Below are 115343 nucleotides of genomic sequence, written 5' to 3'. Positions count from 1 at the left end.
AAGTAATTTTTTTATAGCGCACTGTAGTTTTCAACTCTGCCAGCCTGTCCAGTTACTGAAGGAAGTCGAAGAGGAAATTATCCAACTGGATTTTGCGTTGCGGGGTGATTGTCAGGCGCAACTGGGAAAAAAAATGGCTCGCCAGCATTTTTCAACGGGTCAGCATAACATCAGTTACCTGCCTGCGTCAAAAAGCGTTTATGAGTATGGAGCGTCCACCCAGTCGTTGGAGTATACTGTAGTCGTGATTCCCAAAGACGTTTACGCCCGCCTGGTCCCGGTTGAAAGTGATTTACATCGACAGCTTTTTACCCAAATTGCCCAGCAGAAAGCTGCCTATCTGAGTGCTAAAAACCTCCCTATTACCCCCGCCATGGATTGGATCATTCGGGATATGCGGGCCAGCCAGCGGACAGGTATCCTGAAGCGGCTATTTCTGGAATCCAGAGTAACGGAACTGCTTATGCTACAACTGGAGCAAATGCAGGGGACTAAGCCCATTGGCTTTTCGTCAAAAAAAGAGGATACCCGTAAAATACAGGAAGCCTGTGAACTGTTAAATAGCGCTTATGTCAACCCACCCACAATTGTTGAGTTAGCGAAACTGGTAGGCCTGAATGAATTTAACCTGAAGCGGGGCTTCAAAGCCCAGTTCGGGACGACCATTCTGGGGTATGTTACCCAACGGCGGATGAACGACGCCCGACGTTTGTTGCTGGAAGGTGAGAAAACCATCAGCGAGGTTTCCTACTGGGTAGGTTACAAAAACCCGGCCCATTTTACCGTTGCCTTTAAAAACTACTTTGGCCTGCTGCCCAGCGCTATGCGAACGTAGTGGAACAGGGCATGCCTAATACTAGTCGAACTTTACAGGCACGGTGGCTAGCACAGGAGGGACGTATGAATAGCGACTACTTCGATTGCATGCGGTATTCATACGCTGCGCCAAGCTGATTTCCTTCGCATACTTCGCTCGATAATCGAGTGGTAACACGCCGGTTATTTTAAAAACTTCTCTGAACGCTTTATTGTCAGTATACCCCACTTCACTCATCACCTCGAAAATGCTTTTTCCAGGGTACTCTTGGCAACTTCCACTTTTGCCCGTTGCAAATACTCAACGGACGTATTACCCCTGGCTTTGGTAAATCGCCGATCAAAATTGCATCGGCTTATGGCCAGTTCTTCAAAGAAAATACGCTCGCTCAAATGCTGTTCAATGTACGTTTATGCTTTGCACACCAGGTCATCGCCGTGGTTTTTCTGAACCTGAAAAAATAAAAAAGGGTGACTGCGAGGTTCGATCCATGTCAATTCGAAAAACTTTTGAACAGTAGATGGCCGTCGGCCGACGTATTTCTCCGCTAAAAAAAAGACCAGATGCAGAAATGAGTAAGCCCCCCGTTGGTGTAGAATCCTTCTTCAGCCGTAATTACCTTATCGGCCTGAAGATTAAGTTTGGGGAACATCTGCTTAAAGCTGCTTTCCGCACGCCAATGCGTTGAACACGTGGGGTCATCGCTGACTTGTAACGTAGGTCAACGAATTGAGTTTACGACTCTTTTACTGCCAGCCGCCCCCCAACGATCGATACAAATCCGTGATCGCCAGAAACTGAGCCTGTTTGGTGTTGATGAGGGCTAACTCCGCTTCCAGCACGCTCCGTTGGGCGGTGATGACTTCCAGATATGACGCATAACCTCCCGCAAACAGATCGTTCGACGTAGTGACGGCTTTTTCCAGCACATCCACCTCCTGTGCCTGTAAATCAGCGACGCTCCGGTAATTCTCCACTCCTTTCAAGTTGGTCGTCACGTCGCTGAAACCCGTCAGAATGGTCTGCTGATACCGATACAGCGACTCCCGGCTCTGCGCGACCGACTGCCGGTAGTTGGCTTTCACGAAGCGCCGATTCAGGATTGGGCCCGATAAACCACCCAGCAAGCCAGCTGCAATGGAAGCCGGGTTAAATAACACTGCCGTACGGAAGGCATTCAGCCCCAGATAGGCAGTCAGATTCAGACTGGGCAGAAATTCCGCTCGTGCTACGTCGATATCCACATTAGCCGCCTGAAGATCAAGCTCAGCCTGTTGAATATCGGGTCGGCGAACCAGCATTTGAGCGGGAATGCCCGTCAGGACCTGGCCCGGCAGTTCGCGATCCTGAAGGGAACTGCCCCGAACAATCGGCTGGGGATACCGACCCAGCAGCCGGTTCAGTTGATTCTCGTTTTCAATGATACGCTGGCGGACCTGTCCCTGTCGGCTTCGGGTATTGAGGAGCTGGGCTGTGAACTGCTGAACCGCCAGTTCGGTTACCCGACCCGCTTCTTTCTGGATACGAACTAACCCCAGCGCGTTCTGTTGGTAGTTGATGTTTTTCTGGATGATTTCCAGTTCACCATCCAGTGCCAGCAGCCGGTAATAATACTGGGCAACTTCCGCAACCAGGGCGGTTATGACTGCATGACGACCCTTTTCAGAGGCCAGAAAGCGTAAGTAAGCCGCTTTTCGACGGTTACGAAGTTTACCCCAGATATCTACTTCCCACGTACTGCGAGCCCCCAGAAAATAGTCGGGCGTAGGGTTCGGGATTACCTGATTTCCCCGAACATTATCCGACAGATTGGTATCGTAATTTCCGACGCCATTCAATGTATTCTGACCGTACCGATCTACCCCCGCCGATGCGACGGCGTTTACCTGCGGAGCCAGAAACCCCTGCGTGTAGTCAAAAGCGGCCCGAGCGGCCTCGATACGTTGCGTCGCGATCCGTAAGTCCAGATTTCCCGCCAGTGCGGTATCAATAAGTTGCACGAGCTGAGCATCGGCAAAGAAATTTCGCCAGTTCTGACTGGCGATGCCCAACGTATCGGCCTGACCCGCAAAGGAAACGGGCATCGGGCGAGCCGACGGCTGGAGTAGGGGTTTGGGCATCTGACAGCTACTCAGTAAGCTTACGCTTAGCAGGACGCTATAAATTAAAAATACCCCCAACCGACCCGTCGGACCGCCCCAAAAGGGGGCTCTATACCAACAAGCGTTTTTAGCCCCCTTTTGGGGCGGTCCGACGGGTCGGTTGGGGGTACTTGTAACTCGCTTATTTATGAATGACGGAGCCATTGACGTGCGTTTGGGTGGATAACTGAACCGACGTCGTGTCGGCCTTCTGTACTGGATGATCGTTCAGGTCACCGTCGGTGGGTTTGCGGGTACTAAACCGTTCGGCGAGTTTGGCGAAGAAAACATACAGGCCGGGGACAATGATCAAGCCGAACAACGTACCGGTGAACATGCCCCCAGCCGCTGCCGTACCGATGGACCGGTTGCCCAGCGCCCCAGCGCCCGTGGCCATACACAGCGGAATCAGACCCGCGATAAAGGCGAACGAAGTCATTAGAATCGGACGTAGTCGCGAAACCGCCCCCTCTATAGCCGCGTCCAGAATCGATAGTCCTTCGCGTTGGCGCTGGCTGGCAAATTCGACAATCAAAATGGCGTTTTTACCAAGCAATCCGATGAGCATCACCAGCGCCACCTGCGCGTAAATGTTGTTTTGTAAGCCCATCAGTTGCAGGAAGAAAAAGGAGCCGAAGATGCCGGTGGGGAGCGATAAGAGAACCGATAAAGGTAAAAACACACTCTCGTACTGCGCCATCAGCAGGATATATACGAACACTAGACAGATCGCAAAAATGTAGAGCGCCTGATTGCCTGATTCGACCTCTTCCCGCGACATCCCTGACCATTCGTAGGCAAATCCTTTGGGCAATGTCTGAGCCGCAACTTCCTGAACGGCCTTGATCGCGTCGCCACTGCTGTAGCCGGAAGCCGCATCGCCGTTGATCATGGCTGAGGTGTACATGTTGTAGCGCGTGATCTGCTCGGGACCATAGACGCGCTCCAGCCGGACAAAATTGGAATACGGAACCATTTCGCCCTGATCGTTCTTGACGCGCATGTTCAGTACGTCTTCGGGTTTGGTTCGGTAGCTGGGAGCGGCCTGTACCATCACTTTGTACATTTGCCCAAACCGGATGAAATTAGACGCGTAATAGCTGCCCATCATCGTTTGCAGGGTGCTCATGGCGTTGTCGATAGATACCCCTTTCTGGGAGGCTTTTTCCTGATCGACGTGCAGCAGATACTGCGGAAAACTGGGGTCGAAACTGGTAAAGGCATCGCTGATTTCCGGGCGTTTTTTCAAAGCCGCGATAAATTTCTGCGCTACGTTGGCGGTTTGCGTCAGATCGCCACTGCGGCCCCGATCCAGCATTCGGATTTCAAATCCACTCGAATTACCGAAGCCGGGCACCGTAGGCGGTGGGAAGAATTGAATCGTCGCGTCGGTAATGTGTTTGGTCTTTTCTTCCAGGGTTGCAATCAGTTCCCGCATCGAAATTTTTCGTTCGTCCCAGTGTTTGAGGTTGATCATGCCCATGCCGTAGGAAGCTCCGGCACCGTCGGTCATCAGACTAAATCCGGCCAGCGTCGATACGTTCTCGACGGATTCCTGCTGGGAGGCAATCGCTTCGATGGCGTCCAGTACTTTCTCTGTTCGGTCAACGGTGGCGCCGACGGGGGTCGTTACGTTGACGTAAATCATGCCCTGGTCTTCGGTTGGAATAAAGCCACCCGGCAGTATCGTGCTAACACCCCAGGTCGCCAGCATAAACAGCCCCAACAGGCCCCACGTAATGGCGCTCCGGTTCGCTACCCGACGGAGTAACCCCTGATATTTGCTCGCCAGCAAGTCATAGCTTTCATTAAAGCGAGTGAAGAAGCGACCCAATAGCCCTTGCCTTTTCCCGTGTACGGGACGTAGCAGAATAGCACACAAAGCGGGCGTGAGCGTCAGCGCATTGACGCCGGAAATGACAATGGCAATGGCCAGTGTCAGGGAGAACTGCCGGTAGAAAATGCCCACCGGACCCGTCATGAACGCCACTGGTATAAACACGGCTGACATGACCAGCGTAATGCCCACGATGGCTCCGGCAATCTCGCCCATGGCGGCAAACGTAGCGGCTCGGGGTGTCAACGGACCCGATTCGCCACCGGACTCTTCCATTTTGGCATGAACCGCTTCGACCACCACAATGGCGTTATCGACGACGATACCGATGGCCAGCACCAGCGCAAACAGCGTCAGCAGATTGATGGAGAAACCAATGGAACTCATAAAGGCGAACGTGCCAATCAGGGCCACCGGAACCGCCAAGGCACAAATCAGGGTGGAGCGCCAATCCTGCAAAAACAGAAAGACGATAATAAATACCAGCACGAAGGCTTCGATCAGGGTGCGGACCACTTCGTGAATGGACGCGTCCAGGAAGCGCGATACGTCGTAGGCATAATTGTAGGTCATGCCCGAAGGGAACGAGCTTTCTTTTAGCTCGGCCATCCGCGTTTTGACGGCTGCAATCACGTCGCTGGCGTTGGAGCCGGGCCGCTGTTTGAGCATGATGGACGCCGATGGTCGTCCGTCGTTTTTGGACAAAACGCCGTAATCCAGCGAACCAAATTCCACCTCGGCTATATCTTTTAAGCGGAGCAGCGAACCATCGATGTTGGTACGCAGGATGAGGTTTTCGTATTGGTCCGGTTCGAAAAACTTACCGGTATAACGGAGTACGTATTGCAACGTCTGCGGAGCCTGGTCGGCGCTTTCGCCCGCTTTGCCAGGTGCCGCTTCTACATTCTGCTTGCGAATACCGGCAATCACTTCGTCGGGCGAGATGTCGTAGGCCGTCATGCGGTCGGGTTTGAGCCACACGCGCATGGAGTAATCACGGCTTCCCATAATCGCGGCAAATCCCACGCCGTCGATCCGCTTCAGTTCGGCCAGTACGTTGATATCGGCAAAGTTGTAGATGAATTTCTCATCAACCTTAGGGTCGTCGCTGACAATGTTGAGGTACAGCAGCATACTGTTCACCTCTTTTTCCGTCACGACCCCCGCTTTGATCACTTCTTCGGGCAGTTCGTCCATCACCGTCGTCACGCGGTTCTGTACGTTGACAGCCGCCAGATCGGGGTCCGTGCCCACTTTGAAGAACACCGTGATGAGCGTAGACCCGTCATTCCCCGAAATGGACGTCATGTAGGTCATGTTGGGCACCCCATTGATGGCGCGTTCGAGCGGGGTTGCTACCGCTTTGACGCACACATCGGCACTGGCACCCGTGTACCTGGTCGTTACGGTGACCGACGGGGGCACAATATCGGGAAACTGCGTAACGGGCAGACCCGTCAGCGCCAACACCCCCAACAGCACAATGACCAGGGAAATGGCCGTAGAGAGTAGGGGTCTTTTTACGAACGTATTGAACATGAGTCAGTTATTTCGGATTAGTCGAGGGTAGTGGGCCTTAATTAATTCATTACCGGGCCGATGCGTACAAAGCCTGTAAGCTTTTGGCGGGTAACGACCGGGGTACGATGCGCATACCGTCCTTCAGGCTTTGAATGCCCTCATAAACAATGCGGTCTCCCGACTTAAGACCCGACTGAACAATGTAAAACTGATCGACCCGGCTACTCGGGATAAAATTTCGGCTTCTGACTTTATTGTTAGCGTCGACTACGTAGACGAAGTTTTTGTCCTGTACTTCAAAGACGGCTTTCTGCGGCACTAGTAGGGCATCATCTACGTCGGTCGAGAGCCGGACTTTACCGGTCGATCCGTGCCGAAGCAGTCGTTTGGGATTGGGAAATGTAGCCCGAAACGCAATCGTCCCGGAGTTGTCCTCAAATTCGGTTTCGGTGGTTTCGATTTTGCCTTTGAAAGGGTAAGCAGAATCATCGGCCAGCAATAAATCGACTTCCCGAACGGTTGTTTTGTCGGGGTCTAGCCGCTTTTTGATGAAAGACAGGTATTCTTTCTCCGATACGTTGAAATAGGCATACATCTGCCGAAGATCGGAGATGGATGTCAGCAGAGCCCCTTCTTCAATCAGGCTACCCCGTTTGAACGGAATCCGGTTAATAACGCCATCGAAGGGTGCCCGAATGCTGGTCAGTGAGACATGAAATCGGGCTTTAGCCAGGGCGGATTTGGCGCCATTGATACCCGCCCGGGCGGTTGCCATTTTCGATCGGGCGAGCTTCAGTTCCGAGGGCGATATGACGTTTTTATCGACCAGCAATTTAACCCGACCCATCTCTACCTCCGCGGATTCGGCCTGGGCAATGGCACTCTCCAGATTGGATTGCGCCCGGTCCACTTCTACCTGGAACTCGGTGGGGTTGAGTTGGAAAAGAAGTTGCCCCTTATGAACCGGTTTCCCTTCATCAACTAGGATTTTATCTAAAAATCCAGCGACCCGAGCGCGTACCTCCACATTCTGTACGGCTTCAAGATTACTGGCGTAATCCCGGTCAAGCGTGGCGTCCTGATTGGTGAGTTGAATGACCGGAAGCGTCGGCGCGGAGGTTTCCGGCTTTTTTTCGCTTTTCGCTGAGCAGGCGGTGAGCAAGGTGCCGATGAACAGGGCTAGTATACCCGAATAAGATTGCATACAGGGATTTGGTCTGAACGATGAACTCGTAGCGCCGTAAATGGCAGTTCGCTAAGCGAATCGCTACGTTAGCTACCGGTGCAAATACGCCTGCACAAGTAAAGACCAGCTTAGAAAATTCTTAGAATTTGCTTAGAAGTGGAGAATCTGTATTGATTAGACTTGAAAAAGCACAAAAATTACTTCTTCCCGTGAAAGTTGCTGGACGTTGTGTACAAGGCAAAAAACCGCTACCAGGGATCGGAGCCCCGGTAGCGGTACGATTACATATCAACTACGAAAAAAATAATTACTGGTCAGTCGCTTCCGTGCCGGGAGCGGAAATTCTGGCTAAGTCCTTATTCTCGGGGAAAAATGATAGTCCCTTTTTCAGCCATTCATTTCGGGCGTTTTCATCTTTCGTGACCAGCTCATTGTACGAAATCAAGTACTTGAACGCCAGCACCAGATCTTTTTTGTACCGATTCCGTTCTTCCTCCTTATCGGCGGTCATGTTAATGAACTGCTCGAAATAGGGCTTCGCTTTTCCATTCAGAACGGCTTCTTCGGGCGTGTAGGCGTAGTAATTTGCTTTTGCCCGGTAGAGAACCGTCGGGGCATAATCGGGCGAGGCTTTCTGCGCCAGCGCCAGGGCAGAATCGGCCATCGCAAAACGAGTGGTATCACGTATCAGTTTTCCGAGGCTATCGCGCTGGAAACCAAGTGTGTAATTGCTCATTCCATACCGAAATAAGTCCTGCACATCGGCTTTGAAACCATGTTTTGCGGCCGAATCGAGCGCGGCCACGGCTTCGGGGTGTTTCTTGGCCCGGTAATAATATTTGGCGATGTCGCTGTATAGATTCTCCGTCGTATCGAAGGGAGCCGCTTTGGCGAGATTCAGAATGCCTAACGAATCGTTGATTGCTTTTAACGAATCGCTGCCGGGATTTTCGATACCTAAATACGCATTGCCCAGGTATCTGTAATCGTCGGGCATGATCTTTTCAGGCGCTTTTTCCAGGAACATAGTAATGTTCTGGATGGCTTTCTGTGGCTGTTTAAGCGATGAATACGACCAGCCTTCGATCCGGTACACGATTGGGTTCTGGGCCAGTATCGTACGGTTGCTATCGATCAGGTTTACGGCCCGCTGGTAGTCTTTTGCCAGAAAATGAAACTGAGCCTGACGGAGCAGCGTTTCCTGTCGTTTGTCTTTCGATACGTTCACGTACTGGTCGATGTAGCTGGCCGCTTCCTTGTAGCGGTTCACCAGAAAATACAACTCGGCTAACTGGTTGTAGGCCGGTGCGTACGTTTGATTGGCTTCAATAGCTTTTTTGTAATTCTCAACGGCCAGATTCAGGTTGCGTCCCTGCCAGTAGATGTCGCCAATCCGCTGATAAACCCGCGACGGATTCATGCCCAGTTCAATAGCACTTTCGTAACGGGAAACCGCTGTGCCCGCGTCCTTATTCAGGTAATATGCATCGCCCAGCGCCAGTTGAATCGCGGAGTTTTTCTTGTCGCGATCGGTAGCCCGGTTCAAGTAATCAATGGCTTTGGCGGCATTGACGACTTTCGGATAGATTGGCTTGATCGAGCCATTGCCGGGAGTCAGATAGCCCGTATATGCTTCGCCGATCCGAAAAAGAATCTCCGCGTTTTTGCCTTTACTCTTATCGACAACCTCCGCCAGTTTAGGATCGGCATTGGTCATGTCGTTCTTGACGAGATACGTAATGGCAGCACCGGTCTGGTTAAGCGGAACCCGCTTTTCGTCCATCGGAATGCCTTTCTCGAACCAGATGCGTGCCGAATCGGGCTGACCAGCGCGGAGATAGCCATAGCCAGCGTCGAAATTCATTTGTACGGATGGATTCTGCTGAGCGTTCCGGATAAGAAGCGTTTTGGCTTCGTCGAACCGTCCAAGATTCATCAGGGTATTTGCATCGGGGGATGGGGTTTGTGCCAACGCAGTGCCAGCCAGCCCCGAAAGAACTAATAATTTAAGTTGAGTATTCATGCTGTGCTTAGGTTTAGTGGCTTCAACACGGCGACTCATAGTCATCTGGAGAAGCCTACGCAAACTAGGGCACAGACCTAAGAAGAGGCTTAAGGATTGCTTAGAATTCGCTTAGAGATTGATTATACAGCGACAATAAGCATCAACAGTCATGTCGATAGATCTCAAGGGTAATTACTCAAGCTTAACCGAGATACGCCTGCAGCCACTATGTTGCCATTTCGGCTACGGGCCTATAACCCACAGGAAGAAGTGGGCGTACTGGCGCAGGCCTCGAACAGCCAATGCCCGTTAGGGTCTGGGGTAACGCTTATCTGCTCAAAACGGCTCTGTTAAATCTGTCAGACAATGCGGCCAAATACTCCGGTGGGCAGCCCGTTACCCTGTTTCTTGAAATGGACACTAAAGAGCGGGCACGCATCCGAATCGAAGACCGGGGCATTGATCTAACACCCGATGAAGAAGAGCGTGTGTTGCTGCCTTTGATTCATGGGTCTGACGTACAGGTAATCGATAGGTTCGGAATTGGGTTAACGCTGGCCCGTCGCATTATTTCCCTACATCTGGGGCAGCTATACTTACTGCCGCGCTCAGGAGGAGGTACGTTAACCGACATTATTTTACCCTTACAACTGGCTTAACTACATTACCATTCACCACTCAGTCCGTCCAGGGCATTATGGACAAGCCCTCGAACCCACCTGATGCTCCAGTAACCCGAAGCCGGTTTTCAGGCGCAAATGCGAACCCGTGTGAGACGAATGCCGGGTTGGTTGAACTGACGTTGCATTTCAGTGAATACCCAATCAATAGCTTCGTCTGGATCGGTAGCCGTCACCAACAAATCTCCATTTTGTCGGATGTTGCGATTCGTCTCATCAAGAACGTCAAACATGACCCGAATCGACAGTTTCTTTCTAGTAACCATATTGATTTATTAAATGAACAGAGATACTGGTCAATCAATCCAACCTGTAACATCCTGTTGCATACCTGGCCCTTGGTCGCGACTGATGTAGGATTGATATTGACTGAGAATTTCTCCTTTCGTTAATTATAGGCTAAAATTAGTAGTTATATGATTTACTTGTATTGTATATGGCAAAATAATATTATAAACTGCGAACCAGCTTTAGATCGGGCGAAGTAGCCAACCCGATGAGCCGGGTGATGAACTACCTGATGCCCGGCACCATGCCGCCCACCGTTGTGCGGTTCGATGCGTCGAGTTTGTTCGGGGGACAGTTGGCGTTCAGCAGCCAGGCGTCGCTGGGACAGCTACGAGTTGCCCCCCGACGGATCATCACTGTGTCGGCCAACATCAACAACCAGGATTTGAGCACAGCTATGCGGGATGTGCAGGCGGCCATAACGGCTGCCTGACAACCACCTAAAGAATTAGTAGTTGAATTACGGGGATTGACTCAACTGCTTCAGGAAACCTTCAGCAGACATTTACGGGACGTATCAATCGCATCGCCAACAGCGTGGCCCGAAACCCGTTCGGAACTGGTCGAAATCGATTTTCAGAATAAAGGTGATAAATTAAAACCCGGCCTGTTTGCCTCGGTTCGTTTGCCTGTGAGTAACTCAAGTGTGGGGAGCTTATACGTACCAAAATCAGCCGTAATCAGTACCCCGCCTTCTCGACCGCTTTTTGAACCAGACTGGCGATGCGATTATCGGTAGTTTGTACGGTCAATAGATGATTCGGGACTTAGGTATTTACGTTCCAGTCATCCACCTGTCGCATCGGCTATCCGATCAATATCATTCAGCGGTAACGTTACCGCTGCTACGTCGTCACTCGTTTTGATATTCGTCTTGAAATGTAGGGTTTCCGTAAAGTTGATTTGTTCGTCTTTCGTTACTTAAAAAAACCAGAAACTGTCCCGAAGGCGAAATTCAACCGAACCTAGATACGCATCTTTCGTAAAGACAGCCGCCCGGTAAATGCCCGGCTTGATGTCGGTTCCCGGACTGAGATTAAAGAAAATACGCTGGGGATTTTTGGCAAAATTCACGGCCTGTGTGGCATGCACCGGGATTACCTCGTTTACGTCGGGCAACGTAACGGTAGCGCTGTGAAGGGCAGGTGTCATCGGCTGTTGCTGCTCATCGGTCAGGCTCAGGTACACTTCCTGTATGCCTTCCAGTTTAAACACGGCTGGAATGTTGAGCGAGATAGTCAGGGTATTAGCCTTCTTCGCTTTAGCCGTCACTTTTTTATTCGGCTTGCCAACTTCCACCAGAAACGCGTCGCCAGTGATGGCTGAACGCGGCACCATTGTCAATACCTGGGCATCGATGGTACGCAACCGCTGTTGCAAGTCGTTTTGTTGCTGCCTCAGTTGCTCGCTCGACTGGCTTTGCCACTTGATTTTATCATGCATCGCCACCATCTGATTTTCCAGACTGTCGCGGGCAATCGATAAGCGGTTCAGATGCTGGTTTAAATCCTGGATGGTACGTGTCTGACCGGCGTTATGCTGACGCAGCGTATTGACAGCCTGGTTTCGTTCATTCAACTGATCATGTACGTTTTCTAAACGTTTGTCCAGATAAGCCTTATCCGCGGTAGCCGTTTCGAGCTGGCTATTCAGCTGGCGAATGTCGCCTTCGAGCTGGAGTTTGACGGATAGCAATGAATCGGCCCGTTGCTCTGCCTGATCGAAACGAGTGGTTAACGTTCGATTGTTGTTCCAGTAAAGGCCACCCGCAACACCCAGGCCAATCAGGGTCGCCAGTATCCAGGCCAAAGTTGTGGGGGTACGTTCCGTTGTTTCCATGCAAGCCTTGGTTTGGTAGCTCAGTTATAATTAAGACAAAAGTGAAATCGGCTATTTATAAAGGCATTAAAGAGTCCTTAGAATTTGCTTAGACTTTGCGTTTCGCCTAATCATCTGCTAAATCGCTACGTTATCTACTCGAATCCGTTATTAGTCGACTGCATGCCCAACCGATTTTCCCGATACGCGCAGGTACTGGCCTGGCTTGATCAATACGTTATTAAACGGCTTTATACCGAGCGTGTCCGCCGGGTAATTCTCCAGAGTTTACCCTTCTGGGTCGCTTCCCTGTTGACTGGCCTGGTCGCTGTAGGCTACGAAGAACTGTTTGTGTGGGCTGAACAACTCAGTTTCACCTGGATGCGGATGCACCCCTATCTGACGCTTATCACGACACCCATAGCTTTTTTGGTTGCCTGGTGGCTGGTTGCCAAACTGGCTCCTGCGGCTCGTGGGAGTGGCATTCCACAGGTAATGGCTGGTATAGAACTGTCAAATCCGACGACGCATGCACGTATCTCGTATCTGCTTAGCATTCGGGTAGCTATTGTCAAAGTGCTGAGTAGCGTCATTTTGTTGATCGGGGGAGGAGTAATTGGTCGGGAGGGGCCAACGATACAGATTTCGGCGGCTATTTTTCGGGCTATTAACCGCCTGCAACCGGCGGGGTGGCCACAACTATCCCGGCAGATTGCGCTGGTTACGGGTGGAGCGGCTGGTCTGGCTGCTGCCTTCAATACACCGCTGGGGGGCATTGTCTTTGTTGTTGAGGAGCTTACACAGACGCACATCACCCGGTTTCGAACGGCGGTTTTTACGGCCGTCATCATTGCCGGTATGACTGCTCAAGCCATTCAGGGACCTTATTTGTATCTGGGTTTTCCAAAAGTTACCGCGTCGACGGGCTGGTTTCTGGGTGTTGTTGTACTGGTCGCAATGGTTTGTGGTCTGGCGGGCGCTTTGCTGGCCAAGTCGTTATTGTGGCTGAATGCCTATCGGCAGCGATTTAGCACGTTGCCGGAAAAAGCGGCCTGGGTGGCTACCTGCGGACTCGTATTGGCCGGACTCGCTTTCTGGGTCGGTACGGAGGCCGTTGGCACCGGAAAACCCATCATTAACCGACTGTTGTTTCAAAATGACCATTTAACGCCCTGGTATCTTTTCCCGGTACGGTTTGCGGGTATGGCGCTCAGCTACAGCGGTGGAGCCGCTGGGGGTATTTTCGCTACGTCCCTAAGTGCCGGGGCTATTCTCGGCGATGGGCTGGCCCGACTCATACATGTCGCACCTGGCGATACGAATTTGGTCATTCTGGTGAGTATGGTCAGTTTTCTGACAGGTGTCGTCCGGTCCCCATTTACGGCGGCCATTCTGGTACTGGAAATGACCGATCGGCATTCGGCTATTTTTCAATTATTGCTGGGCGGTCTGATGGCGCAGGGAGCTGCCTCGCTGGTCGATCCCGTATCGTTTTATGAGCATTTAAAAGACGGATTTGTCCGTGAAACGATGACACAACCCGTTGTCAGTGAGCCAAATGGAAAAGAAGTAGAAACTAAATAGATGCCAGGGTTTATTCAGGCGCTCAACTCGTTTTGTCGGGTGGATATAACCGCCGAATAAGCCGTTCTATGGTTAATCCCTGTCCAATTACAGAGAACAACACGACCGCATACGTTATGGTGACGATGAAATCTTTCTGCGGTAATGAACCATCAATCGACAAAGCCATAGCAATCGAAAGGCCCCCTCGTAACCCGCCCCAGGTCAGCATTACCGGCGCATTGTTGTCAAGGTCGAGCCAGCGACGAGCCAGTGTAAAGGGAATTAGAATGGCTAAATACCTGGACAACAAGACCAGTAGTACGACGAGTAGGTATATTGACCATTGGGTAACTTGAAAATCAACCAGGAGAAGCTCAAGGCCAATCAGGACAAAAAGCAAGGCATTCAGAATCCCGTCGATAAGCTCCCAGAACTTATCGACGTACTCTTCCGTGAGCTGGCTCATGGCATCCTGACGACTGTTATGACCTCCTACCAGAAGTCCGGCTACCACCATCGCCAACGGCCCGGAAATATGAAGTTTCTGCGCCAGTAAGTAGCCACCCATAACACCCGCTACCGTTATGATTACTTCGGTCTGGTAATGATTGATCGAACGCAGCAGCCAGAACATGCCATACCCCAGAACGATCCCAAAAACGACACCTCCGCCGGCTTCTTCAAGAAATAGTAAAGCTATTTCACCGGCACTGATGCTATCGGCACCGTTTATGACAATCCGGTAAATCGAGGCAAATACAACAACGCCCACGCCGTCGTTAAAGAGCGATTCGCCAACAATGTTAAGTTTGACATTATCGGGTAGTTTGAATTTGCTTAGAATTCCCAATACGGCGATCGGGTCGGTGGGTGAAATCAAGGCGCCGAACAGCAGGCAAAGCGGGAATGATAAAGCAAGGTCGAGATGCCGGGTCAGCAAGTAAAGTCCTGTTCCAACCAGGGCGGTGCTTAGTAACACACCAATAAAAGCAAATAGCATAACGGATCGTCGTTCGACCCGTAGTTTAGCTGAATCGGTATGGAAAGCGCCTGCAAAAAGCAGGAAACTTAACATGACATCGAAAAGAGCTTTTTCAAAATTAATTTCTGCAACCGTCTGACGGACAGCGGCCAACTGATTCGGGTAGATTGAGTTCAGGCCAATCAACAGAACAGAAAAGCTGAGGGAGCAAACCATAATGCCAATGGCATCGGGCAGTTTAAGCAGCCTGGTATTCAGATAAGCAAACACCGCTGAAGCAACGATGAGTAGCGTAATGAGGGAGAATAGATCCATGATTAATTGGCGGAAGCAGGCAAGTTTACATTAACTTTCGATTAAAACCGCAGTTTATTTTAGGTGAATAACTAGTAATTGAACCAGTATCTGATGATCATTAATGACCCCAAAATTCCACAGTCGAACCGGCCTAATCTAATTACGCGCTTTCGTCAAATGATCCGCGAGCGGTTCAGTCTGGAAGAGGACAAAGACGATGAAGCAGAAGTCATACAAGCCATTAGCCGGGGAATTGAGTTTCGGGGTATCAACCTGTGGACCCTGATTTTTGCCATATTCATTGCCTCGATTGGCCTGAATATCAACTCGCCGGCGGTTATTACCGGTGCTTTTCTTATCTCGCCTTTGATGGGGCCAATTATGGGTATTGGAATGGGCGTGGGTATCAACGATCTGGCCATGATCCAACGGGCTATAAAGAACATAAGCCTGGCAGCATTTATTAGCTTATTGACCTCCACGCTCTACTTTTTCATAAGCCCACTGCATCTGGCTCAATCTGAATTGCTGGCCCGGACATCACCCACTGTCTGGGACGCGCTAGTGGCATTTCTGGGCGGCCTCGCTGGTATTGTTGCCGGTTCGCGACGGGAGAAAGTGAGCAATGTGATTCCGGGAGTAGCGATCGCTACCGCCCTGATGCCGCCCTTGTGTACAGCCGGTTATGGCTTAGCAACGGGCAACCTGTACTACTTTGCGGGTGCCTTTTATCTGTTTCTCATCAATGCCATATGCATCAGCATCGCTACGTTCCTGATTGTCCGATTTCTGAATTACCATCAGAAAGAATATCCCACACCGGAGATTGAACGCCGGGTGCGAAACACGATCTGGTTTGCCGTTTTAATTGTGGTGATTCCCAGCAGCTACCTTGGCTATCAGATTGTTCGGAAAACTATCTTCGAGGAATCGGCGAAGCGGTTTGTAACCAATGAGTGCAATTTTCAGTACCGGCAGGTCATTAACTACGCAGCGCGCTTTAATCGCCAGCAGAGTACGCTGGAACTTTCGTTGGTGGGTGAGCCATTACCCAAGGATTCGATTAACGTGCTGCGGGCCAAAATGCCAGCCTATAACCTGAGTGATGTGAGCCTGGTCGTTAAACAGGGGAATTTTAAAGACACAGAAATTGATGTAAACGCCCTTAAAACAACACTGGCCGACCAGGTCATTCAGTATAGCCAGGCAACCATTTCCCGAAAAGATCATACCATCGACTCGTTACGTCAGTATATCGAGCTGACCCAAACGTCGCGACTACCGGTAGCTGATCTGCGGAATGAACTCAAAATACTCATGCCCGATATACAAACGTTCACGGCCGCCCGGTCGCTGGTCATGAATGCAATCAGTAACAAACCCGATACGGTCATGCTGGTGTATGCCCGTTTTTCGCGTCGGCATACAGCGGGTGAAAAACAACGCATCGAGCGATGGCTACAGAGCCGGACGAAGAGCAAAAAAATAAAACTGCTGGTCGAATAACGAATTTGACGTAGCGCGGTCAATGGAATAGATTGGGAATATCGACGGCCCAGGCAATAAGCAACGTTAACAGGACTAAAGCGCAGATTACTAAAATCAACCAGTCAGGTTTGCGGGGTTTTTCGTCGTGTAGATACTTCGAATTAGTTCGAGTTGACCTTGGACTGGCTGGCCCTGGCGGAAAGATCGGAGTGTAGGAATGAATTCGATTTTTAGTAGTCATCGTATCGTTAAGCTACGTACTATGGCGGTTTTTCAGATAGCCAAAGTTGCTATGTACGACTTAAGATCCGCTGATAAACTCCTTAAAATCTGCTTAGAATGAGGATAGTTTAACGGGGTAGTTCGATACTGAATACCGTCGGTTTACCCGGCATGGACATAACACTGATTTGTCCTCGATGAAGACGAATAATACGCTCCACAAGCGATAGGCCCACGCCATACCCACGCACATCGGCGGTTTGACGGCTGCGGTAGAAGGGTTCGAAAATATAGGGGAGATCGGCTGTCGGGATGGCCTGGCCGGTGTTCTGAATCCGGATAGTCACTACGTCCTTACTGAAATCTATCTGAACTATCGCCTGCCCGTCATCGGAAAATTTGCAGGCATTTTCGGTCAGGTTTTTTAAGGCCGTCGCCAGTAAGGTTTTATTGCCCTGAACGGCTAGCTGGTCGGGATCATCGGGCAATGCGCCAAGTTCTATGTTGACCTGATAACGCGGATTTACAGCGGTGACTTCGTCGCGGATATCCCATACAATTTCGTCCATCCGTACGGTATCGGTCAGTAAGCCAATGGCATCCTCCTGATTGACCTGCGAGAGCTGCAGTAATTCGTGCGTCAGGGTTGCCAGATCACGGACATCATCCAGCACAGAACGTATCGTTTGTCGGTAAGCCTCCGGTTCCCGCTGATTTAACAGGCTGACTTCCAGTTGCGAACTGATCTGAGTCAGTGGGTTTTTTAATTCGTGCGATACATTGGCCACAAACATTCGCTGTAATCGAAACGACTCGGCCACCCGATCCAATAAGCGGTTAATTGTAATCGATAACCGGCTGATTTCGTCATTCTCTTTATTGACATCCAGGCGCTCATCCCTATTTCGGGGAAAAATGGCGCTGACGGTCTGATCGATCTGCTGCATGGGCTGTAAGGCATCGCCCGCAAAGAACCAGCCCGAGAAGGCCGTAATGCCCGCAATCAGGCAGAACAGACCGGTTAGTGCCCATAGGAGCCGTCGTAAAAACTCGTCGCCATAGGTATTTTCGGCGCTGGCCACCACCACATATTGACCCGACGCGGTCATGAACCGAGTACCCGACAGGTAGTACCGACCCTGTTGAAAATCCTTTTGTTTTTTCTGCCGAATGTCAGCCAATGCAGATTTTGGTATCGTTACCGGCAGGGCTTCGTTGGTAAGGAAAATGATCGAATCCCGGCTATCGAACACCATAATTTTCTGATTGGGTAACTGGTCTTTCCGAATGCGCCCCAATTGCCGAATCAGTTGGGCATCCAGCCGATGGCGAATGAGCATATCGCCCGCCGTACTGGCTTTCCGGTCGAGTCGCCGGTAAAAGTCTGATGAGATGAAGTACCAGCAAAAGGCATAGATACTCACAAATGCCAGCAGTAAAATGCTGGATACCAAGCTTGTAAAGCGTAAGGTCAGCCGTTTGCGAATAGTCATAAAAGTCGATACTCAATAGTCATCAGTCGACAGCCACTATTGACTACTGACTATCGACTGATGACTTACTCTTCTTTAAACATATACCCCATGCCGAAATGGGTGTGAATCAGTTTTTTAGGGAAATCCCGGTCAATCTTTTTGCGGAGGTAATTAATATAAACTTCTACTACGTTGGTGCCGGTATCGAAATTCAGATCCCAGACGTGCTCGGCAATCGACGGTTTGGAGAGCACGCGTCCCTGGTTGCGCATCAGGAATTCCAGCAGCGCAAACTCGCGGGCTGTCAGCTCAATTGGCTGTCCGTCGCGCGTAACCGACTTGGTGTCCAGGTTCATTTCGACACCGCCATATCGTAAGGTTTGGGAGGTCATGGATACCTGCATGCCGCGTTTGGTCAGCGATCGTACCCGAGCCAGTAGTTCGGTAAACTGAAACGGTTTGGTCAGGTATTGGTCGGCCCCGGCATCGAAGCCCGAGACTTTATCTTCCGTTTCGCCCAGCGCCGTCAACATGAGAATAGGGGTCGTTAGGCCTTCCGCCCGCAACTGCCGACAGAGTTCATACCCATTCAGGCCCGGCAAAATCAGGTCGGTAATAATGGCCGCATAATTATTCTTCAATGCCAGACGCTTGGCGATCATCCCATCGTAGGCAATATCGACTTCAAACTGACTTTCTTCCAGCCCCTGCTGAATCGCCTGTAGTGTTTTCTGCTCATCTTCGACAACCAAGAGTTTCATAACGTTCTGAAAAGTAAGGGTTTTAGTTTCTGTAAGGAGCCGTTTTCTGGAAAGAGCCGTTTTAGCGACCAGGCTGATTTGTAGTGTAAACGAGTTTACTACATTCGTGTTCTAAGTAAATTCTAAGGTCTCGTTAAGCGCCCCCTTATCAGCCCTGCCTACTTTGCCGATGGTGAGCGGTGAACATGCATTTCGTTCGTGACGTCGGTCCATAGGCTTACAAACGATACGTATCAGTCCAAGCAAAAGCCAGTGGTCTCAATCACTGGCTTTTGCTTGGTACGGTGGTTCTGAATCAGACGGCAACCAGGGCTTCACTCATGCGCTTGAGCAGTGTTTCGACGTCCTGTTGCCGGGCCAGTCGATACCGTGCAAACGACATACCCGGTCCCACTTTCATGGTGTACGCCCAGTTTGGTAACTGCCGGAACATATCCTCATCGGTGGTGTCGTCGCCAATGCTGACAATAAAATCGTAGGGCTTTTGGTCAACAAGCGTAAGCGCTACCGTCCCTTTGCTGTGTTGAGCGGGTTTCACTTCCACCACTTTGTTGCCCTGAATAACCGCTAATGGAATGGACGATGACACCCGACGTAGCTGCGTTGACAGATCAATGGCCTGTCCCTCAATATCATCACTCTCAACCATCCGGTAATGCCAGGCGATAGCCGTTTCTTTTTCTTCGATAAATGATCCGGGAAAGCGATCCACAAAGTAATTCATGGTTGAACGCACCGGATCGACCCAGTCGTCCGTCGATAAATCGAGCCGTTCCCAGGGGTGATCCGGTTTTTTCAGAAAAGCCCCATGTTCGGCCACCAGGTGAACGGGAATGCCCGTAAAGGTCTTCTCCAGAAACGATCGATTCCGGCCGCTAATGACCACTACGTCACTGCTTTCGGCCAGATTTATCAATATATTTTGAAGGTCTCCGGAAGGACGGGCTTCGGCTGGGTCGTTGACAATAGGCGCCAGGGTTCCATCAAAATCAACAAGGAGTAATCGCTTGCGGGCGTCGGTGAACGTAGCAATAAATGGCAGAACGGGCAGGTCGGTTTCTAAATCGGTTGGGTTATTGATCATATCGTTGAGGGCAGTAAGAAAATCGTGACTCCACCGGAAAACGTTGTGATTTTGCAAATGCGTCCGCATCTGCATTAATCGCTGCTCCTGTTCAGCCAAAGGCATTAATAACGCCTGTAGGATGGCATCGGCCACTTCCTGGGTGTCAGTTGGGTTAATAATAATGGCGTCGGGTAATTCCTGAGCAGCTCCCGCTAATTCGCTCAGGATTAACACCCCTTTGTGGTCATGACGACTGGCTACGAACTCTTTGCAAACCAGGTTCATGCCATCCCGAACGGGGGTGATCAGGGCAACGTCGCAGGCGGTGTATAAAGCCATCAACTCCGTAAACGTCAGCGACCGGTAGGAATACACGATAGGTCGCCAGCCGATGGTGCCAAACAGCCCATTGATACGTCCAACCGTCTCTTCAATCTCCCGTTTAAGCTCCTGATACTGCCCGATCTTATCGCGTGATGGCACCACAGTCATAACAAAAGTCACCTTGTCGTGCCAGTCTGGATGCTGAAGTAGAAAGCGTTCGTACCCCAGCAACCGGGACGTAATTCCTTTCGTGTAATCGAGCCGATCAACTGAAAAAATGATTTTGTTGTGCCGGAGTAAATTCTTGAAATGTTGCTGGGTTGCGAATACCTCGGTATCCTGTCCGCTTGTATTGAATTTATTAAAATCAATGCTGATCGGGAAGTCCTTGACAAAGGTCGAGCGGTTGGGTAAAACGATACGTTGGTTAATAATGGGCAGGCTCAGCACCTCAGACACACTCTGTAGGAAATGCTGGACATAATCCGTCGTATGAAAACCAACGACATCCGCGCCCAATAGGCCTTCGATGAGCGCCTGCCGCCAGGTTCGGGGCAACAGTTTTATGATTTCGTAAGTCGGGAACGGGATGTGAAAGAAGTAGCCAATGCTGATGTCCGGCATGGCCTGCCGCAGCAGATCGGGCAGCAACATCAATTGAAAATCATGAATCCAGACTAAATCGCCGGGTTCAATCAAGGCGGTTAGTTCCTCCAGAAAGCGTGTGTTGGCCTGCTTGTAGCTCTCGAAATCGTGTTCTTTAAAAGACGCGTAGGAGGGGAAATAGTGAAACAAGGGCCAGATCAGGTCGTTGCTAAATCCTTCGTAAAATCCCTTGTGAACGGCTTCATCCATAAAGACCGGATGCGCGACAAACGTATCGTTTTCCAGGGCAGCTGCGTCGACCTGCTGTAACGACGTATCACCATGCCCGATCCAGTGAATTTTTGTGGCTGAATTTTCCTGCGTCGGCCCCATCTGTTCGGCCATTGACAATACAGCCGAAACAAGGCCACCCGAATTCTGGTGGAGTTCGGGCCCTTCGTTCGTCTGCTGAATGGAAAATGGCAATCGATAGGAAACAATAAGTAATCGTTTAAACGAGGATTTAAACGTCTGCATGGCGTTGATGCGCTACTGAGCGCCCAGTGTATTCTCACAATATACGCATCAACGCCTTAAAAGGGGCTTAAGTAAATCTTAGAAACTCCTTAGAAGCTCCCCCGAATTGCCAGGTTGGGTCTGTCGACCAAATAACTCACGTAGTACGGATGAGAAATATTGGTCGTACATACAATCCTCCCGGTACGTTTTAATGGGTAGCTTATTGGGTTGATTGTCAGTGAAAAAGCTGCTGGAATTTTCGATAGCTGAGACGGATAAAAGCTCGTTATCCTGGTGGGTATTTTGCGTAGCCTTATTTCCCGTAAACGATTTGTTCGCCAGTTCGTGCTCGACCAGCAGGCAATAATGAGTACCTGTTTGGTCTGTTAATTGATCCGTGTAAGCCCGAATCTCCGTCAAAATTTGTTCCGAATCGGGTAAGGTATAGACGGCATTCAACCGGAGAGCATCAATGTGGAAATCACGAAACCACATCAGCGCATTTTCGATGACGTAGCGACGCCCGGCTCCCCGCTGGCTATCATTGGCAAACGTTGACTCACGTTGGTTCACCTTTTGTTTGTTGGATCGGTGGAACTTTAGGTAGGCATTCTGCTTGCTGATCTCGGTATAGTTGATATCCAGAATAACGGCAATACCTTCATAGTGACAGGCATTCACCAGGTGATGCAACTGATAAGGCCCGCCGTAGCTGGCTTGTGTGGCATACAGGAACAACTCGTCCGGTGAAGCGATAACCGATGAAAGTGACTTTATCAATAGTGCATTGATGCCCCGCTTTTTCAACTGGCCCAACTGTCTGACAACGGCATCGTATGTCCCTTCGGGGCTGAACGTACGTACGTCGAGTTCATACACCGTGTAGTCATCGAGGGGCGGGTTAATCCAGCACGAATCTTCCCAATAGAATTTGTTTGTATCCACCGCCTGAGAAGGCCCATACACACCCTGTGGTTGAGCCAGCGAGGCCGGATCGGCGCATACCTTCTCGTCGTCAAGCACAAACGTATACGTATCACCGGATTTTAGCTGATCGGTTTCCAGGTGCCAGTACCCCGAATCATCGTTTGTTAAGGGGAGGTTGGTAACGTGGTCATTGATAGACAGCGCTACCTGTTTGGCAAGCGGAGCCCATAGAACCACATTGGCCTGATGGTCTGTAGGAAACGTAACGCCCAGCGTTCGCCTGTTTATATCGGGTTGATTTTCAATAATTTTCATAAATTGAGTATCGCTGATGGACTGTCTACTAATACAACAGAAATTCCCGAATATTAATCCGTTTTCGGATCATCTGGCCAATCTTCCAGGCTTGAGAAACCAATAGCGCCACGGCTATCAGTATGAACGAAATGAACGATCCAATGAGATGAGTGATCATGTTGCCTGAGTCCTGGAGTTAGGGTTGACGTTGATCAAAGGACGCCGGGCCGTCTTAGAATGGGCTTAATCAATTATTAGAAAGTCCTTAGAACGAAGTGAATTTTCCAGACTATCTAATGACTGGGTTGCTACGCTGTTCTGACTATATTTACTATCAATCAGGTGATTATGTCTGTCTTCAATTGCAAAACTATTGCTACGTTTGAGAATTGGGCCGCACTATGTTCAGACCAAAAGGCTTAGTGGAGTACCCTCAATGGCACGGCTAGCTGATATTGAAAACAATGCATAAAAAAACTACATCCATCCCTGTAAACTCCATGACGAATGAGTTCGGCGTAGCTATTGCCATCGAAAGAATAGCTATGAACGATTTGCTCGCTTTGGACCAGGCAACCTTAAACGTGGGGGAGGAGGCAACATTAGCCCATCGGCACGACCGTCATTCGTTTTTTCTGCTCGAAAGCGGAACCGTTCACCTTGAAATTGATTTTCAGACGTATGAGATCGAGGCTCCGTCTGTTATTTACATTCATCCGGATCAGGTGCATAGTACAGTAATCGTAAACGATGTTACCGTTAGCAGTTGGGCAATCGACAATGAAAAGCTGAATCCTGAATACCTGAAACTGCTGGAAGAGATCACACCCGCAAAGCCATTGGCGCTGGACAAAGAAACGTTTTCTCTTTTTGCCGAAACGGTATCGCTTTGCCTCAAATTTGGCGAACGGAAAAACGACAAACTATATTACTCACTGCTGAAAGACAGCTGTAACGCCTTGATCGCACTCGTGGTCTCCCAATATCTAGCCCAATCGAAATCAGCCGACAAACTATCCCGGTTTGAGGTTGTAACCAAAGCCTTCCGGGAAAAACTGGAGCGTAATTACGGTACGATCAAAAAACCGGCTCAGTACGCTCAAACCCTCAATATATCAACGCCTTACCTGAACGAATGTGTCAAGAATACAACTGGTTATTCCGTTTCACATCACATACAGGAACGTATTGTTTTAGAAGCAAAACGCTTGCTTTATTATTCCAAAAAATCAGTAAAAGAAATTGCCACTGAATTGGGATATGATGATTACCCTTATTTTTCCCGGCTGTTTGCCAAAGTTACCGGAATGACTGCGCTAGCTTTCCGAAACAAAAACCTCGATTAGTCCAATACTTACGTTGTATTGCTGTTTTCCACCCTTGCCATACGATGTTCCTTTGCACCGTCAGATAAACTCGGATAAAAATGGAATCATCAAAAGAGAAAAAAATACTCATTTCGGGTGCAAGTATGGCCGGACTTTCAACGGCCTATTGGATGAATAGGTTAGGCTACAAAGTAACTGTTGTTGAACTGGCAAACGAACCCCGGACGGCCGGGGCAGCGGTTGATATAAAGGGAACTGCCTCAGATGCCGCTAAGCGTATGGGCATTTTTGAGCAGTTAAACGCAAACAGGCTGACTGTAGAAAGGATAGAATTTAAAAACGCCGATGATGGTACGGAAGGCTCGATCGTACTACGAGACGAGGGTGAAGAACTTCCTGATGATGACCTCGAAATTGAACGGGATAAATTTGTGCGTATTCTACTCGATGAACTAAAAGACGATGTTGAGTTTGTTTTCAACAACAGCATCATGGCCTTAAGCGAAACAAAAGACGCTATAAACGTTACGTTTAAAATGGGCTCACAACGGGCATTTGACCTGGTGTTTGGCTGCGACGGAATCCATTCGGCTGTACGGAAAATTTGGTTTGGTCACGAAGCCGAGTACAGCCATTTCCTGGAAGCCTATTTCTCGATCATCATCGTAAATAAATTGTTGATCGAACAGAAAACAATGCAAATGTATGGTGTGCCGGATAAGGGTATTATGCTGAACGCCTACAACAATAAAACTGACATTATTTTTTGTTTCAATTCAGCGAAAGAAATTCCTTACGATTACCGTGATGAGGAGCAACAACGGAAAATCATTTTGGAACAGTTTGCCGGGTTAAGCTGGCGAACCGCAGAGTTATTGGACGAAGTGCGGCATTCTGAAAGGTTTTATTTCGATAAATTCTGTCAAATAAAAATGCCGTCTTGGACAAAAGGCCGAGTGGCGCTGGTGGGCGATGCAGGCTATTGTGCTTCCCCCGCTGCGGGAATGGGGGCATCGTTGGCAATGAATGGAGCTACGGCCGTAGCTGACGCGTTGAAAAAACACAACGGAGATTTTGACTTGGCGTTTCAGGAATACAACCAAAATTTTCGTCCGTTTATTGAGGAAGTTCAAGCCACTGCCGAATTCAATGTGAGAGAAAATTTTATTCCAAGAACCGAAGAAGCGATTCGGAAGAGGAATGCACTGGAAATACCCTTTTAGATGTGTGTATATCCTGGTTGGAACAATGAATTTACCTCGAAACCTAACTAGCTGCGCGCCGACCAGAAACTGATCAACGTATTGGAGGAAGTAGTAGGGTTAGCCGCAATAAATAAGTCCTGGCGATGGCCAGGACTTATTTGTTTAATCGGCAGTCTATCAATTAACTGGCCAAAAAGTTGATGGCCTGTTTCAACGTTCGTTCATTGCCTGTTTCAGGATCGTTGTAGGAGCGTTCGCCCACCTCAATGGTGATTTCTTTACCAATGAGTTGTTTGGTATCCAGCTCTTTTCCTTCCTTGGCTTCGATACCTGCCATATCAAACAAACTGATGATCGCTGGCATGCCAGCCGGAGACTGGTAAAAGCGGTGCGAAATATAACCTTCCTCATTTTCGAATCGAACCGCAAAAAAAGGAATGCCTTTGTATTCGCTCGACCCTTCCTCAATATCTGTAATGGTTACCGTTTGCTGGCCATCTTCCAGTAATGTCTTATCCTGTCCTTTTTCTATGGCGATTTTCATACCGTTGGTTCTATGTTTTGTTTATATCATAAACAGGCGATCAACGTATTTGTTTAACGGCGTTGACATAGAAATAAAGGCTTTTTTGGATAGAGGACCTCTTGATTAGTAATTTGATATATTTTACTTGTATAGGCGAAAGGAAAACCTGAATAGGGGAGCAGGTAGAGAGATCATGTTGAATTAGTCAGTTGCTGAAGCTAACTTATCTCCCAAAATAGAACTTAAGTTAGGCACCTGACCTGAAAATTCCAGTCTCAAGAGCTTTCTGGTCAGGCCCCTGAACTACTTCCTGCACGGATAGCTCTGTTATAAATGTGCTATTCGATAGCAGATCGCTATTTCCTGAATAGAAAATAAAGTGGTAAATAGAGCCGGGTGTGTTTCACTGTACACAATAAAAGGGAACAAACAGCGTTTATGAATCATTAGACGTCTCAAGCCCCGATGGTTTCCAGCCATTGGGGCTTTTTTTGTGTCACGGCGGTAATGTCAAACACTAGGGCAAGTTGTCATATAACTTTATTCTTTAGCCTGACTCCTTTCTGGGCTGATGGGTATGGACTAGTTTCTACTAACACCCTGAATGGCAGAAAACCATCCCAGGTCAGGTTAAAGCCAACTTCGATCCCTGCACGTAATTTCTCCGATCGCCGTCGTGGTTCTAATCCTTTACGTCCACGCACATCCAGCGCCTGTCAGCATTGACAGGAATAGCCTATGGGAAGACATAAAGCTGATGTGGCCTGGCGCAGGACGAAATTTATGGATAATTCTAATTGACTCCATCCGATTTATGTCCGCGACATCCCTCGTATGCGGGATGTCTTCGTTGTGAAAGAAGCCTGCGCCCTATCAAACCAATGTACCCGACCCCATCGGAATGGGTTCCTGTGCGCTTGATTCACACAACGCATGCCAACTAATGAAGGGCATCGTAAACTATGATTGAAACAGATTGACTTTATCACCTGTCAACCTTAATACGTAGTATTCGCTAGTTTGGTTGTTGGTAGTTAATTTTGATGATTGATTTTTACAAAATCATTCGAAACAAGGTCAGTATGCCTTTAGACCAGTTAAAACAGCTTGTCAAAGCTATTTATCCGCTCACGGAGAAGGAATTAGACGATTTTGCCAGCGTCTGGCAGCCATTTTTAGCAAAGCGTAAGGCGCTCCTGACCTTGGCGGGCCAGAAAGAAAACTATCTCTATTTTGTGGTCGAAGGCGTTCAGCGCGTCTACTATCTTGATCAACAGGACCGGGAGGCTACACTGGTATTTTCATATGCACCATCGTTTGGGGGAGTCGTCGATTCGTTCCTCTTGCAACAGCCGTCCCGGTACTACTATGAAACGTTGACACCCTCGGTTTTTTTGCGAGCGGCTTTCCCCAGCCTACAAGCAGTTATGCAGCGTAATCCGGCGGTTGAAACTATGATTAGACTAGGTATTACCCACGCCATGTCAGGGGTGCTGGAACGGCTAGTGGAAGTCCAGTGCTACTCTTCAGCCGATAGATTTCGAGCATTGCTTCAGCGAAGCTCCCATATTTTGCAACTTGTTCCCCATAAATATTTAGCGAATTATATTGGGGTCGATCCGACTAATTTCAGCAAATTCATCAATAGCATCAAGTCCTGAAATCTTGGTAAATACCAATAAACAGTAGCAGGTGAGTGCTCAACTTTGCCGTGTACTAAATGTTACGAGCATGCACATACAATCAATACTTAAACGGTCGGCTCAAGGGTTTATCCTACTGTCGGCGCTAGCCCTGCTATCGGTCAGTGTAATGGCCTTTTCCAATCCCCAATCAGTCATGGACCTGGTTGGAGTCAAGCTAACCAATACGGACGCGTTCAGTTCCATTCGTGGCGTATATGGGGGTGTGGGATTGACTATATTCATCACTCTGATCTATCTAATGCTGCGGGATGCTCAGAAAGGCTTACTATTCCTCAGCTTATTATGGGGTTTCTACGCGCTGTCTCGTACCCTCACCATATTTGCCGAAGGAGCGTTGGGAGCCTTTGGACGGCAATGGCTCCTTATCGAATCGATCTTTTGCCTGATTTCCCTCATACTGTTATGGGCAAACCGCCAGGTGAATTTCACCTCAATTCTTCACCCGCATGCAACCCGTTGATAAGGCATCGTGGCTAGCCTTGCTTGAAGAGCAGGTGGAGAGCCACATCCAGGAAGCCGTACAACATTTTCAAAACCTGGATGAAAGTACGCTTTGCCAGCCCTCTCTCTCGGGGGGCTGGAGTATCGCGCAGTGCTTAGCTCATCTCAACTCATATGGCCACTATTATTTTCCGTACCTGAAACAGGGATTGGAAAGGCCGTTGGAAACCACATCAAATGATACGTATGTCGGCTCGTGGCTGGGCACCTACGTGATCAGATTGATGGACCCTGAAAGGAGTCGTATTAAATTTAACGCCATTAAACAACATCAGCCTACTAAACCAACAAGCCCGCATTCAGTTGTGGCTGCCTTTATTGACCAACAGGAGCTAATGCTTCGTTTGCTAAAAATGGCCCGGCAAGCCGACGTGAACAATAGTCGAATTCCCTTGTCCATTGCTGCCTGTGTGCGCTTACCGGTAGGAGATATCTTACAATTCATGGTCGTTCATACGAAACGGCATCTCATTCAGGCCAAACGAAATATGTAGGCCTATGGGATAGTCTGTGGCTAATGAGTTTCAAATAGACAATTTACATTTTGGATCGAACCGGACGTTTAATTCTTAGTTACGTTCTATTAAGAATATCTTACAGGCAAATTGAATAGTATTCCACACTATTTTATTGGACGGAAAAAATTGGGGTGCCGTGGGGAGAGCCAGCAGGGAAATCAAGAAATAATAAGTTCCAGATATTGAGCATGTGCATTTAAGCTATTTTAGTGGAAATTGAGCTGTCCTGTTCTTTTTATGTCTATCAAACCAGTCCGAGCGCCGATTAAGAAGCATCCCATCATACAAATCTTAACCCGTCAAGACACGCATGCGAATCCTGTCTGTTAATGTGGGCTTGCCTCGTCTCATGGAGTGGGGTGGCCACGCCGTTACAACCGGCATTTATAAGTATCCTTCGACGGGATCGGTATCAATTGAGCAACTCAATTTCGTTGGAGATCGTCAGGCGGACCTAACCGTGCATGGTGGACCCGATAAGGCTGTTTATGCCTATGACACAACTCATTACGCCTATTGGCGGAGCCAACTTGTTCAGGAAGACTGGACACCCGGTTTATTTGGGGAAAACTTAACGACGGAGGGACTGCTGGAGTCCGAGGTGCGCATCGGCGATCTGTTTCGAATAGGTTCAGCCCTGCTGCGGGCGGTGCAACCCCGATTTCCATGTTATAAGCTAAATATTCGCTTCAACGATCCAGGCATGGTTCGTCACTTTGCCCGATCGGGTCGGCCCGGCATTTATTTTCGGTTTGTCGAAGTTGGCGTTGTTCAAGTAGGCGACAAAATTACCTTGATCGAAGCAGCAGATACCACAATCACCATTCAGGATGTAGCGCAACTGATGCTCACCCGAAAGTCGGAGAAAGGTCTGCTGGCCCAAGTACTGGCGTTACCCCACCTTCCTGCGTTAGTAAAGGGGCAATTGAGCCATTAACCGACGAGTAATAAGCCTGCATATTGCGAATAGTCTACTTTTGAAAGGAAATAAAAATCTGCTCCATTTCTCTTTCCTACACTGGCCAGTCCCGGCCGTAATCGGACATTCGACTAAACAGCAATAGACATGAAAACAGGTATTTGATAACCAGAATAGTATGTACAGACAGTCAACAGTCGCATACGCTCAACCAAATGGAGTCTTACGTCGGCTGAAATCAAGGCCTGCTACTAATTGATTGTAATCACAGAATACCGCACAGGTCCGAATCATAAACGCCTGATTCGGACCTGCGTCTGGCGGTTGTCAGATCGGCCGCAGTTTAATATTTCGGTACCAGACATTGGTGTTCCAGTCCTGCAACCCAATCCGTCCGCTCAACTTTCCTTTCCCGACGGGGGCGTCTTTAAGCTTGCTGGCTGCCATACGCTGTTTCCAGTCGGCACTGGTGAGGTCGTGTTCCTGAACGGTGAAGCCGTTTATAGTGATCATCAGTTTATTCTTTTTTAGGCTCACGACCAGCTGGTTCCAGCTTCCAAGGGGCTTTGCCTCCTGCATCCGGACATCGGCCAGGCCAAACAGATCGCCGGAGCTGTGCGGATGGGCCGACTCTTTCTGATAGAGCGCATCATCTCCTACCTGAACTTCGAGGCCGGTATCAAAAATTTTTTTATGCTGAACTCCTTCCTCAACAAAGAAAAAGAATCCGCTATTGGTATACTTTTCGATTTTGAACTCCGCTTTGAACTCAAAATCACCCGAAACGATCGCATCGGTCACTAAATCACCTGCGTCGCGGGGTGCCGTTGTGGTCGGGGGTACATCCAGATGCAGCACCCCCTGTTCTATTTTCCAGGTTGACGGAACGCCTTTTCCATTGTATCGATGCCATCCTTTCAGATCACGTCCGTCGAAAAGCAACTTCCAGCCTTCTTTCTTTTCCTGAACCGATAAGGTATTGAGAGGTTGCGCCTGTCCAGGCAAACAAGCCAGATAGGTGATCAAACAAAAGGCGGCAATTTTAACAAACATGTGTAGTCGGATTAAAGGTGATACAAACCGGGAGAACTCGTTTATTCGGTAAAGCGCGATTTCGACTGTACTTACTACGTCGGTTCAAGTACAACCTATTCTCAGCCCGCCTGGGTTAGTCATAAATGGCAGGGTATGAGTTGACCAGAAGGTAGCAAAAAGATAACCGGATGAGGCATGAGTTAGTTAACGTAGTATGACGCTTACACCCTCAAATGTTGGATACGCCTGTATAAATTTAAGTCTTCAGGCCGACAAAATCACGACGAATCGGGGCATGATTCGCAAGACGTTTACCGAGCGGGGCCTTGCGTATGCCTCCGAGCTTGCCCTGAAAAACGTACAGGATTTAGTAACCATCGTGGACTGGAACCTTCAACACGGTATCCGGTTATTTCGCATTTCATCGGATATATTTCCCTGGGCATCCGAATACCGTCTGGCTGAGCTGCCTGATTTTCCCGATATACGGGCAACACTCGAAGAAATTGGGAGTCGCCCTATCCGTTTAACGACGCATCCGGGTCCGTTCAATCAATTGGCTGGTCAGGGAAACGTGCTCGCCAATACCATAAAAGACCTCGAATATCAATCAGAAGTGTTTGATCTGATGGGGTTAACGCCCTCACACTGGAACAAGATCAACATTCACGTGGGGGGTACGTATGGGGACAAAATGGCAACGATGGCGCGTTTTTCTCAGCAGTTCAACTTGCTCTCCGACAATCTCCGCGCCCGATTAACCGTTGAGAACGATGATCGTCCGAGCCTATACACGGTGGCCGATCTGGTGCTGATTTACGAACGTACCGGTATACCGATTGTCTTTGATTACTTTCATCACGCCCTCAACCCTGGCACGCAAACCGAAGAAGAAGCCTTCCTGACGGCCTACGCTACTTGGGATGTACGACCCGTATTTCACTTTTCTGATTCCCGGCAGGAGCGTGAAGATCCCAAGGCCCGTCGCGAAGCTCATGCCGATTGGCTCTATTCGCCGGTGAATACCTACGGCAAAGAGGTAGACATCGTTTTCGAGTGCAAAATGAAAGAGAAAGCTCTTATGCGCCTGCGGAATGATGTTTCTAAACCAGAACTTCAGAGTTGATTTAGTTGCCTTGCCCTGGTTTAGTTCAGGCAGTTTGTGTCGGAGCCTTACCTGTCGTTTGTGGGTAGACATCACGCTGCTGAGTAATCGTAGCGCTCACATCCTACGGACGTATATGGAGTCTTGAGCTAAGAAATTTTTTCCAGGGTCAGACTTGATCTCGTAGGTCCCGTTGCCTAACTTTTTTCAAATTCAAAAACAATTCGGAAGACAATAACAGCGGTTGATTGGTAGTATTCGGTAAACCAGTACGTTATGCCTATAACTAACTCCCAGATTACCCAAAACAAAAAAAACTCAATCATTCAGTACTTCTTACTAGCTGTTGTCATAGCGTACTGCCTGCTGTGCGCAGTCAAAGGGGGCGATTTCGATGTCTTTCTGGATGCTGCTCAAAAAATGGCGTCTCACCAAAACATTTATCGGCCACCGTTTATCAAAGGGCTCCAGTATTATTATTCGCCTTTCTTCGCCCTTCTGCTAATTCCATTCAGTTACCTGCCGTTCGCCATCCCTGAGTTTGCCTGGTTGTTGCTGTCAACTTTCCTTTTGTACAGAACCTGGGTGCTTACGAGTCGGTATTTTAATTTGACCGTTTTAAACCAGAAGCAGCTTAACTGGTGGATTTTTCTCACGCTCTTCCTGGCGATTCGTTTCTTGCTGTACAACTACTCAATGATCCAGATGACCATATTTCTCATGTGGGCAACCCTGGAGAGTTTGGCCCTATTTGAGAAACGGCAGTTTATAACAGGCGGCCTGTTGCTAGGATTCGCTTGTACAACCAAACTTTTACCGATCTTATTTCTGCCTTATCTACTTTATCGCGGATACGTGAAAGGCTTCCTGTCCACGGTATTCTTTTTCGGATTATTCCTGTTCATTCCAGCTTTATTTTTGGGAAATAAATTCAATACGTTCCTCTTACAGGAATGGTGGGTCGTAATTAATCCAGCTAACAAAGAAAACTCCCTGGAATCAGATCTGGGTACCCACAGCTTAGTCAGTTTGATCCCGGTCTATTTAACCGAGACGCATAATAAAATCGACTTAAAGCGAAATTTTATTGACCTGACACCTGCACAGGCCGTCCTGATTACCAATATTATCCGGCTTGTCTTTGCCCTGGCTACCTTATTCTTCCTGCGAAGTCTGCCTTTCAAACGAAATACGGATAAACTTCAAACGATTTGGGAGTGTGCTTATCTGTTCCTGATTACTCCTTTACTCTTTCCTCATCAACAAAAATATGCTTTCCTTTATATCCTGCCAGCTATCATCTATCTGCTCTATTATTTACTGATCATGTTTAAAGTAAGCGGAAGCAACAGGTTTATCCTGCTGACGGTATTTAGTCTGAATGCGCTGATTTTTACGCCTTTCATATCAAGCGATTTATTGGGTCGGTATGCATATGATGTATTACAGCACTTTCGGATACTTAGTATGGCTACGATAGGATTATGCCTGTTACTCGCCATTTGTAGCGCAGCCCGGCTTCGATCGAAACTACTATATACCAGCTGATGCTGGTCAATCAATAACCCTGTAGCCTGAATCAGGATGATCTTGCTTGTTAAGCTAATAAATACAAATCTCAAAAACGCTGAATCTCACGCCAGAACCTACGAATGAAGGTCCATTCCGCCGGCGACATTCCCTGGTGAGACCGGGCCACCTGCAATAGAATGGTGACAAATCGCTTTTTGATTCGTTCGGTAAGCTCACCCCGCTTGTCAATCAGGCGACGCATCCCAAAGGCATAAGCCTCTTCGGCCGATTCCTGAACGTTTTCCCGTAGAAAGTAGCCACTTAGGGCTAATGTGCCGTGTGGCTCTTCTCCCAGGAGGAATTGGGCGACCTGTGTCTCCTTTTTCTGAACACGACCATCTAGTTTGGTCAGTGCGTAGACAATACTTCCTAAGCCCAGCGATACATCGGGTGAATACATAAGCACGTAGTATTAAGTAAAGTTACTTGTTGATTACCGGTAAATCGGTAACGTTTGGAGCTGATGTACCATCGATCGATGAACATCAGCCCCAGGTAATGATTCATTAATTGCCCTCCGGAGACGGCTGGCCAGGCATCTGGTCAGCAACGACGGAAGCCGGTTGGCTGGCTTGCCTGGCGGAAGGAATACGTTGATTTTTATAATTCCGCACCGCTACGTCCATCTCTGGCGTGTGCGGAACCACCACACCACCCTGAGGTAGAACACCGGGTACCGAATGCTTATAATTAGCGGGCGGTCCCTGACTAAGTTTCGGTGGCTGAACCACAACACCCGATTTCTTTTCCCATTGGCGAGCCGTGGCTGCTTTGTTGGGGTGCTTATAATTATGCGTGGAATACGTCGGATCATTCCGTAGTTTACGATCATCCTGGGCCGAGGCTGTCAGAAACGAAAGGCTGCTAAAGGCTAACACAAACAGGTATGTTTTCATGATTTCTCTTGTTAAATAGGTACTCCATCAACCTGGAGCGGGACGTCAATCACCAGTCACTGATTGACTTTACAAAGGTCATACGACGGGGTTAGGCTCGCATTAGCGTCAGATTAGAACGGCATTAGAAATGTCGTTCGGCAATTATTGAGCCAACAGGCAGGTACGGCCAGACCGCCTTTATGCCTGAGCGATGCCCATACGTAGCGGAAGCAACCGGAAGGGGGGATGAAGAAAATTAGCGAGGTAGTATAACTGTAAAGGTCGTGCCGAATTCCAGTGAGGAGTCAACCTGAATCTGGCCCTGATGCAGCTTAACAATGCGCTCGGTTAGCGCCAGCCCAATCCCATGTCCGGGTAAACCAGTGGCGTTGCTGCCCCGCTGGAAGGGGCTAAAAATAGTTGTTAGCTGATCAGCCGGGACCAGAGAACCCGAATTATGAACCGTTACGTGCAGGAAACGAGGGGACGCAGTCAGCGCCACCGATACGGTATGGTCGGCCGAAAATTTGCCCCCATTGTCAATCAGATTGAAGAATGCGGTTCGGAGCAGGGGTTCGCTACCCATCAAATGCCAGTCCGTGTCGGGTGAATCAATGTGCAGATGTACCGTATAAAGCGGTTGAAGGCGCTGGAATTCAAGCTGAATCTGTCTTAGTAGCGAATCGACGAGCACGGGCACCATCGGTACGGCGGAGGAATCCATGCTGGCGCTGGCCAGACCCAATAGCCCATTCGCCATCCGGTTTAATCCACGTACATCGTCGAGCACCGACCGGAGGGTAGCCCGGAGTTCATCGGTCTCATCTCCGGCCAATAAAGACACTTCCAACTGTCCCGTGATGGCCGTCAGCGGGGTTCGTAGTTCATGAGAGGCATGCGCCACAAAAGATCGCTGTAGGCGAAAGGCGTCTTCTAGCCGGTTCAGCATCCGGTTGAATCGCTGGGCCAATTGAGCCAGTTCGTCTCCCGTATCCCCCTCGGGCAGGCGCCGTGACAGGTTCGAGGCTGTAATGGTATCGATCCGCTGATTGATCTGATTGATGGGCTGTAACGTCCGACCAGCAAAAAAACGACCAGCCAGCAGCATAAGACCCGTCATCACCCCCCACCCAACGGCTAGTAGCCGGGCTAAGTCCTGTAGCGTACGATGGCCATACGTATCAACAGCAGAAGCAAAAATGACCGATGTCGCTCGTTGTTCGGTAAATAGAATACCTACGATCTCGCGGTTTGTTTCCCGCCAGTACATGCGTTTCTGTTGGCGAATGCGCGCCAGGGTCGCGGGTGAAACGGTAAGGTAATCTGTACCGCTTTCGTAGATCAGCTGATTGCTGGCATTGTAGATAATAATTTCCTCCTGCGGCAATACCGTCAACTGGTTTTTGTCGAGTAATTTGTAGAGGGCCGGGCCAACCCGTTCCTGACCAACCAGCAGATGGCCCGCCGTTTGGGCTTCGGCCTGCAGGCGATTCTGGAATTCCTGTTCCCGATACCGTTCAGCAAGGCCGTACAGTAATCCACAGAACAGCGCCAGCAGGATGGAGACGATTGCTGTAAATAAAAGCGTCAGGCGGGTACGAAGACTCATTTTTCTTTCAGCACGTAGCCCATTCCAATCAGGGTGTGAATGAGCTTGGTAGGCGAATCCTTGTCGATTTTAGCGCGCAGGTAACTGACGTATACATCAATTACATTGGTCCCCGTATCGAAGCCAATATCCCAAACCTGCTCGGCGATATCGACCCGGGAGACAACCCGGCCCGCATGGCGCATCAAGTATTCCAGTAAGGCATATTCGCGGGCGGTCAATTCGATTGTCTGGCCCCGTCGGCGGGCAACGCGCTCATGGCGATCAAGTTCCAGATCCGCTACCCGCAGGATTCGGTCAGCGTCTTCCGAGGCTGTCGACCGACGTAGTAAGGCTTTGACCCGCGCCAGCAGCTCCATGAAATCGAAAGGTTTGGCCAGGTAATCATCCGCGCCCGCATCAAAGCCCAGCAGTTTGTCGGCGGTCGTGTCCAGGGCGGTTAGCATCAGAATAGGGATCTTACGGTCCTGACGACGGATGGATTCGGCCAGGTCGAGTCCACTAAAATCCGGCAGATTGATGTCCAGAATAACCAGATCGTAGGGATTGGTGGCAAAGAGTCGTTTGCCTTCCGTCCCCGTCAACGCAACATCGGCCACATAGGTCTGGGTTTGCAGGCCTTTCTTGATAAAGCTGGCCACTTTGGGCTCATCTTCAACCAGCAGGATATGGGCGGTAGAACGCGTAGACATCGGTTGGGAATGGAATAACGAAATAGGGACGAGGTAGTCATCCAGTTGTGTAAAGTTGATTTACTCATTAATCGCTGGGGCAAATGACGGAAATTTTACCTTAATCCCACCTTCGAACTACTATCTGGGGGCGATTCGTATTTGGTAGACATATCAATCCATCACATCTGCCTCCGAATCCATTACAAGCTGAAAATAACTCCTCAAATCGTTATAAACCAGCTAACGGTTGCCCAATATTGGTGCGCTTGTCTGGGCTGGTCAAACTCATTCACCCGATACTCGAAACCCAGCTCAATTTTTGTATCATTAATGGCATTGTAGCCCAGGGCCAACGAACCGCGAATTTCCAAATCGGTTCTGTTGGATGACCAGATGCCCAGATACTCGTTGTTAACTTTCACGTACATTTCGTGGGCATCAATCTCTCTGCCGTTCAGGGCTTTTTCCAGACTGAGTCGGTACCTTGCTCTAACTTCTAGGGGTTCAGTTTGTCGGAACGTCTCGTCGACAACAAACCGGTGCGCCACCGTGATTAAGGCAAGATCGTTGACCAGGTTAGCTTGCTGGATAAAGCGATGGACGAATTGATGGTCTTCAAGCCGGATCAAATACCCACCCCCCAGGGTCGAATTAAGGGACGCTTTTTTCGTGAGTACCAGGGCCAGGTCTGTTCGTTCATACCGAAATCGATTCTTGCCAGACTCGTTTAGTTCTCGCTCAGCGAATAGCTGACGGGATTCAAGTTTTGTGTTGAGCTTGAATTTTTTGGGTAGCGAAAAATTAACATTTACCTGCGGGAGTGTGCCCGCTACGTACCTTTCCTGAGAAAAGGCAGGCAGGGCGCCGAAAATCAATACTGAAGCAATGATGAATACTTTATCCATCAGTAAATCAGGTTATTCACATTACGTTGTACTAACTGATGAATGCTGACGATCGCACCTGTCTGTTCACATAGCACTTCGTAGTAGCTGGCTGAACGGTTCTTTTGGGCTTTCAGAATCAGTTCATACCGGATTTGAACGGAGGCCGGAAGGTTGTCGGTTAAGATAGCCGTTTTTAAATCGGCCTGGCTAGCGGTCCATTGCAACTGCGTTTTAACAACGGTGAAGGTGTCAAATTTCTGGCTTAACTGAGCGGTCAGGACCTTCCTGGTTTGCGCTGGAATTTGGCTGTAACTACGCTGTATTTCAACGTCCTGAATCGTACCCGAGGAGTCAAATTCGACACTGTATCGTTTTCCACCTGTCTTCAGCTTGGCTTCGATGGTCGTTCCTGTCAAGCTTTCTTCGCCATACCAATGAATGGTTGCTTTTTTGAATACATCATTGATAAAGCGGGCGGATTTTGGTGGAACAGCCCCTGGTTTGATTCTGTATTCCCGTTCATATTTTTTTTGTCCCTGGCAGGGTAGCGTCAGGAGCATGAAGGCCAGAGCAAAGGCTACAAGAGAGCTCATGTTCACCATGGTATGCTAAACTCAGTAGGGTTTGAACAATGTAGAAATAGGCAGGGACTCACATTCCTCCGGGCTTGTATGTAGTCGTTTCAAGAGTTCTATTTAAAGCTACGTACAGCAGAGATCTGTCAGGAACTCCGTAATTTAATACGTTCCAACTCGTCTGATCCGCATCAGGACGAATGCTTCACAAGACGGGTTTCCTCACTTCTTCTCTTTAACTGGGTGTACCGTTTTTAACTGAATGAAATCCACGAGAAAGGCGAAGGCCATAGAGAAGTAGATGTATCCTTTAGGTATGGCAAAATGAAGACCTTCCGCTACGAGCGACATACCGATAATCAAGAGAAAACACAGCGCTAAAATTTTAAAAGAAGGGTGTTTGGTTATAAACGAAGCGATCGGTTTAGAGGCTACCAGCATTACGCCCACGGTGACCACGACGGCCGTATACATGACCCAAAGTTGGTCGACCATACCAACGGCAGTAATAATGGAGTCGATGGAAAACACCATATCCAGAATGAGTACCTGAATCAACAGATCCCGGAAGGTCGCTTTGGTCGTATCGGGTGCGTTGGCATCATCGCCCAGTTCGGCCTTATGGTAAATTTCTTTGGTGCTTTTATACAGCAGAAAGAGACCACCTGCCAGAAGAATCAGCCCTTTGCCACTAAAATCAATCGTACCCAGCGTAAACAGGGTTTGATCCAGCTTCAGAATCCAGGATAAGAGCGCCAGTAGTCCCAGTCGCATCACCATCGCCAGCCCCAAACCCCAGTAGCGCAATTTGTCCCGCTGCTCAACCGGCAATTTGTCCGCCAGAATGGAAATGAAAATAATGTTATCGATGCCCAGAATAATTTCTAAAGCAATGAGGGTAATTAATGGAACCAGACTGTCCGTGAAACTCATAAATTTTGGGTGCGATTAGGTGCAATATTGATATGTGGGCGATTAAATGGACTTATTTAACCGATCCAGGCCGTGGGTTATACCGATCTCACAGCCATAGATGCCCGTATTTTATTGGGACATACCTTAGTGCAGCCAGGCAGTGCAATCGGAGTTCGCTGAGTAGAACTGACTAGTAGCAAGAACATCTGGCTGTTGTTTAATATGGGTATGGTCCATCAATTGGCTGAATGTAAGCCACTTGCGAGGATTGTTGAATCCCGCTTGCCCATTCGCTTTAATCTTGTTTTAATCTATAAAGAGATCATGAATTAAAATGTTTGAGAATTCAATCGGTTTCACAAACAAAAGCAGATACGTATACCTATGACCTATACAGATAATGCAGGCTAACTTCCCGCTTTCAGGGTCAAACCTTATTTGTCTACTCATACATAGACGATAAAGAGTCGGCCCAGAGTGCCCGGTTCCAGATCAGTTGGACGTTTAACCGAACGATTACCGGATAAAAGTACTGGGTTTGGCTAGCCAGATGCAAATAGAAACATTCCAACTCATACAGTCGTTCTCACAGGGGGCAACGCTAAATTGTTCCTAAGATTCGTTCATGAGCAGTGCTTTTTTAAAAAATGAAACCGCGGACGCGCCTGTTGTGATTCCGGCCCGCCCGCCTTTACCACCTGGTACGCCCAATTACGTCACACCTCAGGGGCTTGACCTGCTACGTACTGAACTCGTGGGTTTAGAAACCCAGCGAGCCCATCTACAAGCCGCTGTGATAGATGATGAAAACGAGCGGAGTCGGCAACTGGCCTTACTCAATGGGTGTATTGCCAATCTGAATCAGCGTATTTCCATTGCTAAAGTGGTCGATGCTCAGGAACATGATAGAGTTCGCTTTGGGGCCAGGGTTAGCTTGAAAATACAAGTGGGGAAATTTGCCGGTACGGAACGTGTTTTCACCCTTGTAGGCGTTGACCAGGCGAATGCGGCTCAGGGGCTAATCGCCTTCACAGCTCCATTGGCCCGCGCCTTGCAGGGAAAACGGGTCGGTGAAACAGTCTCATGGCCTTCCCAACAGGGGCAGCAGATTATGGAAGTAGTAAGTATCAGCTATAACCTAACGTAGGCTAGCGAATATACTCTGCTATTGAATCAGTTGTCGATCTGCGTATAAACCATGAAACCTCCAGCGGCCGATGTATCTATGGGAGACTTGAGTAATGCGCTTCTTAAGCCGATACGTTTCCGTATGCTGCTGATTAGGTTCAACGGCTACTAAAATTTTTCCATGAAATTTTGATCCATATCGGATGTTTACGTGAACCGGCGGATGGATAAATATATAGTTGGTTACATCAGTTGCCTTAACGATCAATCACAATCTGTAACATGCCCATGACCAGAAAGCGAATATTTTTTACCGGGGGATCGGGGAAAGCAGGCAGGCATGTCATTCCCTACCTGCTCGACCAGGGGCATAGCGTAATGAATGTAGACCTGATGCCGTTGGATTACCCAGGGGTCGACAATCTGATCGCCGACATTACCGATTCCGGGCAAATGTTCAATGCCATGAGTTCGTATGCCAGCCTAGCTGAATTGGAGCCAGGCACTGGCGTGCCCAAATTTGATGCGGTCGTCCACTTTGCAGCCGTACCCAGGATCTTGATCAAGCCGGATAGTGAAACGTTTCGGATCAACACTCTGGGTACCTACAATGTAATTGAAGCGGCTGTTAAACTGGGCATTCGAAAGATTATTATTGCATCCTCAGAGACTACCTATGGAATCTGCTTTTCCGATGGCCAAACCAACCCTAAATCCTTGCCGCTGGAAGAGGATTATGATGTTGATCCCATGGATAGTTACGGCTTATCGAAGGTTGTTAATGAACAAACGGCCCGCAGCTTCCAGCGCCGGTCCGGCTTTGATATATATGCCCTTCGTATCGGCAATGTAATTGAACCGCACGAATACGCTGAGCTGTTTCCCTCTTATTTGACTCATCCTGAAGTGCGACGCCGGAATGCCTTCTGTTATATCGATGCGCGTGACCTGGGCCAGATTGTGGATTTATGTTTACAAAAAGACAGTCTTGGCTATCAGATTTTCAATGCCGGCAACGATCACAACGGTGCCATTATTCCCAGTCAGGAACTGGCAGAAAGGTTCTTTCCTGGGGTGCCCATTAGCCGCGAATTAGAGGAACATGAAGCGTTGTTTTCCAATCGCAAAATCCGCGAAGTGCTGGGCTTTCGCGAACAACATAACTGGCAGCAATACGTGAAATTGGACACGTAAGGCAACTGTGGACTTTTTGCCTGTATTTTATAGTAACTACGCCAGGCTGTTTTGTGTTGGGAGCTGGTTTTATATGTCTTGGTGGCTATGGATCAAATAAGCAATTACGTAACAGCCATCGGGCGATAAAGGGGGGATGGCTGCCTCTTTCCTCAACTATGTGCTTTTGTAACGATATTTATCGGGAGGTACCTAACTACCCCAGTCAAGCGGAATTTTCCGTCCCGTTTCGGCGGCTTGCAAAATCGCTCCAATCAGTTTCATATCTTTCCAGCCTTCTTCACCCGATGCTTCTGGCTTGGTTTTTGTCCGAATTGCCTGCCCAAAAGCGTCAATCTGCGCAATCTGCTGATGATGGGGCGACGGTACGTCCATGATACCTTTACTCGTAACACCCTGCGCTCCGGTGGCATTGTAGGCTGGCTCGAGCTTGAACCAGCCGCGTTCGCACGTAGCGTAAAGTCGGTCGACATAAGACGAATACGTAGTACTGCAATGCGCAACCGTTCCGCCCGGAAATTCGAACTGCCAGAAAACCGTTTCGTGAATATCTTTAAAGTGCACCTTATCGAACGTAAAGGCCTGTGCGGTTACGCTGATAGGGTCCAGATTCAATGTTCGGCGGGCACCCTGAATGGCATATATGCCTAAATCCATAATGGCTCCACCACCACCGATTTTCTTATCCAGCCGCCAGGAGTTTGGCCCCGGCACGGTGAAGCCTAAACCCGATTCAATCACTTTGACATGCCCAAACGTTTTCTCGGCAGCTAACCGACGCATTTCCAGATGATGCGGTTCAAAATACAGTCGATACCCAACCGACAACTGAACGCCCGCTTTCCCGCAGGCCGTAATCATCTGGCGGGCTTCGTCGGTATTCATCGCCAACGGTTTTTCACAAATGACGTGTTTACCCGCCTGAGCCGCCCGAATCGTGTATTCGGCATGAAGAAAATTAGGAAGTACTACGTAGATTATGTCAATATCGGGGTTGTTCCGAATCTGGTCGAAGGTCTGGTAATTATAGATGTTCTTCACCGGAATAGTATACGTAGCGGCCCAGGTTTTGGCCTTCTCGGGCGAGCCCGTCACGATACCCGCCAGGTAGCAGTTCTGGCTTTCGAGGAGTGCCGGAGCCAGTTGCCTGGTCGCGTAGTTTCCAAGTCCAACCAGGGCGACGCCCAATTTCTTCGGAGCAGGTGGCTCGCCAAACAAACCGGATGACTGCGCTAACAAGCCACCCATCGTTAAGGAAAGTGTTTGTATCGTCGTTCGGCGGGAAATAAGAGCAGTCATGGTTTGTAGCTTTTGTTCAGGGACAAAAGATAGGAAAAAAGAAAGCCCGGAATAATTCCGGGCTGCTAGCTATACTAATTCAGGAAAAACTATTCAGCCGTTGGCGCAGAATCTGTCGGCTGACTTTGCCGGGATGCAGAATCTCCACCTTCACCGCGTGGTTTCCGACGTTTTTTTCGACGTTTAGGCTTGTCCGATGGCTGGCCGTTTGGGTTTACCAATTCAGTCGGTGCGGCTACGTCAACGACGGCACTTACGGGCACCTCAACACGCGTTCCTTCTTCCGGGCGAGGTTTGCGATTTGGGTCATCACTCCGGTCACGTCGACGGTCGTTGTTGCCTTCGCGACGTTCACCAGACGGTGCACTGCCGCTTCCTGACCGACGATCGCCCCGATTTCCATCGCGTCCACCTCGACCAGATCCCGCGTTTCCACGGGAGCCTTTGCCCCGTAGTCCACTAAATCGTTTCGGGTCGAACTCGGGTGATTTTCCCATGCCCAACTCTTCCGTGATCGATCGTTTTTCAACCTCGCGCTCAATAAGTCGTTCGATATTGACAATCCGGTTCTGGTCCTGATCACTGACGAACGTAATAGCTGTGCCCGTTGTGGCAGCCCGCGCCGTTCGGCCAATGCGGTGAACGTAGTCCTCAGCGTCGCGCGGAATGTCGTAGTTAACCACGTGCGTCAGGTTATCGATGTCGATGCCCCGCGACAATACGTCGGTGGCGACCAGAATCGGGAACGCTTTGTTTTTGAAATCCCGTAACACGACTTCCCGATCGTCTTGCTCCAGATCGGAACTGATGCCGCGTGCGTCGTAACCGAGTTTGCTCAACGCCCGCACAATGCTGTTTACTTCTGACTTTCGCGATGTAAATAGCACCATACTCTGCACAGGCTTCGTGCTGGATTGAATCAGATGCGCCAGTAATGGCAGTTTCTGGCTATCGTAGGCCATGTAAAACTGCTGGTCAATACCGGCAGCCGGTTTCGACACCGCCAGCCTGATTTCTTCGGGATCGGTTAGTAATTTCTTCGAAAACTCCCGGATTTTGTTGGGCATCGTTGCCGAGAAGAGCAACGTTTGCCGCTTACTTGGGATTTTCTCAACGATGTTCATAATGTCGTCCGAAAAGCCCATGTCGAGCATCTTGTCGGCCTCGTCGAGCACCAAATAGTCGATTCTATCGAACTTGACGTAGCCAAGTTGCATGTGAGCAATCAGTCGTCCCGGCGTGGCGATAATAATGTCGGCGCCTGTTTCGAGCGCCTTCCGTTGCTTGTCCCAATCGTCGCCTTTGCCCCCGCCGTAAATGGCGATGCTATTGGCCTGCACGAAATACCCAAAGCCTTCCACCTGTTCGTCAATCTGCTTGGCCAGCTCACGCGTCGGCACCAGAATAAGCGTGCTGGTGTGGTCGTGGTCGGCGTGAGAAATTCGGTCGAGAAGGGGAATAAGGTAGGCCGCCGTTTTGCCGGTACCAGTCTGGGCGCTGGCAATGAGGTCGCGTCCTTCGAGGATTTTGGGGATGGCCATCTCCTGAATGGGAGTAGCCTTTAAGTAATTCATGGCGTCCACCCCGGCCAGCAGGTCGTCGTGGAGATTAAATTCCTGAAATGTCAAAGTAGCAGCAAGTGAATGTGAAAAACCGCTGACCTTAACTTCCCGGCCAGCAAACCGTCGCAATGGAAAACCGTTGCAACGGCGATCCGATTGATTTGAAACAAATATAACGAAAAAGTGTATCAACCCAACATGCTATCAGGGCATAATGGTCAACTGAATTGGCCCAAGCAGACCCGATGGCATGGGTTCCCACTTCGACGCATCGAACGGTTGATAGCGAATGTCGACCATGTTGATGTCATAGAATTTCTTCCAGCCGGGGTTTTGCCGGTCATAGAGCCGCATGTAATTGGCCGACAGATTCGTTACGTCGATCTCCAGCTGATTCGACCCATGCCGGAGCCGGTTGGCGGGAATCTGTACCTGGAAAGGTATACACCAGGCTGTTCCAATCGGCTGTCCATTTAATCGTACTTCGGCCACTTCGCGCACATCACCCAGATCAAGTGTATAGGCCCGACTTGTGTCGGCAGTAGCCGGTACGTTAATGGTCGTAACGTAGTGCGCTTGCCCCGAAAAATAGGGCGCCGAATCGCTCAAGGTCGTCCACGAAACGAGTTTTGGCAACGAATAGGCGGTTGGTACTTTCGGTTTGCCCTGCCGAAACTGGAGTTGCCAGGGCCCGACTACTGGCAAAACTGGCTCATCGGCTTTCCTGGTCTGAGTTTGGGCCGTTACGGGCGGAATTGTGGATTTCACTACGTTCACAAAACACGACTGCCCCGGTGCCACCCGCAAAAATACTTCATAGGTTCCAGCCTGTGTTTTTCGTCCCGGCACCGGCATTGCCTGATTCGTCAGGGGATCGTAGCTGGTCGTTACACCCACCACTGACAGCGGAAACCAGCCCTCGCGGAACTGATCGCCGAGGTTCGTGATAAAGTACTGCGTGGTATCACCAATTTTTTTACGGATGAAGGACAAACCCGCCGGAGCCAGCTTTTCAGGACGAACCCCAAGACTATCGAGCGTTTGAAAAACGTGATTACTCACTGACACCGAACGAAGCTGACGTAGTACTTTCCCCCGCTGCTGCACTTGCAATGAACGACGCTGGTGCTGATAAAAACCCGCTGCCTGTTGCGGCATCTGATCGGCAAATACAATCCGGACGCCCTGTTTAGCCAGTTTCTCTAGTTGTGCCAGCGTTGTTTCTGGCATGTACGTAGTGCGCGGAATCAGCAGAACCCGATACGTAGCGGAACCACTTTTTAGCTGTCCCTGCCGATCAACCGTCAGATTACTAAGTAGGTTGTCCGATACGTAATCGAAGGAATAACCACCTTGCAGCAGTTGCTCGCCCAGCTTGCCAAAGGGCTGAAGCAGCAGCCAACGCTCCACATGGTGCACCTCCAGCTGGTGAATACCACCCGCCGACTTCGCCGGTGTCGCCCAAAGGTCATGAATGGGGAAATAGACCAGGACGTCATTGTCAGCATGGCTCCGTTGCAACCGACGCTGGCAGCGTTCGATGTACTGGTTTAGCAGCGGAAAATGCGGCCAGAAATGCGACGTTGGTCCATAATGCGTTGAAGCATAAAATAGCCAGCCGGGATAGGCTTCGGACGCGGGAGAATAATTCGTGCCGTGGTAAAAAATGTGATTGATACCAGCCGTAAACAACTCGTCGATCTGGGGCTTGATTTGCGACAGTGATACGTGAAAATGATTGGCTAACCAGGTTGTTGTCTCCGAACTCACCAGCGGCTTCCCTGTCAGATTGGCGGCTGACGATGCAAACTTCATGGCTAGCGGGTGGGGTGTTCCGAAGCGCTCAACGTCATAGTATTCATCTACGCGAAGTCCCGGAATCGGGAAGCGGCTGCTACCAAAAGACTCGGTTTCGGGAATGTCGGCCAGCGCATACAGGTCCAGCAAATTGCCGGGCGATCCGTGAGCCTGATTCCGGGTTTTATAACCATTGCTACGGGCCCAACTGGTCCAGGTGGCCGTGAATCCATCGTGCAACAGGTCGGAAAGTGTTTGGTGAAAATCCTGCTTTACCCATATGCCCGCATCGGCACCGGTCGAATCCAGAAACGCGGGCAGTTGGCTGTTCAGGTCGTAGCCGCGTCGTTTCCGAAATTCGTCGGCAAACTTGGTTGTCCAGTTTGCACCATACACTTCATACGAATCATTGTAAACGGCTCTAGGCTTTTGCGGCAGATGGGCTAGCGTCGAGTCGAAGCGGGTGAGGTACTGCCGGACAGCTGTTTTGTCGAAATAATCCACCACCAGTCCAGCCCCACCGGGAGCCGCCCGTTTTACCTGCTGTTTTGTTAACGCGGTTGTCAGCTTGCCCTCCGCAATAGCCCATTTCTTTGCCGCCGTACCCGCCGTTACGTTTGGTCCGCCGAATGGCCAGCCCGTTCCAGTTGTCAGGTCAACACCTAAGCCAAGCCGGTTTCCTTCCCGGACGGTGTGGGCAAATACAGCCAGCCAGCGCTCCCCCAGAAACGGAATAAACTGTTTTTCGTAGCCATGCACGCCATAGATCGGGATTATATGAACGCCCCCGAGCCCAGCCCCCGAAAACTGCTCTAACTGCTTCGTAATATCAGCTTCGTTAACGGCGCTGCCCATCCACCACCAATACGTCCAGGGGCGGCTGGTTTGTGGCGTTGGTTGTGCATAGGAAGAAAGTGCAAGAGAAAGCAGGAAGATCAGAGACAGAAAACAGGTTCGCATTAGAGTATTCACGGGCTGGCGTGCGTAAAGGAAATGAGATTCAGGCTGAAGCCCGTGGATACTCTAAAGCCAGGAAACTCTGTATCCTAACCAGTCGCTACGTATTCTTCAGTCGAGGGCGACTGGTTCCAGAGCAAGTTCAACGTCTATCTGGCGCAGGAGCGCATTGCTGTATCGAAGCTTCTTTTTTGATGAGCCAGTTATTTCCGGCGAACAGCACTCAACTCCCGTTTCATTTCCTGATACAGTCTCTGCCGACGTAGCACCTTACGAAAAATCATTGCGTGACTTACTGATAAAACGGTTGGAAAGAAAAATCGGGACGATGCATGGCTATTTCATTCTGGCTTGTTTCCAGTTGCGCTTCGGTTGCATAGACCAGCATTTGTTGTTCATAGTCCTTGATAGCCGCTTCCAGGGTTTCAAAATTTTCGTTAGTCAGGTTATCGGATAAAATCAATGCATCCATCAGTCCGATATTCACGCCCTGACCTGCAAAAGGCGGCATGATGTGGGCGGCATCGCCAATAAGCGTTATAGGCAAAGGACGATTATTTTTCCAGGGTTTGTCTACTGGTATTTTTCTCGTTGGCCACAACGTAAAAGAAGAAGTTGAGCGAACTAATTGTTTGTAACATTCACCCCAATGAGAAAGTCTGTTTAAAAGAAACGTAGCCATGCTGTCTTTATCCTGAAAATTTACTCCATTTTCATTACCCCATTCTTCAGGGATTTGAATAATTACGCTGTAGCTCAATAGGCTACCGTTGCGTGGGTTGGCTACTAATGAAATACCTTGGTTTGCGGCCATTAGTATAGTATCGTTGCATAGTTGATAGAACTCCGTGCATGTCGTTTCCGGTTGAACTACGTCGCCCTGTAAAATGAGCGTTCCGGTGTATTCGATTGCGGCATCCGTAACCTGTTTTCTTACGTTCGACATTCCGCCGTTAGCACCGATAACAACATCCGCAGTGGCCTTTTCATCATGTTCAAAATGCAGAAGCCATTGTCCGTTTTGCTCTTCAAGCCCCGTGAATTTTCTGTCCCAAACGACGGTATCGCTTGTTAAACTGTCAAGCAGTAGTTGCCTTAAATCGTTTCGGCTTATCTCGGGATTATCGTATTGCTCTTCGGGTGTCGTTTTTTTAGAGAACAATACGTTGCCTTGTTCGTCAGCCACGGTTCGTCCCATGGGGATGGCCAGCGCATAGTAACGCTCCAGCAATCCGGCTTTTTTCAGCGCATCCTGCCCTGAGCCTTTATGCAGGTCTAATGTCCCCCCTGAAATTCTGGTTTGTGGGTTTTTGTCACGTTCGAAAACGGTTACATCGACTCCTTTTTGTTGTAGTAATCTAGCCATTGTCAGACCAACGGGTCCGGCACCAATGACGGCTATTTTTTTATTGCTCAGTAACATGATCTTGCATCGTTTAAAGATGATGCAAAATTGAGGAGGGCGTAAGAAATGAAATAGTAAAAATCAGCCGTTTTGAGAAGGAAGCTTTTTAATGGCAGCCATGTTGATGAAACGTTCATCTTTGTTTCTGCTTAACTCTTTGGGTGTAACGCCCGAATACTTCTTGATTTCTTTGATGAAATGAGTCTGATCGGTAAAACTTTGTTCTGGAAAAAGGTTGCCCTCGCTGATATTTTTGAATGAGGACCCGAAACGAAGAATATTGCAATATCCTTTGAGAGAAATACCAAACTGCTGATTGAAATACCGATTAATTTGCCGACTACTCCAATACACGTTTTCGGAAAGTTCTTTTACAGTCGTTGTGCCATGAGATGCATAAATGAGTTCGAATAATTTCTTCTTTCGACTGTCGATGTTTTCTGTTGAAATCGTTTTAATTTTTTGAGTGGCCTTGTTGCGAAAACTCTCCAGGTTGTTCATGTCAGCGGCTTCAAATTGCCAGAAATCATTTGACATATAGTGCGCTTCATTCAGCACATCTTTAACTGAATTGCCCAACAAGTATTCCACCGCCAATAACTTGAAGCCGACGGAAAATAGTATCGTGCCTGCTGTGATCGTTACCTGGCTGGGCATCGTGTCAATACCCCTTATTATCATTTCCCAATTCGCGGCCTTCATTTTCATGAGAGACAGATCAACCATTCCATTTGGCAGCACAATTGACGGAATGTCTTTTTCCGTCTTGTTTTCCACCATCCAGAAGCTGTGCACAAAATGCGAAATGGACGAGTCGGGTAAAGCGGATTTGATTGTTAAGCCCATTTTCTACTTTGCTGCACTTGATTAAAAAGATAGTGGTTCCTCACCGATGATGGCTGTTTGCCTGTTTTTTTGCCGAATTGACGCACGATCAATCCTCAAAATACTTCCCCCAGATTGAAAAATAAGCCATGCGAGCCATCCATGCCGAAGCCGTAATCAATGGATAGGTTTGTGTGGGACACTTTGTTCATTTTGAGTCGCAACCCCGCACCAACGGCCGGGACGATTTTCTCGAAATTCCCGCTGGGCTGCTCCGTTACGGTTTGGGCGTTAGCAAAGACGACTCCACCCAGCAAGCGATCGGTCGTGATGTGGAAACGGTATTCACTTTCGACGTACAGCAAGTTTTTACCTCGAAAACGCCCCTGAATAAAGCCACGTCCCACGTTTCCGTTGCTGTCCCAGCCTGTACTGGGTAGATCCAGAAAGGGCGGATTGCCACTCAATGTCAGGGAATTGTACGACCAGAACGCTAGTATATTATCCGACGATGCAGGCAAGTGAACGTATTTACGCGTTTCCACCAGGAGCGACTGATACGTATTGTCGCTACCTAAAAAGGTTTCATTCGCCCGCAGCACCGCATTGACATATAAGCCTCCGGACGGGTTTATGGCGTTTCGTCGATTGTCATACACTACGTGTAAGGTTGGGCCGGATGAGACAGACCGTCCTTCGACACCGTATGGATACCGCGAAATACGGGTCAATTCCCGGTCGCGGGCGTAGCTTTGTATATTCCAGTGGAGGTCAAGATGATAACCAATACCCACATAGAAATTCGGCGCCAGTTGACGTAGTAAACCCTGGTACAGTCGGAGGTAGGCGTAATCCATCTTGATTACCCGGTCGGTGGAGGTGTACATGCCCAGGCCATAGGTAGCTTGTGGGTAATGCATAAGTCGCCAGTCGTTGGTCCACAGAAGGCGATTGTCGGGTAGCCAGATTGACGAACTGTTGGTGAAAATGACCTGCCCATTTTGCGTATAGGAAAGCTGGCTGGTTACCGACGACATATTGGCCCGTGGATTGCGAAACGCTGCGTTCACCAGTACCGCTACCAAGCCTCGCGTTTGTAACGTATAGCCAACCTGCGGAATCACCAGCAGAAAATGCTTGCCTTCACGCAGGGCCGCGGAGTCGTGAGGAGTAATAGGCAGGCGTGGACACCAGCGTTTTATTAAATCGGCAACATCCTGATAGTGAGTTACTTTAGGTGTGGTCGGTGAATCGTATTTTTCGCCTGTCGAATCCGGTAATTGCGCCAGGGCCGCGCAGTAAGGGATAAGTACGGATATAGGTAGTAATAATAGCCCCACAAATAAACTCATCCGGCATCTCATGGGGTAGTACTAAGGAAGTCGACTAAAGTGGAGAACGGACAAATGTCATTGACATGAATAGTCTGACATGTTGCTCATCCAAACGCAAAAAAATAGCTGAATGTTGCAAGGTGATTTCCGGGTGTCCCTTACTCGCTAACACCATGTTCTAGGTCATAAAAAAACCGTATCCATAATTGATTGGGTTTTACTGGGCTAAATCTGTCCAGTCTTTCACCGGAATTGTACCCGCATACGTAGTGGTTTTATTCTCATTTAACGTAAATAGTGCCGCATCACCCCATTGCAGCTTATTCAGTAGATCACAATCAGGTTGTTGAACCCGTATACCCGTATGCGTAATGAAAATTGTGTTTTTGGTATCGCGTGGCTGACTGGCTGCCAGCTTGAGCGTGTTATCGCAACGATTCGCTTCATCATAAACCGTTAACGTCAACCCGTTCGTCTGTTGAATGGTCAGTCCGGTCGCCATTTGCGAAGCCGTGGTAAAAGCGCGGCAAAATTCACTGGAGAGCATTCGACCTATGGGAATTTCGAGCCGTTTAATTGTTTTGCCAATAGTAGCGGCATCCTGCAATCCCTGACTATTTAGCTGACGGGCCAGTTTCGAGTCGCAGGATTTCCACCAGTCGGGCACTACCGAAGCGGTTTGATCACTACCTACATCGGCTGCGGCATGGCGGAAAATCAGTACGTTATTGCCGCTACGTAGCAATTGGAAAAGGGCCGCACTGGGTGTGACGGCAATAGAAAGCACCAGACTGTCGGACGGATTGTCCGGATGTTTAATAACCACCTGTTGCATGCCTGACGTGGCTGGTGCTGCATAGGTGAGCATATTGTTCTGGTCCTGAGTTACTTGACCGCCTGTACTTCGCCATTTTACGGCCTGATTCAGCTTTATTTTCACCACGCCGGACGGTGTTACCAACGCTACTTTACCATCGAATTCCTGGAAGGCTAAAGGTAAAACAGGGGTTGGATCGCTACAGGATAAAAACAGGAGAAGGGAAACGATACAGAAACTGGTTTTCATCGGCAAAAGATACGGGGTAAATCAGTTTTCATCACAAGGGATTATACTTTAAAATAATTGCATGAAAACGTGAACCTAACCAAAAAAATGACTGTCAGGGAAAACTCCGTTTGTAATTAATACATTTTGCAAAATCTTCTTTGGGTAAAATGTCCGAAAGCCTGTTTAGTTCCGTAATTTTGAGGGTTAACCCAATCATCAACTTGTCAATTTCATGATAAAATATTTCCTGACTGGCCTGTTCACGGCCGGTTTGTTGTATTCGGCTGCCGCTCAGACCACCTTTCCGCGCAATGGCGTCTACGATGAGCGACCGGGGGTATATGCCTTCACCAACGCAACCATTATCGTTGATCCTCAAACGACATTACAAAACGCAACACTGCTTATTCGGGATGGTCGGGTCGAGGCCGTTGGCACCAATGTCAGCCTGCCTGCCGGGGCTGTCGTTGCCGATCTGAAAGGGAAACGGATCTACCCCGCCCTGATTGATATCGATTCCGACTATGGCATGCCCGTAATGACCCGCACGGGTGGACCCGGCGGTGGACGAGGTGGCGTTCCGCAAATGGAGTCGAATAAGAAAGGCGCATATTACTGGAATCAGGCCATTCAGCCCGAAAACGATGCCAGTATGATTTTCAAAGCGAACCCGACACAAGCCGACGAGTTACGTAAATTGGGTTTTGGCGCGGTGCTGACTCACCAGCACGATGGCATTGCTCGGGGTACGGGCGCGTTGGTAACTCTAGCCGATGACCGCGAAAATACATTGGTACTGAAGCCAAACGTTACGGCGCACTATTCATTCAGCAAAGGTTCGTCGGGGCAGCAATACCCAAACTCCATGATGGGCGTAGTCGCCCTCATACGGCAGGCGATGTATGATGCTGACTGGTATAAAAAAGGGGGTAGCAAGGAGCAGGCGAACATGTCGCTGGAAGCGTTTAACCGGAATCAGGCTTTGCCCGCCATTTTTGAAGCCAACGATAAACTGGGCATTATTCGGGCCGACAAAATCGGTGATGAGTTTGGTGTTCAATACGTTATCCGCAGTTCGGGCGATGAATATCAGCGGATTGATGAAGTGAAAGCAACGGGTGCCTCCCTGATTGTGCCGCTGAATTTCCCGCAGGCGTATGATGTCGAAGATGCCTGGGACGCTGACAATGTATCGATTGCTGAGCTCAAGCACTGGGAAATGGCGCCTATGAATGCCGGATTGCTGGCCAAGGCGGCTGTTCCGTTTGCGTTGACAACGGCAGGGCTTAAAAACAAGGCTGATTTCTGGGCTAATCTCCGCAAGGCCATCGAAAATGGATTGACGGAAGAGAAAGCGCTGGCTGCGTTGACGACGGTGCCCGCCAAGTTGATTCGGGTTGACGATCAGCTTGGTACGTTGCAGAAAGGGCGCCTGGCGAACTTTATTATTACGTCCGGCAATCTGTTCAGTGCCGACAATGTGATTTATGAGAACTGGATGCGGGGCAAGCAGTACATCGTGACCAACAAAGATGCCGCTGATTTTCGAGGAACCTGGAACATGACGATTGGTACGCAATCCAACTTGAAACTGAACATTACGGGCAAGTCGATCGAGAAGCCTGAATACCAGATTCTGATCGATACAGTCAAGATAACGCCCAAAGTGGCGCTGTCCGGCGATTTGATCTCGATTCAGGTTCAACTGGACAAAAAGAAGCCCGGCACCACGCGGCTGACGGGTTACCGCACTGGAACGACGATTAAGGGTGATGGCGAAACACCTGATGGCAAAGTTATTACGTGGTCGGCAGAGCGTTTGGGGACGGCACCTGCGTCAACCTCGGCAACGTCAACGACGGCTGGTCCGGCGAGCACGACGGCGCTGGCTACCGTGATGTATCCGTTTGTGGGGATGGGTAATGCCCGGAAACCAAAAGCAGAAACCGTTATGATACGTAACGCGACGGTCTGGACCAACGAAAAAGATGGCATTCTGACAGGTGCTGATGTGTTCGTTACGGGCGGTAAGATTTCTAAAGTTGGTAAAAACCTTCCCGTTCCGGCGGATATCAAAGTGATCGACGGAACGGGCAAACACCTCACCAGTGGCATCATCGACGAACATTCACACATCGCGCTGATGTCGATCAACGAAGGAGCTCAATCGAGTTCGGCTGAGGTGCGGATGGCCGATGTTATCAACCCGGAAGACATCAATATTTACCGTCAGTTGGCCGGTGGTGTTACGGCATCGCAGTTGCTCCACGGTTCCGCCAACGCTATTGGCGGCCAGTCGGCGATTGTGAAATTGAAATGGGGCGAACCAGCTGAGGGCATGCTCATTAAAGGTGCCGATGGGTTTATCAAGTTCGCGCTGGGCGAGAACGTAAAGCAGGCCAACTATCCGAATCCGGGCGTGCTGACACGTTTTCCGCAATCCCGCATGGGTGTTGAGCAGGTGTATATGGACCACTTCACACGGGCCAAAGAATACGCGGCTGGCTGGGCGGCTTATAACAAATTGAACACTAAAGAGAAAGCATCCGCTATTGCCCCACGCCGGGATATTGAACTCGACGCACTGGCTGAAATTCTGGCTAACAAACGCTTCATTACGTGTCACTCCTACGTGCAGTCGGAGATCAACATGCTGCTAAAAGTGGCTGATTCCCTGCACTTTAAAGTCAATACGTTCACGCACATTTTGGAAGGCTATAAACTGGCCGACAAGATGGCGAAACATGGCGCGGGCGGTTCGTCGTTCGCCGACTGGTGGGCGTACAAAGTGGAAGTACACGATGCGATTCCCTACAACGCGGCTCTCATGCACCGCCAGGGTGTAACGGTTTCAATAAACTCCGACGATGCCGAAATGGCCCGCCGATTGAATCAGGAGGCCGCTAAAACCGTCGAATATGGTGGCATGGCCGAAGAAGATGCCTGGAAAATGGTGACGCTGAATCCCGCGAAACTGCTGCACCTGGATAGTCACATGGGTAGTGTTAAAGTTGGTAAAGATGCTGACCTGGTGCTGTGGAATGCAAGTCCGCTGGCCATCTACGCCCGCCCTGAAATCACGATGATTGATGGAGCCATCTACTTTAGTCTCAAGGACGAAGATCCAAAACGGGATGCCATGCAGGCTGAACGGGGTCGCCTGATCCAGAAAATGCTGGCGGCAAAATCCGGTGGCGCTTCGACAACGAAACCAACGTTCAAGCGGGCACGGATGTGGCATTGCGAAGACATTGAAGGTGTTCTGGCAGAAGGAGAGGAGGAAGGAAAATAAAGCGTGACCGGGACTTATGAGATTTCAATGATTTGTTTCTCTATGACCTCCGCGTTTACCTCAGTTACTTCTGTGTTAAAAAAATCAACATGAAAAAACTACTAATTCCAATATTAGCCCTGACTGTGCTCACGAGTTATGGTCAAAATCCGGCTCCGGCCAGGCCGCAGACTAAAACCATCGCGCTGATGAGCGGTACGGTCCACGTTGGCAACGGCCAGGTCATTCCAAATGGCATCGTGCTGTTCAGCAATGGGGTCATCACCAACGTCGTTGACGGTACGCTCGTCAAACTCAACCTTACCGACGTGGAAGTCATCGACGTATCGGGGAAACACGTTTATCCGGGGATCATCTCACCCGCGTCGACGGTCGGTTTGCAGGAAACGGGCGCGGTTCGGGCGACGGTTGACAAGCAGGAAATTGGCATTCTGAACCCTAATATCCGGTCGCTGATTGCCTACAATACCGATTCTGAAATTATTCCGACGATACGTAATAACGGTGTGTTGATCACCCAGGCTATGCCCCAGGGTGGCACGGTTTCGGGGAGTTCAAGTGTGATGCTGGCCGACGGCTGGAACTGGGAAGATGCTGCGCTGGTGAAAGATGACGGCATCTGGCTCAACTGGCCGACCTATTTCGCCCGTAACTTCAACTTCGAGGATTTTACTACCGAAATCAAGAAGAACGACAAGCGCACCCAAGCGATTGATGCGTTGAAGAGCACGTTTGCCGACGCTAAAGCGTATGCCGCCTTGCCAAATCCGACGCCAAGCAACCTCAAACTGGAGTCCATGCGTGGGCTGTTTTCGGGTAAACAGAACCTGTATGTTCGGGCCGATTACGGCAAAGACATCATTGAGGCCGTTACGTTCGCAAAGTCGATGGGCGTGCCCAGGGTGGTGATTGTTGGCGGTGAAGAAGCCAACCGCGTTACAACGTTCTTAAAGGATAACAACGTACCGGTCATTCTGAGTGGCTTGCACCGGCTGCCTAACCGCGAAGACGAAGATGTGGATCTGCCTTACCGGATGCCGGGTATCCTGCAAAAGGCGGGCGTACTGGTTGGTCTGAGTTATGCGGACGAGTGGTGGCGGACTCGTAACCTGCCGTTTCTGGCGGGCACTGCCGCTGGCTTTGGCGTTACTGACCGCGAAGAAGCGCTGAAAATGGTGACGTCGAACACGGCCAAAATTCTGGGTATCGACAAGCTCGTTGGTACGTTGGAAAAGGGTAAACAGGCGACCTTGTTCGTGTCGGCGGGGGATGCACTGGACATGCGGACGAACATAATCGAACAAGTATTCATCCAGGGCCGCAAAGTCAATCTGGACGACCGACACAAGCGATTGTACAAGACCTACAAGGATAAGTACGAACAGCAGAAATAAACTTGTAATGATAACAAAAAGTGCGTAACAGAAGCCGTTACGCACTTTTTGTTATACAGCGGTTTGGTGTAGTCGGAGACTACGCCAAACAAGGACCAGGTTAATCGGTAATCAGACAATCAGCAGCCCATGTTCCCGGAGCTTTGCCCAGACGGGCGACTGCATAAAGGTGTCAAAGTTTCCGTAGTGATGCGCTTGGTAATCGGCTTTCAGTTGAGCAAATGAATAAGGCTCATTCGCACTAATGGTTAATTTGGGTAATACGTCCATCAACCACTGACCTAAGGCGACTGGCGTTTCGAGCAACCATTGGCCTTGTTTACTGTAGAATTCTAATTCGGCCATTTCCACTATCTTTCGACCTTTCTGCAACTCGAAGACCTCCATACTGGGCAGCTTGCCCGGCCAGATAACAAACGCGTTCGATCGCGGTTCTTTGTCGGAGGCCTGGCTAATTGCTTTCTCGATGTAGCGGGGTGGAATGGACGTAGCAGGTATGGTAAACGTAAACCATTTTTGGAGCGGCAAATCGAACCCAACGTCGTGCATGTAATTAAATAGCGACTTCCGTAATCCCTCCGAAAACAAATCGTGGTCAGCACCGGTCGGGTCGGTGTGTTCCAGGTCGTTGTCGGCAAACTTGCCTACATCAGGGCCGATTCGCATGACGTCGAAAGCGGCTGGATCGACGCCAACGGGACTATGAGCGGTCATGGCAAACCGGTGCCAAAACCCGGATTGCACCACGCCGTTCATGAACAATTGACGAACCATTTCCAGCGAATCAACCGTTTCCTGGGTTGTTTGAGTTGGAAAGCCATACATCAAATAGGCATGAACCATAATGCCGGATTGAGTGAAGGCATCGGCTACGCGGGCCACCTGCGCTACGGTCACGCCCTTTTTCATGCGATCCAGCAAGCGGTCAGACGCTACTTCCAGGCCGCCCGACACGGCAATACAGCCCGATGCTTTCAGTAACGTGCAAAGGTCTGGCGTAAAGCTACTTTCAAATCGAATATTAGTCCACCAGGTCACGGTCAGCTTTCGACGAATGATTTCCAGGGCCAGATCGCGCATGAGGGCGGGCGGTGCGGCTTCGTCAACGAAGTGAAACCCGTTCTGACCCGTCTGCTCGATAATTTCTTCGATCCGGTCGGCCAGAAGCGCTGCCGTAACGGGCTCGTAGCGTTTGATGTAATCCAGCGTGATATCGCAGAACGAGCATTTTCCCCAGTAGCAACCGTGAGCCAGCGTCAGTTTATTCCAGCGTCCATCGCTCCAAAGCCGATGCATCGGATTGACGACTTCAATGACCGACAGATAATCATGTAAGGGGAGATCGCGATAATTGGGTGTCCCGGTTTCTCGTTGTGGTACGTCTTTTTCATGGGCCCCGTTATGGTACGTAACGACGCCATTGATTCGTGCAAACACACGTTTTAGCTGGCTCAATTCACGCTGTCCCGACAGGTGCTCCAGCAAGGATAGGAGCGGGGCTTCACCGTCGTCGAGGCAAATAAAATCCACGTAATCAAAGATACGGGGTTCGGTTAGGGAACGTAGTTCGGTGTTCGCGTAGCCCCCACCCATCACAATTTTTACGTCAGGATGATGTTGCTTCAGGTATTTGCCACAGGTGAGTGCACCATACAAATTGCCGGGGAAGGGAACGGTCAGGCACACGACGGTCGGTTGCCACTGCTGAATTTTCTGCTCCAGAATCTCGACCAGAATAGACGAGATCTGTGTGTGAGGTGCCTGCAGCGCTTCGTGCAACTCATCGAAATGGGTGGCTGATCGTCCCAACCGTTCCGCGTAGCGGCTGAATCCGAAATGCGGATCAACCGCTTCCTGGATCAGATCGCTCAAATCTTCGAGATATAACGTAGCCAGATGCCGCGCTTTATCATGAAGCCCCATCGTCCCGAAAGCCCAGTCCAGTTCTTCTAACTGCGCAAAGCGCGAGGCTTCGGGCAGGTACGTTCGGTCGCAGATACTGTGCGCCAGCGTTGGATTTTTGTTTTGGAGGAATCGAATCACCGGATCAATCGTGCTGACGTAATCGTCCTGTAGCTGGCAAATACGGTAGCTATTGTCGGACAGTTCAGCATCGGCAGCGTCCAGTGCCGCAAACATCGACGCCAGTCCTTTGGCCGAAAATAAGGCCAGAATGACCTCGATTCCTAAGTCAGTCTGGTAGGCTGGTATGTTCTTGGTCTGCAGAAACCCTTTCAGGTAAGCCGTCGCCGGATACGGGGTATTCAGTTGCGTAAAAGGCGGGGTAATCAATAAAAGGGTCTGATCCACGGCGGTACAAATTCGCAGATAAGGTTCTGGCTTATCCTGAATGTGAATAACCTAGCCCTTCCGGCAATGGTTCGCCGGGCCGGGAACGTAGCAAGGCTGCTGAATTAGTATTGAGCCATTTAGTGTCGGGCGTTAGAACTGACCCTCCGTAACCTTTCTAAGATTCGTTCGCAACTTGTTCACGGAGTTGATACCTACACAGGAGCCTTTATGAAAAACGATTTCTTCCCTCAATCTATTTATTGGCTCGTTAGCTGCCTGATCCTTACAACTCCTCCGTGTCTGGCCCAATGGCAACCCGCTCAATGGCCCGTTCTGAAACATTACGATAAAGATCACCTGCGCCAGATTGCCTTGCCACTGGGCGGTATCGGCACGGGAACCGTTTCGTTGGGTGGCCGGGGTGAACTGCGTGATTGGGAGATTATGAATAAACCTGCCAAAGGATTCAGTACGGTTACTGTTGGGAATAATGCGCCGTTTTTTGCCATAAATGTGCGACCGAAAACTGGTGTGCCGATGACAAAAGCACTGATTGGGCCACTGGACCCGGCAGAATATCTGCACTACGAAGGCCGACCCGCTAACCAGCACGGATTCCCCCGTTTTAGGGAAGCTTCTTTCGATGCGGCTTATCCGTTTGGGCAGGTTAGTCTATCGGATGCAAAAATGCCCGTAACCGTTAAAATAAAAGGATTCAATCCATTCATTCCCGGCGATGCAGATGGCAGTGGCATTCCCATTGCCGTGCTGGCTTACGAGGTGACGAACACCAGCAACGAGCCACAAACGGTTTCGGTATGCGGGTCAATGCGCAACTACATCGGTAAAGATGGCAGCCGCTATGACAAAGACTGGAAGGGCGATATTGTTCCCAAAGGCGCTAAGAAGAACGTGAATGTCTACAAAACCGGGAATGGCGTGCAGGGAATTTACATGTATTCCGATAGCGTGAACCGGCAGGAAGCGGCCTGGGGCACCATGGCCTTAACGACGAACAGTGCAACCGGCGTGAGCTACCGTACCAGCTCGCGATCCAACGATTGGGAAAATGCCATGCTCGATTTCTGGGACGATTTTAGCGCCGACGGCACCCTGACGGAGAAGAGTAAACTCGTTGATGATGACCCACTGGCATCGCTGGCCGTTCAGAAAGTCATTGCGCCCGGTCAGACCCAGACCTTCTCGTTTTTTATAACCTGGAATTTCCCGAATCGCGGAGCCTGGACGTCGTTCTCCACCAAACAGGATCAGGAAACCATTGGCAACTACTACTCAACGCAGTATACCGATGCCTGGGACGTCATCACCAAAACGTTGCCTCGCTTACCAGCGCTTGAACAGAAAACGCTTCAGTTTGTGAATGCCTTCTTACGTAGCGATTACCCCGACGTCATTAAAGAAGCGGCTTTGTTCAATCTGGCCACGCTACGTTCCCAAACGGTTTTTCGGATTCCCAGCGGGCACCTGATGGGGTGGGAGGGCGTTTTCGATGAATTCGGTTCCTGCTTCGGTTCCTGCACGCACGTCTGGAATTATGAACAGGCAACCGCTTTTCTCTTCGCCGATTTATCCCAGTCCATGCGCGACATTGAGTTCAACTATGCGACCAACGACATCGGTAAAATGAGTTTCCGGGTGATGCTGCCGCTGTCGAAAGCGCAGGAATGGACAGGGGCCGCTGCCGATGGACAAATGGGTACGATCCTGAAATTCTACCGTGACTGGCAATTGTCGGGTAATCCTGAATTTCTGAAAAAGAATTGGGGGCAGGTGAAAAAAGTCCTGAACTACACCTGGATTAAGGGTGGATGGGATGGCAACCAGGATGGCGTGATGGAAGGTCGTCAGCATAATACGATGGACGTGGATTATTTCGGGCCGAATCCGCAAATGAGCTTTTGGTACCTCGGGGCGCTGAAAGCCGCCAGCGAAATGGCCGTAGCCATGAATGACAAAGCGCTGGCCCGGAAGTGCGATGATCTGTTTAAAAAGGGGAGCGCCTGGGTCGACCAGCATTTGTTTAATGGTACGTATTACGAACAGAAAATCACTGATCCCAAGACGTTTGATTTCCTGAATTGGGAACAGGATTCAACAGTGAACGTACCGGATTATCAATTGGGAAAAGGCTGTCTGGTCGATCAACTGGTCGGGCAGATGATGGCGCATTCGTTGGGATTAGGTTATCTGGCGGATCGAAGCCACATCCAGACGACGCTGCAAAGCATCATGAAATACAATTACCTCGACAGCTTCGCGGATCATTTCAATAATATGCGTTCCTACGTATTGGGCGACGAATCTGGCTTGCTGATGGCGAGCTGGCCAAAAGGACGCCTGAAAGTGCCGTTTCCCTATTTTGCCGAATCCATGACTGGCTTTGAGTATTGCGCGGCCGTTGGCATGCTCTACGAAGGACAAACCGAAAATGCGCTTAAGTGCCTGACGAGCATTCGAAATCGATTTGACGGACGTAAACGGAATCCATTTAACGAACCCGAGTGCGGCTATCACTACGCCCGATCAATGACCAGTTGGAATGCTGTGCTGGCCTGGAGTGGGTTCCGCTACTCGGGCGTAACGGAAACGATGAGCATTACGTCAAAACCGGGGACGTACTTCTGGTCGAATGGCTCGGCTTGGGGAACCTGCTCGGTTTCCCGCATGAATTCAACGACGAACGTATCAGTGTCGGTGCTTAGCGGCAAACTTCGCCTTCGCCGGTTTACTGTTCAGGATGCAGGAACGCATCAACTGGCAAAAAATCAGGAAATCACCGAAGGAAAGACTGTTGAGTTTGCGGTTAAGTGAAACTTAATTACAATTAGGTAATCTATATAACCCCCAACCCCCTGAAGGGGGCTTAGGTTGAGAATTGCCGGGCTAAGCCCCCCTTCAGGGGGTTGGGGGTTACACGCAAAAGCTATATAGATAGTTCTTATAAGAAAAGCGTCTCAAAGAGTACCAAGCAACATGCCTGATACCTTTTGAGACGCTGTTTCAGTTATTTACCAACCTACTCCTTTGAATCTGTAGCCGTCTGGTACTTCATTTCGCCCCGGTCTTTTTCGACGGCGCTACGTCCCTCTTTCATCCAGACGGGCATAGGCGCATCCTTGAGGTAATAATCGAAGTACTGATAGAGCCGGATGCTCAGGTCTTTCGCATTATGACGCTGGGTCAGGTTGTGCCCCTCGCCATTGTAAACTAACATCCAGACGGGTTTATTCAACCGACGTAGCGCCGAAAATAGCTCGATCCCCTGATACCAGGGCACGGCACCATCGGCGTCATTGTGGGTCATCATCAGGGGTGTCTCGATGCGGTTAGCGAAGAAAAGCGGAGAGTTCTCGATGTAATTCATGGGTTTGTCCCAAAGCGTACCACCGATGCGACTCTGCGTTTTCTCGTACTGGAACGCCCGGCTAATACCCGTTTCCCAGCGAATACCGCCATAAGCCGATGTCATGTTGGCCACAGGCGCCCCCGCTTCGGCCGCCCGGAACAGGTTCGTACGCGTGATGATGTACGCCGTTTGGTAGCCTCCCCAGCTCTGGCCCTGAATGCCAAGCCGGTCGCGATCGACAAAGCCTTTATCCAGTAAACTTAGCACGCCCGGCACAATGCAGTCATACGCATTTGGGCCAGGCTGGCCTGTTGTGTAGACGATGTCTGGCACGAACACCAGATACCCGTTCGAGACGCAATAGGGAATGTTGATCGTTGACCGACTTGGTGAGGGTGCTTTGTAGTCGTTCAGCGTTTCGGCGTTGCGCTCGTAGAAATACGTGAGCATGGGGTATTTCTTGCTGGGATCGAAGCCTTCGGGTTTGAAGAGTAACCCTTCGAGTTTAATGCCATTTGTACCTATCCATTTCACCAGTTCGACGCTGCCCCAGCGAATGCTGTCCTGTTGAGGGTTTACCTTCGTCAGTTGCACCGGGTTTGCCAACGTTGTGTCGGTCTGGAACAGATTGATTGGCTCCTGATAGTTGCCGCGGTAAAACGTAACAACGGGTGCATTTTTAGCTTTGTTCATCCCAAAATACCGGTGATTACTACGTGTCAGCACGGTGGGTTCGGCAACGGCCAGTCCATTTTTACTCTTCAGGATGCCGGTTGCTTTATCGCTTTCCCAGATGCCCGTCAGGAATATTTCGTTTTTGGGGTCAATTGCTTTTTCGGGGCCGCTAAACCGCCGACCAGGCGTAGCCTCATCGTCATTGTCTACTTCTGCCCGACGTAACCGGATTTTGTTTTTACGACCCCATCCCGACGTTAGGTTGGCTGGTTTCTCTTTGCCGGTAGGGTCAATCTGCCAGATGTCGTAGCGATCGTAGAGCCATACGTAGCGGTCGCCGGTTGTCCAGCCAGCCGAGCCGTACGAACCGGGCAGATTAGGCGTGTCATGCTCTTCATCAAAGAATTTGCTGGGCAGGCCACGCGTTAAATCAATACGTTTCCCATCCATCACCGACCAGGCCCGCCAGAGCGAATCGCGCTCATCGAACCAGTACGCGTATTTCCCCTCGGGCGAAAGTTTAGGTTGTGACGCCATGATGTCATTGGCGACTCGTTTCTTCTCGCCGGTCTGCGTATCAATCAGGTAAAGGTCCGTATGGCCGGGGTCCCACGAGGCCTGAACCTGGTAGGGGAGGTCGCTCAGGCCGAGTAAGTAACGGGGATTGGTTTTTGGATCGAAGTCAACCGTCGGAACTTCGCGGTTAGCCAGGGGAATAACTTTTCCGGATACGAGATCATAGACCGCCAGAAAGCCGCGCTCTTTTTCCTCTTTGAGCCGACGCTGCTGCATGGGTTGCAGTCGACTGTCTTTCCAGGTCCAGATGTCCATTCGTACTTTCTCGTCATCGGGCGTCAGCGTATCTTTCGTTGGTTTTGGGGCAATGGGCGAGGTAGAAAAATAGAGCCGTTTACCATCATCAGAGAATTTCGGTTCCCGATATTCATTCACCGACCAGCGTTTGGGTAAGGCGGCCGTCAACGTATCGGCAATAATCCTGAAGGGAGCTTCGGGCACTGTGGGTTTACTACGTTTCCCTTTTGCCGCAACTGCTGGAGCCAGATTTTTGTAGTACAGCGTAAACACTTTCACGTCGCTTCCCGCGCTATCGGCCGAGGCCATCCAGGTCAGTTGCTGTCCCCTTTTGTCGATGGCCAATCCTTTATAAATTTTGCGTTTCGAGCTGGTATCCACAAGCATCGTTTGCCCATTGGTCGTATTAAACAAAAAGACGCCCGGCACTACCTTGTCACTCATTTTCAGGGAATCATTTGCTGATTCTTTATTGTAAAATATCGCCTGGCCATTGTCTGACACCACTACGTTCGATACGTAGCGGACGGTTTTACGGGTTCCATCGGCCATGTTCAGTAGCGTCAGGTCATCACCTTTGGGTTTTTTAGAGGGGCCTTTTCGCGTGGCAACTGACGTTGTCGAAACCGGTGCTGATGGATTAAGCGTATCTTTCAGGGAAGAAGCCGTCTTGGGAGTGGCCTTGTCGCTGGTCTCTTTGTGTTCCTGCAAGACCGCCAGCCACGAACCCGACTCTTTGCCAAACGTAAACGATTTCGCGTTGGGTAATTTTGTGGCCTTACCCGTCGTCAGGTTTAGTGCGAGCAGACTATCCTTCGGCATTTCATCCGATTTCTTCTTTTTGAGTTTAGCTTTGCGAACATCAGCGACGGGCACTTTCAGGCGCATCACTAAAAATTTGCTGTCGGGCGTAAATTGTGCCAGGTAGCCGCGTGGGAAAACATAGCGTGTGCGGTTGCTGGACGTTCCAGTAGCCGTTACTTCCAGTCGACCGTCGCCGTCCTGCGGGTCGACCTGATACGCAATCCAACGGCCATCGTCGGAAATTTTTTCGGACCTGACACTTTGCCAGCGATCATAATCGGCAGCCGTGAGCGGGCGTTTCTGGCTCTGGGCGAAGAGGGAAGTAGAGAGAAAACAACAGATCAGAAGTTGATGGAAGCGATACATGCAAGAGAGCAGTTAGAGACAAACGAAAATAAATAAAAGACAGCACCTTTGCTTGTGCTTCAACTAATTAGCCAGTTTATTATGAGATTCTTACTATTCTTTTTCGGTTGTCTGTCTGTTTCCGCCTTTGGACAGATAAATAAGCAGCTTAAACACGAACTGGACAGCATGTATGTGCTGGATCAGCGTAATAGACAGTGGCTTACACGGATGGGGAACAATCAACCCTTAACTGATAGCCTAAGTCTGGTTTATAAGACCGATCGCAAAAAACTGGCCGGTGTATTGTGGGCTGAACAGATCAAAACTGATACCAGTAATCTGGCCCGCGCTGATGCGATTCTGAAACAATATGGGTATCCGGGTAAAACGCTGGTTGGTACCCCCACAAATGAAGCCACCTTTTATATCATTCAACACGCCCATACGGTAGATCCGTATTTGCCTGCGGTCAAAAAAGCGGCCGAAGAGGGCGAGTTACCCTTTCAGCAGTACGCGCTTATGCTCGATCGTTCGTTGATGTACGCCCAGAAACCACAGGTATATGGTACGCAGGTCGCCTGCCGGAAGATCAGAACGTCCAATCAGTCGCGGTGTTTCGTTTGGCCCATTGCCGATTATAGAACCGTAAACCAGCGCCGTAAACAAGCAGGTATTCCGCTCACGGTTGCGGAAAATGCTAACCGGGTCAATGCTGCCTATGATCCCTCGCTGACAATGGACATCGCGCGTAAAACATATATTCTGGATTTGTGAGCACGACTGATACGGGTACACTGGAACGACTCGCGCTAGTTTATTCCGCTATCAATTCGGCCAGCCCCACGCCCGAATCGGCAGCGCCATAATAGACCCAGATTTTACCTGCGTGCTCGCTATTGTCAGGCCATTTCAGCCAGCCGTTCGAAAACACTACGTTCGGAAAGAAGCCTTCGCGTTCCCAGGGCAACTCCGGTGTTAGGAGCGGCACGTCGGAGCGGGCGAGTACCTTCGTTGGATCATCTTTATCCAGTAGGGCCAGCGCTAATGAATAGGAATGAGTCGGGTCGGCGCCATGATAACAGATCAGCCAGCCTTCGTCCGTTAGAATCGGCTCTGGTCCAGCGCCAATTTTGCCCCCTTCCCAGGCAAAGGGTGAAGCCAACAGGTCTGGGCTGGACTGTCCCCGTCCGCCGAACAGATACCGATGGTTTCCCCAATGAACGCCATCGGCTGATTCGGCCAGCCAGACCGATGGTTTGCCGATCTCTGATACCATTGGCCGGTGCAGAAGCATATACTGTCCATTGATTTTTTTGGGAAATATGGCTACGTCTTTGTTAGGCGGAGGCAGAATCATGCCAATACGTTCAACATGAACGAAATCGGTTGTCACGGCGAGTCCGACACCTGGTCCATGTTCTGACACAGCGGTATAGGTGATCCAGTATTTTCCTTCCAGAAACGTAATCCGAGCATCCTCAATACCAAATGATTCATCCATTCGGGCTGGGAACAGAAATGGTTTTTCGTCAATCGTGAAATGGATACCGTCCTTACTACGTGCCAGCCGCAGATGGCTTAAAGACGTCAGATAAACTTTTCCCTGGAGCGTAACGACGCGCGGGTCATAAGGCTCATATGGTTCCGGAAAATGCTTGACTGTCAATGTCGGAACACCGTCCTGTTCCTCAATGAGGGGTATTGAAATATAGCCATTTCGAGCCTTTGGCGCTTCGGCTACGCGCAGAAGAATAAGGACTTCATCACCAAAGAAACAGGCTGCCGGATTGAACGCGCCCAGCACATCAAAACCGTCAATAGATGGCTTAACATCGCTTGTTTGCAGAATGGGTTGGTTGGATAAGCGCCGAAGCTGGTAATTTTTCATTGATGAAGTAGTAGGTTTATGGAAGCGGATTGCTATGTTTGCCGACAGTAATTTGTAGGTTGTAATGTAAACAACTGCAAATGGACTACGTGGTTTCGGAGCGTTTTACCAATTAGTGCATTAATTGAACAAACCTTCCGGGAAAGAGCTGCGTTATGAGAAATGAATTAACTTTTATACTTTATTGACCATGATTTACCAGCCAACGTTTGATCAGGACGAGGACGTGCTGATGTTAAACCCCGATCCCGAAACGTTCGATGATGAGGACGATGATTTGGACGGCGGAGCCGATTTCGATGAATTAGGTTCTGGAGCCGCCAGTGGCTATGGAGCCGATGATCTGGACGACATTGAAGACGAGTTCAGCGAAGATGATCTGGAGGAGTTAGACGATGATTCCATTGATGACGATCTGGATGATGATAGCATGGAATAACCCTATTTTCTTAACTACCTACTAGTATGGCACTCAACGAACGAGCAGAAGATCCGGATGAAGAACCGATGGTAACGACCGCCGATGATGATACGGAGGGCACCGCACCCGATGCAGACACGCAATCGTCGGCAGCCAGTGAAGCGGGTAATCGTACGGCCAAAGGAGGTTCCCGGGCGCCAAATGATCCCGCTGAAGGAGAATAAATAGTGATCAGTAAATAATAAAGCAGTTATCAATAGGCTTCGCTTGAGCGGCTTACTGATAACTGCTTTATTATTTACTGATCACTGAAAGTAATGTCTGGCATTTCATTTCAGTTTCCTGCCATTCGCGTTCAGGGACCGAATCTTCGGTCAATCCCGCACCCGCATAGAGGGTAGCCAGCCTGCCTTCAAGTTTCATACAGCGGATGTGTACGAATAGATTACTTGCCGCTCCTTCAGTAGTTGTGTCGATATTTACGGGTCCCAGAAAACCGCTGTAGAGTTCGCGGTCGTGAGTTTCATGTCGGTTAATGAAACGAAATGCTACGTCGCGGGGAGTTCCGCATACGGCCGCAGTCGGGTGAAGTAACCGCAGCATAACCGTGCCAAGTTGCGGGTAGCGCACCGCCTGCGTATCGACTGTGAAGAAGGTACTGAGGTGCATAAGATTTCCCGCTATAATCGTTTTGGGGCCTTCTTCTACGTATTCGCGCAACCGTATTTTCTTAAAACATTCAATAATATAGCGGTTCACCAGTGCCTGCTCTTCAATTTCTTTTTGCGACCACATCGCTTCCGGAGGGCGTTTGGGCGTGCCATCTGGCTCAAAGGCTGATTGGGTACCTGCCAGTGATGCCGTCCGGAAAATACCATCAGCGTCGATGCTTACCAAGCGTTCTGGCGTGGCACTTATCCAGATCTGTCCTTTTTCTGGAATAGAAACAGCTGATACAAAAGCTGTTGGATAAGCCTGGCAAAGTTTATCAAACAACGTAACCGCATTTGGAACGTTGGCAAACTGCACCTGCTTTGTGCGTGACAGGACCACTTTTCGAAATTCACCCCGCTGCATGGCCTCAACGGCCTCCGCTACGTTACGGACATATAAGGCCTCTGCACCGGCGTCGGATAGAACGGTGAGCATTTCCGAATTGGAAGGCTGTTCAGGCTGGGGCTTAGGGAGAGAATGCCAGGCTTGCCAGAACCTATCGGTCATTTCACCAGAGACTGCTTTGACGTCGGCCTGGTTTTCAGCAGAAAAAATAGCCTGCAAATCGGCCCGTAAGAAAAGTGTCTGATCAGGACTTTGCGTATCTGTATTGAGGTTGTCGAAGGGGCTGATGAGAAAACCAGCCGGTAATTCATCAAGATCTGCCGCCACGCGGGGCAATACTTTCTCGAAAGACACAATCAGGTGCTTATCCCGTTGATTGGGCAATCGCCAGAGAGCAGCCGGAAAGCCTAACGTATGAGCCGTTTCCCATAGGTCAACCGAGTCGGGCCGACGGTCGGTGATACGTTGGGTACTCGAAATTATATTAATACTGGAATCAGGTTGCATAAGTAAACTGCCAACCGGTTATGGACGACTATAATTATAACAGATTCTGACGTGAATTTGTGCCGACAGTAGTCGTAGATAGAGTTGGTATTTTTATAGGCTGTTCGCTTTTGGTCATGACGGGTTGCCAACCAGGCTAATTTTATTGCCTTATCTCGGTGGCATGGTAATAATACGCTCCTTTAATTTGTATCTCCTTATTAATCTTGAGATTAAAACAATAGAAGGTCATTTATACGGCCTACTGCTTACCAAATCTAAAAATAGGCTATAAGGTTAATAGTGAGCTTGTTGAGAAATATACAGTTGTTTAATTTCAACTTATCATAACAAGATTTTTAACCCACTTATAATAAGATTTTTAATTTTTTTAATAAAAACTCGGGAATGGATAAGTAGATATACTCGCAATACTATTTCTAGGTCTGGATAATTGGGCATTCAATTATTTCCAACTTAACTCTAAACGCCCCATTTGAACGGCAAAAGTCCTATGGCAAAACCTTTACGACCGCATATCCTGCCAGGCAGGTTTATGAGGCTGTCTGTTACGCAAGGCCTCCTGGTTTGCTCTTGTATTACCCTAACCCAAGCTGCTGGAATTCCCGATGGAAACGTATCTGGCAAACACGTAACGATTCGCTTAGAAAAGTTAGTAGACAGAACATTAACTGGTCAGGTTATTGACGAAAAGAACGAACGCTTACCGGGTGTGAGCGTTATCCTGAAAGGAACACAGCGCGGTACGGTCACCGATGCTGAAGGTCGCTACAAATTAGACGTACCCGAGGGTGGGGCTACGTTAGTTTTCTCATTTGTTGGGTATTTAACTCAAGAAGTGAAAGTAGGGAACCAAACATCGCTGAATGTTAGCCTGAAAGCCGACAGCAAGGTGTTGGATGAGATTGTCGTTATCGGCTATGGTACGGCAAAAAAATCGGATTTGACGGGTTCCGTTTCTGGCGTAAAAGAGGCTGAACTGTTGGAGCGGCCAGCCCCTTCGCTTAACCAGCAGCTTTCAGGCCGGTTGCCTGGTGTGCAGGTAAACACAAATTCGGGTCGTCCCGGTGGTCGTACTACCGTTCGGATTCGGGGATTTAGTTCTATTAACTCCTCGAACAACCCGCTTTATGTAGTAGACGGCGTTATGCTTCCACAGGGTACTGGCGATCAGTTCAGTAACCCGATTGACTACATTAACCCGAACGATATTGTCAATGTTGAAGTACTGAAAGATGCTTCGTCAACGGCTATCTACGGTGCCAGGGGAGCGAATGGTGTTATTCTGATCTCGACCAGAAGAGGTAAAGCTGGCGAAAGCCGGGTTACGTATGATACGCAGTTCAGCGTGAATACCATTGGGCCCAACAAGCCTAAAGTACTAAACGCGAAAGAGTACTTAGCTACGGAGGATTTGGCTTATGCCAACATAGCCAAGTTTGACCCCGTCGGCTGGGCCTCTGGCAAATATTCGAACCTGGACCCTGTTGTTCGGCGGAAAGCATTCAGTGCAGCCCACCCAGGTGTTTTTGATGCCAATCTGAACCCGTTGTACGATACCGACTGGTTTAAGGAATCATCGCAGAATTCCATTTCACAAAACCATCAGTTAGGTTTCAGTGGTGGTAACGAGCGCACCCAGTATTCGCTCTCGCTCAACTATCGGGACGATCAGGGGCTTATCAAAACGTCGTACATGAAACGGTATTCTGGCCGCTTCTCCCTTGACGATCAGGTAAAAAGCTGGCTCAAAATTGGCGGTACGCTGAGTTACAACAACCAGACTGAAAACCTGGTGGACGTAAATGATGCCGTTGCCCGGCAAATTGTCGAAGACTTTCCGTTCCTGCCCGTACGGTACCCAGATACAGGGATCTTCGCTGAAAACCGCGACTATCCCCAGGCCGAAGGTACAATGAGTTCAGTACACCGCCTGATGGACCGTAAATACATTCAGAATACCCAGACGGCCATAGGAAGTTTGTTTACCAACATTACCTTCGCTAAAGGATTGGAAATGCGGACTGTTCTGGGTACGAATATCCAGACCCAGGAAGTCAACCAGTCGCAAACCCGTACACTGAACATCGGTGGTAACGGTAACGCTGATGTTGCCAATACTCGTACATCGTTCTGGTCTTTGGAAAACTACCTGACCTACAATAAGCAGTTTGGTCAGGACCACTCGTTTACAGGCTTGTTGGGTATCTCTTGGCAGGAAACGAATACGTTCAATATAGGTGCCAGCGTTAGTGGCTTCGCTACCGACTACTTTGGCTTCAACAACATAGACGCTGGCGCTACTAACCCTTCAGTTAGATCAGAAGCATCGCGGTTTGCCTTTAACTCCTACTTCGGTCGGGTTAACTACGGCTATAAAAACAAGTATCTGTTTACCGCAACGGGGCGGGCCGATGGTTCGTCTAAATTCGGGGAAAACAACAAGTTTGCCTTTTTCCCTTCGGCGGCTTTAGCCTGGCGTATTTCGGAAGAAGACTTCCTGAAAGGTAATTCGATTATCTCCAACCTGAAACTACGATCTAGCTATGGACTAACTGGTAACTCAGAGATTCCCCCTTACCAGTCGCTGTCGTTACTTAGCTCTACCTACACCACCGTCTACGGTGACACACGGGTTAGTGGAACCGGGATTAACCGCCTGGCAAACCCCGATCTGAAATGGGAAAAAACAGCCCAGACAGACGTAGGCTTAGAAATTGGTCTGTTCAAAGGACGGGTTAATATGGAATTGGACTACTACTATCGTCTAACCACCGACATGCTGCTTGACGCACCTGTTCCACGCACCAGCGGCTATGGCACTATTCGCCGGAACGTAGGGTCGATGCAGAACCAGGGCTTCGAATTTTCTATAAATACGGTGAACGTCAACAAGGGTTCTTTTACCTGGAACACTACGTTCAACATCTCGCTTAACCGCAATAAAGTGCTGTCGCTGGCTACACCATCCGATATTTTCGGTGTAGGCGGACCGAACTTTACAAACCAAACCAACATCATTCGGATTGGTGAGCCGGTTGGTTCATTCTGGGGTCTCACTCGCCTGGGTACCTGGAGTGAAGCTGAACGCGATCAGGCTGCTCAATTTACCAGCTATCGGAATGGCCTGACTCTGCTGCCTGGTGATATCAAGTATTTGGACGTAAATGGTGATAAAGCCATTACCGATGCTGACCGTAGTATTATTGGTAACGGCAGTCCAAAAGGCTGGGGTGCGCTGACTAACAACTTCAAGTTAGGTAACTTCGATGCTACGCTTGAATTGCAGTATATGTACGGCAACGATGTATTGCTCATGAACCTGCACCCTAGTGAAGACCGGCAGGCACTGGCAAACAGCTATACCTCCGTACTGAACGCCTGGACGCCAACCAATCAGAATACAATGATTGCGCAAATTCGGGATACGCGTGCGGGTTATGTAACCAACGTAGATAGTCATTGGGTTAAGGATGGCTCATTCTTACGGGGTAAAAATTTGCTGCTTGGCTACACCTTACCATCTGCAATCACGAACAAGTTGAAACTGAACCGCCTTCGCGTGTATGCCTCGGCGCAGAATTTCTTCCTGTTGGTAGATGACCCCATTATTGGCGATCCAGAAGTAACCCCAACCAATCAGGGTACTGGCGACAATAACAGCGCCTTCTCGCAGGGTGAAATCTGGCACAACTACCCCAAACCAACCACCTATCTGCTGGGTCTTCAGATCGGACTGTAATCCACGAATGCATTTAACCTAGAAATTTCATCGAATGAGACATACACTCGTAAAACATGTAAGCCGGGCCTTGCTGTGCGGATTTGCCCTAACCAGCACCGTTGGCTGTAAGGAGTTCCTGGAAGAAAAGGCTCCATCGAACCTGACCCCCGATAGTTTTTATACGATTCCTGACCAAGCTGAATCAGCTCTGGCATCGGTATACGCCAGCCTGCGTTTCATGGGCGAAGGGGCTGGTATCTTCTCCAGCAACTGGCAATTGCTGGAAGCCCTGACGGGTACATCCACTACGGAAACTGCGCAAAACTCCGACCTCAATAACCTTTATGGGTTAGTACATGACGGCAATACAGCGCACGTAGTTAACTACTGGAATGGTCTGTACCGCGTGATTGCTAATGCCAATCAGGTACTTGACAAGGTACCGGCTATTACGCCAATGGATGCCGCTCAGAAAGCTAAAATTCTGGGTGAAGCTCGGTTCCTGCGGGCTTCGGCCTATTTTACAGCGGTTCAACTATGGGGTGATATTCCCTTGATTACCAAGTCGCAAACGGTAAATTCGGCGGACTTCCTGCCGGCCCGTGCATCCAAGGAGGAGGTCTACAAACTGATTGTCGACGACCTGGTTGCTGCCGAAGGGGCTGGCCTGGCCTGGATGGACGTAACCGGACGGGTTAACTTAGCCGCCGTCAAAACGCAGTTGTCCAAAGTATATCTGACGATGGCTGGCTTCCCGCTCAGCAAAGGAGCCTCGCACTATAAGTTAGCCGCCGACAAAGCGCTGGAAGTGATTACCTATGCCAATGCGAATCCAGGTACAATCAACCTGTTTACGAATTATAACGATGTCCATAGTGAAAGCACTGAGAACCGGATAGAACACCTGTTCGAAATCCAGTACAATACAAGTGTAGCTGGTAACCCAATGGACAATTTCTACCCGAACTTTAAACCAGTTACCTATAATGGTCCTGGTGGAACGGGTAGCTCAGTTCCAGTGCCTAGTTTTTACAATTCATATGAACCAGGCGATTTGCGGGCTAAGGATCAGGAAGGGTACTTCTACACGACGTATTATACCAATGGCAACGGTGCTCAGTTCAGCTTAGGCGCCCCTTACGTATTCAAGCACTTCAACCGGACAGCAAACGGTACGTCGGGCGTTGCTGGTACCCGTCAGAATAACCTGAACGTGCCGCAGATTCGTTACGCAGAAACACTGCTGATTTATGCAGAAGCCCAGAACGAAGTGGGTGGGCCAACCCAGGCTGCCTACGATGCCATGAAGCGTATTCGTGACCGGGCTAAATTGACGACACCCGCGTTGGGAACGTACACGCAGGCTACCTTCCGGGAAGCCGTTTGGCGGGAGCGTTGGCACGAACTGTGCTACGAGCAAATTACCTGGTTTGATATGGTTCGTCTGCGGAAAGTGTACAATGATAAAACCAGTGGTTTCGATAATTTCGTTGGACACGTGAATCCAAGTTCAAATAATCAGCCTTTGCAGGAAAAACATCTGCTGCTCCCAATTCCAAAGCAGGAGTTGCTAAACAACCCTAACCTGAAAACTCAGAATCCGGGTTACCCAGGCGTATAACTGATTAGGTAAAAGCAACAATGCCACACCCGTTAGTAACGGGTGTGGCATTGTTGCTTTTACCTAAACCGATAGCGTTTGATACAATAATTTGAGTTCTGTATCAGTGACAGTGATGCCTGAATTTCTTCAGACTGGTAGAGGTAAATCAAGCATTTTTTGATTCTAAGGCCTGAACACCTGCGGTATCAAACGTAACGATTTCCTATTCCAGCGTAAACGAAATGGGTAGATTGAATTTCACCCGAACAGCCCGCCCCGACTGCTTGCCGGGTTTCCATCGGGGCATCTTCTGCATGACCCGAATAGCCTCTTCATCACAGCCAAATCCAATACCTTTCAAGACCTGCAAATCGGTGAGACTTCCATCGGAGTTGACAACGAAGCTGACGAAAACTTTACCCGATACACCCGCTGATGCTGCCGCGCGAGGATACTTCAGACTCCTGCTAAGAAAATCGCCCAGCGCTGTCATGCCGCCAGGGTACTCAGGTTGTTGCTCGACCATGATGAAGGGTTCATCAGATTTGGCCTCAATTTCAATGGCTTTTTCCTGAACCGTCGGGGGTTTCGCTTCCGGGGCTGCAATCACGTCCACCTCACCCGTGCCTTCGGCGGTTTCGGTACCTGACGTGGCATCCTTAAAATCCTCCACCGTAGGCGGCAACGTTTCCTCAACCACATCAGCCTCGGGCATCACAACGAGCGGTAAATTTCGTACTGTATTGACGGCTGGTGCCTGCTCAGCAGGCGGGATGATAAGGGGTTTTTCGACTGGCGGCTCCGCAATTTTTGTCAGCGTTACCTCTTTCATTGACAACTCCCTATCAATAGAATTTTTGGGCCAGAACCGGGCGTAAAGCGTAGGAGTTGCCAGCGCAGCCAGAAACAAACCGATGCCCAATCCTACGGCACGGGTGATAATTGAACGGTATTGTTGACGTAGTACGAAGGCGCCGTAAGCCCGGTTGCGGTTCTGAAAAATAATGTCGTCGTAGGAGAGCGCGACGGCCTCTGGAGCGTTGACGTGAAGCATGAGACTGTGGGTTTGGTTTGTAACGCAAGGATGTTCGCGGTGCTCAAATTCCACAAATCCGGTTTCAGACGCTCTCCTGTTTAGCTATCGTCGTTGTGTCTTTAATGCGCTTAAACCTCCCAAAATTCAAAACATTCGGGAAGTTCTGTTTCGGCCCGCTGCGTTTTAAACCTACCGTTTCGCTAATGCAACGAAGTCTTTTACTTCCAGAATTCGTTTCTCGTAACCCACCGTTGCCGTTTTGATCATTGCCAGTCCCAATTCTTCCAGGGTGGAAAAGCCAGCCGGGTAAAGTGCCCGGCCAATCGGGTATAGCCAGGCAAGGTATCGGTAATAACTCTTCACGTTTTTCTGGCCCGGAACCGCTTTCAAAAAGCCTGGCCGGAACATGTACGCGTTCTTGAATAGCTGCAGCAACGCATTTTCTGTAGCCCCTTTTACTCGTGCCCACGCCAGTCGCCCCTTTTCGGTACTATCGGTGCCAGCGCCAGAAACGTACGTAAATGTCATGTCTGGGTTTAGTTTTGCCAGCGTTTTTGCTACGTTCAGGGTAAGGTCGTACGTCAGGTGCTTGTATTCCTCATCGCCCATGCCCACCGACGATACACCCAGACAGAAAAAACAGGCATTGTAACCCGCCAGCTGCTGCTCAATGGGGCTCAGGTTAAAGAAATCATTGTAGATGATTTCCTTCAGTTTGGGATGCGATACACCACCCGGTTTCCGGTTGATGACCAGCACCTGCTCAACATCGGGATGAGTGAGACATTCGAGTAAAACACCTTCGCCCACCATGCCGGTAGCGCCGGTTATTATCGCGTTGATTTTCATGGAATACATACTGGATAGGTAGCCATGACGAATGACCGCCTTTTTGAACTGAATAAATGTACCGGGTTGACCGACAGCATCCAAATTAACCCTAATAAGTAGTTTACATACCGATCAGGCATCTGTTTTATTCCTGTCTGAGCCCGTAAAACAGAAGGTTAACATAACGTCATGGCAAATACAAACATAGATAATTACAGCTTCGATGCTATTGTGGTGGGATCGGGTATCAGTGGAGGCTGGGCGGCTAAAGAATTGACGGATAAAGGCCTGCGAACGCTGCTTCTGGATCGGGGACGAAATGTGCAGCACGTAACAGATTATCCCACGGCGATGATGAATCCCTGGGAGTTCGAACACCGGGGGGAGGTATCGCTTCAGACAAAACAAGCCTACTCGGTGGCTAGCCGAAATTATGCGTTCAACGAGGGTAGTTCACTTTTTTACGCCAAAGACAGCGACCATCCCTATGTGCAGGAAAAACCCTTCGACTGGATTCAGGGCTACCAGGTGGGCGGCCGATCGCTTCTGTGGGGACGGCAAACCCAGCGCTGGAGTGACTTCGATTTCAGCGGCCCCGCCCGCGATGGTTTTGCCGTAGACTGGCCCATTCGCTACGTTGATCTGGCCCCCTGGTACAGCCATGTCGAACGCTTTGCCGGGATTTCGGGCAACCGCGATGGACTGGCCACGCTACCCGACGGCGAGTTTTTGCCACCCCACGAAATGAGCTGTGTGGAGACGTATTTCAAACAGAAAATGGGTCAGCACTATCCCGATCGGCCGGTTATTATGGGTCGGGTCGCTCACCTGACCCAACCGAATCCCATTCATACCAAACAGGGTCGGGCTCGCTGCCAGCATCGCACCCTGTGCGAGCGGGGATGTCCGTTTGGGGGCTATTACAGCAGCAATGCGTCTACCATTCCCTGGGCGTTGAAAACCGGCAAACTCACTTTACGGCCCGACTCAGTCGTGCATTCCATTATTTATGATCCAGTAAAAGCGAAAGCAACGGGCGTGCGGGTGATCGATGCGCATACCAAACAAATGACTGAGTACTACGCCCGTGTGTTATTTCTCAACGCATCGGCGCTGAACACCAATAAGATTTTACTCAATTCCTCATCCAGTCGATTTCCCCATGGACTAGGCAATGACAATGGATTGCTGGGTAAATTCATCGCGTTTCACAGCTACCGGGGGCGCGTCGCAGGGCAGTATGCAGGCTTTGCCGACACCACTACCTCGGGACGACGCCCCAACAGCAGCTATCTTCCCCGGTTCCGGAATGTGATTCATCAGGAAACGGACTTTCTGCGGGGCTATGCCGCTACGTTCTCGGCGGGTCGATCTTCGCAGGCCGACCAGAGCGGATTAGGGGCCGATTTAAAAAAACGTCTGACAAGCAGCACACTTGGCCCCTGGTTGGTGCAGTCGAGTATGATGGGCGAAACCATTCCCAAAGAAATCAGCACCGTTCGGCTTGACCCGACGCTGAAAGATTCCTGGGGGATTCCCCAATTGAGCGTTTCGGTGGCCTACGATGAGAACGACGAGAAAATGCTACGTGACTTCTTTGAACAGTTTGCCGAAATGTATGAACGGGCGGGTTTTACGGACATCAAGCAGATCGATACCGGGCGGATTCCAGGCAGTGAAAATCACGAAATGGGTGGCGTTCGGATGGGCCGCGATCCGAAAACGTCGTTGCTCAATAAGTGGAATCAGCTACATGCCTGCAAAAACGTATTCGTAACCGATGGCGCCTGCATGACCTCCACCTCGACCCAGAATCCATCGCTGACTTACATGGCATTAACGGCCAGGGCGGCCGATTATGCAGTCCGACAATTGAAAGCACAAAATCTATAATCGACTCACTGTATATGCCCTCATTGACGCGTCGATCTGCCCTGAAAACTACGGCTGCTGGACTGGCAACTGCGCTGCTGAGACCCATAGTGGGTTTTGATACAATGAAGCCCCAACTCTCTTTTTCGACCCTTGGTTGCCCTAAATGGGATATGGACACGATTCTGAAAACCGCCGTCAAAAGTGGCTATCAGGGTGTCGAGTTTCGGGGTTTACAAGGGGAATTAGACTTGACCAAATGCCCGGAATTTAGTACGGCGGCCCGCGCTAAGGAGACACGGGACCGGTTTGCGAGTCAGGGCATACGTATCTGCAACTTAGGCTCGTCCGCACAATTGCATCACGCTGATGCCCAGAAACGAGCTCAAAATCTGGACGGTGCCCGGCGGTTTATCGATCTGGCCCAGCAACTCAACTGCCCGTTTGTGCGGGTATTTCCTGATCAGCTTCCGCCCGATCAGCCGCGGGAGAAAACGCTTCAACGCATTAGCGAGGGCTTACTGGAGCTAGGCAAATACGCCAAAGATAAATCGGTCACGGTGTTGCTCGAATCACACGGCGAACTCACCAGAAGTGACCTGCTGGTCCAGATTTTTCAATCGGCCAAACACCCGAACGTCGGATTAATCTGGGACATCGTCAATATGTGGGTTGATGCGAAAGAAGCGCCTAAAATGGTCTACGAAAAACTGCATACCCACATCCGGCATGTTCATGTGAAAGACGTCCGAATTGTAGGTGATACCCATCGGTACGTCTTGTTAGGCAAAGGCGAGGCTCCTCTTCGGGAAGCCATTGATGCGCTTAAAGCCGGGGGCTATGGTGGGTACTACAGTTTTGAATGGGAGAAACTCTGGCATCCCGAAATTGAAGATCCAGAAGTGGCAATCCCCAGCTACCCGCCTGCCATGAAGGCATATTTCTAGACAAGATTTACAGTCCTTTAGGTTTATTAGCCTCTAATCGCCTTATTATTCCAGCCATTAAACCAGTCAATCCTATGCGAGGCCTTTTTTTTGCTTTATACTTAACCATGTTCCTGGCTCCCTGCACCACGCTACTGTCGCAGGATTTGGTCAGCAATCGCCAGCGTGACATCGTGTTCAAGTCGGTTAATGTAATTCCGATGGATCAGGAGCGCATCCTTGAAAATCAAACAGTTGTTGTGAAAGACGGCAAAATAACTGCGCTTGGTGCCGATGGAAACGTGAAGTTTAGTAAAGGCGCGCTGGTGGTTGATGCGAAAGGAAAATACCTGACACCCGGTTGGGCCGAAATCCACGCACACGTGCCACCCATCGACGACATAGAGCCGATGAAAGAGGTGTTGATCCTGTATCTGGCGAACGGCATCACGACCATTCGGGGAATGCTTGGCCACCCGAAACACCTGGAACTACGTAGTAAAATCAACAGCGGTGAAATTCTTGGACCACATTTTTACGCAACGGGTTCATCGTTCAATGGACAAACCGTAAAGACGGCGGAACGCGGTGCCGAGATGGTGCGGGAACAGAAAGCCGCTGGCTATGATTACCTGAAACTACACCCTGGCCTTACGAAAGAAACCTTTCCGGCCATTGCCAAAACCGCCAACGAAGTGGGCATTCCGTTCGTGGGACACGTATCGTTTAATGTGGGCGTCTGGCGGGCAATTGATGCGGGCTATTCATCCATCGATCATTTAGACGGTTTTGTTGAGGCAATAGTACCGCGATCTGATACGCTGGCAGAGCCGGAGACAGGCTTGTTTGCGTCCTGGATTGCCTACCGGGCCGATGAAAGCCAGATTCCCAACTTAGTGAACGGGTTACGCGGAAAGCACATTCGGGTGGTGCCTACACAGGCGTTGGCCGAGCGGTGGCTTTCGCCCCTTCCGGCCGATGCGTTTACGAACGATCCTGAAATGAAATACATGAAACCCGAGCAGGTGAAGGGCTGGGAGAACACAAAAAAGGGCTATCTCGATAATCCTAATTTCTCAAAAGAACATGCCAAAAAACTGATTCAGATTCGTCGGAAGTTGATTTTGGCCTGTCAGAAAAATGGCGTTGAGTTGCTGCTGGGTTCCGATGCACCACAAATATTCAACGTGCCGGGCTTCTCCATTCATCACGAAATGAAGTACATGGTCGATGCCGGATTGACGCCTTACGAAACACTACGTACCGGTACCGTCAACGTAGCGTCATACCTGAAAAAGCCGGATTCCGGCACGATCAAAACCGGTAACGTATCCGATCTGGTCTTGCTCAGTGGCAACCCGCTGAAAGACATTAGTCAAACCAAAAACATTGAGGGCGTGATGATCGGCACCAACTGGCTCTCGAAAGACTATATCCAGAAGGAATTGAAAAAGCTGGAGAAGCAGTAGTTTTCCGGCAGGATCTACAACCGGAAAACTACTGCTTCTCCTTGAACTACTCATTCCCCTTTCCGACGCAGTAAAAAATAGCCGGCTATCCAGGCTGTCAATGCCGTCAGGCCGTGAATCCAGGCTGCATTGGGCACCGCTGATGATGAGGTTAAGACGATGATCATATCACAAACTGGCGTCAGCGACCCCACCAGAAATAGTGCTGCCAGTGGGTTTCGCCAGTTAGCAAGCGTGAAAATCAGAAAGAATAGGCCCGACGTCGTATCGCGAATGCCCTTGATGTAGTGAAACGATTCATTCGGTTGAGCGTAAATCAGACCGAATCCACGTTCAGCTATTTCAGGGGCGATCAAGAAACGACCGCCGATAAAGAGAAGTGCAGCCCCGAAGAAATAACCGATTGCTTTAGCCCAGATGGGCAGTTTTTCTGTATGCATCGTAGTACGTATTAATTATTGACCCGACAAAGGTCTTCGTCTGTACAGACGCATCCATTCACCTATGTGAAAATCGACGGGTAATCTATTTCTGCTCCAGTTTTGTTAGCAGCGCTTCGAGTTCACGTTTTTTTGCTTGATAAATGCGGTGTTCCCAACCACCGGCAAAATAAGTCATACCAAAAAAGATCAGTAAACCCAGGGACAGCCAGATCGATTGTCCACTTTCCCAAAAACCCAGCAGACTCAAGAAGCCAATTGGTACGATATTCCAGCGCATCAATTGGGAAAGACGAACCTGATAGGTAGCCATTGACATAGCCTGCTTCAGTTCGCCGAGCAGTGAACGATCAAATGTGTCGCTACTTTTTAGTCGGCGAATCCGACTCACCAGCACATACAAAGCAGTGCCAAGCATCCAGGCCGACATGAGGTACAATGACAGGTTGGTCGGCGGCTTGAAATAATTCAGGCCAAGCGTCAAACTTCCGGCGCCAATATTCACCACCAATAGGAGTAACTCGCTGAAATTAGCGATATGGCTTACTTTTTCCTTTTTCACCAGAATACGTTTGTGTAAGGCGGTTTCATTGATAGACCAAAGCGGTTCATGCGTCTGGGAATCCCAGATTTTTTGTATTTCATCAAATTCCATAGTGATCCTGTTGTTTAGATTTCGTGATAAGCTGTTTTTTGATTCGATTGATTTTTACCCCAACGTTTGATTCCGAGATACCGACGATCGTTGCCATCTCTTTGTAGCTGAACCCATCCAGCAGCAAGAGCGTAATGGAGCGATCGATTTCATCGAGTTTGTAGATTGCCTCATAGAGCCATGTCAGACGTTCGTCAATCTGAACTTTGGTCTCCTGTAAAATAGCCTGTACGTTGTCGAGCGTTTCTTGGGCTTTGCTATGTTTTCGTTCGTTGCTCACCCATTTTAACGCCGTATTCAAGGCTATACGATAGATCCAGGTCGTAGTAGACGACTGTTGCCGGAAGGTGGGAACAGAGTGCCATACCTGAATGATGATCTCCTGGAAAAGATCGTCCTGGTCCATGGCAGTTACGGCATAAGCACGCACGACTTTAAACACGAGCGACTTATGGTGGCCAAGCCACGTTTCGAAAATATGATTCTGTTCAAGTTCACTCATAACTCCGCTTATTTATCCCATTAGTACTCATTAGGCACTGGATTCTTACAAGCGGGACGAATTAGTTGAACGATTGGCAGACTGTCAATACTGTTTGCCCGCCCGCTGTGCCCGAATCCGGCTAAGCGACTGCGGCTTAATACCAACATAGGAGGCTATAACGTATTGAGGTACCCGTTCCTGCAAATCAGGAAAGCTGCGGAGAAACGTATCGTACCGTTCTTCGGCGTTTTCATTATAGAATGAGGTAAGCTTCTGGAGCATCCCTACGAACAAGTCCTCCGCCACCAGTCGCCCGAACTTCTGCCCTTCGTGAAGTCTTGCATAAAGCAATTGCAGGTTATCGTAACTAATAACCAGCAGTGTCGTGTCCTCGATGGCCTGGATAAATCGGGTTGAAGGGGTTTGGGTCAGAAAGCTCTCGTAATTGCAGGTGAAGGTTCGTTCGGGCGAGAAATCGTACGTATGTTCGATACCATCGTCCAGAATGTAGTAGCGAAGCAGTCCGTCCACCACAAAACCAACGTAGTGGCAAACGTCGTCGGCCCGCAGGAAGAAATCATCCGACGCTATGTGTCTGCGCTCGAACAAAGCTGAAATAATGGATTCTTCCTCAGAATGAACAGTCACCCAGTGGCGGATCGCCTGTAGTAAGGACGTGTAGTCGGTATTCATTTTTTGCTCCTTTTTGTCCTACATCCCCAGTGGGCAAGTTAAAGCCTACCGTGATTTCCTGAGCGGTGACCAGAAGAAAATTCTGTAGGCAACATTGCTGAAAGTTGAAACGGAATAAGCATTATTGTGTTGTCAGGATGTCAGGTTTTTGAACCGCAAGGTGGTCTGCCAACACCAAATCTCTTTTTGTATCAACTCAATTTTAACCATCAAACTCATGAAAATTGGAATTATCGGCGCAGGGGGCATTGGCCTGGCCTTTGCCAAACATGCCGCCAGGGCAGGCTACAACGTACTTATCAGCAATAGTCGTGGCCCGAAATCATTAACGGATGCAGTCGAACAACTGGGCGGTAACACAAAAGCTGTTACGGTAGAGGAAGCGGCTCAGGCGGATATTGTTTTTATTTCACTTCCCTGGACCAGGCTGGAAGCCGCAATAGCCGGATGGCCTTCGTTTGACGGCCGTATCGTCATTGACCCCATGAATGCGTTTACGCCCGATTTTAAACCCGTTGATCTTCAGGGGAAAACGTCCAGCGAAGTGGTTGCCAGTTGGCTACCCGGTGCTAAAGTCGTGAAGGCATTCAATACGTTACCGCTGGCACTTCTGGAAGCTGATCCGCACGAAGCCGGTGGGAGTCGCGTAATTGCTTATTCGGGCGATGATACTGATGCCAAAAAAACGGTTGGTGAATTGATTGCTAAAATGGGTTTTGCAGGTCTCGATCTGGGTGGCCTGATTGCTGGAGGAATACTACAATCGTTTGCGACGGGCCCTTTCCCAATGCTTAATCTGATCAAGCTGGGTTAATGCATTTGTTGGGTCTGATTTTAGCTGGTCACTCATCTGCAATCAGACCCAACCTATTTCCTGTGCTTCTTTTTCGGTTTCTACTGGCGCCCTAGATTCCTTCTTTTGGGTTGTGAGTATGGCGCGTTAATGCATATACGTGTACACTACCTAGCTTCACGCTGTCTGGCGTAATCTCAAACGTGGAAAATAGATGCGTTTTTGATTTCGCCCAATTAGCTTAATCGCTGGAATTAACTTTTAACGTAGCGTTAGCTATGTTTGCATAAATTTCGCATATATTGATAATGACCAAATAACCTTTTCCTTGCTTAGGTGAATAAGATAGAGAAATTTCTGCATGTTATACCTCTTACGCCCATTCCTCCCTATGACCAGCGTCTTTCTCTTAGTATTCTTTGCTTGTTGAGTGGCTATCTGTCGGTTGCCTATGATTTTGGCTCCGGGAAAGTGCCTGTTACCAGCAAATGAGGCATTGGGAGCGAGTATTCACATACAACCTGAAAATATGTCAATGAAAATGTACCCACTGTACTTTAACAAAAGTTCCTGTTTATTCATAATCAGCTTTTTGCTGCTGGTGAACCCGCTTCTAATGGGCCAGCAAAAAGCCATTCCCAAACCGGAAGAAACACTCGGTTTCTCCGTTGGAGCTGATTTTAAACTCGCTACGTATGAACAGTCGCTAACCTATTTCCAGAAACTTGACGAAGCCAGCGACCTGATCAAACTGGTTCATGTAGGCGAAACATCGGAAGGACGACCCTGGTATTTTGCCTTGATTTCGTCCAAAAATAACCTGGACAATATTGATAAATACCGGGCCATCGCGCAACGACTGGCACATCCGGCAGGGTTGACGGATGAAGAAGCCAAAAAGCTGTCGATGGAAGGGAAGCCTTTCGTACACATTGACGGTGGTTTGCACGCATCAGAAGTAGCGGGTGCTCAGCACACGATTTCGCTGGCCTACGAAATGCTCAGCAAGGCCGACGACCCAAAGATCAGTAAGATTTTGGATGATGTAGTGCTTATGTTGTGGCCGTCGCTCAACCCCGATGGACAGACGATGATAGGCGATTGGTACAAATCAAATGTGGGTACACCTTATGAAGTATCGCCGGCGCCGTTTTTGTACCAGAAATACGTTGGACACGACAACAACCGCGATGCCTACATGCTCAACATGATCGAGTCGCGCGTGGTGACCCGCACCTGGCGCGCGTGGGAGCCGAATATCATTTTTGTGCATCACCAGACGTCGCCCTTTCCGACACGTATCTGGTTGCCACCTTTTGCCGAACCTATTGCGTCTCAAACGCCACCGATCATTGCTCGTGAGGTGAATATGATTGGTATGGCGATGGCGCAGGCGCTGGAAAGCAATGGACAGAAGGGCGCTACGCATATGGGAACAGGTTTCGACGCCTGGTATCCCGGCTACATCGACTACATGCCGGTGCTACAAAATATCCCCGCTTTCTGGACCGAAACGGCCTTGTATAATTATGCAACACCCCACTTTTATACGGTCCGTGATTTCCCGAAAGACAAGAATGAGTTTCGGATAGAATCCTTGTATTCAAGTCCGTGGCCAGGAGGTTGGTGGCGAATCAGCGATGCCATTGCCTACATGCAGACAGCCTCACTGGCGACGCTCGACTATGCCGCAAAATACGGTGATGTGCTGTTGTACAACCGGTATCAGGCAGGACGTAACACGATTAAAAAATACGAGCAGGAGCCGCCTTATGCCTATTTCATTCCACAGAAACAACGCGATCCTGTACGGCCGGCTGAGTTACTACGTCGGCTGGCTTTTCACGGCATTCGCATTGGTCAGCTAACTAAAGACGTAGCGTTTGACGGACGGAGTTATCCCAAAGGCACCTGGGTGATTCCGATGAATCAGGAATATGGAGAATTGACCAAACAACTGCTCGATGTTCAGGCGTACCCTGATATACGTGAGTTCCCCGGTGGCCCACCTGAGCAACCCTATGATGCCGCTGGTTGGACACTGCCCCTGCAATTTGAACTCAACGTAATTCCGGCTACCACCCCGCTTTCTGCCGATGTAAAAGGAGCGATTCAACTGGTTTCGGGAACCAGCAAAGACTGGAAAACGGATGATCGTAAAGATGCCAGTCCGGCCGATTTCGTTGGTGGCATTGGCTTCGATACGCACCCGGTATCGGCAGCAATCAAAGCGCCGGAAGGACGCCTGACAGGTACGGGTCCTGTTGTTTGGGTTAATCCGGCCGAAAACAACGCGTTCAAAGTAATTACCCGCACGTTGAAAGCGGGAGGGACGGTTAAATATAACAAAGACAGCCAACGCTACGCCGTTGGCGGAGTTGCCCGAACCACGCTGGAACCGTGGGTAAAAGATTTGGGGGTGAACGCCGAACTCACCACCAATACGTCTGGTGCAACCGTAAAACCACGAATTGCCGTCTACAAACCCTGGACGGCCAGCATGGATGAAGGCTGGAGCCATTGGGTACTCGAGCAATTTGAATTTCCGTTCGTGAACGTTACAAATGCCGACATGCTGGCGGGAAACCTCAACGACCGGTTCGACGTGATTCTGATTGCTTCCGAACGACCAAGGAATATCCGGGATGGTTTCGCGAAAGGGGCTGTGCCGCCTGCCTACGAAGGCGGTTTGGGCGCGTTGGGGGCCGCGAATCTGGACAATTTCGTGAGCCAGGGCGGCACGCTCGTTTGCCTGAACGAAAGCAGCGATTATGCCATCGAAGCGCTCCATTTGCCGGTGAAGAACGTAGTGGCGGGCGTGAATAGCAAAGACTATTTTACGGGTGGCTCCCTGCTGGAAGTCGAAATTGATCCCATGCATCCGGTCATGGCGGGGATGCCCACCAGAGCCGCTGTTTTTGTGGAAGATAGCCCCGTATTTGCTACCCTCGATGGCTTTAAAGGGCAGGCGTTGGCTAAATTTGCTCCGTCGGGTTCGCCGTTGCGATCGGGCTATATGCTGGGCGAAAAGTTTCTACAGGGGTTCGCGGCTTCGCTGGATGTGCAGCATGGTAAGGGGCACGTAGTGCTGCATGGTTTCCGGCCTCAATGGCGCGGTCAACCATTGGGAACGTACCGCATTCTGCTGAATTCGGTGCTGTATGGCGGAGAGCTTGCCAAAGTCAACTACGGCACACCCGACTTCTGGAAATCTCCTACGTTGCCAGCAAAACCGAAGGAAGACGAGAAAAAGTAATTGAAGAGACGTCCCGAAAAGGATGTAACAATCAATCGGTCAATCTCCCTCCCCGAAGGAAGGGAGACGCCGTAGTTCAGATTAGGTTGGTCTGGAAAGCATGGTAGACTGTCTACCGTGCTTTTTTATTTGTTAAAGGTGGGAGCTACGTTCAATTACTCATCGTTAATATCCAGCGTTTGATAAACTAATCTACTTTTGTAACTATACCAGATGATCGGATCTATAATGGGACAAGTTGCATTACCGACCAAACCAGCTGTTTCTGCCGAAAAAACAGTCTTTCCAATTTTATTTGCTATCAGCTTTTCGCACCTGCTGAACGATTCCATTCAGGCAGTTATACCGGCAATTTATCCCGTTATCAAAGAATCATTCCGGCTGAATTTTACGCAAATCGGCCTGATTACACTGGTCTTCCAATTGACGGCTTCCTTATGTCAGCCATTTGTAGGCCTGTTTACGGATCGTAACCCGATGCCCTATTCACTGGCCGTTGGCATGTGCATTACCCTGATTGGTCTGCTAAGTTTATCGGTAGCTAATGTCTTTCCCTGGCTGCTCCTGTCGGTTGCGCTGATCGGCATTGGCTCGGCCATTTTCCATCCAGAGGCATCCCGCGTAGCCTTTCTGGCATCGGGCGGTAAAAAAGGGATGGCTCAATCCTTGTTTCAGGTGGGCGGCAATGCCGGAAGCGCCATTGGGCCGTTATTGGCCGCGCTGGTTATCGTTAGGTATGGGCAGTCGTCGGTGAGCTGGTTTGCGGGAATTGCGCTGCTGGCCATCTGCATTTTAGTGATTTTAGGAAATTGGTATAAGAAGCATAATGTGCGTCGGACGGCTAAAGCGGGCCTGGAGCTGATGCCTGGTCTGACGAAAAAAAGGGCGTTAATCTCTCTCGGTATCCTGCTGGTGCTGGTCTTTTCCAAGTACGTATATATGGCCAGTATGAGCAGCTACTACACGTTTTACCTCATTGAGAAATTTCATTTGTCTGTACAGGAATCACAGATTTACCTGTTCGTATTTCTGTTTTCGGTTGCTGTTGGGACATTCGTAGGAGGACCGCTTGGTGACCGGATTGGGCGACGCTACGTCATCTGGATTTCAATTCTTGGCGCGGCTCCCTTTACGCTGTTATTACCTCATGTGAATCTTTTCTGGACGGGCATTCTCACCGTGTGCATTGGCCTGACACTCTCATCGGCGTTTTCGGCTATTCTGGTGTACGCGCAGGAGCTCGTACCCGGTAAAGTGGGCATGATTGCCGGACTGTTTTTTGGCTTTGCCTTCGGAATGGGTGGTATTGGTTCGGCTGTTTTGGGTCGTCTGGCCGATGCTACCAGTCTGCCATACGTTTATAACGTCTGTTCATTTCTGCCTTTGCTGGGTATACTGACCGTGTTTTTGCCCAATACGCCTAAGGCAAAGTAATTATTTCTGACCGCTGTAACCTGTCCACAAGCGTACGTCAACTGTCCGTTTCTGGACACTGATTATTCATTGACTTTCTGAAAAAAGGCTATTCCAACACGGAATAGCCTTTTTTTTAGTTTGGCCGGGCATTTGATATACCGAAATAGAAGTAATACAATGGTAGGATCAACAGCTTAGCTTTTGAGGTATGCGACGAAGTGATTTAGGTGAGTTTGAGGAAGTGGTTTTGCTGGCCGTGGCCGCTCTCTCCCCCAAGGCATATTCGGTCGTCATTGCCGAAGAACTTGAACGGGAAACCGGTAATTCGGTCAGTACGGGCGCGGTTCATGCTGCGCTGCAACGATTGGAGCAGAAAGGTTATCTGACCTCCCTGCTCGGTGAAGCCACGGCTGAGCGGGGAGGGCGCCGGAAACGCCTTTTTACCGTTACGCCCCTGGGTGGACGAATTCTGGAGGAGGTACGTGCCGTACGTAATCGACTGTGGGACCGTATCGTTCCGAAGATTCGGCTGGAGTGGAGCTGACCTGGCTGACTGACTAATGTACTTCACGAAATATGAACAATTACTAGCGACAGATAGCCTCTGCCCCATGCTCTTACCCCGCTGCCCATGACCCCGCCCCGTTTAGCTGACAAACTGCTCACCCTCTTCTGCGCTCCGCATCTGCGGGAGGAAGTGCTGGGCGATCTGCACGAGCGCTACGTCCTGCGGGTGCAACAACTGGGCGAAGCCAGCGCCCGACGGCGCTACTGGCGGGACGTAGTGGCCTATATGCGACCGACTTTTATCAAACGTGAAGCGAGCGATTACCCAACCCCAACACATACGGATATGCTACGAAACTACCTCAAAATCGCCTTTCGAAACCTCACTAAAAACAAGGTATATTCTGCGATAAACATTGCTGGTCTGGCAACAGGAATGGCTGTCGCTATGCTCATTGGCCTGTGGGTCTGGAACGAGTTCGCCTACAACCAGACGTACGCGAATTATGACCGCATTGCGAAGGTGATGCAGAATCAGACGTTCAATGATAAAATTGATACCTGGTCTGGTCAGGCGATGCAGTTAGCCCCCGAACTTCGCCGTAGTTACGGAGGACATTTTAAGTACGTCGTCACGGCTGATTATCCCGGTAATCACCTGTTGTCGCTTGGCAATCAGAAAATCACAAAATCGGGCAATTTCATGGAACCCGACATCACGGAAATGCTGGCGCTGACAATGTTGAAAGGCACACGGGCGGGACTCAATGATCCTTTTTCCATTTTACTGTCCGAATCGGCGGCTAAAGCCCTGTTTGGCAATGCAGATCCGTTGAACAAGCTGATCAACCTTGACAAGAAATGGGCGGTAAAGGTGAGTGGCGTTTATGCCGATTTACCACAGAATTCTTCGTTTCAGAATTTAGCCTTTATCGCGCCCTGGGAACTGAAAAAGAAGGATTTGCCCGAATGGCTTAGCTGGGGGAATAGCTGGTTTCAAACGTTTGTTCAGATAGCCGATAACGCTGGTATGGACAACGTATCAGCAACTATCAAAGATGCCAAGCTGAATAAAGTTAGAAATAATGATGACACCCGCTTTAAGCCCGAACTATTTCTGCTACCGATGCGCAACTGGCATTTGTATTCGGAGTTTAAGAATGGCGTAAACGTAGGCGGACAAATTCAATACGTCTGGCTATTCAGTATTATTGGGTTTTTCGTGCTGTTACTGGCCTGCATCAATTTCATGAACCTGAGTACGGCCCGAAGCGAGAAACGGGCCAGAGAAGTGGGTGTTCGGAAGGCCATTGGCTCGTTGCGGAAGCAAATCATACTGCAATTTTTCAGCGAGTCGTTTCTGGTAGTGAGCATCGCGTTTGCGCTCGCCCTATTGCTGGTTCTTCTTGCCCTTCCTGGATTTAATTCGGTAGCCGACCGGCAGATTGGCATCCCGTGGTCCAGTCCACTGTTCTGGTTTTCAGCTCTTGGCTTTAGCCTATTGACCAGCCTGGTGGCCGGTAGTTATCCCGCTATATATCTGTCCTCTTTTCAGCCCATCAAGGTATTAAAAGGTACTTTTCAGGTCGGACGCTTTGCAACCCTTCCGCGTAAAGTGCTGGTGGTTGTTCAGTTTACCGTTTCCATAACCCTGATCATCGGGACCCTGATCGTATTTCAACAAATTGATTTTGCCAAGAATAGGCCAGTGGGCTATAGCCGTAGCAGTTTGCTTTCGATTCCAATAAAAACGGATGATCTGATTACTCATTTTGCTACGTTCCGGGACGAGTTACTGAACACAGGAGCCGTTGAGGAAGTAGCGGCAACAGATTCGCCCATTACCGATACGTATGTTACAAACAGTGGGCTAAGCTGGAAAGGCAAAGCCCCGAATATGACTGATGAATTCGTGACGTTACGTGTCACCCACGAATTTGGAAAGATGATTGGCTGGCAGGTAAAAGAAGGCCGCGATTTCTCCAAAGAATTTCCCACAGATTCCACCGGATTTGTTCTGAACGAAGCGGCTGTGGCTTACATGGGGTTGAAAAATCCAATCAATGAAATCATTCAATGGGGCGACGGAAAATATAAAGTGATTGGCGTTGTTAAAAATCTGATAACTCAATCGCCTTATGAACCCGTTAAGCAGACGATCTTTTTTATTAACTACAAGCGGGTTTCGCTGATAACGGTAAAAATTAACCCCGCGAAAAGTGCCTCCGAAGCTCTGGCCAAAATTGAAACGATCTATAAAAAATACGACCCGGATAATCCGTTCGACTACAAATTTGCCGACCAGGAATATGCCAGGAAATTCGGTGAAGAAGAACGTATTGGTAAACTAGCCAGCTTCTTTGCTGTGCTCGCCATCTTCATTAGTTGTCTGGGGTTGTTCGGGCTGGCTTCATTTGTGATGGAGCAACGGACCAAAGAGATTGGCATTCGGAAGGTTATGGGTGCATCGGTCGCCAATCTATGGCAATTACTTTCCCGAGATTTTGTCGTACTGGTGGTTATTTCGCTCCTCATTGCGGGTCCGATGGCCTGGTATTTCATGCAGTTATGGATTCAGAAATACACGTATCGTACTGAATTGTCGTGGTGGATTTTTGCCGCATCGGGTGCGGGGGCTTTGCTCATTACGTTGCTGACGGTGAGCTTTCAAAGTATCAAAGCAGCCCTTATGAATCCGGTAAAGAGTTTGCGATCTGAGTAATTTGTGCTTATTTCCCTGGGTACAACAAGAAACCAAACATGAAAGCCATTCTTTGCCGAGCGTATGGCCTGCCCGATACACTCACGCTGGAAGATGTTCCATCACTTGTGCCCGGCCCCGGCGAAGTGCTGACTCAGGTGAAAGCGACGAGCCTGAATTTCCCGGATACGCTCACGATTCGGAACCTGTATCAATTCAAACCAGCCTTGCCGTTTTCGCCGGGGAGCGAATCATCGGGTATCGTGAAAGCAGTAGGCGAGGACGTCACGCACCTCAAACCCGGCGACCACGTGTTTACGTTTGGCTCGCACGGTGGATTGGCCGAGGAACGACTTTCGGACGCTCGTGTCACCATCCCCATTCCCGACGGCATGGACTTTGTGACGGGAGCCTCGACGCTGTATGCCTTCGGTACGTCCTACCATGCGCTGAAAGATCGTGCCCAGCTAAAACCCGGTGAAACTTTATTGGTTCTGGGAGCTGCCGGAGGGGTAGGGTTAGCCGCTGTGGAGTTGGGTAAACTCATGGGCGCCACCGTCATTGCGGCTGCATCGACGGCCGAAAAACTGGCCGTTTGTCAGGAGAAAGGCGCTACGTATCTCATTAATTATTCGACTGAAGATTTGCGCGAACGTATCAAAGACATCACGCAGGGCAAGGGCGTTGACGTAGTGTATGATCCCGTTGGCGACAAATGGGCTGAACCCGCGATTCGATCACTGGCCTGGAAAGGGCGCTATCTGATCGTGGGTTTTGCTGGCGGTGACATACCGAAGATTCCGCTCAATCTAGCACTGCTTAAAGGCAGTTCGCTGGTGGGTGTATTCTGGGGAGCGTTTACGCAGAAAGAAGCTGCACTCAGTTTGAAAAACATGCAGGAGATTGCTACCTTGGTGATGCAGGGCAAAATTTCGCCCCACATCTCGAAACAATATTCATTGGCCGAAGCTCCGCAGGCCCTCACCGACATGATGGAGCGCAAGGTGATCGGCAAAGCTGTTGTGGTATTAGATGACGAATAAAACGTTAGAGTCGGGTTGTTGAACCCGACTCTAACGTTTTATTTCCTGGTTGGTTTGGCGCTCATGTAAAACGTCAATTTTCCACCTTTCATAATATCGGAATGGGTAATGACGGGTTTTGTTAATGGCTGACCATTCAACAGCACCTTTTGTACATACACATTCCTGTCGCCCTGATTAAGGGCTTCGATTGTAAAGGTTTGCCCACTTTCCAGATTCAGTCGGGCGCTTTTGACCGAAGGGCTACCCAGTGAATACTCGTCTGAACCGGGCGCTACCGGATAAAAACCCATCGACGAAAACATGTACCAGGCGCTCATCTGGCCACAATCATCGTTACCGCCCAGCCCGTCGGGAGTCGATTTGTACTGCTTGTTCAGGATCATGCGAACACGTTCCTGGGTTTTCCAGGGCTGATCGGTCCAGTTGTAGAGATAGGCGATGTGGTGGGCCGGTTCGTTACCATGAATGTAGCCGCCGATGATCCCTTCGCGGGTGATGTCTTCGGTTTCGGCAAAAAACTCATCCGGCAAGTGCATCGAAAAGAGCGTATCGAGTCGGGTCGCAAACTTTTTAGGGCCACCCATATACTGAATCAGAGCCGCCGGGTCCTGAGGAACGAAAAAGCTGAAGTTCCAGGAATTGCCTTCGATAAAGCCCTGGCCGTCTGTTTTGTAGACGTCAAATTCCTGTTTGAACGAACCATCCGCCAGGCGGGGGCGCATAAAGCAAATCGACTTGTCGAAGACGTTTTGCCAGTTTTGAGAGCGTTTTCGATACGTATCATACACATCCTGCCGATTCAGTTTTTTCGCCAGTTGGGCAATGCACCAATCGTCATACGAGTATTCGAGCGTATTCGAGACGGAGGTGCCATTGCTGGCCGCAGGCACGTAACCTTTGTCAATATACTCGCCAATGCCTTCGTAACTGCGGTGATTGGACGTAGCAATACAGGCATCCAGCGCTTTTTGGGCATCGCCTTTGAAGGTTCCTTTTACAATGGCATCCGCCAGCACCGATACGCTATGGTAGCCACTCATGCACCAGTTATCGTTGGCATAGTGCGACCAGATGGGCAGCATTTTCAATGCACTCTGGTCATAGTGCATGAGCATGGATTGCACCATGTCGTTAGCCCGCGCTGGCTGAATGAGATTGAAAAATGGATGCAATGCCCGGTAGGTATCCCAGAGCGAAAACGTCGTATAATTCGTAAACCCGGTTGCCGAATGAACGCCCTGATCCAGCCCTTTGTACTGGCCGTTGGCATCCATGTACATCGTTGGGTTAATGAACGTGTGATAGAGTGAGGTATAAAAATTTACTTTATCGGTTTCGGACGCGTCGATCTGGATTTTGTTTAATTCCCGATTCCAGTCGGCCTGCGCCTTTATTTTTGTCTGGTCAAAGTTCCAGTGTGGAATTTCAGATTGCATGTTGGCGAGGGCATTTTCCTGACTAACCGGCGACAGTGCCATCTTTAGCTGTACTTTCTCGCCCTCCTGGGTGTCGAAATCGAAATACATCCGGATGCGTTTACCAGCAATCTCCGGGAAGTTCTTTGTCTGGTCGAACTTGCGCCAGAATCCTTTGTACACCTGCGCTTTATCGAGGTTCTTCTGGCCGTATGACCTGAACGGTTTAGAGAACGACAGGGCGAAATACACGGTTCGCGTTCGTGCCCAGCCGTTGGTTTGCCGGTAGCCCGTAATCAACGTATCATTTACAACGCGCACATACGTCCAGACAACCTTGTCGTCGTAATTGTAAATCCCATGCGTCAGATCCAGAATAACGTGCGACTGATCGGATTTCGGAAAGGTGTACTGATGGAATCCTACCCGACTGGAGGCCGTCATCTCCGCCAGAATATTATGATCATCAAGTTTTACTTTATAATAACCTGCTTCGGCGACTTCGTTGGCGTGCGAAAACGCTGACCGATACCCACTTTTGGGGTCAGACGCCACGCCCGGATTTAGTTGCAAAGCACCCTGAGTAGGCATGATCAGAAAATCACCCAGATCGGAGTGGCCCGTGCCGCTGAAGTGCGTGTGGCTGAATCCAACAATCGTTTTGTCCTCGTATTTATAGCCCGCACAGTATTTATAGACAGCACCGTTGTACTTGCCGTTCAGCTCGTAGGATAACGTATCGGAGTCGGGGCTGAGCTGGACAGAGCCGAACGGCACCGTTGCTCCCGGAAAGGTGTGCCCCATTTTTTCGGTCCCAATCAGCGGATGGACGTAGTGAACAAGGTTCTGTTGGGCGTAGGTAATAAAAAAGAGGCATTGAAAAAGCACGGTCAGGCTAACTTTCATCATTTTGGGAGTCAGCGAATGGTGCCAGACAGACACTCGGAGAATAAAGAGATGCACGGAGTTTTGAGGATTTTTGGGAATGATGTACGTAGTCTGTAAAGCTAAGGGCTAAAAGCGACAAAAAGTATTGGTGAAGATTGCCTGCTGATGCCATATGGACGTGCGATTTTGCAATTGCCTGTGCGAATTCGCACGATTTTTTGATAGCGGGGTTTGGGTAATTTTCTGATTGTTAGTAGTATAGCCTCTGGCACGTTGTTTGGACCTTTATCTGTGAGACACTGCACAGATGATGGATAAAGAACTTGCCCCTGAAATAGCGAATCGCTCCCGCAATCGAAACTGGATCGTGGGGGTGACGGTCATCGTTGCCTTGACGCTTGTGCTGACCTGGGCTCGCAGTGCCCTCAAAACATCCGTTGAAGCCGAGAAAATCAGGATAGCAACGGCAGAAGTTGGTCCCGTTGAAAACTCGCTCAACGCGACGGGTGAAGTCATACCTGCCTACGAACAGATCTATACGAGTCCCATTCGGGCCAGCATCCGGCGGGTACTGCTCATGCCCGGCACAGCCGTAAAACCCGGTCAGCCGATTCTGGACCTCGACAAATCTCTGACGCAGATCGAACTGGAAAAACTGAACGATCAACTTGCCCTGAAACGTAACGGTATCGACCAGTTGCGAATGAAACTTAATAAAAGTCTCTACGATGCCGAAGTGAACGATCAGATCAAGTTGCTCAACATCAATCGACTACGCGCTGATCTGGATGGTACCCGTCGCTTGCAGAAGGTAGGCGGGAGCACCGGCGAAGATGTGACCCGCGCGGAGAATTCACTACGTGTGGCTGAACTGGAGAAAAAACAACTGGAGAACGACCTTGCCTACAATCGGCAGTCGATGAGTGCCAGTCTGCGCGAAACAACCCTGCAAGCGCAGATTGAGGAGAAAAGTCTGAAGGAGCTGACTTATAAAATCAAACAGGCCGATATTGTCGCCGATCGTCCGGGGGTGCTGACCTGGGTTAACGAGAACATTGGCTCATCGGTGAACGAAGGGGAAATAGTAGCGAAACTGGCCGATCTGCGGAGTTTTCGGGTTGAAGGTTCCTGTTCCGACGTTTATGCCGAACAGGTAAAGTTGGGCTTGCCGGTGATAGTCAAGATCAACGAAACCAATCTGCGCGGGCTGATCACACAAGTGAAACCGGCAGTCAAAAATGGGATCATTCAGTTCGTGATTCAACTGGATAATAATGCCCATGCATCATTGCGCCCAAACATGAAAGCCGACGTATTCGTCATTACGGATCGCGTGGCCAGGGCTGTGCGCGTGGCAAACGGACCAGCGTTTAAGGGGAAACGGAAGCAGTTTATCTATGTGCTGCCCAAAGAGGGGAACGTGGCGCATCGTCGGGAGGTGGAACTGGGCTTGTCGAACTTCGATTTCGTGGAGATCAGGAGTGGGTTGCAGGCGGGTGAGCGCGTCATTACGACTGATCTGAGTCAGTACGAGCACCTGGAGGAAATCACGATTGAACCCAAATCTAATCGCTGATTTATATGAACCGTCTTTATCTTTTTGTCCTCGGCTTATGGGTTAGCGCAGCACAAACGTTCGGCCAAACGCAGGCTATGACGTTGAGCGACGTACTACAACTGGCACAAGCGCAGTCGGTATCGGCCAAACGGGCGAATACCCAGCAGCGCACAAATATCTGGTCGTATCGCTCGTTTCTGGCGCAGTACAAACCACAGCTCAGTCTGGCTGGTACGTTACCCAACTTTACCCGCTCGTACATTCAAGTCGTGCAACCTGACGGCAACATCCAGTTCGAGCCGGTATCGTATAACAACTCAATTCTGAATCTATCGCTGAGCCAGACGATTGCGCCAACGGGAGGGACCATTTCCGTTCAGACGCAGCTCCAGCGATTTGATAATTTTATCCAGAATAACACTCTCTACAATGTCGTTCCGTTTGGCATTGAACTGACACAACCGTTGTTCTGGTTCAACCCCATGCGCTGGGATCGCCGGATTCAACCGCTACTTTATGCCGAGGGAAATCAGCAACTGATCGAAAATCTTGAACAGGTTTCAGTATCGGCTACTACGTTGTATTTCGATCTGCTGGTGGCGCAGGTGAATCTTCAGATTGCCGAAACGAATCGGGTCAACAACGATACGCTCTACAAAATTGCGCTTCATAAACTCGACCTCGGCAAGATTTCGCAGAACGACTTGCTGCAACTCCAATTGAGCGTATTAAATGCCGAAAAAGATCTGGCATCCGCCCAGCAAATGGCGGCTGTGGCATCGCTAAAACTAAAAACGTTTATCGGGTATCGCGACGATGGCACGGGCCAGACGCGCCCACTCGAACTGACCATTCCAAATCAAATTCCGGTATTTGCGGTAGACGTAAAACGGGCGATTGATGAAGCCGGCTCAAATCGGTCGGCTGCGATTGGTTTCCGACGGCGACTACTGGAAGCCAATCGAGATCTGGAAAAAGCACGTAAAAACAACGGCCTGAATGCTACGTTGATAGGCGGTTATGGACTATCCAATCAGGGGGGCAGGTTGGGCGAAGCGTATGTAAGTCCGCAGAATCGTGAGTACGTATCACTACAATTCAGCCTTCCGATTATGACCTGGGGCCGCACAAAAGCGATTGTTGAAACGGCCAAAGCGAATAGCGAACTGACTCAGCAAACTGTAGAACAGGACAAGTTAACGTTTGAACAGGAGATTTTTACGCAAGTGACACTGCTTCAAATGCTGAACCAGCAAGTGACGCTGACGGCCAAGGCTGACCAGATTGCACAGAATCGGTACCAGATTGCGCAGGATCGGTTCAAGTTAAGCGATCTCAGCGTAACGGATTTAGGCATTGCTACCCAGGACAAAGACCGCGCCCGTCGGGATGCAATCCTGGCCCTGCGCGACTACTGGCAGGCGTATTACACGCTTCGCCTACTGACTTTATATGATTTTGAAACGAACCAAAAAATTAAATAGCACGGAGCGTGGAGCAAGGTGCTAGGAGTTATCCAAGCTCCGTGCCCCTTGCTCCACGCCCAGCCCTAAAACCATGATCACACTCCAAAACATCGAAAAAGTGTACCGGACCAGCACCATCGAGACACTGGCGCTCAACAACATCAACCTGGACATCAAGAAAGGTGAATTCGTCTCCATCATGGGACCGTCGGGTTGCGGCAAAAGCACGTTGCTGAACGTAATGGGCTTGCTGGATGAACCATCAAAAGGTACCGTTCAACTGGATGGTCAGCCGGTAACGCAGTACCGCGACAAGGAACTGGCGCGGTTACGTAATCAGAAAATCGGATTCATTTTTCAGAGCTTCCACCTGATCAACGATTTGACGGTGCTCGATAACGTAGAGATTCCCTTGCTCTATCGCTCACAAAATGGTAAACCTCGTCAGGAATATGCGAAGGAAGCACTGACGAAAGTGGGTTTGAGCAACCGCGTGAAGCACTTCCCGAAGCAATTGTCGGGCGGGCAGAAACAGCGGGTGGCCATTGCCCGTGCCATCGTCGGCAATCCCGACATCATTCTGGCCGATGAGCCAACCGGCAACCTCGACAGCGCGATGGGCAACGAAATTATGAATATCCTGCAACAACTCAACGACGACGGCGCTACCATCGTGATGGTCACGCACGATGAACAAATGGCCAAACGCACCCATCGACTCATTCGTCTGTTCGACGGAACGCAGGTATTATAAAGAGTGAAAAGGCGAAAGAGTGAATGAGCGGACAAGCTCGCCAACTATTCTTTCGCTCTTGCACTCATTCACTCTTTCGCTCTTTAAATATGCTACTGAACTATATAAAAATTGCCTGGAAAGTGTTGCTCCGGCATCCGTTCTATACCTTCATTACGCTCTTTGGTATCAGCCTGACGCTGACGGTACTGATGGTGCTGACCTCTTTTTTAGATCACCTTTTAGGGGGGCACTACCCTGAAAATAAGCGCGACCGGTCGCTGTATGTCATGCTGATGGTCCAGAGAGACTCTAGCCTGACCGGAAGGAATTCAGGTCCGATGAGTTTTAAGTTTTTGACGAATTATGCTAAAACACTGGAATCCCCCGAGCGTGTAACCATCTTCTCCGCTTTTAACAGCTCCAACGCCTATGTGGGTTCGCAGAAAATCAAGCTCAATACTAAGTTTACCGATGCCGACTTCTGGCAGGTAATGGATTTTGAATTTCTGGAAGGGAAACCCTACACAGAGCAACATATCAGGAATGGCAGTTACGTCGTGGTCATTACGGATGGATTTAAAAAGCAATATTTTGAAAATACCAATGAACCCGTGGTGGGTAAAGATGTTGAAATAGAAGGCATTCATTATAAGGTAATTGGCGTCGTTAAGGGCAGTCCGGTTACGCGTCCCATTACGTATGCCGACGTCTTTTTTCCGTACACGGCTCCCAAAAGTAATTACCAGCGAAGCGGTTTACGGGGCGGTTTCATGAGTGTTATCCTGGCCAAAGATAAGTCAGATTTAGTAGCAGTTCGTAACGAGTTTCAGGGCCGAATTGACCGAATCCCATTGCCTGGTGTGGAGGATGGATTCAAGTATGCCCAACTGGAAGCGAAAGCAGAACCTTATGCCGAAAATTTTATAGGGCAAATTTTAGACGGAGGTCCTGGCCTGAAGACTATTTTTTTCGGAATCATCGCGTTTGTCCTATTCATGCTTCTGGGTTTGCCCGCGATTAACTTGGTCAACGTGAATGTCAGTCGTATTATGGAACGGGCGTCGGAAATAGGCATACGGAAAGCGTTCGGGGCGCCCGTAAAAACGCTGGTCTGGCAGTTTATCGTTGAGAATATTTTCATTACGTTCCTTGGCGGAGCCATTGCCCTGATCCTGACGCTGATCGTTATTCATCTCATCAACTCGAGCGGCTGGATTGCCTACGCCGACCTGACCATCAATGTGAACGTCTTCTTAATCAGCCTGTTGGTCTGTCTGGTTTTCGGTCTTCTATCGGGTGTATTACCCGCCCTGCGCATGTCGAAACTTAACATTGCCGAAGCGCTTAAATCCTAAATCGGACCGCCGAAGCGGAGCGAAAGAGTGAATGAGTGAAAGCACGAAATGCTAACACGAACTCACTCACTCTTTCGCTCATTCACTCTTTCGCTCTTAATCATGCTACGTCATCTGTTTACATTAATCTGGAACAAAAAGAAGGCCCACTCCTTGCTGATCGTCGAAATCTGGGCTTCATTTATGGTACTCTTCGGTCTGGCAACATTGATCGTTGTCAATCTGAGAAATTACAGGCAGCCTTTGGGTTTCTCGTATGACAACGTCTGGGCGATTAGTCTGAAGAGTAATCAGGATACAACCGACGTAGCAAATAAACTACAACGTATCGTGCAACGACTGAAGGCGTACCGCGAAGTAGAATCCGTTTCCCGGATGAGCAGCAACTTTCCGTTCTCGGCGAATCAGATGAGCAATGGAGTCGAGTACAATAAGAAGAAAGTACACGCTGATATGTACGTAACCGATGGGGATTTTGCCAAAACAGTCGGCATTCCCGTATCTGTAGGGAAATGGTATCGGAATGCAGATAGTGTAGGCAAATACAAGCCGATTGTCATCAACCAGAAGGCCAGGGAAGGTTTATTTGGTGATGAAAATCCGTTAGGAAAAGTGATAAGTGATAAATTTCGGGTCGTTGGCGTAATCGAAAATTTCAAGGCGAAGGGTGAATTTATGGTCAATAAACCTGCTTTATTTGAATTGGTGAAAGCCAGTGAACCCTGGAATGATACGATGTTGATTAAAGTAAGGCCCGGAACCGATGCGGTTTTTGAGGCAAAAATTGTGAAGGATATCGCGTCGATGATGACCGGCTGGAGCGTAGAAGTCGACTACTTGACCGATTCACGAAAAAATCAGCATAACCTTGTTTTAGTACCAGTTATTATTGCCTTGATCGTGTGCAGTTTTCTTTTAATCAACGTAGCATTGGGCCTGTTCGGGGTGCTGAATCTGAGCATTGCCAAACGTCGGGGTGAAATTGGTCTGCGTCGGGCGTTGGGAGCGACCGGAAGCGGGATTACAACCCAGTTCATCGGCGAGATCTGGGTACTTGCTACGTTCGCCATGCTCATCGGCCTGCTGTTTGCCATTCAGTTTCCTTTATTGAACGTCTTCGATGTAGAGTCGGGCATTTACATAACTGCCATCCTAATTGCGGTATTGGTCATCTATGGTATCGTTACCCTTTGTGCCTTATTCCCGAGTCGGCAAGCGTCCCTTATTCAACCCGCGACGGCGCTTCATGAAGAGTAGTCATTTTCAGCCCTATAAAGTTTCAGAGACCTTATAGGTCTATTTTAGCATTCTATGCTTCTCATCATTGACGACGATATTGCTATTCAAACTTCACTTTCTTTACTGTTCAGGAAAGAAGGCTTCATGGTGCGCGTAGCTGACGGGCCGTTCGATACGTTCGAAATTTTGAATGAAGAGACACCAGAGTTGATCCTGCTGGATATGAATTTCTCGGTGGATACGTCCGGCGACGATGGCCTGCGTTTGCTCCGTCGGATTCGGGAGCGGTTGCCGAACGTACCGGTGATTTTGATTACGGGTTGGGGCAGTATCGATCTCGCGGTGGAGGGCATGAAAGCGGGGGGCAAAGATTTTATCACAAAACCCTGGAAGAACGAATACCTCGTGCAGTCGGTGCGTACGGCACTCAATCTGGCGCAGACCGTACCCAGTTCGCCCAATCGCCGGAAACTCGACCAGCAGTTTCGCTTCGATAACATCGTGGGCGAAGACCCGAACCTGCTTGCGATCCTGACGACCATCGGGCGTGTGGCGCCAACGGATGCGCCGGTACTCATTACGGGTGAGAGCGGAACGGGCAAAGAACTCATTGCCGAAGCCATCCACCAGAACAGCCGCCGTCAGCGTCAGCCATTTGTAAAAGTGAACCTGGGTGGCATTTCATCGACGCTGTTTGAAAGTGAGCTGTTTGGGCATGTAAAGGGTGCGTTTACGGATGCGAAGACTGATCGAGTAGGGCGGTTTGAACTGGCTAACAAAGGGTCCATTTTCCTGGACGAGATCGGCGACCTCGATATGACCAGTCAGGTCAAACTGCTACGTGTGTTGCAGGATCGAACCTTCGAACCGTTGGGTAGCAGCAAATCCCGAACGGTTGACGTGCGAATCATCTGTGCGACAAATCGTAATCTGGAAGAGATGGTCAGTAAAGGGCAATTTCGCGAGGATTTGTTTTATCGGATTAATCTCATCACCGTACATCTGCCCGCTTTGCGCGAACGTCCCGGTGACATTCCCCTACTCGTTTCGTACTTTGTCGATAACCTGAAAACGATCTACGGTCGACCGGATCTCAAGGTGAGTCCAACAGCGCAGAAATGGTTGAAAAATCTTCCCTTACCAGGCAACATCCGACAATTGAAAAATGGGGTCGAACGAACCGTTCTTTTATCATCCAACGACGAGTTACAAGTCGATGACTTCGAACGCAACCTCACGCAAATTTCTACCTCCACGCCCCAGGCTCCCCGCGGGAACACCGGTGATGCGGCATTCCGACCATCCTTGCCCCCCGTTGGCACGATGACACTGGAAGAAATGGAATACCAGATGATTCAGCGGGCGATGGCGTTTCATCAAAACCGGGTTACCAAAGTTGCGCGGGCATTGGGTATCACCCGTTTTGCGCTTTACCGGCGATTAGAGAAATTTGGTATTCCGTATTCAACTGAGGAGTGATATAAAGCAGGGAGCCAGGAGCATGGTGCATGGAAAAGCCAAGCCCAATAATCCCTGCACCGCGCTTCCTGCTCCCTGCCCTTATGTACGTCAGTTTTCGCTCCCGCTACTTGCTTTACATGATTGCTGTTCATCTGGCAATTACCGCGCTGCTATTTTTGGTACTTCAGCAAAACAAACCGCTGTTCATTGCCAGTGAACTAGGGCTTTTATTGTCTCTTTACTTCGCTATCAGCATTTACCGGCAATTTCAGCAACCCTCCGAATTTATTGCGTCGGGCATTGAAGCCATTCGTGACAAAGACTTTACCGTCAAATTTGTACCAACCGGCAATCGGGAAGTCGATGAATTAATAACCGTCTATAACCTCATGATTGACCAGCTCCGGCAGGAGCGCACGCGGCAGGTGGAACAACAATTTTTCCTGAACAAACTCATTGATGCTGCCCCCATTGCTATCCTGATTTTTGATTTCGATGATCGAATTGAGTCGGTTAATCCCAGGGCTAGCCAGCTACTTTCTGTGCAGCCCGACGACGTAGTGGGCAAAGAACTGGCTGAAATAGGGTATTCGTTGCTGGCTCAACTCGCCGATATGGGAGATGGTGAGTCGCGGATTATGAAGCCGAACGGCCTGGAAACCTATAAAGTGCTACGTTCATTCTTCATGGATCGTGGTTTCCGGCGATCGTTCCTGATGATTGAAGAACTGACGCCGGAGATTCTGGCTTCCGAGAAAAAAGCCTACAGCAAAGTGATTCGGATGATGGCGCATGAGGTGAACAACTCCATCGGCGCGGTCAACTCGATTCTCGACGTCACGCAGTCGTATGTGGATGAGCCCGATGTGAAACATGCCGTTCGGGTAGCCATCGAACGCAACGATCGTCTGAATCGCTTCATGCGCCGGTTTGCCGACGTAGTGCGCCTGCCTCAGCCCCAAAAGCGGGCTATGGATGTGAGCGCTATGGTACGTAGCGTAATTCGGTTGATGCAGCCGCAGGCCGTTGCCCGCAACGTTTCGTTGATTAGCATTAGCAACGAAGAGAATATTCGCCTGGTGGATGTCGAGCAAATGGAACAGGTACTGGTCAACGTAGTGAAAAACGCCCTCGAAGCTTGTGAACCGGGGCAGCAGGTGGAAGTGATCAGCACTACCCGCTACGTGCTTATACGCGATAATGGCGAACCGATTCCCGAGGTACTGGCAGTCAATCTGTTTAACCCATTCTACAGCACTAAACCCGATGGACAAGGCATTGGCCTGACGCTCACCCGCGAAGTCCTGCTGAATCACCAGTTTTCATTCTCGCTAAAAACCAACGAAACCGGCTGGACTGAATTTCTGATCGAATTTGAGTGAGTCAATCAGGGGACAATGGGGCTCTGGGCAGGCCTAAACTCTCACGTAGTAATGGTAACCATCCAGTTTACACCGAATTGGTCAGTTACCATACCAAATGTATCGCCCCAAAACTGTTTGATGAGGGGCGCCGTTATCTGACCCTTTTCGGCAAGTTTTTCAAAGTATCGTTTTAAACGAATCTCATCGGGGCTTTCCAGTGACAAACCAAACTGCCCGGTGTTTTTGGCGTCAGTGTGATGGGGATTATCACTCGCCAAAAGCACAATGTCGCCACTTAACTTGGCATACATAATTTTTGCCTTCATCTCCGCACTGTTGGCTTTAGGGTCTTTATGAGCGTCGGCAGGGCCATCACCATAAGGAGCCAATATCAATTCTCCCCCAAAAACACCCTTATAAAACTCCATCGCTTCCTGGCAATTGCCGCCAAAGAAAAGATGAGGATTAAGCTTTACGGCTACCTGTGTCATACTGGTTTACTTTACTGGTTATCTGCTATCCGTTCACTTAAGTCATCACAAGTGGCCTTTACGGGGCTGTTCTCCCTGGGCCGCAAGTCGAAATAAGTAGTAGTTAATTACTCAAGTTATTTAACTTAAAGATTGCTTTCTAAACTCAATCCTATTCCACATCAGGTAGATTGCCACGACAAGAATGTAGGAACCCAGCAGAATATATCCATTGCTCACTTTGCCAATGAAGTGCAGCACAACAGGTAATAAAACCGCCTGGGTCCGTACCACTATATCGCCGAATAATTTGGAAAGCAACACCAATAAGCCCACAAATAAAGGAATACCGACATAAAAAAAGGGACAGGTTTTCCGGTTAACATCGTTGTCGGGTCGTTCAGGATGGCATAATGCCAGAAAAACCATATCGTTCCGATTATCAGGGCTTGTTGCCATTTGGTTAAACTCGCTACCGCGTTTTGCAGGTAATGTCGCCAACCAAACTCTTCCCCCAACGTGTAGATGAATTGAGATAAAACAAGGCCTGTCATCCCAACTTTATCGGCCTGATGGCTGAGTAAAACCGGAAGCAGGAGACTCAAAAAAACAATTCCACCAACTACAGCTGGTTTGGTTCCAACCAAAGACAGTTTGAACGTATTAGGAATGCCGAAAAATTCGGTAACAGATCAAGCCAGACAGCGCAGGGCCAAACCCTGTCATAATTTCTTTCACATCAATGTCGAACCAGGTAAGCGCTGGTAAGAATTGATTGACTGCCCATGAAAAAGCAAAAGCCAACAAGGCAAATACGAAAATAGGAAGTACAAGTTGTTTCATAGCAGGTTTAGATCTGGCTATTTGCTTTAATGTGTTGGTTGACATTATGGAAATGGAGCATCAGCTCTGTCTCCAGAAATACGTATTATACGTATGCGGGATTGACCGCCTAATATAGCATAATGCACAAAAAGACAGAACGACATTTCCTAGAATATGAGTTAGTTACAGGTAAAAAAATGTGAGAAGCGTGAAGTTATGATTAACCAAAACGTTTAAATGAATTGATTCGCTACTAGGTGATGGTACGTTCATGCTGGCGAATCAGTTGTACCGAACGAAACCATACGCCCAACTTTAAGAACCCGCCTTTACGCTAACCGTTGAGTTATCCGGTCGTCCTTCCCACCGATAAAGCCAGGTCGACAACCAGCGAAATAAGCTTGTTGTGCCGAGATAAACATACATCAGAAACAACAATTTGAAAAATCCCCGACGGAACGTGTAGGGAACGTTGGCACCATCAATGTGCTGAATAAATAAGCCAAATAGAATATAGACGGCAGCTATCCAGATAAGCAGGCTCAGTCCATGTTTGTCGCGAAAACTAATGACATTGAGCACGGTCAGGAACAGGAAGATAGGTACGGCATAGTTCCAGTAATCGGCGTCGAAAACTACCTGTGCGTTCATACTCTTATAAATCTGAAGGAGATGAGGAACGTAACCTTCCGTAATGCCATGTATTGATCCTAATGACGCGTGAGGAGGTAGCGGTACGTAGCCACGTAGAAAGCTGTAGTTCCAGAAAAGAACCGGAAGAAGGCACGCTAAAAAAAGGCCGACTGACCGCTTGATTGCGGTTGCCGGTGATGATCGAATCGTTTTGGCAAACACCAACAGTGAACCAATGGGTACGAAGAAAATGGTTTCGGTACGGGTCCAGCAAGCCATAGCGAACAACAACGCACTGCCTGTCAGGTACCCACGCTGTGCCGACTCAAGGTAGCGTTCCAGCAAGATAACGCCAGCCGCAAAAAAGGCAGCATTCGCCCAGTCCGTCTGGACCAGCAAGGTATAAGCAAATAATTCGGGTGCACAGGCCAGCAGGGTTACTAAAATCCCCGCCAGGAGCGGATGGATTCGTTCGCGTAATTCACCGTAAAAAAATAAGCCAAAGGCCACCACCAGAACGGTAAGCCACACTTTTCCGAACGCAAACGGGCCATGACCCTCTGCGGCCAATAGATAAATGACCTGCTGCATGGCCGTGAATGGTGCGTAGAACGGTTGGTTACTGAAAACCGAGACAGAAGACAAATGCTCGGTAAATACCGACGAGACAAGGGTATGCTCCTTAACCGCAAACGTAGCAACCAGATCTGGCCCAACGATGGTATCGAACGGCTGGTTTGGAAACCAGGCACATTTCCAGGCGCTGATGAACAACAGGTACGCCCAGAATGCCAGGAAGGGCAGTTCGCACAGACGAACCGAAAGCCGACTCCAGGCAGCTATTTCGCGTAGATAAATCAACTGACCACGTAGCAGTAACAGCGACAAAAGTGCCACAAGTCCCAGACCAAAAAATACAGACTTTGGCGCAATAGGCAGGTGTACAAACTGCACGATGAAGGGCAGTACAGAACTGACTCCCATGCCCGCTAGCATGGATAACCCTGCTAAGCTAAACCCATTGGTGGCAACACGCAAACGGGTAACCACGCCAAAGCCAATCAGAAACTGAGCGACAATGACAAGCGTAATTGACAGGCTCATGGCTTTGATTGGGTGTAGTAGGCCCGAGCCTGTTTGGGCGTGTACGCAAAAAAGTGAGGGTCGTATTTTCTGAATTCGCCAAGAACCAGCGGCCGGTTATGCTCTTTGAAGGTCAGTAAGAAAATCTTGTTCTCGTAGACCCAGAACGTATGCGTCGCCCGTTGCAGCAGCGAATCCGGAGCCGTCATATCCAGCAAATGAACCGCTTTGCCCAAATGGTAATACAAAACGCTCGGATATAACCAGGCATACCCCGTCGATTTGCCTTGCTGATACGCATTTCGAATCAGGTATTGTTGTGGAGGAACCAGAAAGTAATCGTCTGGTTGACAGCGTTGCCGGATTAGCTCGGTGTATATATAAGCGTCGCCATATCCTTCCCGTTTTCGGGTAGCCACATCCGTTTGCTTACCTAATTTTTGTCGTTGGTTATAGAATCGGTCAATAGTGGTGCTGAGCCATTTACCGTTCCTTGGTAGGCTAAGAATAGCGAAAAGGGTAAGGCTACCCGCCATCAGATAAATTATCTGCGTGAACCAGAATTGCCGGGCGTTGGTCGAAATACGCGCTTTATAAAGCGGAGTCGCCGAAGGTTTACGCATGTTAATAATTGCCTGAGTCGCCTGTTTGATTGGTTTTTTGGACAACTTTCTTGAACGAATATAGATATCAAATAGGGATTTAGAGTTTTAATGAATAAAGCGTCTACTGCTGCTTAGGCTTATAAAAAAGCCTCCACTAGTAAACTAATGATGAGTTTACCAGTGGACGTCAGGCAAATTGAAGATTCCTGCTACGTGCTTTTATGGTTCAATCGTAAGACCAGCCTGATCGGCAATGATTCCTTTGAGGCCCCAACCTCCGAAGTCTTCTGAGATAGCCATCCAGAGTTCGTTTTTGCCCTTCTTTAAGTCCAGATAAACCTCGTCGAAATAACCGATGGTCCCCAGAAATCGGTAGTCGCGGGACAGAAAAACATCCTCTCCGCTATACAGCAATCGACCGTTACAATAGACCTTGACCCGGTCGCTGAAGCCAAACTGGAATTTCCTGATCTGCGGCTTATCCGACAGGATGGTCACCTTCGCAAAAACCGCGTTGGCCGCTTCGCTTAATTTCCTGATTCTGGATAAGTTGATAAGGCCAGACGGTTCGGCTGGAAGTGCCTGCCATGTTAAACGGCTTGCCAGATCCTGCGGAATGGAGTAGTCAGCTTGGAGTTGCTTCTCGTTGAACGTAGTAGAAATCTGCCAGCTCATAATGGTGCCGGGTTGGGCGGACGCTTCGGGCTTGAACGTCCCTACCATTGTCGGGTTGTCCGATTTGGTGTACTGGAAGTTGGCAAACCGGGCGATGGCGGGAGCTGGTGCGCCGTTGTCTAACATTATTCGGCCGGGTTTGACTTCCCGTTTTAGATGGTGAATCACCAGCGCAGGCTTACGCTGATCGCCTACATACACCTCTGCCTGCGAACACCGAACCACCAGTTTAATATGAATCCACTCATCTAAGGAATACGTTACGGTGGCCGAATAGCCATCGCCGTGGTAAAGTTGCCAGGATTCCTGACTGTTAAAAACCGGCATGTATTGCATCGCATCGGGATTGTTCATCCGGTGCGGCCGTAAATAGACGTCTTCATAATTGTTGTTGTCCTGCATTCTGAAACCAAATCCAGGAAAATAGCGGGTATTCGTAAGCGTCATGTCAAATTCAATTATGCCATTGGTAAACGTACTGTCTTTCAGAACTATCTTCCCGTCTGTCAGGCGAATGCCGTCTTTTCCCTGAAATGTTTCTTTCGTCATTTTACCCGCAATTGCCCAATGGGATTCATCGAAAGGAACAGTCGTTTGAGCGAGGGTGTAGTGGCTGGCGAATACTAAGATGAGCAATAGAGCTTTCATGGGTTGTTTCAGTACATTTGGTAGAATGAACGGGAACAAACCTGCGAACTTTCGGGAAATCGAGCCATTCAATGTTGTTCAACTTGCGTTCAAATTTATACAAACGGGTAACTGACTGATAGAGAGACGAAATGATAACCCAGCAGGAAGATCGGGAGCTTATCCGCTGTCGTCGACTGATCGAAGAGAAGGTGGGATGGGGACGTAGTGACAGTTGGGCAACGCAGGATTTTGAGCGGCTTAGCGAACGTATTGCCGAGCAAACAGGCGTGTCACTAAGTGTTACGACACTCAAGCGGGTGTGGGGGCGGGTGAAGTACGAATCCGCACCTACTGCTACGACACTGACTACGTTGGTCCAGTTTGTGGGATACGAAAACTGGCCGCACTTTAAACGCCTGTCGCAGCCAGAACCAACAGCGAAAGAGTCGGCTTCTGATATTGCTGATCCCCTTACATCGGAGCCGGTTCGTTCAGAACATCGATCTACTTTAAAGCGCTGGTGGCTTGGGGCGGGACTACTTGTTGGGCTAGCCGGTGTGTCGGTGTTTTTTCTGAATTACGTCAAACGCGCCCCACTTTCGCCCGAAGATTTTTCCTTTAGCAGTCAATACGTCACGAACAGCATTCCAAATTCGGTTGTGTTTCATTACGACGCCACCGCTTCGCCAACCGATTCGGTGTTTATTCAGCAGTCGTGGGACCCGCGCCGACGCCAGGCCGTGCCCAAGAATGGTCATGAGCACACTTCGATCTACTACCATCCCGGCTATTTCCGGGCGAAGCTGGTGGTGGGCGATCAAATCATTCGGGAACATGATCTCCTGATTCCGTCGGACGGCTGGCACGTAGCGATTATGCAGGAACCCGTCCCCGTTTATGTCATGCCAAACGAGGTTATTCGCAACGGCGTCCTGAGCTTGCCGGTAGCGACGATTCAGCAGCATAACATTCCTATGCAGCCCCAACCGCCGACGGTTCGCTATCGCTACGTTCGGGAATTCAAGAACCTTCGAGATGATAATTTCACGCTGAAAACACGGCTGAAAAGCGATGTCAAACAGGGTTCCTCCGTTTGTCAGAACGTTACAATTACCATTCTTTGCAAGAATGAGATTTTCTCTATTCCACTGTCGGCGAAAGGATGCATCGGAAATCTGCAGCTCTACCTGGCGGGGCATTCTGCTGAAGCTAAAACGATGGATTTGTCGGCCTTTGGCACGGATTTATCGAAGTGGACAGACCTACGTTGTGACGTTCGAAATGGGCATGCCCAACTTTTTGTCGATGGTAAAAAAGCCTATGAAACCCGCATTCCTACGGCCACCCAAGATATTATTGGTATTAGTTATGACTTCGAAGGAACTGGGTCGGTGGATTTCGTTCGTTTTTTGCAACCTGATGGAACCGTTGCTTTCGAGGATAAATTTGACTCGTCTACAAAGAATACAAGCCATTTTCTGCCTGCTAAAATTAAGACTGAGTAGAATCTATTTTTATTTTATAAGTCATTATTGTTCAGGCAATTAACTAAAGAATTTTTTGAACTAAGCATTGTTGTCGGGCGTTATTAATATATACTCAACGTCTGATTAATGCCTGATTTCAAACCGTCTCTCATTCTCTACACCGCCGATGCTCTTAATGATCGGGGAGAAGCCGTACTGGCGCAGTTCCCCGATGCAGAACGACTTGAAGTGAAACAGCACAATCGCCTGCCGGAATTGGGCATGAATCATTTCAAGGTTAAATCCGATGTGCTCGTACTGGGTAAACTGAAAACGCGGGATGTAAAATGGAGTGGACGGAGTGCGGATTATATCGCACCAAGTTTAGCTAACGGATGCTTTGGCGGCTGCACCTACTGCTACGTTGATCGGCACAAGAATGTTAATCCGATTACGCTGTTTACGAACGTTGAGGAAAACATGGCAACCATCGATCAGCACGTTCAGGCATTGTCGTGGCCTAAGCCCACTAATCAAACCGATGCTACATACTGGACATACGACATCGGCTGTAATTCCGATATTTCGATTGACTATAATCTGACGGAGGGCATTCAGCAGGTGTTCGAATTTTACTGCGATCATCCCAGGGCTAAAGCTACGTTTGCAACTAAATTTGTCAACCGTGACCTGCTCGATTTTGACCCCAAACGAAAAGTGCGCATTCGATTTAGTCTAATGCCCAGCCATGTTAGTAAACTGGTGGATGTACGCACCGACAGTATTGAGAAACGCATTGCCGCTATTAATGACTTCTATGACGCAGGCTATGAGGTGCACGTCAATTTTTCGCCGGTTATCGTGTATAGCGGTCCCGATGGCGACCGAAAAGCCTGGCGCAACGACTATCGTGAGTTATTTCGCCAGCTGGATACGGCTTTACGGCCTGAAGTCCGGGCACAACTCAAAGCTGAAGTGATTTTTCTGACGCACAACCAATGGCAGCACCAGGCGAATCTGGCTATAAATCCAAAAGCCGAGGAATTGCTGTGGGTGCCCGAGTTGCAGGAGAGCAAAGTCAGCCAGTTTGGGGGATGGAATATTCGCTACGCTCATCAGTTAAAAAGCAAGATGGTTGAGGTATTCAAAGGCCTGGTACAGGAGGAGATTCCCTGGTGTGAGATTCGCTATATTTTCTGATCATCTCTCCCGTTAACGGCTCACAATAGGACATTTTAGCTTCAATATTAATAGAGTTTTTCAACAACAAACGGTAAGCTGTCTGGTTACAACAAAATAAGTGATCAGGCAGATGCGTATGTCAACTCAGCGAAGCGAACAACGGAGTAGTCTTTACTACGTCGCCCTATTTTTAGGACTTTCTCTACTTTTGTGTACGCAGTCCTGCAAGAAAGAAAATGAGGTTGATCCGGGGTTTGGCCCTAATGGCGAGCCACGTATTCTGGCCGTGCGTATTCCTGACATTCCAGACCAGAATATCCAGATCAATCAGGATACCAAACAAATAACGGTAACCATCCCGACAAGCTATTCTGCCAGTTTTCTCAAGCCAACGCTCACGTTAACACCCAGTACGACGGTGGCTTATGGTAACGATTATATACTTGACATTTTTGCGGTTGCCAGTAACTTTCCGTTGCTAATTAGCACTACCAACAACAAAACCAATACGTATACAATGGTTTTGAAACCCGCTGGCGATCTGAGATTTGGTACGTTATCAGGACCTCAGGCCTATTCAGTTGGCAATCAGACTAACTATATATGTCTGCCTGTGTACAATTACGTCGACGGATCTGGCTACCAAAACAATACGTTAACGCTTATCAATAAGGTATCTGGCGAACGCGTTCAGCCAAGTGTTGTGGTGTTTGGACGCGAATCGATTTGCAATCGTACGTCTACAACAGATGGCGCTACGATCGTGTCGATTTACCTGAATGGTTATGAAACCTACTACAAGCCCGGCGACTATACGGTTGAGTTAGCTAAGCCAAATGGACGAACGGCTACCCTGGCTCAAACCATTCAGTTGCTCAAAGGAACGACCCAGGCAAATTTTAACGCCAATTATACGTTCCAGCTCAACTCGGGTGATTATCTTTTGTATGGGTCGAATTTCTATAAGGACGATAAATTGAGTGTTCGAATTCAGGGGCGTAATCAGCCAGCACTGACGTTGGATGCGCTGGGTTTCGTTGATAAACAGCCGGGTATTCGGCTGCCAACGGCGATCAATCTTACACCCGGTTATTATTATGCCCAGTTACTTGTCAATGGCATAGCTACCCCATCGACCGGGCGCATAACGATCAGCGATCAGGCTCGACCGCTGATTATTGAAGCGTTGTCGTTGCCCGGACAAGCGACACTTAAAAATCTATTGGGGGATTCCTATTCGTTCGATACACCTATTGTGCTAACCAGAGGAGTAGCGTACAGCCTCAATGCAAATTATTATTTATTTACGCAGAACGACAGTAAGGCAATCAAACAGTTACGGCTTACGGGTTTAGACGATCCGGCGCAAGTATATACGATCATGTTTGGTAGCAACCCACCGACGGGCGTTGAACAAATTACGTTCCCCGGAACATTGCCAGCCGGGCGTTACCAGTTAACCATACAGGTAGTACGTGGAGATGGTACGGTTATCGACGGGATTCCGCTTGAACGCGATGTAGTGATTCAATAAACAACAGTGAATCAGTACGTTTGCTAAGCGATTGTGGTGCAACCAGGAATATTGCAGGCTTTGGGGTTATCAACAATGCAGAATTGTCGAGCTTGATCTAAACCTCGCAAGTGGCCGCTATTTCTATCAGGGGCTATAAATCTACTGTTTTCAGCCTTGTTCTGATAGCCGTATTATTGAAACTATCGCCTAATAAATTACAAAGGCGCTATAATGGTCAGTGTAAAACAGGGGACGAACGCTAGCTTCGGCGTATATTTGCCTGTGTGAACTGTAACGTGTTGAACAACTGCCCCGCACCTGCTTCAGATGACTCAAGGATGTCAATCTCAAGCAAAGTAAGCTAAGTGTCTGGTGCAGAGATATTTCATCACATGTAACAAACTGAATTATGACTAAAGTCGAACAAGTGCAGAGGATTAAAGCTAAAATAAGAGAGATTGAAACCCTCTCTGATAGACCTTTTTTGGTGGACGGGTGCCTGGATGAACTCCTGATCCTGGTTGATGAACTTGCACAAATGACGCCCGAAGATCAACTTACTGAAGGCGATTCCCCTGTACCAGAGAAAAGCACGTATGAAGGTGCCTGGCAAAGTCTGGTAAATACCAAAAATAAGGAAGGCGCTTCCTTTGATGCTTCTTATAAAGAAACCCGGCGGTATAATGCGTCCAGAAAGACGCAGGAGAAATGTGATCAGGCATTCGCAACGCTCATGAAGCAGATTCGGCTGGATACCAGTATGATACGAAATGCCTAATCCATTGTTGTAAATAAGAAGTCCTGCACTGTTCATTGAAATAGGTCAGGGGATATAAAGCAAGATCGTGCTGTTTCTGCCTACTATACAGAGACAGCACGATCTTGCTATTTAGAGAACTCTGACTTGGGCTAATTTTAGTAATCCTGCCAGATCGCCGGCCGATATAATTCAGATTAGTTAATGAGCATGTTGCTTAACGTATTCGTCCATTGAAAATTTCCCTGAGCCGAGTACGATAAAAACCATTAACAGAATCAGTACGATAAGTGACAGCCAAAGTTCCGCATTCAGCGGTGAGAAGCCCTGACGAATGTTAACAAAGAAAACAGCGGCTACCAGAATGGGCAGTTGAAGAATAGCCATCAGACGCGTCAGACAGCCAAGAGCGATGAGCAAGCCGCCTACTAAGTGAGCAAAGGCTACGTAGTGAACGGCCATTACGGGAAAAAGCTGAAAATGCAGTCCGCCCATCAGACGCATCAGATAGGCCGTGTCACTGATAAAACTGACACCTTTCAATACCAGAATAATACCCAGCACAATTCGCAGCGCATCTGTCCAGGCAGGGTGATGCGTATCACCCCAGTTTTCAACACGATGTAACAGGTTCATACCTATAGGTGTTTAGAGAATACTGTCGAATATAGCAGTATGATCTGTTAAAAGCAAGCTGATTGTCAGATAGTTATTTGGCGTTTTTAGTGTGTTGGAATACTAAAAAGTCGGCTCGTTAAAGCCGACTTTTAGTGCGTTCTTTTGGCGCTCTCTATTGCTTAAACTTCCTCCAGCGGACCAACGTGTATGGGGGTTAAATTCGCCATTTCATCGGGTTCAAATAGGCGGGATCTAATTAGAAACCGAACCCCCATCGGAATTTCGAGCGAGAAACTGGCTCCGCGTCCAGGCGTTACGTCAACTGTCAGATGGGTGTATTGCCAGTACTCAAACTGATCGCCTGACATCCAGAAGTCGCACCTCTCAATCTGGCCCAGCAATACATCCGACGAGCCAATAATGAAATCACCGGCTTCGTAACACATCGGCGAGGAACCGTCGCAGCAGCCTCCACTTTGATGAAACATCAACGGGCCGTGCTCATCGCGGATTTTATTCAATACGTCGGCTGCGGCCGGAGTGATGTCTACGCGATTCATAGTGATTGGAATTTTGAATGAGTGAAAGAATGAATGAGCGAAAACTGGATGCGCCAGCTAGTCGCTCATTCATTCTTTCGCTCATTCACTCATTAATCAAAAGAAACCTAATTTGTTTTTGCTGTACGAGATCAGGAGGTTTTTGACCTGGCGATAGTGGTTCAGCATCATCAGGTGATTTTCACGCCCGAAGCCCGATTTCTTGTAGCCACCAAACGGCGCGTGAGCTGGGTAGTCGTGGTAGCAGTTCACCCACACACGACCCGCCTGAATCTGCCGTGGAATCGTGTACAGTTCATGCGCATCGCGTGACCAGAAGCCCGCACCCAGTCCATACAACGTATCATTGGCAATGGCGACTGCTTCGGCGGCATCTTTGAACGTAGTAACCGATAGGACAGGTCCGAAGATTTCCTCCTGAAAGATCCGCATTTTATTGTGCCCTTTGAAGATCGTTGGCTGAATGTAATAGCCGCCTTCTACACTGTCGGCCGGACCACCACCGGTTAATACTTCAGCGCCTTCTTTTTTGCCAATGTCGATGTACGAAAGAATTTTTTCGTACTGATCGTTGCTGGCCTGAGCACCCATCATCGTTTCCGGATCGAGCGGGTGACCGAGTTTAATGGCTTTAGTGCGCTGAATCACCCGTTCAATAAACTTGTCGTAAATGTCTTCCTGAACGAGCAAACGCGATGGACAGGTACAGATTTCGCCCTGATTGAGCGCAAACATCACGGCACCTTCTACGCATTTATCGAAAAACTCATCGTCATGATCAGCGATGGATTTCATGAAAATGTTCGGTGATTTTCCGCCCAGTTCCATCGTCACCGGAATAAGATTCTCCGAAGCGTACTGCATAATGAGACGCCCGGTTGTCGTTTCGCCCGTAAACGCTACCTTATTGACGCGCTTATGCTGCGCCAGTGGCTTTCCAGCTTCCGGCCCGAATCCCTGAATGATATTGACCACACCAGGAGGCACAATACCTTCCAGCAACTCGAACAGAACGGCGATAGACGTTGGCGTTTGCTCGGCGGGCTTGATCACAACGCAACAACCAGCAGCTAAAGCCGGAGCCAGTTTCCAGGTTGCCATCAGCAGTGGGAAGTTCCAGGGGATGATCTGGCCAACGACACCGATTGGCTCTTTAATAATCAACGACAACGTATCGGCATTGAGTTCGGTGGCTGAACCTTCTTCCGCCCGGATAACACCCGCA

Annotated in this window: 94 protein-coding genes (2 of these 94 cut by a window edge); 46 read left to right on the top strand and 48 right to left on the bottom strand. The window is 49.3% G+C overall.

The genetic code is table 11. The annotated features are described in order from the left end of the window. Together BM202_RS03350 and BM202_RS37060 are read left to right on the top strand one after the other, a co-directional pair. Nucleotides 1–835, top strand: the 3' portion of a protein-coding gene (locus BM202_RS03350; RefSeq protein ID WP_093823030.1) for a helix-turn-helix transcriptional regulator. The gene continues 152 nt to the left of window position 1, outside the view; only the last 835 of its 987 coding nucleotides appear in the window; its start codon lies beyond the left edge, outside the window; the stop codon is at nt 833–835. A 272-nt stretch (nt 836–1107) separates the two neighbouring features. Then, nucleotides 1108–1281 carry a hypothetical protein gene (locus tag BM202_RS37060; protein WP_177236488.1) on the top strand — a complete coding sequence of 58 codons (174 nt, stop codon included), beginning with the start codon at nt 1108–1110 and terminating at the stop codon, nt 1279–1281. Between the two features lie 282 nt (nt 1282–1563). Here BM202_RS37060 and BM202_RS03340 read toward each other — a convergent pair whose 3' ends face one another. The 4 genes from BM202_RS03340 to BM202_RS03325 form a co-directional block, all read right to left on the bottom strand. Then, nucleotides 1564–2997 carry a TolC family protein gene (locus BM202_RS03340; RefSeq protein ID WP_262507659.1) on the bottom strand — a complete coding sequence of 478 codons (1434 nt, stop codon included), beginning with the start codon at nt 2995–2997 and terminating at the stop codon, nt 1564–1566. Nucleotides 2998–3100: 103 nt separating this feature from the next. Continuing rightward, on the bottom strand, nt 3101–6334 hold the full coding sequence (locus BM202_RS03335) for an efflux RND transporter permease subunit (protein WP_093823028.1): 3234 nt from the start codon (nt 6332–6334) through the stop codon (nt 3101–3103). 49 nt (nt 6335–6383) lie between these two features. Then, nucleotides 6384–7520 carry an efflux RND transporter periplasmic adaptor subunit gene (locus tag BM202_RS03330; RefSeq protein ID WP_093823027.1) on the bottom strand — a complete coding sequence of 379 codons (1137 nt, stop codon included), beginning with the start codon at nt 7518–7520 and terminating at the stop codon, nt 6384–6386. Nucleotides 7521–7809: 289 nt separating this feature from the next. After that, on the bottom strand, nt 7810–9525 hold the full coding sequence (locus BM202_RS03325) for a tetratricopeptide repeat protein (protein WP_093823026.1): 1716 nt from the start codon (nt 9523–9525) through the stop codon (nt 7810–7812). A 284-nt stretch (nt 9526–9809) separates the two neighbouring features. On the opposite strand from BM202_RS03325, the gene BM202_RS03320 reads away from it, so the two are divergent. Then, entirely contained in the window at nt 9810–10166 is a 357-nt protein-coding gene (locus BM202_RS03320; RefSeq protein WP_093823025.1) for a sensor histidine kinase, read from the top strand. 89 nt (nt 10167–10255) lie between these two features. On the opposite strand, the gene BM202_RS03315 is transcribed toward BM202_RS03320, so the two are convergent. Further along, the gene (locus BM202_RS03315) at nt 10256–10453 is read right to left on the bottom strand and encodes a hypothetical protein (RefSeq protein WP_093823024.1); all 198 of its coding nucleotides are present in this window, start codon (nt 10451–10453) and stop codon (nt 10256–10258) included. A 239-nt stretch (nt 10454–10692) separates the two neighbouring features. On the opposite strand from BM202_RS03315, the gene BM202_RS03310 reads away from it, so the two are divergent. After that, nucleotides 10693–10908 (top strand): hypothetical protein, encoded by a 216-nt coding sequence (locus BM202_RS03310; RefSeq protein WP_218160504.1) that lies wholly within the window; start codon nt 10693–10695, stop codon nt 10906–10908. 36 nt (nt 10909–10944) lie between these two features. Next, nucleotides 10945–11214, top strand: a complete 270-nt coding sequence (locus tag BM202_RS03305) for a hypothetical protein (RefSeq protein WP_245776499.1) — start codon at nt 10945–10947, stop codon at nt 11212–11214. Between the two features lie 182 nt (nt 11215–11396). Here the strand turns inward: BM202_RS03305 and BM202_RS03295 are convergent, their stop codons facing one another. Continuing rightward, nucleotides 11397–12314 carry a hypothetical protein gene (locus BM202_RS03295; RefSeq protein ID WP_093823022.1) on the bottom strand — a complete coding sequence of 306 codons (918 nt, stop codon included), beginning with the start codon at nt 12312–12314 and terminating at the stop codon, nt 11397–11399. A gap of 162 nt (nt 12315–12476) precedes the next feature. Here BM202_RS03295 and BM202_RS03290 point away from each other — a divergent pair, with 162 nt between their 5' ends. Continuing rightward, complete coding sequence (locus tag BM202_RS03290; protein ID WP_093823021.1) at nt 12477–13877, top strand: chloride channel protein; 1401 nt, start codon at nt 12477–12479, stop codon at nt 13875–13877. 22 nt (nt 13878–13899) lie between these two features. On the opposite strand, the gene BM202_RS03285 is transcribed toward BM202_RS03290, so the two are convergent. Next, nucleotides 13900–15156, bottom strand: coding sequence for a cation:proton antiporter (locus tag BM202_RS03285; RefSeq protein ID WP_093823020.1), 1257 nt, complete (start codon nt 15154–15156; stop codon nt 13900–13902). Nucleotides 15157–15249: 93 nt separating this feature from the next. Between BM202_RS03285 and BM202_RS03280 the strand changes: the two genes are divergently transcribed. Next, a complete protein-coding gene (locus BM202_RS03280; protein WP_093823019.1) occupies nt 15250–16644 on the top strand; it encodes a DUF389 domain-containing protein in 1395 nt (464 codons plus the stop codon). 332 nt (nt 16645–16976) lie between these two features. Here the strand turns inward: BM202_RS03280 and BM202_RS03275 are convergent, their stop codons facing one another. The 5 genes from BM202_RS03275 to BM202_RS38670 form a co-directional block, all read right to left on the bottom strand. Continuing rightward, nucleotides 16977–18341: a sensor histidine kinase gene (locus tag BM202_RS03275; RefSeq protein ID WP_093823018.1), complete on the bottom strand. Its 1365-nt coding sequence runs from the start codon at nt 18339–18341 to the stop codon at nt 16977–16979. Between the two features lie 65 nt (nt 18342–18406). Then, nucleotides 18407–19084 (bottom strand): response regulator transcription factor, encoded by a 678-nt coding sequence (locus BM202_RS03270; protein WP_093823017.1) that lies wholly within the window; start codon nt 19082–19084, stop codon nt 18407–18409. A gap of 295 nt (nt 19085–19379) precedes the next feature. Then, on the bottom strand, nt 19380–21596 hold the full coding sequence (locus BM202_RS03265; protein WP_093823016.1) for a bifunctional alpha,alpha-trehalose-phosphate synthase (UDP-forming)/trehalose-phosphatase: 2217 nt from the start codon (nt 21594–21596) through the stop codon (nt 19380–19382). Nucleotides 21597–21674: 78 nt separating this feature from the next. Then, nucleotides 21675–22820 carry an alpha-amylase family protein gene (locus tag BM202_RS03260; RefSeq protein ID WP_093823015.1) on the bottom strand — a complete coding sequence of 382 codons (1146 nt, stop codon included), beginning with the start codon at nt 22818–22820 and terminating at the stop codon, nt 21675–21677. Between the two features lie 28 nt (nt 22821–22848). Beyond that, nucleotides 22849–22980, bottom strand: a complete 132-nt coding sequence (locus tag BM202_RS38670) for a hypothetical protein (RefSeq protein ID WP_262507654.1) — start codon at nt 22978–22980, stop codon at nt 22849–22851. Nucleotides 22981–23302: 322 nt separating this feature from the next. Here BM202_RS38670 and BM202_RS03255 point away from each other — a divergent pair, with 322 nt between their 5' ends. Together BM202_RS03255 and BM202_RS03250 are read left to right on the top strand one after the other, a co-directional pair. Beyond that, nucleotides 23303–24148, top strand: a complete 846-nt coding sequence (locus tag BM202_RS03255) for a helix-turn-helix domain-containing protein (RefSeq protein WP_245776498.1) — start codon at nt 23303–23305, stop codon at nt 24146–24148. 80 nt (nt 24149–24228) lie between these two features. Beyond that, nucleotides 24229–25353 (top strand): FAD-dependent monooxygenase, encoded by a 1125-nt coding sequence (locus BM202_RS03250; protein WP_093823013.1) that lies wholly within the window; start codon nt 24229–24231, stop codon nt 25351–25353. Nucleotides 25354–25516: 163 nt separating this feature from the next. On the opposite strand, the gene BM202_RS03245 is transcribed toward BM202_RS03250, so the two are convergent. After that, nucleotides 25517–25879, bottom strand: coding sequence for a hypothetical protein (locus BM202_RS03245; protein ID WP_093823012.1), 363 nt, complete (start codon nt 25877–25879; stop codon nt 25517–25519). A 1064-nt stretch (nt 25880–26943) separates the two neighbouring features. Here BM202_RS03245 and BM202_RS03240 point away from each other — a divergent pair. The 4 genes from BM202_RS03240 to BM202_RS03225 all read left to right on the top strand — a co-directional run bounded on the left by BM202_RS03240 (nt 26944) and on the right by BM202_RS03225 (nt 29523). Beyond that, complete coding sequence (locus BM202_RS03240; RefSeq protein ID WP_093823625.1) at nt 26944–27522, top strand: Crp/Fnr family transcriptional regulator; 579 nt, start codon at nt 26944–26946, stop codon at nt 27520–27522. Between the two features lie 70 nt (nt 27523–27592). After that, the gene (locus tag BM202_RS03235; RefSeq protein WP_093823011.1) at nt 27593–28027 is read left to right on the top strand and encodes a DUF4345 domain-containing protein; all 435 of its coding nucleotides are present in this window, start codon (nt 27593–27595) and stop codon (nt 28025–28027) included. Then, nucleotides 28014–28562, top strand: a complete 549-nt coding sequence (locus BM202_RS03230) for a DinB family protein (RefSeq protein WP_093823010.1) — start codon at nt 28014–28016, stop codon at nt 28560–28562. The genes BM202_RS03235 and BM202_RS03230 overlap by 14 nt, the downstream gene beginning before the upstream one ends. A 334-nt stretch (nt 28563–28896) precedes the next feature. Next, nucleotides 28897–29523: an MOSC domain-containing protein gene (locus tag BM202_RS03225; RefSeq protein WP_093823009.1), complete on the top strand. Its 627-nt coding sequence runs from the start codon at nt 28897–28899 to the stop codon at nt 29521–29523. Between the two features lie 309 nt (nt 29524–29832). Here BM202_RS03225 and BM202_RS03220 read toward each other — a convergent pair whose 3' ends face one another. Further along, entirely contained in the window at nt 29833–30558 is a 726-nt protein-coding gene (locus BM202_RS03220) for a 3-keto-disaccharide hydrolase (protein ID WP_093823008.1), read from the bottom strand. Between the two features lie 196 nt (nt 30559–30754). Here BM202_RS03220 and uvsE point away from each other — a divergent pair, with 196 nt between their 5' ends. Together uvsE and BM202_RS03210 are read left to right on the top strand one after the other, a co-directional pair. Then, complete coding sequence (gene uvsE, locus BM202_RS03215) at nt 30755–31666, top strand: UV DNA damage repair endonuclease UvsE (RefSeq protein ID WP_093823007.1); 912 nt, start codon at nt 30755–30757, stop codon at nt 31664–31666. Nucleotides 31667–31921: 255 nt separating this feature from the next. Further along, entirely contained in the window at nt 31922–33193 is a 1272-nt protein-coding gene (locus BM202_RS03210; protein WP_093823006.1) for a glycosyltransferase family 87 protein, read from the top strand. 70 nt (nt 33194–33263) lie between these two features. Here the strand turns inward: BM202_RS03210 and BM202_RS03205 are convergent, their stop codons facing one another. The 7 genes from BM202_RS03205 to BM202_RS03175 form a co-directional block, all read right to left on the bottom strand. Continuing rightward, complete coding sequence (locus BM202_RS03205) at nt 33264–33617, bottom strand: tellurite resistance TerB family protein (RefSeq protein WP_093823005.1); 354 nt, start codon at nt 33615–33617, stop codon at nt 33264–33266. Between the two features lie 106 nt (nt 33618–33723). Further along, nucleotides 33724–34113 carry a hypothetical protein gene (locus BM202_RS03200; protein WP_093823004.1) on the bottom strand — a complete coding sequence of 130 codons (390 nt, stop codon included), beginning with the start codon at nt 34111–34113 and terminating at the stop codon, nt 33724–33726. Nucleotides 34114–34351: 238 nt separating this feature from the next. Next, nucleotides 34352–35704 carry a sensor histidine kinase gene (locus tag BM202_RS03195; protein ID WP_093823003.1) on the bottom strand — a complete coding sequence of 451 codons (1353 nt, stop codon included), beginning with the start codon at nt 35702–35704 and terminating at the stop codon, nt 34352–34354. Beyond that, on the bottom strand, nt 35701–36396 hold the full coding sequence (locus BM202_RS03190; protein WP_093823002.1) for a response regulator transcription factor: 696 nt from the start codon (nt 36394–36396) through the stop codon (nt 35701–35703). The genes BM202_RS03195 and BM202_RS03190 overlap by 4 nt, the downstream gene beginning before the upstream one ends. A 203-nt stretch (nt 36397–36599) precedes the next feature. After that, nucleotides 36600–37283: a DUF2490 domain-containing protein gene (locus tag BM202_RS03185; protein ID WP_093823001.1), complete on the bottom strand. Its 684-nt coding sequence runs from the start codon at nt 37281–37283 to the stop codon at nt 36600–36602. After that, entirely contained in the window at nt 37283–37858 is a 576-nt protein-coding gene (locus tag BM202_RS03180; protein WP_143100624.1) for a hypothetical protein, read from the bottom strand. The genes BM202_RS03185 and BM202_RS03180 overlap by 1 nt, the downstream gene beginning before the upstream one ends. 204 nt (nt 37859–38062) lie before the next feature. Next, nucleotides 38063–38773 carry a TerC family protein gene (locus BM202_RS03175; protein WP_093822999.1) on the bottom strand — a complete coding sequence of 237 codons (711 nt, stop codon included), beginning with the start codon at nt 38771–38773 and terminating at the stop codon, nt 38063–38065. Between the two features lie 607 nt (nt 38774–39380). Here BM202_RS03175 and BM202_RS03170 point away from each other — a divergent pair. Together BM202_RS03170 and BM202_RS03165 are read left to right on the top strand one after the other, a co-directional pair. Further along, nucleotides 39381–39902: a GreA/GreB family elongation factor gene (locus tag BM202_RS03170; protein ID WP_093822998.1), complete on the top strand. Its 522-nt coding sequence runs from the start codon at nt 39381–39383 to the stop codon at nt 39900–39902. A 269-nt stretch (nt 39903–40171) separates the two neighbouring features. After that, entirely contained in the window at nt 40172–41077 is a 906-nt protein-coding gene (locus tag BM202_RS03165; RefSeq protein ID WP_093823623.1) for an NAD-dependent epimerase/dehydratase family protein, read from the top strand. A gap of 192 nt (nt 41078–41269) precedes the next feature. Here the strand turns inward: BM202_RS03165 and BM202_RS03160 are convergent, their stop codons facing one another. The 7 genes from BM202_RS03160 to BM202_RS03130 all read right to left on the bottom strand — a co-directional run bounded on the left by BM202_RS03160 (nt 41270) and on the right by BM202_RS03130 (nt 51322). After that, a complete protein-coding gene (locus BM202_RS03160; RefSeq protein WP_093822997.1) occupies nt 41270–42376 on the bottom strand; it encodes a Gfo/Idh/MocA family protein in 1107 nt (368 codons plus the stop codon). Between the two features lie 89 nt (nt 42377–42465). Beyond that, on the bottom strand, nt 42466–43950 hold the full coding sequence (locus tag BM202_RS03155) for a DEAD/DEAH box helicase (protein ID WP_093823621.1): 1485 nt from the start codon (nt 43948–43950) through the stop codon (nt 42466–42468). Between the two features lie 192 nt (nt 43951–44142). After that, nucleotides 44143–46695, bottom strand: coding sequence for a glycosyl hydrolase (locus BM202_RS03150; RefSeq protein ID WP_093822996.1), 2553 nt, complete (start codon nt 46693–46695; stop codon nt 44143–44145). A gap of 289 nt (nt 46696–46984) precedes the next feature. After that, on the bottom strand, nt 46985–48115 hold the full coding sequence (locus BM202_RS03145) for an FAD-dependent oxidoreductase (RefSeq protein ID WP_093822995.1): 1131 nt from the start codon (nt 48113–48115) through the stop codon (nt 46985–46987). Nucleotides 48116–48178: 63 nt separating this feature from the next. After that, nucleotides 48179–48943: a helix-turn-helix domain-containing protein gene (locus BM202_RS03140; RefSeq protein ID WP_093822994.1), complete on the bottom strand. Its 765-nt coding sequence runs from the start codon at nt 48941–48943 to the stop codon at nt 48179–48181. A 95-nt stretch (nt 48944–49038) separates the two neighbouring features. Then, nucleotides 49039–50274: a BamA/TamA family outer membrane protein gene (locus BM202_RS03135; protein WP_245776497.1), complete on the bottom strand. Its 1236-nt coding sequence runs from the start codon at nt 50272–50274 to the stop codon at nt 49039–49041. A 199-nt stretch (nt 50275–50473) separates the two neighbouring features. Further along, a complete protein-coding gene (locus BM202_RS03130) occupies nt 50474–51322 on the bottom strand; it encodes a histidine phosphatase family protein (RefSeq protein ID WP_093822992.1) in 849 nt (282 codons plus the stop codon). Nucleotides 51323–51536: 214 nt separating this feature from the next. On the opposite strand from BM202_RS03130, the gene BM202_RS03125 reads away from it, so the two are divergent. Further along, a complete protein-coding gene (locus tag BM202_RS03125) occupies nt 51537–54596 on the top strand; it encodes an amidohydrolase family protein (protein ID WP_093822991.1) in 3060 nt (1019 codons plus the stop codon). 89 nt (nt 54597–54685) lie between these two features. Further along, a complete protein-coding gene (locus BM202_RS03120; protein WP_093822990.1) occupies nt 54686–55990 on the top strand; it encodes an amidohydrolase family protein in 1305 nt (434 codons plus the stop codon). A gap of 111 nt (nt 55991–56101) precedes the next feature. On the opposite strand, the gene BM202_RS03115 is transcribed toward BM202_RS03120, so the two are convergent. Next, nucleotides 56102–58300 carry a B12-binding domain-containing radical SAM protein gene (locus BM202_RS03115; protein WP_093822989.1) on the bottom strand — a complete coding sequence of 733 codons (2199 nt, stop codon included), beginning with the start codon at nt 58298–58300 and terminating at the stop codon, nt 56102–56104. Between the two features lie 210 nt (nt 58301–58510). Between BM202_RS03115 and BM202_RS03110 the strand changes: the two genes are divergently transcribed. Continuing rightward, nucleotides 58511–61114, top strand: a complete 2604-nt coding sequence (locus BM202_RS03110) for a GH116 family glycosyl-hydrolase (RefSeq protein ID WP_093822988.1) — start codon at nt 58511–58513, stop codon at nt 61112–61114. A 205-nt stretch (nt 61115–61319) separates the two neighbouring features. Here BM202_RS03110 and BM202_RS03105 read toward each other — a convergent pair whose 3' ends face one another. Further along, a complete protein-coding gene (locus tag BM202_RS03105; RefSeq protein ID WP_093822987.1) occupies nt 61320–64307 on the bottom strand; it encodes a S9 family peptidase in 2988 nt (995 codons plus the stop codon). Nucleotides 64308–64388: 81 nt separating this feature from the next. On the opposite strand from BM202_RS03105, the gene BM202_RS03100 reads away from it, so the two are divergent. Continuing rightward, nucleotides 64389–65063 (top strand): DUF6624 domain-containing protein, encoded by a 675-nt coding sequence (locus tag BM202_RS03100; RefSeq protein ID WP_143100623.1) that lies wholly within the window; start codon nt 64389–64391, stop codon nt 65061–65063. A 40-nt stretch (nt 65064–65103) separates the two neighbouring features. Here BM202_RS03100 and BM202_RS03095 read toward each other — a convergent pair whose 3' ends face one another. Beyond that, entirely contained in the window at nt 65104–66177 is a 1074-nt protein-coding gene (locus BM202_RS03095; protein ID WP_093822985.1) for a glycoside hydrolase family 130 protein, read from the bottom strand. A gap of 190 nt (nt 66178–66367) precedes the next feature. On the opposite strand from BM202_RS03095, the gene BM202_RS03090 reads away from it, so the two are divergent. Both BM202_RS03090 and BM202_RS03085 read left to right on the top strand, forming a co-directional pair. Next, nucleotides 66368–66616 carry an adhesin gene (locus tag BM202_RS03090; RefSeq protein WP_093822984.1) on the top strand — a complete coding sequence of 83 codons (249 nt, stop codon included), beginning with the start codon at nt 66368–66370 and terminating at the stop codon, nt 66614–66616. A gap of 26 nt (nt 66617–66642) precedes the next feature. Then, entirely contained in the window at nt 66643–66822 is a 180-nt protein-coding gene (locus BM202_RS03085) for a hypothetical protein (RefSeq protein WP_093822983.1), read from the top strand. A gap of 70 nt (nt 66823–66892) precedes the next feature. Here the strand turns inward: BM202_RS03085 and BM202_RS03080 are convergent, their stop codons facing one another. Then, the gene (locus BM202_RS03080; protein ID WP_093822982.1) at nt 66893–68164 is read right to left on the bottom strand and encodes a chorismate-binding protein; all 1272 of its coding nucleotides are present in this window, start codon (nt 68162–68164) and stop codon (nt 66893–66895) included. A gap of 493 nt (nt 68165–68657) precedes the next feature. Between BM202_RS03080 and BM202_RS03075 the strand changes: the two genes are divergently transcribed. Both BM202_RS03075 and BM202_RS03070 read left to right on the top strand, forming a co-directional pair. After that, nucleotides 68658–71906, top strand: coding sequence for a SusC/RagA family TonB-linked outer membrane protein (locus BM202_RS03075; RefSeq protein WP_177236487.1), 3249 nt, complete (start codon nt 68658–68660; stop codon nt 71904–71906). Between the two features lie 34 nt (nt 71907–71940). Next, nucleotides 71941–73509: a RagB/SusD family nutrient uptake outer membrane protein gene (locus tag BM202_RS03070; RefSeq protein WP_093822980.1), complete on the top strand. Its 1569-nt coding sequence runs from the start codon at nt 71941–71943 to the stop codon at nt 73507–73509. 205 nt (nt 73510–73714) lie between these two features. Here the strand turns inward: BM202_RS03070 and BM202_RS03065 are convergent, their stop codons facing one another. Together BM202_RS03065 and BM202_RS03060 are read right to left on the bottom strand one after the other, a co-directional pair. Then, nucleotides 73715–74545: an energy transducer TonB gene (locus BM202_RS03065; RefSeq protein WP_093822979.1), complete on the bottom strand. Its 831-nt coding sequence runs from the start codon at nt 74543–74545 to the stop codon at nt 73715–73717. A 171-nt stretch (nt 74546–74716) separates the two neighbouring features. Next, nucleotides 74717–75376: a Rossmann-fold NAD(P)-binding domain-containing protein gene (locus BM202_RS03060; protein ID WP_093823619.1), complete on the bottom strand. Its 660-nt coding sequence runs from the start codon at nt 75374–75376 to the stop codon at nt 74717–74719. A 171-nt stretch (nt 75377–75547) separates the two neighbouring features. Here BM202_RS03060 and BM202_RS03055 point away from each other — a divergent pair, with 171 nt between their 5' ends. From BM202_RS03055 to BM202_RS03045, 3 genes are all read left to right on the top strand, one after another. Then, a complete protein-coding gene (locus tag BM202_RS03055; protein ID WP_093822978.1) occupies nt 75548–77251 on the top strand; it encodes a GMC oxidoreductase in 1704 nt (567 codons plus the stop codon). 14 nt (nt 77252–77265) lie between these two features. Further along, nucleotides 77266–78177, top strand: a complete 912-nt coding sequence (locus BM202_RS03050; RefSeq protein WP_093822977.1) for a sugar phosphate isomerase/epimerase family protein — start codon at nt 77266–77268, stop codon at nt 78175–78177. A 107-nt stretch (nt 78178–78284) separates the two neighbouring features. Then, nucleotides 78285–79625, top strand: coding sequence for an amidohydrolase family protein (locus tag BM202_RS03045; RefSeq protein WP_394333778.1), 1341 nt, complete (start codon nt 78285–78287; stop codon nt 79623–79625). A 50-nt stretch (nt 79626–79675) separates the two neighbouring features. Here the strand turns inward: BM202_RS03045 and BM202_RS03040 are convergent, their stop codons facing one another. The 4 genes from BM202_RS03040 to BM202_RS03025 all read right to left on the bottom strand — a co-directional run bounded on the left by BM202_RS03040 (nt 79676) and on the right by BM202_RS03025 (nt 81897). Continuing rightward, complete coding sequence (locus tag BM202_RS03040) at nt 79676–80065, bottom strand: DUF4267 domain-containing protein (protein ID WP_093822975.1); 390 nt, start codon at nt 80063–80065, stop codon at nt 79676–79678. A gap of 85 nt (nt 80066–80150) precedes the next feature. Beyond that, a complete protein-coding gene (locus BM202_RS03035) occupies nt 80151–80720 on the bottom strand; it encodes a hypothetical protein (protein ID WP_093822974.1) in 570 nt (189 codons plus the stop codon). Then, entirely contained in the window at nt 80710–81222 is a 513-nt protein-coding gene (locus BM202_RS03030) for an RNA polymerase sigma factor (RefSeq protein WP_093822973.1), read from the bottom strand. The genes BM202_RS03035 and BM202_RS03030 overlap by 11 nt, the downstream gene beginning before the upstream one ends. An 84-nt stretch (nt 81223–81306) precedes the next feature. After that, entirely contained in the window at nt 81307–81897 is a 591-nt protein-coding gene (locus tag BM202_RS03025) for a Crp/Fnr family transcriptional regulator (RefSeq protein WP_093822972.1), read from the bottom strand. Nucleotides 81898–82057: 160 nt separating this feature from the next. On the opposite strand from BM202_RS03025, the gene BM202_RS03020 reads away from it, so the two are divergent. From BM202_RS03020 to BM202_RS02995, 7 genes are all read left to right on the top strand, one after another. Then, nucleotides 82058–82711: an NADPH-dependent F420 reductase gene (locus BM202_RS03020; RefSeq protein WP_394333777.1), complete on the top strand. Its 654-nt coding sequence runs from the start codon at nt 82058–82060 to the stop codon at nt 82709–82711. Nucleotides 82712–83026: 315 nt separating this feature from the next. Continuing rightward, nucleotides 83027–83182 carry a hypothetical protein gene (locus BM202_RS37055; RefSeq protein WP_177236486.1) on the top strand — a complete coding sequence of 52 codons (156 nt, stop codon included), beginning with the start codon at nt 83027–83029 and terminating at the stop codon, nt 83180–83182. A 109-nt stretch (nt 83183–83291) separates the two neighbouring features. Further along, the gene (locus tag BM202_RS03015) at nt 83292–85946 is read left to right on the top strand and encodes a M14 family metallopeptidase (protein ID WP_245776496.1); all 2655 of its coding nucleotides are present in this window, start codon (nt 83292–83294) and stop codon (nt 85944–85946) included. 213 nt (nt 85947–86159) lie between these two features. Continuing rightward, nucleotides 86160–87380, top strand: a complete 1221-nt coding sequence (locus BM202_RS03010) for an MFS transporter (protein ID WP_093822969.1) — start codon at nt 86160–86162, stop codon at nt 87378–87380. A 190-nt stretch (nt 87381–87570) separates the two neighbouring features. Then, complete coding sequence (locus tag BM202_RS03005; RefSeq protein WP_093822968.1) at nt 87571–87906, top strand: PadR family transcriptional regulator; 336 nt, start codon at nt 87571–87573, stop codon at nt 87904–87906. A gap of 87 nt (nt 87907–87993) precedes the next feature. After that, nucleotides 87994–90591: an ABC transporter permease gene (locus BM202_RS03000; protein WP_093822967.1), complete on the top strand. Its 2598-nt coding sequence runs from the start codon at nt 87994–87996 to the stop codon at nt 90589–90591. A 38-nt stretch (nt 90592–90629) separates the two neighbouring features. Beyond that, nucleotides 90630–91613 carry an NADPH:quinone oxidoreductase family protein gene (locus BM202_RS02995; protein ID WP_093822966.1) on the top strand — a complete coding sequence of 328 codons (984 nt, stop codon included), beginning with the start codon at nt 90630–90632 and terminating at the stop codon, nt 91611–91613. 38 nt (nt 91614–91651) lie between these two features. On the opposite strand, the gene BM202_RS02990 is transcribed toward BM202_RS02995, so the two are convergent. Further along, entirely contained in the window at nt 91652–93940 is a 2289-nt protein-coding gene (locus BM202_RS02990; protein WP_093822965.1) for a GH92 family glycosyl hydrolase, read from the bottom strand. Nucleotides 93941–94229: 289 nt separating this feature from the next. On the opposite strand from BM202_RS02990, the gene BM202_RS02985 reads away from it, so the two are divergent. The 7 genes from BM202_RS02985 to BM202_RS02955 all read left to right on the top strand — a co-directional run bounded on the left by BM202_RS02985 (nt 94230) and on the right by BM202_RS02955 (nt 103116). Further along, nucleotides 94230–95495 (top strand): efflux RND transporter periplasmic adaptor subunit, encoded by a 1266-nt coding sequence (locus BM202_RS02985; RefSeq protein ID WP_093822964.1) that lies wholly within the window; start codon nt 94230–94232, stop codon nt 95493–95495. 5 nt (nt 95496–95500) lie between these two features. Continuing rightward, nucleotides 95501–96961, top strand: coding sequence for a TolC family protein (locus BM202_RS02980; RefSeq protein ID WP_093822963.1), 1461 nt, complete (start codon nt 95501–95503; stop codon nt 96959–96961). A 73-nt stretch (nt 96962–97034) separates the two neighbouring features. Continuing rightward, the gene (locus BM202_RS02975; RefSeq protein WP_093822962.1) at nt 97035–97697 is read left to right on the top strand and encodes an ABC transporter ATP-binding protein; all 663 of its coding nucleotides are present in this window, start codon (nt 97035–97037) and stop codon (nt 97695–97697) included. A gap of 89 nt (nt 97698–97786) precedes the next feature. Continuing rightward, the gene (locus BM202_RS02970) at nt 97787–99034 is read left to right on the top strand and encodes an ABC transporter permease (protein ID WP_093822961.1); all 1248 of its coding nucleotides are present in this window, start codon (nt 97787–97789) and stop codon (nt 99032–99034) included. A 102-nt stretch (nt 99035–99136) separates the two neighbouring features. Beyond that, nucleotides 99137–100291 carry an ABC transporter permease gene (locus BM202_RS02965; RefSeq protein WP_093822960.1) on the top strand — a complete coding sequence of 385 codons (1155 nt, stop codon included), beginning with the start codon at nt 99137–99139 and terminating at the stop codon, nt 100289–100291. Between the two features lie 54 nt (nt 100292–100345). Further along, nucleotides 100346–101752, top strand: coding sequence for a sigma-54-dependent transcriptional regulator (locus BM202_RS02960; protein WP_093822959.1), 1407 nt, complete (start codon nt 100346–100348; stop codon nt 101750–101752). Nucleotides 101753–101835: 83 nt separating this feature from the next. Beyond that, nucleotides 101836–103116, top strand: coding sequence for a sensor histidine kinase (locus BM202_RS02955; RefSeq protein WP_093822958.1), 1281 nt, complete (start codon nt 101836–101838; stop codon nt 103114–103116). 41 nt (nt 103117–103157) lie between these two features. Here the strand turns inward: BM202_RS02955 and BM202_RS02950 are convergent, their stop codons facing one another. The 6 genes from BM202_RS02950 to BM202_RS02925 all read right to left on the bottom strand — a co-directional run bounded on the left by BM202_RS02950 (nt 103158) and on the right by BM202_RS02925 (nt 108037). Then, the gene (locus tag BM202_RS02950; RefSeq protein WP_093822957.1) at nt 103158–103589 is read right to left on the bottom strand and encodes a VOC family protein; all 432 of its coding nucleotides are present in this window, start codon (nt 103587–103589) and stop codon (nt 103158–103160) included. 272 nt (nt 103590–103861) lie between these two features. Next, nucleotides 103862–104122: a CPBP family glutamic-type intramembrane protease gene (locus BM202_RS39005; RefSeq protein WP_394333776.1), complete on the bottom strand. Its 261-nt coding sequence runs from the start codon at nt 104120–104122 to the stop codon at nt 103862–103864. Between the two features lie 109 nt (nt 104123–104231). Then, complete coding sequence (locus tag BM202_RS02940; RefSeq protein ID WP_093822955.1) at nt 104232–104411, bottom strand: hypothetical protein; 180 nt, start codon at nt 104409–104411, stop codon at nt 104232–104234. 297 nt (nt 104412–104708) lie between these two features. Next, nucleotides 104709–106130 (bottom strand): hypothetical protein, encoded by a 1422-nt coding sequence (locus tag BM202_RS02935; RefSeq protein ID WP_093822954.1) that lies wholly within the window; start codon nt 106128–106130, stop codon nt 104709–104711. Beyond that, the gene (locus tag BM202_RS02930; protein WP_093822953.1) at nt 106127–106732 is read right to left on the bottom strand and encodes a hypothetical protein; all 606 of its coding nucleotides are present in this window, start codon (nt 106730–106732) and stop codon (nt 106127–106129) included. The genes BM202_RS02935 and BM202_RS02930 overlap by 4 nt, the downstream gene beginning before the upstream one ends. Before the next feature lie 201 nt (nt 106733–106933). Next, nucleotides 106934–108037, bottom strand: coding sequence for a LamG domain-containing protein (locus BM202_RS02925; protein ID WP_093822952.1), 1104 nt, complete (start codon nt 108035–108037; stop codon nt 106934–106936). A gap of 131 nt (nt 108038–108168) precedes the next feature. Between BM202_RS02925 and BM202_RS02920 the strand changes: the two genes are divergently transcribed. From BM202_RS02920 to BM202_RS02905, 4 genes are all read left to right on the top strand, one after another. Then, nucleotides 108169–109524 carry a hypothetical protein gene (locus BM202_RS02920; RefSeq protein ID WP_093822951.1) on the top strand — a complete coding sequence of 452 codons (1356 nt, stop codon included), beginning with the start codon at nt 108169–108171 and terminating at the stop codon, nt 109522–109524. A 108-nt stretch (nt 109525–109632) separates the two neighbouring features. Continuing rightward, nucleotides 109633–110685, top strand: coding sequence for a spore photoproduct lyase family protein (locus BM202_RS02915; protein ID WP_093822950.1), 1053 nt, complete (start codon nt 109633–109635; stop codon nt 110683–110685). A gap of 118 nt (nt 110686–110803) precedes the next feature. Further along, on the top strand, nt 110804–112201 hold the full coding sequence (locus BM202_RS02910) for a hypothetical protein (RefSeq protein WP_143100621.1): 1398 nt from the start codon (nt 110804–110806) through the stop codon (nt 112199–112201). A 391-nt stretch (nt 112202–112592) separates the two neighbouring features. After that, nucleotides 112593–112961 carry a hypothetical protein gene (locus BM202_RS02905; protein WP_093822948.1) on the top strand — a complete coding sequence of 123 codons (369 nt, stop codon included), beginning with the start codon at nt 112593–112595 and terminating at the stop codon, nt 112959–112961. A gap of 180 nt (nt 112962–113141) precedes the next feature. Here the strand turns inward: BM202_RS02905 and BM202_RS02900 are convergent, their stop codons facing one another. The 3 genes from BM202_RS02900 to BM202_RS02890 form a co-directional block, all read right to left on the bottom strand. Beyond that, a complete protein-coding gene (locus tag BM202_RS02900; protein ID WP_093822947.1) occupies nt 113142–113576 on the bottom strand; it encodes a DoxX family protein in 435 nt (144 codons plus the stop codon). A 161-nt stretch (nt 113577–113737) separates the two neighbouring features. After that, nucleotides 113738–114118 carry a DUF779 domain-containing protein gene (locus tag BM202_RS02895; protein ID WP_093822946.1) on the bottom strand — a complete coding sequence of 127 codons (381 nt, stop codon included), beginning with the start codon at nt 114116–114118 and terminating at the stop codon, nt 113738–113740. A gap of 96 nt (nt 114119–114214) precedes the next feature. Then, on the bottom strand, nt 114215–115343 hold the 3' portion of the coding sequence (locus BM202_RS02890; protein ID WP_093822945.1) for an aldehyde dehydrogenase family protein. It continues 386 nt past the right edge of the window; the window shows 1129 of its 1515 coding nt (coding positions 387–1515); its start codon lies off the right edge, out of view — the gene reads right to left on this strand; it ends in the stop codon at nt 114215–114217.

This window comes from Spirosoma endophyticum, from assembly GCF_900112365.1.
Lineage (GTDB): Bacteria > Bacteroidota > Bacteroidia > Cytophagales > Spirosomataceae > Spirosoma > Spirosoma endophyticum.
The sequence above is the reverse complement of the archived record's forward strand: the minus strand, read 5'-3'. Positions and strand labels throughout refer to the sequence as shown.

Excerpts from the sequence above, each read along its gene's own strand:
- BM202_RS02960 (WP_093822959.1), top strand. The coding sequence starts at position 100,346 with ATGCTTCTCATCATTGACGACGATATTGCTATTCAAACTTCACTTTCT.
- BM202_RS03025 (WP_093822972.1), bottom strand. The coding sequence starts at position 81,897 with ATGAATACCGACTACACGTCCTTACTACAGGCGATCCGCCACTGGGTG.
- BM202_RS03070 (WP_093822980.1), top strand. The coding sequence starts at position 71,941 with ATGAGACATACACTCGTAAAACATGTAAGCCGGGCCTTGCTGTGCGGA.
- BM202_RS03285 (WP_093823020.1), bottom strand. The coding sequence starts at position 15,156 with ATGGATCTATTCTCCCTCATTACGCTACTCATCGTTGCTTCAGCGGTG.
- BM202_RS03100 (WP_143100623.1), top strand. The coding sequence starts at position 64,389 with ATGAGATTCTTACTATTCTTTTTCGGTTGTCTGTCTGTTTCCGCCTTT.
- BM202_RS03210 (WP_093823006.1), top strand. The coding sequence starts at position 31,922 with ATGCCTATAACTAACTCCCAGATTACCCAAAACAAAAAAAACTCAATC.
- BM202_RS03230 (WP_093823010.1), top strand. The coding sequence starts at position 28,014 with ATGCAACCCGTTGATAAGGCATCGTGGCTAGCCTTGCTTGAAGAGCAG.
- BM202_RS03175 (WP_093822999.1), bottom strand. The coding sequence starts at position 38,773 with ATGAGTTTCACGGACAGTCTGGTTCCATTAATTACCCTCATTGCTTTA.
- BM202_RS03135 (WP_245776497.1), bottom strand. The coding sequence starts at position 50,274 with ATGAGTTTATTTGTGGGGCTATTATTACTACCTATATCCGTACTTATC.
- BM202_RS03140 (WP_093822994.1), bottom strand. The coding sequence starts at position 48,943 with ATGGGCTTAACAATCAAATCCGCTTTACCCGACTCGTCCATTTCGCAT.
- BM202_RS03260 (WP_093823015.1), bottom strand. The coding sequence starts at position 22,820 with ATGAAAATTATTGAAAATCAACCCGATATAAACAGGCGAACGCTGGGC.
- BM202_RS03270 (WP_093823017.1), bottom strand. The coding sequence starts at position 19,084 with ATGAAACTCTTGGTTGTCGAAGATGAGCAGAAAACACTACAGGCGATT.
- BM202_RS03090 (WP_093822984.1), top strand. The coding sequence starts at position 66,368 with ATGATTTACCAGCCAACGTTTGATCAGGACGAGGACGTGCTGATGTTA.
- BM202_RS03335 (WP_093823028.1), bottom strand. The coding sequence starts at position 6,334 with ATGTTCAATACGTTCGTAAAAAGACCCCTACTCTCTACGGCCATTTCC.
- BM202_RS38670 (WP_262507654.1), bottom strand. The coding sequence starts at position 22,980 with ATGATCACTCATCTCATTGGATCGTTCATTTCGTTCATACTGATAGCC.
- BM202_RS03220 (WP_093823008.1), bottom strand. The coding sequence starts at position 30,558 with ATGTTTGTTAAAATTGCCGCCTTTTGTTTGATCACCTATCTGGCTTGT.
- BM202_RS03155 (WP_093823621.1), bottom strand. The coding sequence starts at position 43,950 with ATGAATTACTTAAAGGCTACTCCCATTCAGGAGATGGCCATCCCCAAA.
- BM202_RS03030 (WP_093822973.1), bottom strand. The coding sequence starts at position 81,222 with ATGAGTGAACTTGAACAGAATCATATTTTCGAAACGTGGCTTGGCCAC.
- BM202_RS02995 (WP_093822966.1), top strand. The coding sequence starts at position 90,630 with ATGAAAGCCATTCTTTGCCGAGCGTATGGCCTGCCCGATACACTCACG.
- BM202_RS03000 (WP_093822967.1), top strand. The coding sequence starts at position 87,994 with ATGACCCCGCCCCGTTTAGCTGACAAACTGCTCACCCTCTTCTGCGCT.
- BM202_RS03080 (WP_093822982.1), bottom strand. The coding sequence starts at position 68,164 with ATGCAACCTGATTCCAGTATTAATATAATTTCGAGTACCCAACGTATC.
- BM202_RS03320 (WP_093823025.1), top strand. The coding sequence starts at position 9,810 with ATGCCCGTTAGGGTCTGGGGTAACGCTTATCTGCTCAAAACGGCTCTG.
- BM202_RS03050 (WP_093822977.1), top strand. The coding sequence starts at position 77,266 with ATGCCCTCATTGACGCGTCGATCTGCCCTGAAAACTACGGCTGCTGGA.
- BM202_RS03085 (WP_093822983.1), top strand. The coding sequence starts at position 66,643 with ATGGCACTCAACGAACGAGCAGAAGATCCGGATGAAGAACCGATGGTA.
- BM202_RS03005 (WP_093822968.1), top strand. The coding sequence starts at position 87,571 with ATGCGACGAAGTGATTTAGGTGAGTTTGAGGAAGTGGTTTTGCTGGCC.
- BM202_RS03225 (WP_093823009.1), top strand. The coding sequence starts at position 28,897 with ATGCGAATCCTGTCTGTTAATGTGGGCTTGCCTCGTCTCATGGAGTGG.
- BM202_RS39005 (WP_394333776.1), bottom strand. The coding sequence starts at position 104,122 with ATGACAGGCCTTGTTTTATCTCAATTCATCTACACGTTGGGGGAAGAG.
- BM202_RS02950 (WP_093822957.1), bottom strand. The coding sequence starts at position 103,589 with ATGACACAGGTAGCCGTAAAGCTTAATCCTCATCTTTTCTTTGGCGGC.
- BM202_RS03130 (WP_093822992.1), bottom strand. The coding sequence starts at position 51,322 with ATGAAAACCAGTTTCTGTATCGTTTCCCTTCTCCTGTTTTTATCCTGT.
- BM202_RS03120 (WP_093822990.1), top strand. The coding sequence starts at position 54,686 with ATGAAAAAACTACTAATTCCAATATTAGCCCTGACTGTGCTCACGAGT.
- BM202_RS03255 (WP_245776498.1), top strand. The coding sequence starts at position 23,303 with ATGACGAATGAGTTCGGCGTAGCTATTGCCATCGAAAGAATAGCTATG.
- BM202_RS03160 (WP_093822997.1), bottom strand. The coding sequence starts at position 42,376 with ATGACTGCTCTTATTTCCCGCCGAACGACGATACAAACACTTTCCTTA.
- BM202_RS03240 (WP_093823625.1), top strand. The coding sequence starts at position 26,944 with ATGCCTTTAGACCAGTTAAAACAGCTTGTCAAAGCTATTTATCCGCTC.
- BM202_RS03195 (WP_093823003.1), bottom strand. The coding sequence starts at position 35,704 with ATGAGTCTTCGTACCCGCCTGACGCTTTTATTTACAGCAATCGTCTCC.
- BM202_RS03095 (WP_093822985.1), bottom strand. The coding sequence starts at position 66,177 with ATGAAAAATTACCAGCTTCGGCGCTTATCCAACCAACCCATTCTGCAA.
- BM202_RS02990 (WP_093822965.1), bottom strand. The coding sequence starts at position 93,940 with ATGATGAAAGTTAGCCTGACCGTGCTTTTTCAATGCCTCTTTTTTATT.
- BM202_RS02920 (WP_093822951.1), top strand. The coding sequence starts at position 108,169 with ATGATAACCCAGCAGGAAGATCGGGAGCTTATCCGCTGTCGTCGACTG.
- BM202_RS03045 (WP_394333778.1), top strand. The coding sequence starts at position 78,285 with ATGTTCCTGGCTCCCTGCACCACGCTACTGTCGCAGGATTTGGTCAGC.
- BM202_RS03055 (WP_093822978.1), top strand. The coding sequence starts at position 75,548 with ATGGCAAATACAAACATAGATAATTACAGCTTCGATGCTATTGTGGTG.
- BM202_RS02910 (WP_143100621.1), top strand. The coding sequence starts at position 110,804 with ATGTCAACTCAGCGAAGCGAACAACGGAGTAGTCTTTACTACGTCGCC.
- BM202_RS03250 (WP_093823013.1), top strand. The coding sequence starts at position 24,229 with ATGGAATCATCAAAAGAGAAAAAAATACTCATTTCGGGTGCAAGTATG.
- BM202_RS02905 (WP_093822948.1), top strand. The coding sequence starts at position 112,593 with ATGACTAAAGTCGAACAAGTGCAGAGGATTAAAGCTAAAATAAGAGAG.
- BM202_RS03150 (WP_093822996.1), bottom strand. The coding sequence starts at position 46,695 with ATGCGAACCTGTTTTCTGTCTCTGATCTTCCTGCTTTCTCTTGCACTT.
- BM202_RS03190 (WP_093823002.1), bottom strand. The coding sequence starts at position 36,396 with ATGTCTACGCGTTCTACCGCCCATATCCTGCTGGTTGAAGATGAGCCC.
- BM202_RS03280 (WP_093823019.1), top strand. The coding sequence starts at position 15,250 with ATGATCATTAATGACCCCAAAATTCCACAGTCGAACCGGCCTAATCTA.
- BM202_RS03235 (WP_093823011.1), top strand. The coding sequence starts at position 27,593 with ATGCACATACAATCAATACTTAAACGGTCGGCTCAAGGGTTTATCCTA.
- BM202_RS03010 (WP_093822969.1), top strand. The coding sequence starts at position 86,160 with ATGATCGGATCTATAATGGGACAAGTTGCATTACCGACCAAACCAGCT.
- BM202_RS02930 (WP_093822953.1), bottom strand. The coding sequence starts at position 106,732 with ATGCGTAAACCTTCGGCGACTCCGCTTTATAAAGCGCGTATTTCGACC.
- BM202_RS03315 (WP_093823024.1), bottom strand. The coding sequence starts at position 10,453 with ATGGTTACTAGAAAGAAACTGTCGATTCGGGTCATGTTTGACGTTCTT.
- BM202_RS03075 (WP_177236487.1), top strand. The coding sequence starts at position 68,658 with ATGGCAAAACCTTTACGACCGCATATCCTGCCAGGCAGGTTTATGAGG.
- BM202_RS02895 (WP_093822946.1), bottom strand. The coding sequence starts at position 114,118 with ATGAATCGCGTAGACATCACTCCGGCCGCAGCCGACGTATTGAATAAA.
- BM202_RS02935 (WP_093822954.1), bottom strand. The coding sequence starts at position 106,130 with ATGAGCCTGTCAATTACGCTTGTCATTGTCGCTCAGTTTCTGATTGGC.
- BM202_RS03275 (WP_093823018.1), bottom strand. The coding sequence starts at position 18,341 with ATGACTATTCGCAAACGGCTGACCTTACGCTTTACAAGCTTGGTATCC.
- BM202_RS03245 (WP_093823012.1), bottom strand. The coding sequence starts at position 25,879 with ATGAAAATCGCCATAGAAAAAGGACAGGATAAGACATTACTGGAAGAT.
- BM202_RS03125 (WP_093822991.1), top strand. The coding sequence starts at position 51,537 with ATGATAAAATATTTCCTGACTGGCCTGTTCACGGCCGGTTTGTTGTAT.
- BM202_RS03170 (WP_093822998.1), top strand. The coding sequence starts at position 39,381 with ATGAGCAGTGCTTTTTTAAAAAATGAAACCGCGGACGCGCCTGTTGTG.
- BM202_RS03060 (WP_093823619.1), bottom strand. The coding sequence starts at position 75,376 with ATGAAAATCAACGCGATAATAACCGGCGCTACCGGCATGGTGGGCGAA.
- BM202_RS03110 (WP_093822988.1), top strand. The coding sequence starts at position 58,511 with ATGAAAAACGATTTCTTCCCTCAATCTATTTATTGGCTCGTTAGCTGC.
- BM202_RS03330 (WP_093823027.1), bottom strand. The coding sequence starts at position 7,520 with ATGCAATCTTATTCGGGTATACTAGCCCTGTTCATCGGCACCTTGCTC.
- BM202_RS03185 (WP_093823001.1), bottom strand. The coding sequence starts at position 37,283 with ATGGATAAAGTATTCATCATTGCTTCAGTATTGATTTTCGGCGCCCTG.
- BM202_RS02980 (WP_093822963.1), top strand. The coding sequence starts at position 95,501 with ATGAACCGTCTTTATCTTTTTGTCCTCGGCTTATGGGTTAGCGCAGCA.
- uvsE (WP_093823007.1), top strand. The coding sequence starts at position 30,755 with ATGACGCTTACACCCTCAAATGTTGGATACGCCTGTATAAATTTAAGT.
- BM202_RS02965 (WP_093822960.1), top strand. The coding sequence starts at position 99,137 with ATGCTACGTCATCTGTTTACATTAATCTGGAACAAAAAGAAGGCCCAC.
- BM202_RS02900 (WP_093822947.1), bottom strand. The coding sequence starts at position 113,576 with ATGAACCTGTTACATCGTGTTGAAAACTGGGGTGATACGCATCACCCT.
- BM202_RS03265 (WP_093823016.1), bottom strand. The coding sequence starts at position 21,596 with ATGCAGACGTTTAAATCCTCGTTTAAACGATTACTTATTGTTTCCTAT.
- BM202_RS03040 (WP_093822975.1), bottom strand. The coding sequence starts at position 80,065 with ATGCATACAGAAAAACTGCCCATCTGGGCTAAAGCAATCGGTTATTTC.
- BM202_RS03035 (WP_093822974.1), bottom strand. The coding sequence starts at position 80,720 with ATGGAATTTGATGAAATACAAAAAATCTGGGATTCCCAGACGCATGAA.
- BM202_RS02975 (WP_093822962.1), top strand. The coding sequence starts at position 97,035 with ATGATCACACTCCAAAACATCGAAAAAGTGTACCGGACCAGCACCATC.
- BM202_RS03105 (WP_093822987.1), bottom strand. The coding sequence starts at position 64,307 with ATGTATCGCTTCCATCAACTTCTGATCTGTTGTTTTCTCTCTACTTCC.
- BM202_RS03200 (WP_093823004.1), bottom strand. The coding sequence starts at position 34,113 with ATGAAAACATACCTGTTTGTGTTAGCCTTTAGCAGCCTTTCGTTTCTG.
- BM202_RS02915 (WP_093822950.1), top strand. The coding sequence starts at position 109,633 with ATGCCTGATTTCAAACCGTCTCTCATTCTCTACACCGCCGATGCTCTT.
- BM202_RS02925 (WP_093822952.1), bottom strand. The coding sequence starts at position 108,037 with ATGAAAGCTCTATTGCTCATCTTAGTATTCGCCAGCCACTACACCCTC.
- BM202_RS02985 (WP_093822964.1), top strand. The coding sequence starts at position 94,230 with ATGGATAAAGAACTTGCCCCTGAAATAGCGAATCGCTCCCGCAATCGA.
- BM202_RS03325 (WP_093823026.1), bottom strand. The coding sequence starts at position 9,525 with ATGAATACTCAACTTAAATTATTAGTTCTTTCGGGGCTGGCTGGCACT.
- BM202_RS03290 (WP_093823021.1), top strand. The coding sequence starts at position 12,477 with ATGCCCAACCGATTTTCCCGATACGCGCAGGTACTGGCCTGGCTTGAT.
- BM202_RS02970 (WP_093822961.1), top strand. The coding sequence starts at position 97,787 with ATGCTACTGAACTATATAAAAATTGCCTGGAAAGTGTTGCTCCGGCAT.
- BM202_RS03180 (WP_143100624.1), bottom strand. The coding sequence starts at position 37,858 with ATGAGCTCTCTTGTAGCCTTTGCTCTGGCCTTCATGCTCCTGACGCTA.
- BM202_RS03295 (WP_093823022.1), bottom strand. The coding sequence starts at position 12,314 with ATGGAAACAACGGAACGTACCCCCACAACTTTGGCCTGGATACTGGCG.
- BM202_RS02940 (WP_093822955.1), bottom strand. The coding sequence starts at position 104,411 with ATGAAACAACTTGTACTTCCTATTTTCGTATTTGCCTTGTTGGCTTTT.
- BM202_RS03165 (WP_093823623.1), top strand. The coding sequence starts at position 40,172 with ATGACCAGAAAGCGAATATTTTTTACCGGGGGATCGGGGAAAGCAGGC.
- BM202_RS03065 (WP_093822979.1), bottom strand. The coding sequence starts at position 74,545 with ATGCTTCACGTCAACGCTCCAGAGGCCGTCGCGCTCTCCTACGACGAC.
- BM202_RS03145 (WP_093822995.1), bottom strand. The coding sequence starts at position 48,115 with ATGTTACTGAGCAATAAAAAAATAGCCGTCATTGGTGCCGGACCCGTT.
- BM202_RS02955 (WP_093822958.1), top strand. The coding sequence starts at position 101,836 with ATGTACGTCAGTTTTCGCTCCCGCTACTTGCTTTACATGATTGCTGTT.
- BM202_RS03205 (WP_093823005.1), bottom strand. The coding sequence starts at position 33,617 with ATGTATTCACCCGATGTATCGCTGGGCTTAGGAAGTATTGTCTACGCA.